The sequence below is a fragment of the Stenotrophomonas sp. CASM106 genome, from assembly GCF_049384825.1.
Taxonomy (GTDB): Bacteria; Pseudomonadota; Gammaproteobacteria; order Xanthomonadales; family Xanthomonadaceae; genus Stenotrophomonas; species Stenotrophomonas muris.
This window is the reverse complement of the sequence record NZ_JBMRFS010000002.1, coordinates 336,402-451,744: the sequence shown is the minus strand read 5'-3', so window position 1 is coordinate 451,744 and position 115,343 is coordinate 336,402. Positions and strand designations below refer to the sequence as shown.

102 protein-coding genes (2 of these 102 cut by a window edge) are annotated in these 115,343 nt (G+C 67.5%); 63 read left to right on the top strand and 39 right to left on the bottom strand.

All coding sequences use genetic code 11. The features are described from left to right. The 14 genes from frr to VG556_RS05755 form a co-directional block, all read left to right on the top strand. Positions 1–78, top strand: the 3' portion of a protein-coding gene (gene frr, locus VG556_RS05820; RefSeq protein ID WP_014646499.1) for a ribosome recycling factor. 477 nt of this gene lie to the left of the window's left edge; 78 of the gene's 555 nt are visible here — the last part of the coding sequence; its start codon lies off the left edge, out of view; the stop codon is at positions 76–78. Positions 79–83: 5 nt separating this feature from the next. Next, on the top strand, positions 84–851 hold the full coding sequence (gene uppS / locus VG556_RS05815; protein ID WP_032956844.1) for a polyprenyl diphosphate synthase: 768 nt from the start codon (positions 84–86) through the stop codon (positions 849–851). After that, entirely contained in the window at positions 848–1,684 is an 837-nt protein-coding gene (locus tag VG556_RS05810) for a phosphatidate cytidylyltransferase (RefSeq protein WP_014646497.1), read from the top strand. The genes uppS and VG556_RS05810 overlap by 4 nt, the downstream gene beginning before the upstream one ends. 2 nt (positions 1,685–1,686) lie before the next feature. Next, entirely contained in the window at positions 1,687–2,877 is a 1,191-nt protein-coding gene (locus VG556_RS05805; RefSeq protein WP_049403801.1) for a 1-deoxy-D-xylulose-5-phosphate reductoisomerase, read from the top strand. Positions 2,878–2,932: 55 nt separating this feature from the next. Continuing rightward, positions 2,933–4,291 (top strand): RIP metalloprotease RseP, encoded by a 1,359-nt coding sequence (rseP, locus tag VG556_RS05800; RefSeq protein WP_032956841.1) that lies wholly within the window; start codon positions 2,933–2,935, stop codon positions 4,289–4,291. A 74-nt stretch (positions 4,292–4,365) separates the two neighbouring features. Beyond that, entirely contained in the window at positions 4,366–6,729 is a 2,364-nt protein-coding gene (gene bamA, locus VG556_RS05795; RefSeq protein WP_049441550.1) for an outer membrane protein assembly factor BamA, read from the top strand. Positions 6,730–7,117: 388 nt separating this feature from the next. After that, a complete protein-coding gene (gene lpxD, locus VG556_RS05790; RefSeq protein ID WP_014646493.1) occupies positions 7,118–8,140 on the top strand; it encodes a UDP-3-O-(3-hydroxymyristoyl)glucosamine N-acyltransferase in 1,023 nt (340 codons plus the stop codon). Beyond that, positions 8,137–8,595 (top strand): 3-hydroxyacyl-ACP dehydratase FabZ, encoded by a 459-nt coding sequence (gene fabZ, locus VG556_RS05785; protein WP_005415845.1) that lies wholly within the window; start codon positions 8,137–8,139, stop codon positions 8,593–8,595. Before lpxD ends, fabZ begins: the two co-directional genes overlap by 4 nt. A 16-nt stretch (positions 8,596–8,611) precedes the next feature. Continuing rightward, positions 8,612–9,403: an acyl-ACP--UDP-N-acetylglucosamine O-acyltransferase gene (lpxA, locus tag VG556_RS05780; RefSeq protein ID WP_014646492.1), complete on the top strand. Its 792-nt coding sequence runs from the start codon at positions 8,612–8,614 to the stop codon at positions 9,401–9,403. Between the two features lie 53 nt (positions 9,404–9,456). Further along, complete coding sequence (gene lpxB, locus VG556_RS05775; protein ID WP_238381440.1) at positions 9,457–10,659, top strand: lipid-A-disaccharide synthase; 1,203 nt, start codon at positions 9,457–9,459, stop codon at positions 10,657–10,659. Beyond that, a complete protein-coding gene (locus VG556_RS05770) occupies positions 10,656–11,315 on the top strand; it encodes a ribonuclease HII (protein ID WP_014646490.1) in 660 nt (219 codons plus the stop codon). The genes lpxB and VG556_RS05770 overlap by 4 nt, the downstream gene beginning before the upstream one ends. A gap of 237 nt (positions 11,316–11,552) precedes the next feature. Next, a complete protein-coding gene (gene dnaE, locus VG556_RS05765) occupies positions 11,553–15,143 on the top strand; it encodes a DNA polymerase III subunit alpha (RefSeq protein ID WP_100449673.1) in 3,591 nt (1,196 codons plus the stop codon). A gap of 64 nt (positions 15,144–15,207) precedes the next feature. Continuing rightward, positions 15,208–16,077: a hypothetical protein gene (locus VG556_RS05760; RefSeq protein ID WP_100449672.1), complete on the top strand. Its 870-nt coding sequence runs from the start codon at positions 15,208–15,210 to the stop codon at positions 16,075–16,077. Between the two features lie 113 nt (positions 16,078–16,190). After that, positions 16,191–17,150, top strand: a complete 960-nt coding sequence (locus VG556_RS05755; protein ID WP_014646487.1) for an acetyl-CoA carboxylase carboxyltransferase subunit alpha — start codon at positions 16,191–16,193, stop codon at positions 17,148–17,150. 139 nt (positions 17,151–17,289) lie between these two features. Here VG556_RS05755 and VG556_RS05750 read toward each other — a convergent pair whose 3' ends face one another. Continuing rightward, on the bottom strand, positions 17,290–17,745 hold the full coding sequence (locus VG556_RS05750) for a CopD family protein (RefSeq protein WP_014646486.1): 456 nt from the start codon (positions 17,743–17,745) through the stop codon (positions 17,290–17,292). A 149-nt stretch (positions 17,746–17,894) separates the two neighbouring features. On the opposite strand from VG556_RS05750, the gene VG556_RS05745 reads away from it, so the two are divergent. Together VG556_RS05745 and VG556_RS05740 are read left to right on the top strand one after the other, a co-directional pair. Beyond that, entirely contained in the window at positions 17,895–18,485 is a 591-nt protein-coding gene (locus tag VG556_RS05745) for a class I SAM-dependent DNA methyltransferase (RefSeq protein ID WP_014646485.1), read from the top strand. Between the two features lie 93 nt (positions 18,486–18,578). After that, positions 18,579–19,886, top strand: coding sequence for a polyhydroxyalkanoate depolymerase (locus VG556_RS05740; protein ID WP_014646484.1), 1,308 nt, complete (start codon positions 18,579–18,581; stop codon positions 19,884–19,886). A gap of 110 nt (positions 19,887–19,996) precedes the next feature. Here VG556_RS05740 and VG556_RS05735 read toward each other — a convergent pair whose 3' ends face one another. After that, positions 19,997–20,986: a sensor domain-containing protein gene (locus tag VG556_RS05735; RefSeq protein ID WP_014646483.1), complete on the bottom strand. Its 990-nt coding sequence runs from the start codon at positions 20,984–20,986 to the stop codon at positions 19,997–19,999. Beyond that, a complete protein-coding gene (locus VG556_RS05730) occupies positions 20,983–21,348 on the bottom strand; it encodes a PadR family transcriptional regulator (RefSeq protein ID WP_004150914.1) in 366 nt (121 codons plus the stop codon). Before VG556_RS05730 ends, VG556_RS05735 begins: the two co-directional genes overlap by 4 nt. Before the next feature lie 136 nt (positions 21,349–21,484). Between VG556_RS05730 and VG556_RS05725 the strand changes: the two genes are divergently transcribed. Next, positions 21,485–22,387: a peptidylprolyl isomerase gene (locus tag VG556_RS05725; protein WP_100449671.1), complete on the top strand. Its 903-nt coding sequence runs from the start codon at positions 21,485–21,487 to the stop codon at positions 22,385–22,387. A 588-nt stretch (positions 22,388–22,975) separates the two neighbouring features. Here VG556_RS05725 and VG556_RS05720 read toward each other — a convergent pair. Next, positions 22,976–23,848, bottom strand: a complete 873-nt coding sequence (locus VG556_RS05720; protein ID WP_049406973.1) for a DMT family transporter — start codon at positions 23,846–23,848, stop codon at positions 22,976–22,978. Between the two features lie 115 nt (positions 23,849–23,963). Between VG556_RS05720 and VG556_RS05715 the strand changes: the two genes are divergently transcribed. Then, positions 23,964–24,908, top strand: coding sequence for a LysR substrate-binding domain-containing protein (locus tag VG556_RS05715; RefSeq protein WP_014646480.1), 945 nt, complete (start codon positions 23,964–23,966; stop codon positions 24,906–24,908). A gap of 68 nt (positions 24,909–24,976) precedes the next feature. Then, on the top strand, positions 24,977–25,270 hold the full coding sequence (locus tag VG556_RS05710; RefSeq protein ID WP_005408721.1) for a hypothetical protein: 294 nt from the start codon (positions 24,977–24,979) through the stop codon (positions 25,268–25,270). Positions 25,271–25,301: 31 nt separating this feature from the next. Here the strand turns inward: VG556_RS05710 and VG556_RS05705 are convergent, their stop codons facing one another. Then, complete coding sequence (locus tag VG556_RS05705; protein ID WP_032956827.1) at positions 25,302–26,117, bottom strand: DUF4349 domain-containing protein; 816 nt, start codon at positions 26,115–26,117, stop codon at positions 25,302–25,304. Continuing rightward, positions 26,114–26,470, bottom strand: a complete 357-nt coding sequence (locus tag VG556_RS05700) for a GFA family protein (RefSeq protein ID WP_014646478.1) — start codon at positions 26,468–26,470, stop codon at positions 26,114–26,116. Before VG556_RS05700 ends, VG556_RS05705 begins: the two co-directional genes overlap by 4 nt. A gap of 112 nt (positions 26,471–26,582) precedes the next feature. Here VG556_RS05700 and VG556_RS05695 point away from each other — a divergent pair, with 112 nt between their 5' ends. After that, on the top strand, positions 26,583–28,391 hold the full coding sequence (locus VG556_RS05695; protein ID WP_032956825.1) for a DUF885 domain-containing protein: 1,809 nt from the start codon (positions 26,583–26,585) through the stop codon (positions 28,389–28,391). Between the two features lie 145 nt (positions 28,392–28,536). Beyond that, positions 28,537–29,535: a polysaccharide lyase gene (locus VG556_RS05690; protein WP_100449670.1), complete on the top strand. Its 999-nt coding sequence runs from the start codon at positions 28,537–28,539 to the stop codon at positions 29,533–29,535. Positions 29,536–29,544: 9 nt separating this feature from the next. Here VG556_RS05690 and agp read toward each other — a convergent pair whose 3' ends face one another. The 3 genes from agp to VG556_RS05675 form a co-directional block, all read right to left on the bottom strand. Beyond that, on the bottom strand, positions 29,545–30,768 hold the full coding sequence (agp, locus tag VG556_RS05685) for a bifunctional glucose-1-phosphatase/inositol phosphatase (protein WP_100449669.1): 1,224 nt from the start codon (positions 30,766–30,768) through the stop codon (positions 29,545–29,547). Positions 30,769–30,888: 120 nt separating this feature from the next. Next, entirely contained in the window at positions 30,889–32,721 is a 1,833-nt protein-coding gene (gene smrA, locus VG556_RS05680; RefSeq protein WP_032956816.1) for a multidrug efflux ABC transporter SmrA, read from the bottom strand. Between the two features lie 156 nt (positions 32,722–32,877). Next, entirely contained in the window at positions 32,878–34,440 is a 1,563-nt protein-coding gene (locus tag VG556_RS05675) for a serine hydrolase (protein WP_100449668.1), read from the bottom strand. A gap of 110 nt (positions 34,441–34,550) precedes the next feature. Between VG556_RS05675 and VG556_RS05670 the strand changes: the two genes are divergently transcribed. After that, positions 34,551–34,994 (top strand): VOC family protein, encoded by a 444-nt coding sequence (locus tag VG556_RS05670; protein ID WP_032956811.1) that lies wholly within the window; start codon positions 34,551–34,553, stop codon positions 34,992–34,994. Next, the gene (locus VG556_RS05665) at positions 34,991–35,866 is read left to right on the top strand and encodes a DUF72 domain-containing protein (protein WP_032956808.1); all 876 of its coding nucleotides are present in this window, start codon (positions 34,991–34,993) and stop codon (positions 35,864–35,866) included. The genes VG556_RS05670 and VG556_RS05665 overlap by 4 nt, the downstream gene beginning before the upstream one ends. On the opposite strand, the gene VG556_RS05660 is transcribed toward VG556_RS05665, so the two are convergent. Then, positions 35,787–36,401 (bottom strand): Pr6Pr family membrane protein, encoded by a 615-nt coding sequence (locus VG556_RS05660; RefSeq protein ID WP_032956806.1) that lies wholly within the window; start codon positions 36,399–36,401, stop codon positions 35,787–35,789. The two genes, VG556_RS05665 and VG556_RS05660, sit on opposite strands and share 80 nt — an antisense overlap. A gap of 79 nt (positions 36,402–36,480) precedes the next feature. Here VG556_RS05660 and VG556_RS05655 point away from each other — a divergent pair, with 79 nt between their 5' ends. Further along, on the top strand, positions 36,481–37,428 hold the full coding sequence (locus VG556_RS05655; RefSeq protein WP_014646470.1) for a DMT family transporter: 948 nt from the start codon (positions 36,481–36,483) through the stop codon (positions 37,426–37,428). A gap of 30 nt (positions 37,429–37,458) precedes the next feature. On the opposite strand, the gene VG556_RS05650 is transcribed toward VG556_RS05655, so the two are convergent. The 6 genes from VG556_RS05650 to VG556_RS05625 form a co-directional block, all read right to left on the bottom strand. Then, positions 37,459–38,619: an AAA family ATPase gene (locus VG556_RS05650; RefSeq protein ID WP_100449667.1), complete on the bottom strand. Its 1,161-nt coding sequence runs from the start codon at positions 38,617–38,619 to the stop codon at positions 37,459–37,461. A 142-nt stretch (positions 38,620–38,761) separates the two neighbouring features. Then, a complete protein-coding gene (locus VG556_RS05645; RefSeq protein WP_014646468.1) occupies positions 38,762–39,832 on the bottom strand; it encodes a sensor domain-containing diguanylate cyclase in 1,071 nt (356 codons plus the stop codon). Between the two features lie 144 nt (positions 39,833–39,976). Next, on the bottom strand, positions 39,977–40,699 hold the full coding sequence (locus VG556_RS05640) for a pseudouridine synthase (RefSeq protein WP_014646467.1): 723 nt from the start codon (positions 40,697–40,699) through the stop codon (positions 39,977–39,979). Positions 40,700–40,733: 34 nt separating this feature from the next. Then, the gene (locus tag VG556_RS05635) at positions 40,734–42,398 is read right to left on the bottom strand and encodes a sensor domain-containing diguanylate cyclase (protein ID WP_032956800.1); all 1,665 of its coding nucleotides are present in this window, start codon (positions 42,396–42,398) and stop codon (positions 40,734–40,736) included. 109 nt (positions 42,399–42,507) lie between these two features. Next, positions 42,508–44,931 carry a putative bifunctional diguanylate cyclase/phosphodiesterase gene (locus VG556_RS05630; RefSeq protein ID WP_111144304.1) on the bottom strand — a complete coding sequence of 808 codons (2,424 nt, stop codon included), beginning with the start codon at positions 44,929–44,931 and terminating at the stop codon, positions 42,508–42,510. Between the two features lie 218 nt (positions 44,932–45,149). Then, positions 45,150–47,087, bottom strand: a complete 1,938-nt coding sequence (locus VG556_RS05625) for a DEAD/DEAH box helicase (RefSeq protein ID WP_049407004.1) — start codon at positions 47,085–47,087, stop codon at positions 45,150–45,152. Positions 47,088–47,353: 266 nt separating this feature from the next. Here VG556_RS05625 and VG556_RS05620 point away from each other — a divergent pair, with 266 nt between their 5' ends. After that, entirely contained in the window at positions 47,354–47,575 is a 222-nt protein-coding gene (locus tag VG556_RS05620; protein ID WP_014036469.1) for an RNA-binding S4 domain-containing protein, read from the top strand. 11 nt (positions 47,576–47,586) lie between these two features. On the opposite strand, the gene ubiM is transcribed toward VG556_RS05620, so the two are convergent. From ubiM to VG556_RS05600, 4 genes are all read right to left on the bottom strand, one after another. Beyond that, a complete protein-coding gene (gene ubiM / locus VG556_RS05615; RefSeq protein WP_049407006.1) occupies positions 47,587–48,765 on the bottom strand; it encodes a 5-demethoxyubiquinol-8 5-hydroxylase UbiM in 1,179 nt (392 codons plus the stop codon). A 79-nt stretch (positions 48,766–48,844) separates the two neighbouring features. After that, on the bottom strand, positions 48,845–49,234 hold the full coding sequence (locus tag VG556_RS05610; RefSeq protein ID WP_046429692.1) for an MAPEG family protein: 390 nt from the start codon (positions 49,232–49,234) through the stop codon (positions 48,845–48,847). A gap of 11 nt (positions 49,235–49,245) precedes the next feature. After that, the gene (locus VG556_RS05605; RefSeq protein WP_069117380.1) at positions 49,246–49,791 is read right to left on the bottom strand and encodes a DUF4019 domain-containing protein; all 546 of its coding nucleotides are present in this window, start codon (positions 49,789–49,791) and stop codon (positions 49,246–49,248) included. Positions 49,792–49,849: 58 nt separating this feature from the next. After that, complete coding sequence (locus VG556_RS05600) at positions 49,850–51,013, bottom strand: hypothetical protein (protein WP_100449665.1); 1,164 nt, start codon at positions 51,011–51,013, stop codon at positions 49,850–49,852. A gap of 470 nt (positions 51,014–51,483) precedes the next feature. Here VG556_RS05600 and VG556_RS05595 point away from each other — a divergent pair, with 470 nt between their 5' ends. The 3 genes from VG556_RS05595 (at position 51,484) to VG556_RS05585 (ending at position 54,805) form a co-directional block, all read left to right on the top strand. Continuing rightward, positions 51,484–52,962 carry a DNA-3-methyladenine glycosylase 2 family protein gene (locus tag VG556_RS05595; RefSeq protein WP_014646458.1) on the top strand — a complete coding sequence of 493 codons (1,479 nt, stop codon included), beginning with the start codon at positions 51,484–51,486 and terminating at the stop codon, positions 52,960–52,962. Next, on the top strand, positions 52,959–53,450 hold the full coding sequence (locus VG556_RS05590; protein ID WP_100449664.1) for a methylated-DNA--[protein]-cysteine S-methyltransferase: 492 nt from the start codon (positions 52,959–52,961) through the stop codon (positions 53,448–53,450). Before VG556_RS05595 ends, VG556_RS05590 begins: the two co-directional genes overlap by 4 nt. 104 nt (positions 53,451–53,554) lie before the next feature. Further along, on the top strand, positions 53,555–54,805 hold the full coding sequence (locus VG556_RS05585; protein WP_100449663.1) for an ectonucleotide pyrophosphatase/phosphodiesterase: 1,251 nt from the start codon (positions 53,555–53,557) through the stop codon (positions 54,803–54,805). A gap of 130 nt (positions 54,806–54,935) precedes the next feature. Here the strand turns inward: VG556_RS05585 and VG556_RS05580 are convergent, their stop codons facing one another. Both VG556_RS05580 and VG556_RS05575 read right to left on the bottom strand, forming a co-directional pair. Next, entirely contained in the window at positions 54,936–55,115 is a 180-nt protein-coding gene (locus tag VG556_RS05580; protein ID WP_004150462.1) for a 30S ribosomal protein THX, read from the bottom strand. A gap of 110 nt (positions 55,116–55,225) precedes the next feature. Further along, entirely contained in the window at positions 55,226–55,639 is a 414-nt protein-coding gene (locus VG556_RS05575; RefSeq protein WP_008264835.1) for a MerC domain-containing protein, read from the bottom strand. Positions 55,640–55,775: 136 nt separating this feature from the next. On the opposite strand from VG556_RS05575, the gene VG556_RS05570 reads away from it, so the two are divergent. From VG556_RS05570 to VG556_RS05555, 4 genes are all read left to right on the top strand, one after another. Then, a complete protein-coding gene (locus VG556_RS05570; protein WP_032956779.1) occupies positions 55,776–57,986 on the top strand; it encodes a TonB-dependent receptor in 2,211 nt (736 codons plus the stop codon). Positions 57,987–58,185: 199 nt separating this feature from the next. Next, positions 58,186–58,752: a TetR/AcrR family transcriptional regulator gene (locus VG556_RS05565; protein WP_014646454.1), complete on the top strand. Its 567-nt coding sequence runs from the start codon at positions 58,186–58,188 to the stop codon at positions 58,750–58,752. Continuing rightward, positions 58,752–60,425 (top strand): MFS transporter, encoded by a 1,674-nt coding sequence (locus tag VG556_RS05560; RefSeq protein ID WP_032956775.1) that lies wholly within the window; start codon positions 58,752–58,754, stop codon positions 60,423–60,425. The genes VG556_RS05565 and VG556_RS05560 overlap by 1 nt, the downstream gene beginning before the upstream one ends. 8 nt (positions 60,426–60,433) lie before the next feature. Then, the gene (locus VG556_RS05555; RefSeq protein ID WP_049420618.1) at positions 60,434–61,588 is read left to right on the top strand and encodes an HlyD family secretion protein; all 1,155 of its coding nucleotides are present in this window, start codon (positions 60,434–60,436) and stop codon (positions 61,586–61,588) included. 111 nt (positions 61,589–61,699) lie between these two features. On the opposite strand, the gene VG556_RS05550 is transcribed toward VG556_RS05555, so the two are convergent. The 7 genes from VG556_RS05550 to creB form a co-directional block, all read right to left on the bottom strand. After that, positions 61,700–62,191, bottom strand: a complete 492-nt coding sequence (locus VG556_RS05550; RefSeq protein ID WP_004150412.1) for a Fur family transcriptional regulator — start codon at positions 62,189–62,191, stop codon at positions 61,700–61,702. A gap of 34 nt (positions 62,192–62,225) precedes the next feature. Beyond that, the gene (gene gltX / locus VG556_RS05545; protein WP_100449662.1) at positions 62,226–63,629 is read right to left on the bottom strand and encodes a glutamate--tRNA ligase; all 1,404 of its coding nucleotides are present in this window, start codon (positions 63,627–63,629) and stop codon (positions 62,226–62,228) included. A gap of 154 nt (positions 63,630–63,783) precedes the next feature. Beyond that, the gene (locus VG556_RS05540) at positions 63,784–65,376 is read right to left on the bottom strand and encodes a M20/M25/M40 family metallo-hydrolase (RefSeq protein WP_014646450.1); all 1,593 of its coding nucleotides are present in this window, start codon (positions 65,374–65,376) and stop codon (positions 63,784–63,786) included. A gap of 155 nt (positions 65,377–65,531) precedes the next feature. After that, on the bottom strand, positions 65,532–65,942 hold the full coding sequence (locus VG556_RS05535) for a hypothetical protein (protein WP_100449661.1): 411 nt from the start codon (positions 65,940–65,942) through the stop codon (positions 65,532–65,534). A gap of 10 nt (positions 65,943–65,952) precedes the next feature. After that, the gene (gene creD, locus VG556_RS05530) at positions 65,953–67,272 is read right to left on the bottom strand and encodes a cell envelope integrity protein CreD (protein WP_032961974.1); all 1,320 of its coding nucleotides are present in this window, start codon (positions 67,270–67,272) and stop codon (positions 65,953–65,955) included. Positions 67,273–67,353: 81 nt separating this feature from the next. Next, positions 67,354–68,814 carry a two-component system sensor histidine kinase CreC gene (creC, locus tag VG556_RS05525; RefSeq protein ID WP_046429643.1) on the bottom strand — a complete coding sequence of 487 codons (1,461 nt, stop codon included), beginning with the start codon at positions 68,812–68,814 and terminating at the stop codon, positions 67,354–67,356. A gap of 3 nt (positions 68,815–68,817) precedes the next feature. Further along, positions 68,818–69,543 (bottom strand): two-component system response regulator CreB, encoded by a 726-nt coding sequence (gene creB, locus VG556_RS05520; RefSeq protein ID WP_075076204.1) that lies wholly within the window; start codon positions 69,541–69,543, stop codon positions 68,818–68,820. 35 nt (positions 69,544–69,578) lie between these two features. On the opposite strand from creB, the gene VG556_RS05515 reads away from it, so the two are divergent. The 4 genes from VG556_RS05515 (at position 69,579) to VG556_RS05500 (ending at position 75,354) form a co-directional block, all read left to right on the top strand. Next, positions 69,579–70,436: a 23S rRNA (adenine(2030)-N(6))-methyltransferase RlmJ gene (locus VG556_RS05515; RefSeq protein ID WP_014646445.1), complete on the top strand. Its 858-nt coding sequence runs from the start codon at positions 69,579–69,581 to the stop codon at positions 70,434–70,436. A 95-nt stretch (positions 70,437–70,531) separates the two neighbouring features. Next, positions 70,532–71,077, top strand: a complete 546-nt coding sequence (locus VG556_RS05510; protein ID WP_014646444.1) for a GNAT family N-acetyltransferase — start codon at positions 70,532–70,534, stop codon at positions 71,075–71,077. Positions 71,078–71,226: 149 nt separating this feature from the next. Then, positions 71,227–74,691, top strand: coding sequence for a transcription-repair coupling factor (gene mfd, locus VG556_RS05505; RefSeq protein WP_100449660.1), 3,465 nt, complete (start codon positions 71,227–71,229; stop codon positions 74,689–74,691). A 45-nt stretch (positions 74,692–74,736) separates the two neighbouring features. After that, positions 74,737–75,354 carry an HD-GYP domain-containing protein gene (locus VG556_RS05500; protein WP_100449659.1) on the top strand — a complete coding sequence of 206 codons (618 nt, stop codon included), beginning with the start codon at positions 74,737–74,739 and terminating at the stop codon, positions 75,352–75,354. Between the two features lie 139 nt (positions 75,355–75,493). Here the strand turns inward: VG556_RS05500 and VG556_RS05495 are convergent, their stop codons facing one another. Beyond that, entirely contained in the window at positions 75,494–77,587 is a 2,094-nt protein-coding gene (locus tag VG556_RS05495) for a M13 family metallopeptidase (RefSeq protein ID WP_100449658.1), read from the bottom strand. Between the two features lie 137 nt (positions 77,588–77,724). Between VG556_RS05495 and VG556_RS05490 the strand changes: the two genes are divergently transcribed. After that, positions 77,725–78,186, top strand: coding sequence for a hypothetical protein (locus tag VG556_RS05490; protein WP_238381422.1), 462 nt, complete (start codon positions 77,725–77,727; stop codon positions 78,184–78,186). 110 nt (positions 78,187–78,296) lie between these two features. Here the strand turns inward: VG556_RS05490 and gpmA are convergent, their stop codons facing one another. Continuing rightward, entirely contained in the window at positions 78,297–79,046 is a 750-nt protein-coding gene (gene gpmA / locus VG556_RS05485; protein WP_032958022.1) for a 2,3-diphosphoglycerate-dependent phosphoglycerate mutase, read from the bottom strand. A gap of 93 nt (positions 79,047–79,139) precedes the next feature. Between gpmA and nfi the strand changes: the two genes are divergently transcribed. Continuing rightward, entirely contained in the window at positions 79,140–79,814 is a 675-nt protein-coding gene (nfi, locus tag VG556_RS05480; RefSeq protein ID WP_100449656.1) for a deoxyribonuclease V, read from the top strand. 38 nt (positions 79,815–79,852) lie between these two features. On the opposite strand, the gene VG556_RS05475 is transcribed toward nfi, so the two are convergent. Beyond that, complete coding sequence (locus VG556_RS05475) at positions 79,853–80,833, bottom strand: cation diffusion facilitator family transporter (protein WP_100449655.1); 981 nt, start codon at positions 80,831–80,833, stop codon at positions 79,853–79,855. Positions 80,834–81,013: 180 nt separating this feature from the next. Next, on the bottom strand, positions 81,014–83,263 hold the full coding sequence (locus tag VG556_RS05470) for a TonB-dependent siderophore receptor (RefSeq protein ID WP_100449984.1): 2,250 nt from the start codon (positions 83,261–83,263) through the stop codon (positions 81,014–81,016). A 286-nt stretch (positions 83,264–83,549) separates the two neighbouring features. Between VG556_RS05470 and VG556_RS05465 the strand changes: the two genes are divergently transcribed. Then, positions 83,550–84,965, top strand: a complete 1,416-nt coding sequence (locus VG556_RS05465) for a GGDEF domain-containing protein (RefSeq protein ID WP_032958025.1) — start codon at positions 83,550–83,552, stop codon at positions 84,963–84,965. A gap of 95 nt (positions 84,966–85,060) precedes the next feature. Here VG556_RS05465 and VG556_RS05460 read toward each other — a convergent pair whose 3' ends face one another. Then, positions 85,061–86,263, bottom strand: coding sequence for an MFS transporter (locus VG556_RS05460; RefSeq protein ID WP_414616632.1), 1,203 nt, complete (start codon positions 86,261–86,263; stop codon positions 85,061–85,063). Positions 86,264–86,352: 89 nt separating this feature from the next. On the opposite strand from VG556_RS05460, the gene VG556_RS05455 reads away from it, so the two are divergent. The 15 genes from VG556_RS05455 (at position 86,353) to map (ending at position 98,989) form a co-directional block, all read left to right on the top strand. After that, entirely contained in the window at positions 86,353–86,802 is a 450-nt protein-coding gene (locus VG556_RS05455) for a winged helix-turn-helix transcriptional regulator (protein WP_100449653.1), read from the top strand. 73 nt (positions 86,803–86,875) lie between these two features. Further along, the gene (locus VG556_RS05450; RefSeq protein WP_100449652.1) at positions 86,876–88,003 is read left to right on the top strand and encodes a metallophosphoesterase; all 1,128 of its coding nucleotides are present in this window, start codon (positions 86,876–86,878) and stop codon (positions 88,001–88,003) included. 133 nt (positions 88,004–88,136) lie between these two features. Further along, positions 88,137–88,820, top strand: a complete 684-nt coding sequence (locus VG556_RS05445) for a response regulator (RefSeq protein WP_014646433.1) — start codon at positions 88,137–88,139, stop codon at positions 88,818–88,820. Then, complete coding sequence (locus VG556_RS05440; RefSeq protein WP_049419408.1) at positions 88,817–90,196, top strand: sensor histidine kinase; 1,380 nt, start codon at positions 88,817–88,819, stop codon at positions 90,194–90,196. Before VG556_RS05445 ends, VG556_RS05440 begins: the two co-directional genes overlap by 4 nt. 80 nt (positions 90,197–90,276) lie before the next feature. Continuing rightward, a complete protein-coding gene (locus tag VG556_RS05435; RefSeq protein ID WP_100449651.1) occupies positions 90,277–91,113 on the top strand; it encodes an alpha/beta hydrolase in 837 nt (278 codons plus the stop codon). 1 nt (position 91,114) lies between these two features. Next, positions 91,115–91,474, top strand: a complete 360-nt coding sequence (locus tag VG556_RS05430; protein WP_014646430.1) for an EamA family transporter — start codon at positions 91,115–91,117, stop codon at positions 91,472–91,474. Then, positions 91,471–91,869, top strand: coding sequence for a DMT family transporter (locus VG556_RS05425; protein WP_032958031.1), 399 nt, complete (start codon positions 91,471–91,473; stop codon positions 91,867–91,869). Before VG556_RS05430 ends, VG556_RS05425 begins: the two co-directional genes overlap by 4 nt. A 10-nt stretch (positions 91,870–91,879) precedes the next feature. Next, a complete protein-coding gene (locus VG556_RS05420) occupies positions 91,880–93,088 on the top strand; it encodes a DegT/DnrJ/EryC1/StrS family aminotransferase (protein WP_014646428.1) in 1,209 nt (402 codons plus the stop codon). A gap of 168 nt (positions 93,089–93,256) precedes the next feature. Continuing rightward, positions 93,257–93,973, top strand: coding sequence for an MtnX-like HAD-IB family phosphatase (locus tag VG556_RS05415; protein WP_014646427.1), 717 nt, complete (start codon positions 93,257–93,259; stop codon positions 93,971–93,973). Between the two features lie 64 nt (positions 93,974–94,037). Continuing rightward, positions 94,038–95,438 carry an aspartate aminotransferase family protein gene (locus tag VG556_RS05410; protein WP_014646426.1) on the top strand — a complete coding sequence of 467 codons (1,401 nt, stop codon included), beginning with the start codon at positions 94,038–94,040 and terminating at the stop codon, positions 95,436–95,438. Positions 95,439–95,466: 28 nt separating this feature from the next. After that, the gene (locus tag VG556_RS05405) at positions 95,467–96,531 is read left to right on the top strand and encodes a GNAT family N-acetyltransferase (RefSeq protein WP_100449650.1); all 1,065 of its coding nucleotides are present in this window, start codon (positions 95,467–95,469) and stop codon (positions 96,529–96,531) included. A gap of 3 nt (positions 96,532–96,534) precedes the next feature. Then, positions 96,535–97,419, top strand: coding sequence for an arginase family protein (locus VG556_RS05400; RefSeq protein WP_049419411.1), 885 nt, complete (start codon positions 96,535–96,537; stop codon positions 97,417–97,419). 139 nt (positions 97,420–97,558) lie between these two features. Further along, positions 97,559–97,918: a bleomycin resistance protein gene (locus tag VG556_RS05395; RefSeq protein WP_014646423.1), complete on the top strand. Its 360-nt coding sequence runs from the start codon at positions 97,559–97,561 to the stop codon at positions 97,916–97,918. Positions 97,919–97,986: 68 nt separating this feature from the next. Beyond that, entirely contained in the window at positions 97,987–98,199 is a 213-nt protein-coding gene (locus VG556_RS05390) for a ParD-like family protein (RefSeq protein WP_014646422.1), read from the top strand. 7 nt (positions 98,200–98,206) lie between these two features. Then, positions 98,207–98,989 carry a type I methionyl aminopeptidase gene (map, locus tag VG556_RS05385; protein ID WP_202909963.1) on the top strand — a complete coding sequence of 261 codons (783 nt, stop codon included), beginning with the start codon at positions 98,207–98,209 and terminating at the stop codon, positions 98,987–98,989. Here the strand turns inward: map and VG556_RS05380 are convergent. Beyond that, positions 98,986–99,600, bottom strand: a complete 615-nt coding sequence (locus VG556_RS05380; protein WP_032958042.1) for a LysE/ArgO family amino acid transporter — start codon at positions 99,598–99,600, stop codon at positions 98,986–98,988. The two genes, map and VG556_RS05380, sit on opposite strands and share 4 nt — an antisense overlap. A 106-nt stretch (positions 99,601–99,706) precedes the next feature. Here VG556_RS05380 and VG556_RS05375 point away from each other — a divergent pair, with 106 nt between their 5' ends. From VG556_RS05375 to VG556_RS05355, 5 genes are all read left to right on the top strand, one after another. After that, positions 99,707–100,600 carry a LysR family transcriptional regulator ArgP gene (locus tag VG556_RS05375; protein WP_100449648.1) on the top strand — a complete coding sequence of 298 codons (894 nt, stop codon included), beginning with the start codon at positions 99,707–99,709 and terminating at the stop codon, positions 100,598–100,600. A 78-nt stretch (positions 100,601–100,678) separates the two neighbouring features. Then, complete coding sequence (locus VG556_RS05370) at positions 100,679–102,079, top strand: TolC family protein (protein ID WP_014646418.1); 1,401 nt, start codon at positions 100,679–100,681, stop codon at positions 102,077–102,079. Continuing rightward, a complete protein-coding gene (locus VG556_RS05365; RefSeq protein WP_046429613.1) occupies positions 102,072–103,085 on the top strand; it encodes an HlyD family secretion protein in 1,014 nt (337 codons plus the stop codon). The genes VG556_RS05370 and VG556_RS05365 overlap by 8 nt, the downstream gene beginning before the upstream one ends. Then, positions 103,070–104,257: an ABC transporter permease gene (locus VG556_RS05360; protein WP_100449647.1), complete on the top strand. Its 1,188-nt coding sequence runs from the start codon at positions 103,070–103,072 to the stop codon at positions 104,255–104,257. The genes VG556_RS05365 and VG556_RS05360 overlap by 16 nt, the downstream gene beginning before the upstream one ends. After that, positions 104,254–105,381, top strand: coding sequence for an ABC transporter permease (locus VG556_RS05355; protein WP_014646415.1), 1,128 nt, complete (start codon positions 104,254–104,256; stop codon positions 105,379–105,381). The genes VG556_RS05360 and VG556_RS05355 overlap by 4 nt, the downstream gene beginning before the upstream one ends. A 130-nt stretch (positions 105,382–105,511) precedes the next feature. On the opposite strand, the gene VG556_RS05350 is transcribed toward VG556_RS05355, so the two are convergent. The 3 genes from VG556_RS05350 to VG556_RS05340 form a co-directional block, all read right to left on the bottom strand. Beyond that, positions 105,512–105,880, bottom strand: a complete 369-nt coding sequence (locus VG556_RS05350) for a glycine zipper 2TM domain-containing protein (protein ID WP_014646414.1) — start codon at positions 105,878–105,880, stop codon at positions 105,512–105,514. Between the two features lie 166 nt (positions 105,881–106,046). Next, complete coding sequence (locus VG556_RS05345) at positions 106,047–108,269, bottom strand: methyl-accepting chemotaxis protein (RefSeq protein WP_100449983.1); 2,223 nt, start codon at positions 108,267–108,269, stop codon at positions 106,047–106,049. Between the two features lie 562 nt (positions 108,270–108,831). After that, the gene (locus tag VG556_RS05340) at positions 108,832–109,041 is read right to left on the bottom strand and encodes a zf-TFIIB domain-containing protein (protein ID WP_111144174.1); all 210 of its coding nucleotides are present in this window, start codon (positions 109,039–109,041) and stop codon (positions 108,832–108,834) included. A gap of 397 nt (positions 109,042–109,438) precedes the next feature. Between VG556_RS05340 and VG556_RS05335 the strand changes: the two genes are divergently transcribed. The 4 genes from VG556_RS05335 (at position 109,439) to VG556_RS05320 (ending at position 115,102) form a co-directional block, all read left to right on the top strand. Then, positions 109,439–109,831, top strand: a complete 393-nt coding sequence (locus tag VG556_RS05335; RefSeq protein WP_100449645.1) for a ribonuclease inhibitor — start codon at positions 109,439–109,441, stop codon at positions 109,829–109,831. A gap of 135 nt (positions 109,832–109,966) precedes the next feature. Continuing rightward, positions 109,967–112,558, top strand: coding sequence for a DNA mismatch repair protein MutS (gene mutS / locus VG556_RS05330; protein ID WP_111144173.1), 2,592 nt, complete (start codon positions 109,967–109,969; stop codon positions 112,556–112,558). A 321-nt stretch (positions 112,559–112,879) separates the two neighbouring features. After that, a complete protein-coding gene (locus VG556_RS05325) occupies positions 112,880–114,391 on the top strand; it encodes a catalase (protein WP_185741883.1) in 1,512 nt (503 codons plus the stop codon). Between the two features lie 108 nt (positions 114,392–114,499). Next, positions 114,500–115,102 carry a DUF937 domain-containing protein gene (locus tag VG556_RS05320; protein WP_014646409.1) on the top strand — a complete coding sequence of 201 codons (603 nt, stop codon included), beginning with the start codon at positions 114,500–114,502 and terminating at the stop codon, positions 115,100–115,102. A gap of 38 nt (positions 115,103–115,140) precedes the next feature. Here VG556_RS05320 and VG556_RS05315 read toward each other — a convergent pair whose 3' ends face one another. Then, positions 115,141–115,343, bottom strand: partial view of an RNA-binding S4 domain-containing protein gene (locus VG556_RS05315; protein ID WP_014646408.1) — the 3' portion only. Its footprint extends 205 nt past the window's final position; only the last 203 of its 408 coding nucleotides appear in the window; its start codon lies off the right edge, out of view; the stop codon is at positions 115,141–115,143.

Here is a 115,343-nt window from a genome sequence, read left to right as displayed (position 1 = left end):
CAGAAGCTGACCGACGCCAACATCAAGGACGTCGACAAGGTCGTCGCCGACAAGGAAAAAGAACTGCTGTCGGTCTGAAGTCGATGCCTTCAGCCCCGCCTCCGTTACCGGCCGCCCTGCCCCGCCACATTGCCATCATCATGGATGGCAATGGGCGCTGGGCACAGCAGCGCCGTCGCCCCCGCGTGATCGGCCACCGTGCCGGCGCGCGCGCGGTCAACCGCACCATCGAGCGCTGCCTTGAACTGGGCATTCCGGCGCTGACCCTGTTCGCCTTCTCCAGCGAGAACTGGGGCCGGCCGCAGGAGGAAGTGGATGCGTTGATGAAGCTGTTCCTCGGCGCGCTCGACCGCGAGGTGGACGAGCTGCACCGGCGCGGCGTGCGCGTACGCTTCATCGGCGAACGCGAGCGCTTCGGTGCCGGGCTGGTCAGCCGCATGCAGCTGGCCGAACAGCGCACCGCCGACAACACCACCCTGACCCTGTCGATCGCGGCCAGCTATGGCGGCCGCCAGGACATCGCCCGCGCCGCGCGCGCCCTGGCCGTCGAAGTGGCGGCCGGTCGCCTGTTGCCCGAGCAGATCGACGAATCGCTGCTGGGCAGCCAGGTCGCCCTTGCCGACCTGCCGCCGCCGGACCTGTTCATCCGCACCGGCGGCGACACCCGCATCAGCAACTTCCTGCTGTGGCAGCTGGCCTACACCGAGCTGTGGTTCACCGAGGCCCTGTGGCCGGACTTCGATGCCGGGCAGCTGCAGCAGGCGCTGGACGCCTATGCCGGCCGCGAGCGTCGTTTCGGCCTGACCAGCGCCCAGATTGCCGCACTGGCCACCGAGACTTCCAGCCCATGACCAAGACCCGAGTCCTCGCCGCGCTGATCATGGCGCCGGTTGCCATTGCGGCGATCCTGCTGCTGCCCACGCAATGGCTGGCCGCCGCCGCCGCTGCGGTGCTGCTGATCGGCCTGTGGGAATGGCTGAAGCTGGCCGGTATCGAAGACACCCTGGCACGCACCGTGCTTCTGGTGCTGAACCTGCTGCTGATGGTGCTGCTGGTCTGGGCCGATGGCAGTACGCTGGTGCTGTTCCAGATAACCACGCTGGCCGGCGTTGCCTGGTGGCTGGCCGCGCTGGTCTGGCTGCGCTTCTTCAATTTCGGTGCACAGCCGTCGGCGCCCTCGCGCATCCTGAAGATGCTGGCCGGCACGCTCGCCATCGTGCCCGCCTGGGCCGCGCTGGTGCTGATCCATGCCGGTGGCGATCCGCCGGGCAAGCAGGGCCACCTGTGGCTGCTGGCTGCACTGGCACTGGTGTGGGCGGCCGACTCGGGCGCCTACTTCGCCGGCCGCCATTTCGGCAAGCACAAGCTGGCCCCGCGGATCAGCCCCAACAAGACCTGGGAAGGCCTGTTCGGCGGCCTGCTGGCCGGTGTCGCCGTGGCCGTCGGCCTGGGCTGGCTGGCCGGGATCGATACCGCACACCTGCCGGGCCTGCTGATCACTGCGGTCGTGGCCGTGTTCGCCTCGGTGCTGGGTGACCTGTTCGAGAGCCTCATCAAGCGCCACGCGGGCGCCAAGGATTCGGGCCACCTGATCCCGGGCCATGGCGGCGTGCTCGACCGGGTCGACGGCGTCCTCGCCGCCGTCCCGGTGTTCGCGCTGGGCAAGGAAATCTTCGGGTTCTGACCATGAATGCTGCTGCAGACCTGCGCCGGGTCGCCGTATTCGGCGCCACCGGCTCGATCGGTGCCTCCACGCTGGACGTGATCGCCCGCCACCCGCAGCGCTACCAGGCGACCGTGCTCGCCGCCGGACGCCAGGTGCAGGGGCTGCTGGCGTTGTGCCGCCAGCACAAACCCGCGCACGCGGTGATCGCCGACGAATCGCTGTTCGCCGAACTGCGTGACGGCCTGCGCGACGCCGGACTGGCCACCGAAGCCCATGCCGGCCATGCCGCGCTGGACCAGCTGGCCGCCAGCGACGCCTGCGATACCGTGGTCGCGGCCATCGTCGGCGCTGCCGGCCTGTCCTCGACCCTGGCCGCGGCCGCCGCCGGCAAGCGCATCCTGCTGGCCAACAAGGAATCGCTGGTGCTGGCCGGCGAACTGCTGACCCGTACCGCCGAACGTGCCGGCGCCGAAATCATCCCGATCGACAGCGAACACAGCGCGATCTTCCAGTGCCTGCGCTCGCGCGACGCCAGCGTCGACGGCGCCGGCGTGCGCCGGATCCTGCTGACCGCCTCCGGCGGCCCGTTCCGTGGCCGCAGCCGCGCCGAACTGGCCCAGGTCACCCCGGCCCAGGCCGTTGCCCACCCGAAGTGGTCGATGGGACCGAAGATCTCGGTCGATTCGGCGACGTTGATGAACAAGGGCCTGGAAGTCATCGAGGCCCACCACCTGTTCGGCGTGCCCGGTGAACGCATCGAAGTGCTGGTGCACCCGCAGAGCCTGGTCCATTCGCTGGTCGAGTTCGTCGACGGCTCGACCCTGGCGCAGATGGGCCTGCCGGACATGCGCACCACCCTCGCCGTTGGCCTGGGCTGGCCACAGCGCATCGAATCGGGCGTGGCCGGGCTGGACCTGCTGGCCCAGGGCCGGCTGGATTTCGAGGCCCCGGACACCGACGCCTTCCCCTGCCTGGCCCTGGCCTGGCAGGCCATGCAGGCCGGCGGCACCGCACCGGCGGTGCTGAATGCTGCCAACGAGGAGGCGGTTTCAGCGTTTCTTCAGGGCCGGATCGGTTTCCTGACGATCCCGGCGCTGGTTGCTAACGCTCTTTCAACACTGCCGACGCAAGCAGCCGATACACTGGAGGTCCTGTTGTCCGCCGACCAGCGGGCACGCCAGCTCACCCTGAACGCCATCGACGCCGCCTGAACGACCGCCTCGCCCAGCATGACGCCGCCGCCCCTGCCCGCCACTGTGAGCCTGCATGACTGACTTCATCGGATCGGTCTGGTGGATGATTGTCAGCCTCGGGCTGCTGGTCACGTTCCACGAGTTCGGGCATTACTGGGTCGGACGCCTGTGCGGGGTCAAGATCCTGCGTTTCTCGGTCGGCTTCGGCCAGCCGCTGTGGTCGCGCCGCGACCGGCATGGCACCGAGTTCGCCATCGCCGCCATTCCGCTGGGTGGCTACGTGAAGTTCCTCGACGAACGCGAGGTCGAAGTCCACCCGCACGAGCGCGGCCAGGCCTTCAACCACAAGACGGTCTGGCAGCGCATCGCGATCGTTGCCGCCGGCCCGATCGCCAACCTGCTGCTGTGCATCCTCCTGCTGTGGGCGATGTTCGTGATCGGCAAGCAGGATTACTCGCCCACCGTCGGCCGCGTCAGCGGCATCGCCGCCAGTGCCGGCCTGGCCAGCGGCGACCGCGTGCTGCGCGTGGACGACCGCCAGGTGGTCACCCTCGGCGAGGCCAGCATGGCACTGACCGCGGCCGCGATGGACCGCCGCGACGTGAAGCTGGAAGTGCTGGATACGGCCGACCAGGTGCGCACGCGCACCCTGCCGCTGTCGCAACTGCCGGCGGGTTTCGATGAGCGGCGGGTGCCGATCCTGGCTGGCATGTACTGGCAGTCGTGGCTGCAGCCCGCGCTGGTCGAGTCGCTCACCGCAGACTCCGTGGTGGCCGGGCAACTGCAGCCGGGCGACCTGATCGTGGCCATTGACGGCCAGCGCATCGACGGCGCCGACCAGGTGATCGGCGAGATCCAGGCGCTGGGCCGTGCCGGTGGCCCGGGCATGATCGAGGTCCTGCGTGGCGGCGAGCGCCTGGCGCTGGAAGTGACGCCACGCAAGGGCCAGGACGCCAAGGGCGGCCCCACGTGGCAGATCGGCGTTCAGTTCCCGACCAAGTTCAGCCCCCCCTACGACACCCTCCTGCGCTACGGCCCCCTGGACTCGGTCACCGTCGCGGTACGCGAAACCGGGCGCCTGGCGGCCGACTCGCTGGGCATGATGGGCCGCATCGTCACCGGCAAGGCCTCGCTGCAGAACGTTTCCGGGCCGGTCACCATCGCCCGCGTGGCCAATGTCTCGGCCAAGCGCGGCCTCGACTGGTTCCTGCAGTTCCTTGCCCTGCTGTCCCTCAGCCTGTGCATCATCAACCTGCTGCCGATCCCGATCTTGGACGGCGGCCACCTGCTGTATTACCTTATCGAGTTGGTCAAGGGCAGCCCGCTGAGCGAGCGTGCCATCGCCGCCGGCCAATACATCGGCCTGGCGTTGCTGGCCGGGCTGATGGGGTTGGCGTTCTACAACGACATCCTCGGCCTGGTCCCGCGATGAACTTTTCCATGTTGTTGCCGTCTACAGCGTCGGCATCCCGCACCAATGAAATCGACCTTCCTACCGGACGTGACATGACGCGACTCCCCAATCGCCGCCTGCTGGCCCTCGCCCTCGCCGCCGTCACCGGCGCTCCCGCCCTGGCCCAGGCAGCCGAGCCCTTCACTGTCAGCGACATCCGCGTCGATGGCCTGCAGCGCATCAGCTCGGGCACGGTATTCACCTACCTGCCGGTGGAACGTGGCGAGACGGTCACCGACAACAAGGTCGGCGAGACGATCCGCGCCCTGTACAAGACCGGCTTCTTCGAAGACGTGCAGCTGGACCGCCAGGGCACGATCCTGGTGGTGACCGTCAAGGAACGTCCGGCGATCAACAAGCTGACCGTGACCGGCAACAAGGACATCAAGTCCGACCAGCTGCTCAAGGGCCTGTCCGACATCGGCCTGACCGAGGGCGGCACCTTCGATCGCCTGAGCCTGGACCGCGTGACCCAGGAACTGCGCCGCCAGTACAACGACCGTGGCAAATACAACGTCGACATCACCCCGACGGTGAGCCCGCTGGACCGCAACCGCGTGGACATCGCCATCGCCATCAAGGAAGGCAAGGCGGCCAAGATCCGCCACGTCAACCTGGTCGGCACCGAAAAGTTCGAGAGCAAGGACATCCTGGAGACCTGGGAGTCCAAGGAGCACAACTGGGCGTCGTGGTACCGCCGTGACGACCAGTACTCCAAGGAAAAGCTGTCCGGCGACCTGGAAAAGCTCAACTCCTGGTACCTGGACCGCGGCTACGTCGATTTCAGCATCGATTCCACCCAGGTCTCGATCAGCCCCGACAAGCGCGACATGTTCCTGACCGCGGGCGTGACCGAGGGTGCGCAGTACAAGATCTCCGAGATCAAGGTCAGCGGCGACACCATCCTCCCGCAGGAGGACGTCGAGCGCATGGTGATCCAGAAGTCCGGCGACACGTTCTCGCGTGCCCTGCTGGAATTCAGCTCGGACACCATCACCAATTCGCTGTCCAACATCGGCTACGCGTTCGCCAAGGTGAACCCGATCCCGACCACCAACCGCGCCGAGCAGACCGTCGCCATCAACATGCAGGTCGTGCCCGGCCCGCGCGTGTCGGTGCGCCGCATCCTATTCCGTGGCAATACCCGCACCTCCGATGAGGTGATGCGCCGCGAAATGCGCCAGTTCGAGAACAGCTGGTACTCGCAGGCCGCGATCGACCGCTCCAAGATCCGCCTGCAGCGCCTGGGCTACTTCGAATCGGTGGAAGTGGAGACGCCGGCCGTCAGCGGCAGCAACGACCAGGTCGACGTCGTCTACAACGTCAAGGAAACCACCTCGGGCAGCTTCGTGTTCGGCCTGGGCTACTCGCAGTCCTACGGCATGACCACCTCGGTGCAGCTGTCGCAGAACAACTTCCTCGGCGGCGGCAACCGCGTGTCGGTCGAAGCCTCGCGCAGCAGCTATCTGCAGCGCTACGGCTTCAGCTACACCAACCCGTACTTCACCGATGACGGCGTGTCGCTGGGCTACAACCTGTCCTGGCGCGAACTGGACTACTCCGACTTCAATACCGCGCAGTACAACAGCACCAATGGTTCGGCGCAGGTTGTGTTCGGCGTGCCGCTGACCGAGACCGATACCGTCTCGCTGATGTTCGGCATCGACAGCAACCAGATCACCACCTACCAGGGCTCGACCCCGCAGTCGATCATCGACTACATCAACGCGGTCGGTCAGCGCACCTTCCACGCCTGGCGCACCGAGCTGGGCTGGGCGCGCGACTCGCGCAACGACTACTTCATGCCGACGCGCGGCACCTACCAGCGCATCGGCCTGGAAACCACGCTGCCGGGTTCGACCATCGAGTACTACAAGCTGAACTACCAGATCAGCAAGTACTGGCCGATCATGCCGTCGCTGGTGATCAACACCCGCGCGGAAATCGGCTACGGCGATGCCTACGGCAACGACTACACCCGTACGCTGACCAATCCGGATGGCACCACCCGCACCGTCACCGCCAGCGGCCTGCCGTTCTTCGAGAACTTCTACGCCGGTGGCACCAACTCGGTGCGCGGCTTCGAGGACAACACCCTCGGCCCGCGCGAAGTCACCACCGGTTATCCGGAAGGCCAGCCGCTGGGTGGTTCGCTGAAGACCGTCGGTTCGGTCGAAGCCTACTTCCCGCGCCTGTTCGACAGCCCGTCGGCACGCGTGTCGGCCTTCGTCGACTTCGGCAACGTCTACAACGGCACCCAGAACTTCAAGGCCAACGAGCTGCGCGTGTCCACCGGCGTGGCCCTGCTGTGGCGCGCCCCGGTCGGCCCGATCTCGATCAGCTACGCCTTCCCGCTGAAGAAGGAAGACGATGACAAGATCGAGCGTCTGCAGTTCACCTTCGGCGGTCAGTTCTAAGAACTGACCACCGAAGGTGCGCCGCGGCTTGCTGCGCAAGCAGCGGGTCCCGACCTACCTCCTATCCCCCGCGCCATTGGCGCGCCCCCCTTAACAGAAGGGGGGCTCTCCACCAGACGGGGTGCGAAGCGCCGGGCATTGCCCGGCGTTTTCGTTTTGCAGATGACACTGCACGGCACGGGCTTTTGGCCGCGCTCGCGGGAAATTGTCCAGAGGCGGCGGGTGGCCCTGGACAGGACCGTTGGCGCCATGGATGGCGCCATCGAGCACCATGGAGGGGGTTTTGCGTGTCCTGGCCAGGGCCACCCGCCGCCTCCCGCCCGTACCAGGCAGGCGCCAAGCCCTGCCCCCGCATGACCGAAATGGCGTCACACGTTAAACTCCCGCCGTGAATACTCCCACCTACACCGCCCAGCAACTCGCCGAGCAGTTCGGCCTGCAGGTCCATGGCGACCCCGCCACCGCCATCCATGGCGTGGCCACCCTCGCCCATGCCGGCCCTGGCCAGCTGACCTTCCTTGCCAACCCGCGCTACCGCGCCCAGTTGGCCGACAGCCAGGCCTCGCTGGTGGTCCTGCGTGCCGACGACGCCGAGGCCGCCCCGGGCACTGCGCTCGTCGCCAAGGACCCGTACACCGCGTTCGCCAAGATCGCCGCGCTGTTCGACATCGCCCCGACCCGCCCGCCGGGCATCCACCCCAGCGCCGTCATCGACCCCAGCGCCCAGGTGGCCGCCAGCGCCCATATCGGCCCGTTCGTTTCGGTCGGTGCGCGCAGCGTGGTCGGCGAGAACTGCATCATCGGCACCGGCAGCGTGATCGGCGAGGACTGCAGCCTGGACGCCGGCTGTGAACTGATCGCCCGCGTGACCCTGGTCACCCGGGTCACGTTGGGCAAGCGCGTGCGCGTGCATCCCGGTGCCGTGCTCGGCGCCGACGGTTTCGGCCTGGCGATGGACGCTGGCAAGTGGATCAAGGTGCCGCAGCTCGGCGGCGTCCGCATCGGCGACGATTGCGAGATCGGCGCCAATACCTGCGTCGACCGCGGCGCGCTGGAAGACACCGTGCTGGACGAGGATGTGCGCCTGGACAACCTGGTGCAGATCGCCCACAACGTGCAGATCGGCGCGCATTCGGCCATCGCCGGCTGCACCGGCATCGCCGGCAGCGCCAAGATCGGCCGCTACTGCCTGCTTGGCGGCCACGTTGGCGTGGTCGGCCACCTCGAAATCTGTGACAAGGTCGTGATCACCGGCAAGTCGGTGGTCCGCAACTCCATCCATGAGCCAGGCGAGTACTCGTCCGGCACCCCGTTGACCGACAACCGCACGTGGCGCAAGAACGCCGCGCGCTTCAAGCAGCTGGACGCATTGGCTCGCCGCGTCCTGGCTGCTGGCAAGGAGAAAGAATGAACGATTCGCTGCAGCTTCCGATCGATGTCTGCCAGATCCAGGAACTGCTTCCGCACCGCTACCCGTTCCTGCTGGTGGACCGGGTGCTTGAACTCGACGTCGAGGCCAAGCGCATCCTGGCGCAGAAGAACGTCAGCATCAACGAGCCGTTCTTCCAGGGCCACTTCCCGGGCCGCCCGATCATGCCCGGCGTGCTGATCATCGAAGCGCTGGCGCAGGCCGGCGGCGTCATGACCCAGCTCACGCTCGGCCGCGATGCGCAGTCCAAGCTGTTCTACATGGTCAAGGTGGAAAACGCCCGCTTCAACAAGCAGGTCGTGCCCGGCGACGTGCTGATGCTGGATGTGCAGATGAAGCGCCTGATCCGCAACATGGGCTGGTACTACGGCGAAGCCAAGGTGAACGGCGAAGTCGTCGCGTCGGCCGAGGTCATGTGCGCCGGCGCCAAGGGCTGATCCACTGGAGGCAGCAATGACTGACAACGCACCGCGGATCCACCCCACCGCCGTCATCGATCCGGCCGCGCGCCTGGCCGACGATGTGCAGGTGGGCGCCTTCACCCTGATCGGCCCCGATGTTGAAATCGGCGCCGGCACGGTGGTGGGCCCCCATTGCAGCATCCACGGCCCGACCCGGATCGGCCGCGACAACCGCTTCGTCGGCCACGCCGCGATCGGTGGCGAGCCGCAGGACAAGAAGTTCGCCGGTGAGCGCACCGAACTGGTGATCGGCGACCGCAACGTGTTCCGCGAGTTCGTCACGCTCAACCGTGGCACCGGCGGCGGCGGCGGCATCACCACCATCGGCAACGACAACTGGATGCTGGCCTACACGCACGTGGCGCACGACTGCCATGTCGGCAATTTCTGCGTGTTCTCCAACAACACCACCCTGGCCGGCCACGTGACCGTGGGCGACTACGTGATCATCAGCGGCTTCGCCGGTGCCCACCAGTTCTGCCGCATCGGTGCGCATGCCTTCCTCGGCATGGGCGCGCTGACCAATGGCGATGTACCGCCGTTCACCATGGTCGGTACCGATTCGCTGGGCCGCCCGCGCGGCATCAACAGCGAAGGCCTGAAGCGCCGCGGCTTCGACGCCGACCGCATCTCGGCCATCAAGCGTGCCTACCGCACGCTGTACGTGGCCGGCCTGCCGTTGGCCGAAGCCAAGCAGCAGCTGACCGAACAGGCGCGTGACAGCAATGACGTGAAGGCCATGCTGGACTTCATCGAGCACGCCGAGAGGCCCTTGCTGCGATGAGCAGCACGACCGGCCAGGCGGCGGCCGGCGCCGCGGTGATTCCGTTGGCCTCGATGGCCGGCAGCGTTCCCGCACAGCGGGTGCTCAGCGAGCGCCCGTTGCGGATCGCGCTGGTTGCCGGCGAAGCGTCCGGCGACCTGCTCGGTGCGGGCCTGGTGCGTGAACTGAAGGCGCGCTTCCCGAATGCCGAGTTCGCCGGCATTGGCGGCGATGCCATGCGCAGCGCCGGCTGCCAGACCTGGCACGATGCCAGCGAGCTGGCGGTGATGGGCCTGACCGAAGTGCTGCGCCACCTGCCGCGGCTGCTCAAGCTGCGCTCGGCGTTCCGCCAGCGCGCCCTGGAATGGCAGCCGGACGTGTTCATCGGCATCGACGCACCCGACTTCAACCTGGGCATCGAGCGCTGGCTGAAGCAACGCGGCGTGCGCACCGTGCATTACGTCAGTCCCTCGGTCTGGGCCTGGCGCGAGAAGCGCGCCGAGAAGATCGGCAGCAGCGCGGACCTGGTGCTGTGCCTGTTCCCGATGGAACCGCCGATCTATGCCAGGCACGGCATCGACGCACGCTTCGTCGGCCACCCGATGGCCGATGACATTCCGCTGCAGGGCAACCGCGAGGAAGCCCGTGCCGCGCTCGGGCTGCCGACCTCGGCCAAGGTGCTGGCGGTGTTGCCGGGCAGCCGCCTGGGCGAGATCTCGCGCCTGGGCGAACCCTTCTTCGAAGCCGCCTGGCAGGTCTCTGAACGCATTCCGGGCCTGCATGTGGTGGTGCCTGCCTCCAACCCGGCCTGCCGGCAGCTGATCGAAGAACAGCTGTCGCGCTCGGCATTGCCGGTCGCCTACTCGCACGTGCTGGATGGCCAGGCGCGCAACGCGATGATCGCCGCCGACGTGGTGGTGCTGGCCTCCGGCACCGCGACCCTGGAAGCCATGCTGGTGAAGCGGCCGATGGTCGTCGGTTACCGCGTCAACGAACTGACCTATCGCCTGGTCAAGGCGCTGGGCCTGATCAAGGTCGACCGCTTCGCCCTGCCCAACATCCTGGCCGGCCAGGACCTGGCGCCGGAGCTGATGCAGCACGACTGCACGCCGGACAGGCTGGCCGCGGCCATCCAGCAATGGTTCGACCACCCGCAGCGGGTGATCGACCTGCAGGACACGTACGTGCGACTGCACGAGCGCCTGCGCCGCAATGCTTCGGCGCGTGCCGCCGATGCCGTCGGCGAACTGCTGATGCGCGACCAGGCGCAGGCATGAGCCGCCGTCACGCCGCAGCGGCCAGCCTGGCCCTGTTCGACGGTGCGACGGTGGTCGAGCCGGAACGCCTGGTCGCTGGCGTCGACGAGGCCGGACGTGGCCCGCTGGCCGGGCCGGTGGCAGTGGCGGCGGTGGTATTCGATCCGTCACGGCCACGCATCAACGGCCTGGACGATTCCAAGCAGTTGACGGCGGCCCGCCGCGAGCAGCTGCATGACCGCATCATCGAGCGTGCCCTGGCCTGGCACGTGGTGCTGGTGGACGTGGACACCATCGACCGCCTGAACATCTACCAGGCCACCCTGCAGGGCATGCGTGACGTCGTTGCAGCGGTTGCCCATGTGGCCGGCTTCGCCCGCATCGATGGCAACGTGGTGCCCAAGGGCCTGGTGCTGCCGGCGCAGGCGCTGGTCGGCGGCGATGGCATCGACCGCGCGATCATGGCCGCCTCGATCCTGGCCAAGGTTTCGCGCGACCGTTACATGCAGGACGTGCATACCCGCCACCCGCAGTACGGCTTCGAACAGCACAAGGGCTATGGCACCCCGGCCCACCTGGCCGCCCTGCGCGAGCACGGCCCCTGCATGGAGCACCGGCGCAGCTTCGCCCCGGTGCGTGAGTGCCTGGGCCTGACGCAGGCGGCGGCCATCGCCTGAGCCTGCTGGAGTTGTAGAGCCGAGCCCATGCTCGGCTGCTGTGGACAGCCGAGCATGGGCTCGGCTCTACAGAAGGCGGCCTCCCGCACGCCTGAATCCGGCGCCACGCCGTGCCCCTGTCAAGCCTTGTGGCAACCCCCTGCCCTCGCTACCCTGACCGGGCATTCCAGCGCTTCCCGACCCCGGCGACGATCGTCCGTCAGCACCCGGGGCCCGCGCGCTCCAACCTGGTCCGGCATGTCCAACTCCCGCTTCGTACATCTCCACGTCCACACCGAGTTCTCGCTGGCGGACTCCACCATCCGTGTGCCGGCCAAACCGGACCAGGCGGACCCGAAGAAGGCCAAGCAGGCCAACCTGCTGTCGCGCTCGGTCGAACTCGGCCTGCCCGCGCTGGCGGTGACCGACCTCAACAACCTGTTCGCCCTGGTCAAGTTCTACAAGGCCGCCGAAGGCGTGGGCATCAAGCCGATCGCCGGTGCCGACGTGCTGATCGCCGAGGAAGGCCAGGACCCGTGGCGGATGACCCTGCTGTGCCGCGACCGCGAGGGTTACCTGAGCCTGTCGCGGCTGCTGACCCGCGCCTGGATGGAAGGCCATCGCCCCGAGGGCGGCGTGGCCGTGCACCCGGACTGGCTGAAGGCCGGCAACGCCAACCTGTTCGCATTGGCCGGGCGGCAGAGCCTGGCCGGGCGCCTGGCGCTGGACGGCAAGCATGAACTGGCCGAGCAGCAGCTGGCCGACTGGCAGCGCGTGTTCGGCGATGGCCTGCACCTGGAGCTGACCCGCACCGGCCGCGAGGGCGAGGAAGCCTTCAACCAGTTCGCGCTGATGGCCGCCGGCCAGCGTGGCCTGCCGGTGGTGGCCAGCAACGACGTGCGCTTCCTGTCGCCGTCGGACTTCAGCGCGCACGAAGCGCGCGTGTGCATCTCCACCGGCCGCGTGCTGGACGACCCCAAGCGCCCGCGCGAATACAGCGACCAGCAGTACCTGAAGTCGGCCGAGGAGATGTGCGCGCTGTTCGCCGACATCCCCGATGCGATCGACAACACGCTGGCGCTGGCCGAGCGCTGCAACATCGAGATGCGGCTGGGCACCTACTTCCTGCCCAACTACCCGGTGCCGGACGACGAGACGCTGGACACCTGGATCCAGAAGATGTCGCGCGATGGCCTGGAAGAGCGCCTGGAGAAGAATCCGCTGGCGCCGGGCAAGACCCGCGAAGAGTATTTCGAGCGCCTGGAATTCGAGCTCAACACCATCATCAAGATGGGCTTCCCGGGCTACTTCCTGATCGTGGCCGACTTCATCCAGTGGGGCAAGAACCAGGGTATTCCGATCGGCCCCGGCCGTGGTTCGGGTGCCGGTTCGCTGGTGGCGTGGGCGCTGAAGATCACCGATCTGGACCCGCTGCCGTACAACCTGCTGTTCGAGCGCTTCCTGAACCCGGAACGCGTGTCGATGCCCGACTTCGACATCGACTTCTGCATGGACCGCCGCGACGAGGTGATCGACTACGTCGCCCGCAAGTACGGGCGCGAGCGCGTCAGCCAGATCATCACCTACGGCACCATGGCCGCCAAGGCGGTGGTGCGCGACTCCGGCCGCGTGCTCGGCTTCCCGTACGGCCTGGTCGACGGCGTCTCCAAGCTGATCCCGAACATTCTGGGCATCCACCTGAAAGATGCGCTGGGCAAGGGCAAGGAAGGCCCGAGCTCTGAGATGGCGTCGGCCGAACTGATCCAGCGCTACGAGACCGAGGACGATGTCCGCGACCTGATCGACCTGGCGCTGCAGCTGGAAGACCTGACCCGCAACGCCGGCAAGCACGCCGGTGGCGTGGTGATCGGGCCCGAGCCGCTGAGCGAGTTCTGCCCGCTGTACGCCGAACACGACGAGAACGGCCTCGGCAAGAACCCGGTCACCCAGTTCGACAAGAACGACGTGGAAGAAGTGGGCCTGGTGAAGTTCGACTTCCTGGGCCTGCGCACGCTGACCATCATCGACTGGGCGGTGAAGGCGATCAACAAGCGCCATGAGCGCGCCGGCATCCCGCCGGTGGACATCGCCGCGATCCCGCTGGACGACACGCCCACCTACAGGGACATCTTCGCCAACGGCAATACCGGCGCGGTGTTCCAGTTCGAATCCTCGGGCATGCGCCGCCTGCTGAAGGATGCGCGCCCCGACCGTTTCGAAGACCTGATCGCGCTGGTGTCGCTGTACCGCCCCGGCCCGATGGACCTGATTCCCTCCTTCAATGCGCGTAAGCACGGCCAGGAAGAGATCATCTATCCCGATCCGCGCACCGAAGCCATCCTGAAGGACACCTACGGCATCATGGTGTACCAGGAGCAGGTCATGCAGATGGCGCAGATCGTCGGCGGCTACTCGCTGGGCGGCGCCGACCTGCTGCGCCGCGCGATGGGCAAGAAGGTACCGGCCGAAATGGCCAAGCACCGCGAGATCTTCCGCGAAGGTGCAGCCAAGGGCGGCGTCGATGGCCCCAAGGCCGACGAAATCTTCGACCTGATGGAGAAGTTCGCCGGCTACGGCTTCAACAAGTCGCACGCCGCTGCCTACGCGCTGGTCAGCTACCAGACCGCCTGGCTGAAACGCCATTACCCGGCTGAGTTCATGGCGGCCACGCTGTCGTCCGATCTGGACAACACCGACAAAGTGGTCGGCTTCCTCGACGAGGTGCGCAACCTCGGCCTGACCGTGCTGCCGCCCAAGGTGAACCAGTCGGCCTTCATGTTCGAAGCGGTGACGCCGGACACCATCCAGTACGGCCTTGGGGCGATCAAGGGCGTCGGCCAGGGTGCCTGCGAGGCGGTGGTCGAGGAGCGGCTGAAGGGCGGCCCGTTCAAGGACCTGCTCGACTTCTGCACGCGCGTTGGTTCGGCCAAGCTCAACAGGCGCACGCTGGAAGCGATGATCAACTGTGGTGCGTTGGACGAGCTCGGCCGCAACCGTGCCTCGCTGATGCTGCAGCTGCCGGAGGTGATCAAGGCTACCGACCAGATGGCCCGCGAGCGGGCTTCGGGACAGAACTCGTTGTTCGGTGGCCCGGACCCGAGCGCGACCACGATCCAGCTGGACCTGCCCGAAGCCGAGGAGTGGCCGCTGCTGCAGCGCCTGAACGGCGAGCGCGACACGCTGGGCTTCTATCTCAGTGGCCACCCGTTCGATCCCTGGCGCGACGATGTGCGCGATCTGGTCGGCAACGACCTGGGTTCGGTGGAGAAGATCTGGAGCGCCAACAGCGGTGGTGGCGGCGGCGGCGAAAAGCGCTGGCGCCCGGAAGTGCAGACGGTGCTGGCCGGCCAGGTGGTCGGCGTGCGCCGCAAGGGCGAGAGCCAGATCTTCATCCAGCTTGAGGACGGACGTGGCCGCGTCGAGTGCAGCGCGTTCTCCGACGCGATGGCCGAGTTCGGCCACCTGATGACCAAGGACCGCATCCTGGTGGTCAAGGGCGGCCTGCGCGAGGACGAGTTCAATGGCGGCTTCGCGCTGCGCATCCGCCAGTGCTGGGACTTCGATGAGGTCTGCGCCAACTACGCCACGCGGCTGTCGCTGCGCCTGGACCTGCGCCAGCAGCGCCCGGTCTGGGAGCGCATCGATGCGCTGCTCGACCGCCATCGCCCGGGACGGACGCCACTGCGCCTGGACCTGCTGCTGAAGGGGCCGCACGGCGGCGTCGCCGGCATGCTCGATGTGTCCGGGCAGAGCGCGGTACGCATCGATTCCAAGCTGATGGAGGCGCTGCGCGCCGACCCGGCCGTGCGCACGCTGAAGGTGCGCTACAGCCCGCCATGGGCCAGCTGAGGCTGGCTCCCTCACTGTCCTGTCTCCCCTGTTTCCCCGTTCCAAGTATCAAGGACGATTGCCGATGAAGACCCTGCTGTTCCCGTTCGCTGCCGCACTGGCCCTGGCCGCCTGCTCCCCGTCGAAGATCGAGTTCCAGATCGACAACCCGACCGACACGCCGCTGGCGTTGAGCATCGACGGCCAGGACCTGCCGGTGGCCGCACAGGGCTCGCGCCCGGTCTCGCTCGCTGTCGGCGAGCATCGCCTGCATACCGACAAGCTCGGTGATGTGCGCTTCATCGTCTACGTCGACGGTCGTGGCGGGCTGATCAATCCGACCCTCAGCGAGTACGTGATCGCCCGCGAGATCTACGTCACCGACGAGAGCAAGGTGAAGAACTTCGGCGTCGGCAACAGCGGTATCCAGCTCGGCGGCGTCGACTTCGAAGGCCCGTTCGAGAAGCGCCACGACCTGTTCATCGACAAGACCTGGACCTACGGCGTGCGCGAACCCTTCCCCAAGGAAAAGGTGGTGGCCCACGTTGATTCCAGCGGCGGCCAGATCGTGGCCAAGGTGTTCACCGCTCCCGACTTCATCGCTTACGTGGAAGAAGGCATGGGCGAGCCCGGCGCGTTCAAGCGCGAACAGCCAGGTGGCTACGTGGCCCCGGCCTACAGCCTGGAACCGGCCCCGGCCAGCCTGCCGGCGCTGGTGCCGGCCTTCGAGGCCCACGCCGCGCCCCTGCGCGAGGTCTATGCGCGCTGGCTGAAGGCCACCACCGCCGATGAACAGAAGGCCCTGCGCAAGCAGGATTTCGCCGCGCAGATGGCCTTCACCTCGGCCACTGCCACCCTGGGCAGCGGCCTTGGCCGGGAAGCCAACGAGGCCTACAACGACTTCGTCTCCCAGCGCAGCCAGTTGATTGGCCGCAGCGCCCTGGTGGTGCCCTGAGCTGACTGGCGCCCCCCGCCCGGCTGCGCTACCGTCGCCTTCCAGACGAAGGCGTACGGGTGGTTTGCACGCATTCGGCTAGAATTCCCCCCTTCTTTACACGACGGCTTCCGATGAATCCGAACTACCTCGACTTCGAGCAACCCATCGCCGACCTGGAAGCCAAGATCCAGGAGCTGCGCAACGCCAGTGCCGGGCCGGCGGTCAATGTCGAGGCGGAAGTGCACGCGCTGCAGGACAAGCTGCGCATGCGCACCGCGCAGATCTTCCGCAACCTGACCTCGTGGCAGGTGCTGCAACTGGCCCGCCACCCGTCGCGCCCGTACACCGCCGACTACCTCCGCGTCATGTTCGATGAGTTCCAGGAGCTGGCCGGTGACCGCGCCTTCGCCGACGACAAGGCGATCATGGGCGGCCTGGCCCGCATCAATGGCCGCGCGGTAATGGTGATCGGCCACCAGAAGGGCCGCGACACCAAGGAAAAGATCAAGCGCAACTTCGGCATGCCCAAGCCGGAGGGTTACCGCAAGGCACTGCGCCTGATGAAGATGGCCGAGCGCTTCGGCCTGCCGGTGCTGACCCTGATCGACACCGCCGGCGCCTGGCCGGGCATCGACGCCGAGTCGCGCGGCCAGTCCGAAGCGATCGCGCGCAACCTGATCGAGATGGCCGAGCTGAAGGTGCCGATCATCTGCACCGTGATCGGTGAAGGCGGCTCCGGCGGTGCGTTGGCACTGGGTGTGGGCGACCGCACCGTGATGCTGGAATACGCGGTGTACTCGACCATCACCCCGGAAGGCTGCGCCTCGATCCTGTGGAAGGACGCGGGCAAGGCCAAGGAAGCGGCCGAACAGCTGGGCCTGACCGCGCCGCGCCTGAAGAGCCTGGGCCTGGTCGACAAGGTCGTGCGCGAGCCGACCGGTGGCGCCCACCGCAACCCGACGCAGATGGCCAAGCGCCTGAAGGCCGTGCTGCTGAACGAACTGGACGCGCTGGACAAGCTGTCCACCGAACAGCTGCTGGAACAGCGCTACACGCGCCTGCGCAGTTACGGCACGTACGAAGCAGCCTAAGCCCGGTAGTGCCGGCTGCTGGCCGGCAACACGAGGTGATTGCAGAAATGAAAGAGCCGGGCATTTGCCCGGCTCCTTCGTTTGCGCCCTGACAGCATCCACGCATGGCGTGGATCTACCGGACGCAGGTGACCCCGCCTCAGAACGGCTTGGCCAGCACCAGCCACACGATCGGAATGAACGCCAGCAGCGGGATCTCGTTGATCCAGCGCAGCGCGCGCGACGACGGCAGCGCCCGGCCCTTGGCCACGCCCTTGAGCAGGCGGCCGGTCCAGCCGAAGTACACCAGCAGCACCACCACCAGCCCCAGCTTGGCGTGCAGCCAGCCGGCAGCTCCCGGCGCCACCATGGTCGGGAAATCGGGGATGACCTTGTAGCCCAGCCACAGCACCAGGCCGAGCAGGAACGCCAGGCCGAACATCGAGTGGCCGAAGCGGTACAGGCGCAGGCCCATCAGCTGCAGGCGCTCGGTCACCGCCGGCTGGCCCGCGGTCTCGGCCAGGTTCACCAGGATGCGCGGCAGGTAGAACACCGTGGCCATCCACGCCACCACGAACACGATGTGGAAGGTCTTGACCCAGTAGTAGCTCTGCATGCGCTCGCTCCGGCGGCTGGCGTAGGTTGGCGGCCATTCTCGCATGCCGTGGCGAAGCCGCCGCAGGCACGCCCGCCGCGACACATCGACGCATGGCGCGCCGCAACACCGTACGATAGGCGCCGTTTTCCCCGATCGCGCACCGCCCCATGGACAAGACCTACGACGCCGCCTACTTCCAACGCTGGTACCGCCGTGCCGACATCGGCGGCAGCGCCCGCCTGGCGCGCAAGGTGGCGTTGGCCGTGGCCAGCGCCGAGTACTACCTGGAGCGGCCGATCCGCAGCGTGCTGGATATCGGCTGCGGTGAAGGCGCCTGGCGCGCGCCGCTGCTGAAGCTGCGTCCGAAGGTCGAATATCTCGGCTTCGACAGCAGCGAGTACGCTGTGCGCCGCTACGGCAGGACCCGCAACCTGCACCTGGCCCGCTTCGGCGACTTCGCCTGGCTGCGGCCCTGCGCCCCGGTCGACCTGCTGGTGTGTTCGGACGTGATGCACTACGTGCCCGACCGCGAGCTGCGTGCAGGACTGGCCGGCGTGGCCGAGCTGACCGGCGGCGTGGCCTTCCTGGAGACCTTCGCCGCCGAGGACGCGTTCGAAGGCGACCACGACGGCTTCCAGGCCCGACCGGCGCGCTGGTACCGCCGCACGCTGGCCCGCCAGGGCCTGCAGCCGGTAGGGTCGCACTGCTGGCTCGGCCCCGCCCTGGCGGGCGATGCGGCCGCGCTGGAACGGATGTGAATCCGGATTCATTATTTTCAGCCGACTTAACCTGCGGGACACCCGGATGGGATATGCTGCGCGGCAACATATGACCATACATATTCGGTCGTCATGCTCTATCAACTGCACGAACTGACCCGCAACCTGCTCGCCCCCTGGGTGCACCAGGCCCAGGCCAACGCCAGATTCTTCGCCAACCAGGGCCATTGGTGGTCGCAGATGCCCGGTGCTGATCGCCTGGCGGCGGTCAATGAACTCTTCCACCGCATCGGCAAGGATTACGAGAAGCCCGAGTGGGGCATCAACGAAATCGACGTCGATGGCGAGCGCGTGCCGATCGTCGTGCACGAGGAAGTGAGCAAGCCGTTCTGCAAGCTGCTGCGCTTCAAGCGCCACAGCAATGAAGCCGACCAGCTGCACACCATGCTCAACCAGCCGTTCGTGCTGGTGGTGGCGCCACTGTCCGGCCACCACGCCACGCTGCTGCGCGACACCGTGCGCACGCTGCTGCGCGACCACCGCGTGTACGTCACCGACTGGGTCGACGCGCGCATGGTGCCGGCCAGCGAAGGCGAGTTCGGGCTGGATGACTACATCGCCTACATCCAGGAGTTCATCCGCCACCTCGGCGTCGAACGCCTGCACGTGGTGAGCGTGTGCCAGCCGACCGTACCGGTGCTGGCCGCGGTTTCACTGATGGCCAGCCGTGGTGAACCGACGCCGCGCACGCTGGTGATGATGGGTGGCCCGATCGATGCGCGCTGCAGCCCGACCGCAGTGAACAACCTGGCCACGCAGAACCCGCTGTCGTGGTTCGAGAACAACGTCATCCACACCGTGCCGGCCAGCTATCCGGGTGCCGGCCGTCGCGTGTACCCGGGCTTCCTGCAGCACGCCGGCTTCCTGTCGATGAACCCGAGCCGCCACTTCAGCTCGCACTGGGATTTCTACACCGACCTGGTCAAGGGCGACCTGGAAGACGCCGACGCGCACCGTCGTTTCTACGACGAGTACAACGCGGTGCTGGACATGCCGGCCAGGTACTACCTCGATACCATCCGCGTGGTGTTCCAGGACTTCCTGCTGCCGCGTGGCGAGTGGGTGGTCAACGGCGAGAAGGTCGATCCGTCGGCGATCCGCGATACCGCGTTGCTGAGCATCGAAGGCGAGCTGGACGACATCGCCGGCCTTGGTCAGACCGAAGCCGCGCAGGCGCTGTGCACCGGCATCACTGCGGACCGCCGTGAGCATTTCATCGTCGAAGGTGCCGGCCACTACGGCATCTTCAGCGGCCGTCGCTGGCGCGAGGTGGTGTACCCGAAGGTGCGCGACTTCTTCGCCGCGCATGCCGAAGCCCCGGCGGCGAAGGCCGCGAAGAAGAAGAGCAACGTCACCCCGTTGCGGCGCAAGGCGGGGTAATGCCCCGCCCGGGGTCGGATCCCTTTCCAACGGAAAGGGCTCTGACCCCAGCATGATGGGATCCGGGGTCAGAGCCCTGTTCTGCGAACAGGGATCCGACCCCTGGCCTGTTACAACCGCACCAGCAGGTTCTTGGCAATCAGCCCATGCAGCTTGCCGATGCCGCGTGCCAGGTGCATCGTCAGCACCAGCAGCAGTGCGCCCGCCGCAGCAACCGCGATCGCCACCAGCGGCGAGGCCGCCATCGGCAGCACATTCACGTCGTTGATGTACACGCCGGGGATGTCACCACTGAAGATCGCCGCGACCGGCGCCCAGATCAGGCTCAGCGACAGCGACAGCAGCGTCACCGCGATGGTGAAGTAGATCACGCCCAGCGGCAGCATCAGCACGAAGTACAGCAGCGTCAGCCAGGTACGGCCATCGGTGAACATGTCGCCGATGCGCTGCAGCCAGGTGCGGCTGCGGTCGGTGTAACGCGGGCGGCGCGGCATGCGCTCGCCCAGCAGCGCTTCCACCAGCCGTCCTTCCAGCAGCGCCAGCCCGCGCACCGAGCCGAAGAACAGCACGGTCAGCGGAATGCCGATGATCAGGATCAGCAGGCCCAGCGACAATGACAGGCCGGTCACCACCCAAGTGAAGAAGAAGATGCCGGTGGCCAGCGACAGCAGCATGTAGAACAGCGCACCGTAGGTGTGCGGATCGGTCACCACGCCGAAGAAGCGCGCCAGCAGCGAACGCTGCACCGGCGCCTGCGGCGGTGAGGCCGGCTCGACGCCACTGGCTTCCGCCGCTGCACGCAGCACCGGCGCGGTATCCGCACGCGGCGTACGCAGCGCGCGGTTCACCGTCACTTCGGTCTCGCGGTAGATGTCGGCCACTTCATCCGGCGCGCCATAGCTGCCGGCAACGTCGGCGATCACCTCGGCCTCGCTGCGGCCGGGCTGCGCCGCCAGCTCCGAGCGCAGGTATTCCTCGGCGTCGTACAGCGCGTCCTGCACCATCGCCGGATCGGCACCTTCCAGCGCCGCGCGCAGCTGCGCCAGGTACTGCGGGATGGTCGTGGGCAGGGCGCGGCCTGCCAGGCTCGGGTCGTTCATTGCGGTACCCCCTCCAACACGGAATCGACGGAATCGCGGGTGGCCTGCCAGGCCTGGCGCCACTGCGCCAGCACCTCGCGGCCACGTTCGTTGATGCGGTAGTAGCGCCGCGGCGGCCCGCTGCTGGAAGGTTCCACATGGCTTTCCAGCAGGCCGGCGCCCTCCAGGTTGCGCAGTACCGGGTACAGCGCGCTCTGCTTGCCGCTCAGCACGCCCTCGCCCACCCGCTCCAGCTCCTTGGCAATGAGGTAGCCGTACAGCGGCTCCCCGGCCCGGGCCAGCACCGCCAGCAGGGCCAGCGACACCGTTCCGGCGCTGAGCTCCTTCTGGAACTTCTTCAGGTGGACATCGTCCTCGGACATGACCGGCCCTCCACTACGTTGAAGTCCACAGTAGTGCGAAGTTCGGTATAGCGAATGTGTCGTTAGTCACTCTGCCGGTTGGCGCCGCTGCGCGGCTCGCGCAGAATCGAAGCCTCGTTCATGTTCCGGGGTTCCCATGCCGCACCGCCGTTGCCTTGCCCTGACCGCCCTCGCCCTGGCCTGCCTGCTGCCCGCCCTGGCCAGCGCGGCCACGCCCTACCGCAGCCCTCAGCAGATCCTCGACGCCTCGGCGGCCAGCGACTGGCGCACCCCGGACCCGGCCAACCTGCTGTACATGGACCTGCCGGCCGGTCGGGTCATCATCGAGCTGGCCCCGCAGTTCGCCCCGCGCCATGTCGCCAACATCCGGACCTTCGCCCACGAGCACTTCTGGGACGGCACCAGCATCTACCGCTCGCAGGACAACTTCGTGGTGCAGTTCGGCGATGCCGACGCCGATGACGCAGCCAAGGCCAAGCCGTTCGGCAGCGCCGCGCGCAAGTTGCCGGCCGAGTTCGAGCGCGCCAGCGCCGGCCTGAAGGTCACCGCGCTGCCGGACCGCGATGGCTGGGCCGCGCAGACCGGTTTTGTCGACGGCTTCCCGGTCGGCCAGGACCCGCAGGCCGGCAAGGCCTGGCTGGCACATTGCTACGGCATGCTGGGCGCGGGCCGCAGCAACGAGGAAGACAGCAGCATCGGTGCCGAACTGTACGTGGTGACCGGACAGTCGCCGCGCCAGCTGGACCGCAACATCACCCTGGTCGGTCGCGTGCTGAAGGGCATGGAACTGGTCAGCGCGACGCCGCGCGGGCCGGCGCCGATGGGCTTCTACACCGACCCGACACTGCGCACGCCGATCGTGTCGATCCGCCGCGCCAGCGACGTGCCGGCAGCCGAGCGCACGCCGATCCAGGTACTGCGTACCGACTCGAAGACCTTCGCCGATACGGTGGAGGCGCGGCGCAACCGCGTGGATGATTTCTACAAGCGTCCGGCCGGGCATATCGATCTGTGCAATATTCCGGTGCCGGTGCGCTGATGGTTTCCTGCGCGTGACGCGTGCTGAAGGTGCTTCACTGTTCATGGGCGTTACTTTTCTTTGTACGCAAAGAAAAGTAACCAAAAGAAACGCGCCGCCAGGTCGCGAGCCGCCGTGTTTCGCACGTCGGTCCCCTGCGCTTCTCGGTGAATCAGGGGACGGTGTGCACAAGGCAGCCGACTAGCAGTCGGCTCTACAGGACATCGGCACCTCTTCGCCCCTGATTCCCCTGCGATGCTCGGGTCGCTCAAGGCGGACCCAGTTCAAAGGCCACAGCTGCACCCAGAAGATCCACGCAATGCGTGGATGCTTTTGCTGTTGATCTTGACCTTCCAGTCCGCCTTGAGCGAGCCGAGCACCGCAGGTCTGGCGAGGGCGAAGAGGCGCGGGTGTCTGAGCGCAGCGAGTTCCCGCGCCGTCCCTCGACGGGCCGAGGAGCGCAGGGCACCGGTGCGCAGCACCGGCTCGCGGCCTGGCGGCGTGTTTCTTTGGTTACTTTCTTTGCACGAGCAAAGAAAGTGACACCTCTCCGCAGGCGCGGAAAAGAGCTGCCGGGCAGCGCCCGGCACTACCAGTGCGTCGGCACGCTCAGCCTTTCTGACTCACCGCCACGCTGCCCAGAATCAACACACCCGCAATCAACATCTGCACCGTCACCGCCTCCCCCAGGAACAACCACGCGAAGGCCGCGCCGAACAGCGGAATCAGGTAGGTCACCGTCGACGCCCGCGACGGGCCGATACGACCGATCAGGCGGTAGAACATCAGGAACGCCAGCCCGGTGCAGGCCACGCCCAAGGCAATCGCCGCGCCCCACGCCTTCAGTGGAATCGCCGCCTGCGGCCAGTGGGTCACCGCCATCGGCAGCATCCACAGCGAGGCACACGACAGCGTTGCAGCAGCGGCCGCCGCCGAGGGCAGGCCGGTCATGTGCCGCTTCACCAGGTTCACGCCCAGGCCGTACAGCAGCGAGGCCGCCGCACCAGCCAGCACTGCAGTGCCGATGCTCAGGCCCGAGACTTTGGCCGTGGCCAGTACCACCACGCCGGCGAAGCCGACCAGCAACGCGCCCGCGCGGCGCATGCCGATCTTCTCGCCGAAGAACAGGAAGGCGATCAGCGCGGCAAACAGCACGGTCATCGCATTGCAGATGGCGCCGATCGCCGCAGGGGCTCGCTCGGCCGCGTAGGCGAACAGCACGAACGGCAGCGCCGAGTTGATCAGCCCGATCGGTGCCAGCCACAGCCAGCGCCGCGGTGGGAACTGCGCGCGGGCACGCCACAGGAACGGCAGCAGCACCAGCGCGCCCAGCACCAGCCGCACCTCGACCAGCGCGAACGGGCCGAACGACGGCACCGCCACCCGCATGAACAGGAACGAGCAACCCCAGATGGCGCCCAGCAGGGTCAACTCCAGCGGTGTGCGCCAGTCGCGCTCGGCTGCCTGTGGGACCGCATTCATGCCTCGCCTCCGTCCATCGTCAATTCCTCGTCAAGGCAGACAGGATCGGGCGCAGACGCCTGCCGCACAAGCGCGTAGTATCGCTGCCAGCCACAAATATGGTTTGAGGCTCGACATGCAGCTACGCCCTTCCCTGCTCCCCGCACTGGCCGTGTTCGCGGTCGCCGCGCGCCACCAGAACTTCGCCCAGGCCGCGCAGGAGCTGCACCTGACCGCCAGCGCGGTCAGCCACCATGTGCGCCGGCTGGAAGAAGTGCTGGAAGTACGCCTGTTCCTGCGCCACGCCCGCGGCGTGCGCCTGACCGCCGAGGGCCGGCAACTGGCCGACGCCGCCAGCGCCGCCTTCACCGATGTTGCGGCCGTCGCCCATCACCTGCAGCCGGATGCCGACAGCGTGCCGTTGCGGATCACCACGCTGCGCTCGCTCTCCTACTGCTGGCTGCTGCCACGGCTGCCGCGCTTCACCCAGGCCCATCCGCACATCCGCATCGAGCTGCACACCGGCAGCGGCCTGGATCGCTACGACGACAATGGGCCGGAAGTCGGCATCCGCTACGGTCTGGGCCAGTGGCCGGGCCTGCGTGCGCAGCACCTGATGGACGACTACCTGTTCCCGGTGGCCTCGCCGGCGCTGGCCGGGGTCGAAGCACTGGTCGATCCGGCGCGCATCGCCGACCTGCCGCTGCTGACCGACCTGTCGCCGCAGGGCTGGCGCGACTGGTTCCGTCATGCCGGCGTGCGCCCGCCCTCGCCGCTGCCGCCGATGCACACCTTCGCCGACAGCACCGATGCGATGCGTGCAGCGGTGTACGGCATGGGCGCGGTGCTGGCACGTACCCACATCGCGCAGCCCTACCTGCAGCGCTACGAGGTGGTACGCCTGCCCGGCCCGGCGCTGAAGGCGCGCTATGCGTATCACGTGGTGCACGCCGAAGGACAACCGCCGAGCCCGGCCGCACGCCTGTTCATCGACTGGTTGCTGGAGCAGGCGCAGGACGAACGCACGCCGATTCCCGCATTGCCGGACAGCCTGCTCGGACGCCCGGCCACACGCGCCTGACTGCGCCCTCACCCGTTCTTTGCCCGGCGCTGGCTAGGCTGCAGGCAACTCCACAACGTACCTACGCCATGGCCATGCTGCGACTGCGCATCACCGGAACCGAAGACGACGCCCGCGCCATCAGCGACCTGCTGCTCGGCCTGGAGGGCATCGAACATGTCGAGGAAACCGACGACCTGATGCCGCACATGGACGACGACGATTCCAGTTCGGCGGGGCTGTCCGATGACATCGGCCCGGGCATCCACGAGCTGGAAGTGGAAGTCGGCAATGAAAGCACCGCGCAGAAGGTGCGCGACGCGGTGCAGGAACTGGCGCTGGAGCTGGATGTGTTCGTCGAGTACGAGACCGACGAGGGCTGACGCCGGCTCCCTGCCGGCATCAGCCGTCACCTCAGCGGGTGGGCGGCAGCGTGCGACGGCGGCGACGCCACCACGCCCGCACACCCCAGGCCACGACCAGGGCCAGCACACCCACCGGCAGCAACGCGGCGACGGCGCGGATCAGGAACGCAATGCTGCCGCTGAGGATGCTGCCCGACTCGCTCAGCGCCTCGCCGATCTCGCTGCGGCTGCGCTGGCCCGAGGTGGTGTCGAAGTGGATCGTCACCAGCTGGGTATCGATGCGCCGACGCTGCTGTGCGGCATCCTTGTTGGCCTGCTCGACGCCTGCTTCGATCTCCGACAGCCGCGTGGTGATCGCCATCAGGTCCTCGATCTTCAGGTCCTTGCGGTCCTGGTAGGACAACAGCCGCGCGTGTTCCTTCTCCAGCCGGGACTTGGTCAGCGCGGTGTCCGCTACTTCCTGCGCGAGGTCCTCCGCGCGCGTGTTGCGCGACTGCAGCGTGCCGCCCTCACCGGCCATCGCGATCAGCGGCTCGGTGCCCTTCGGCGCGATGCGCACCTTCACTTCACCGCTGGGCTGCTCGCCGCCGCGCTGGTCGACCTGCAACACTGCACAGTCGCCGAACTTCGCGCTCTGGCAGGCCTGGGCGATCTGCTGGATGCGCGGTGCGATCTGCGCCGCCTCCAGCTGCACCTGCACGTCATGTTCGTAGGCCAGGAATGCGCCTTCCGGCGAAGCAACAGCGGCATCGGCCGCGGTCGCGCCCGCCTCTGCAGCGCGCTCACCGTTCTTGGCGCAGGCTGCCAGTGCCAACAGCAGCACCGGCACTGCCAGCGTGCGCGTCCACGCGCACAGCGGCCTCACAGCGCGGCTCCGTTGTAAGAGGTCACCGAAAGACCGGCCAGATCGACCTGCGGCACGCAGCGAACGTTCACCGCCACCATCGGTGTGCCGGTACGCGGATCGATCGCTTCGCTGTAGGGGGCGATACCGCATTGGCGGCAGTGGTGGTGGTCGATATGCGCCTTGTTGAAGTGGTAGGTGGCCACGTCAGCCGGATCGGTGGCCAGCTGGAACGCCTCGCGCGGGGCGAACCACAGCAGGCTGCCGCGACGGCGGCACATCGAGCAGTTGCAGTCGATGACGTCGCTGATCGGCGCCTCGGCCTGTACGGTGAATGCGATCCTGCCACAATGGCAGCTTCCCTGGTATTCCATGTCCTGCGCTCCTTTGGAGGGTCCTTGAATCCGCCCATGGTAATCCTATGGCACGGGGACAAAGCAGCGACGGGGCCCTATGCTCAGGGTTTGACCCCGTACAGGAATGCCGATGCGCCCGCATCTTCTTGCCCTCGCCCTGGTCGCTGCGCTGGCCGGTTGCCAGCCTGCCGACGCCCCGACCAACGCTTCCACCCCGGCCACCAGCCAGCAGGCCGGTGACGCGGCGGTCGATGCCGCCTTCGCCGATCTGTCCAAGCGCGCCCTGGACACCTGGATGCAGCTGTCGCCGGTCAGCGCCACCCAGATCGGTGACCACCGCTACGACAGCGAACTGGACGACCTGAGCGCCGCCGGCCAGCAGAAGACCGTGGCCGCCTACAAGGCGCTGCTGGGCGAGCTGGACAAGATCGAGGTGGCCAAGCTGGGCCGCGAGAACCAGGTGGACGCGGCGATCCTGCGCAACCAGCTGCAGTCGGAAATCTGGAACGCCGAAGTGCTCCAGTCCGGCAAGTGGGACCCGCAGCTGTACAACGGCATCGCCGGCAGCGCGATCTATGGCCTGATGGCCCGGGAGTTCGCGCCGCTGCCGGAGCGCCTGAAGTCGGCGACCGCGCGCATGGAAAAGCTGCCGGCGATCTTCGCCCAGGCACGCGAGAACCTGGATCCGGCCCGCGTTCCGAAGATCCATGCCGAGACGGTGGCCAAGCAGAACAAGGGCATCCTCAGCATCGTCGATACCTTCATCACCCCGCACATCGGCGAACTGCCGCAGGCCGACCAGCAGCGCCTGCAGGCCGCCATCGACGGCCTGAAGAAGGCCGTGGACGAGCAGCAGACCTGGCTGGACAAGACCCTGGTGCCGAACGCCAAGGGCGACTTCCGCATTGGTGCGGAAAAGTACGACCAGAAGCTGAAGTTCGCGCTGAGCTCCTCGCTGTCGCGCCAGGAGATCGGTGAGCGTGCACGCGCCGAACTCAAGCGCGTGCGCGAGGACATGTACGGCATCGCGCAGACCGTACTGAAGGACAAGCCGGGTGCGCCGGAGATGCCGGCCCAGCCGACCGACGAGCAGCAGCAGAAGGCGATCGAGGCCGCACTGGAACTGGCCTACGCCGACAAGCCGGCGCGCGACAAGGTGGTCGATGATGCCAAGGCCGCGCTGGAGCAGTCCACCGCGTTCGTGCGCGAGCACGACCTGGTGACCCTGCCCGACGCGCCGGTGGACATCATCCTGATGCCGGAATTCCAGCGTGGCGTGGCCGTGGCCTACTGCGATTCTCCGGGCCCGCTGGACAAGAACCTGAAGACCTTCTACGCCGTGTCGCCGATTCCGGACGACTGGAACGAGAAGCAGGTCGACTCGTTCCTGCGTGAATACAACTCGCGCATGATCCACCTGCTGAGCATCCACGAAGGCACCCCGGGCCATTACCTGGAAGGCTGGCACTCGGCCAAGTTCCCCTCCACCCTGCGTGCGGTGCTGCGTTCGGGCCTGTTCGCCGAAGGCTGGGCGGTCTACACCGAGCGCATGATGCAGGAGCAGGGCTACCTCGACAACGACCCGCTGTTCCACCTGGTGCAGCTGAAGTTCTACCTGCGCACGATCTCCAACGCGATCCTCGACCAGGGCGTGCACGTGGACAACTGGGATCGCGAGAAGGCGATGCACCTGATGACCCACGACGCGTTCCAGCAGGAAAGCGAAGCGGCCGGCAAGTGGGTGCGCGCGCAGCTGACCTCGGCGCAGCTGCCGACCTACTTCGTGGGTGCGCAGGAACACTTCGACACCCGCAAGGCGGTGCAGGAAAAGCTGGGCGACAAGTTCAACCTGAAGGCGTACCACGACCAGGTACTGTCCTACGGCGCACCGCCGGTGCGTTTCGCACGCCAGCTGATGCTGGACCAGCCGATCGAGTGATCGAACCGGTGTGAGGTGAAACGGAGCGGCCCGGGCAAACCCGGGCCGTTCTGTTTGTGCAGCATCGCCACGCCATCGCCGCATCACATGCCGGCAACATGGCCGGGCGCATCGTTCGCCGGATTCCCCGTTACGCCGGTTTCCAATGTCTCTCCCCTTGCTTCGCCTCGCGCTGCTGCCCACGCTGCTGGCCAGTGCGGGTGCCTTCGCTGCCTGCCCCCCGCCGCCGCCCGGCCAGCCGGACATCCGCGCCCTGGGCTACTACACCGACAAGGCCGGTTCGGTGATCGACCCGGTACTGCACCAGCAGAACAAGGACGCAACCGCGCCGCTGGACCGCTATGCCGCCGACGTGGCACGCATGAGCGATGACTACCTGCGCACCGGTGACCGGGCGGCGGCGCAATGCACACTGGCCTGGCTGGGTGCGTGGGCCGACGACGGCGCCATGCTCGGGCAGATGATCCGGGTCAACAACAACCAGTCGTTCTACATGCGGCAGTGGATGCTCGATGCGGTAGCGATGGCCTACCTGAAGGTGCACGACCAGGCAGATGCCCGGCAGCGCGCGCGCATCGATCCGTGGTTGCAGAGGCTGGCCCGGGCCAACCTGGCGTACTGGAACAATCCGAAACGGCGCCGCAACAACCACTACTACTGGGGCGGTCTGGGCGTGCTGGCCACCGGACTGGCCACCGACGACGATGCCCTGTGGCAAGCCGGCCACGCCGCCTTCCAGAAGGGCGTCGATGACATCCAGGACGATGGCAGCCTGCCGCTGGAGATGGCGCGCGGGCAACGCGCCCTGCACTACCACGACTACGCATTGGCGCCGCTGGTGATGATGGCCGAGCTGGCTCGGCTGCGCGGCCAGGACTGGTACGCCAGCAGGGATCGCGCCATTGACCGCCTTGCCCGCCGCATCATCGAAGGCAGCAAGGACCCTGCATGGTTCAACGAACACACCGGCGTTGCACAGCTGCCCCTGCAGGCCAGCGGCTGGGTCGAGTTCTACCGCTTGCGCTCACCCGATGGCGGCCTGTTCGATGCCGCGCATGCACGCGGACCGTTCCGTTCCCCACGGCTGGGCGGCGACCTTACGTTGATGGCTGCGCAGGGCATCGTGCGCACGCCGCTGCGATAGCCCCCTGTTTCAGCGACGGGCCCGCTGTAGCAGCTGCTGGAACTGCGCACGGCTGCAGCCCTGCCGGTCACAGCCCGGCAAGGGCAGTGCGACGCGCCCCGGCGGCTGTGCCTCGTTCAGCGGCACGGCATCGCGCAGCTGCGCGGTGATCGGATAGACGTAGGCCAGGCGGAAACGCTCGCCACCGCCTTGGCGGTCACGCCAACGCTCGAACTGCAGCAGGCCACCGATCGGCGTCTTCTCGAACTGGCCTGGCAGGCTGTAGTCACCGATTCCTATCGCCGCCAGCACCGAACCGATATTGGAATCATGGCCGACCAGCAGGGTCACCTTCGGCGACGCCGGATCACCGAACGACGCATCCACGCGCGCCAACAGCGGAGCGGCCACGTCACGCGCCACCGCGGGTGTTCCGAACAGGATGTCCTGGTAGCGGTTGCGGATCTGCGCCAACGCCAGCCATTGGCCTTCCGTGTTCAAGCGGCCCCAACCTTCGCGCGGAACGCCACTTCCCTGGTAATGCTCCATCAGCAGGGCATCGACCAGACCGCTGGCCAGTGCCAGTGAACCCGAAGCGCGTGGCTCCTTGCCCGGCTCCGCATTGAAGGTCGTGTCGCCCAGCACCAGATGACAGTCGCTGCGCCCCGTACAGGCCGCCGACTGCGGGTAACGGGTAATTTCCTCCACCACGGACAGTGCGGGTGCCAGATCCGATGCTGTCAGCGCCTGCTGCATTGCCGCCAGCGCGCGCTTGCGGAATGCCGCGTCATCGTTGTGGATCACCGGGTCGAACAGCGGATCCATCGTCCCCAGCGCCATGCGCTGTTCGACCACAACATGGCAGCCCGGAAACGCACCGGCAATGAAGAACTGCGCGGTGGCCTGGGTACGCTGCAGGCTGTTGGCATGGGCATGGAAGTCAGCCGGCCGCGGGCAACCCGACGCCGGCAACAATTGCGCCTGGCGCAGCCACTGGCCGATGTAGCGCCCCATGTAGACCTCCAGCACGCCGCCCTTGGTGGTCAGCTCGCCGGGGCCTACGTCCCAGCGTGGCCAGCGTTCCGGCGTGGCATGGGCAAGGGCGCCCGACGCCACCACCGGCGCGCGCAGGTTGTGGCGGCTGAGCAGGACGACCTGCTCGAGCTGGTCGCCTTGCACCGGTGTCGGTGCCGCGGCTGCGGCCGTGGTGGCCAGAATGAGTGCCAGCAACAAGGAGCGTACGGGTCGGATCATGCAGGTCTCCGGAAACACGCTGGGGTCAGAGCCCTTTCCTGCGGAAAGGGATCCGACCCCAAGGCATACCTGGCCAGGGTCGGATCCTGCTCGCAGAGAAGGCTCCGACCCCGAAAGCAATCATTGATCGGCGGCCACAAAACCACCGGTCTGTCGCGCCCACAAGCGCGCGTACAGACCACCGGCGGCGATCAGTTCGGCGTGGCTGCCGGTCTCGACGATGCGGCCCTGGTCCATCACCACCAGCCGGTCCATGCGTGCGATGGTCGACAGCCGGTGCGCGATCGCGATCACCGTCTTGCCGCCCATCAGCTCATCCAGGCTGTCCTGGATCGCCGCTTCCACTTCCGAGTCCAGCGCCGAGGTCGCTTCGTCCAGCACCAGGATCGGGGCGTCCTTCAGCAGCACGCGGGCAATGGCGATGCGCTGGCGCTGGCCACCTGACAGCTTCACGCCACGCTCGCCGACATGTGCGTCGTAACCACGACGCCCCTGCCCATCCACCAGCGTGTCGATGAAGGCTTCGGCACGCGCCTTGGCCACCGCAGCGCGCAACTGCTCATCGGTCGCGTCCGGACGACCGTACAGCAGGTTGTCGCGGATCGAGCGATGCAGCAGCGAGGTGTCCTGGGTGACCACGCCGATCTGCTGGCGCAGACTTTCCTGAGTGACGTAGGCAATGTCCTGGTCGTCGATCAGGATGCGGCCGCTTTCCAGGTCGTACAGGCGCAGCAGCACGTTGACCAGGGTCGACTTGCCGGCACCGGAAGGACCCACCAGGCCGATCTTCTCGCCCGGCTTCACCACCAGGTCCAGGCCTGCGATCACGCCACCCTTCTTGCCATAGTGGAAGTGGATGTCCTGGAAGTGCACGCCACCGCGGGTCACCTGCAACGGCACCGCGTCCTCGCGGTCCTGCACGGTCAGCGGCTGGGCGATGGTGGTGATGCCGTCCTGCACCGTACCGATGTCCTCGAAGATGCCATTGATGGTCCACATGATCCAGCCGGACATGTTGTGGATGCGGATCACCAGGCCGGTCGCCAGCGTGATCGCACCGACGGTGATGTGGCCGCCATTCCACAACCACAGCGCGAGCCCGCAGGTACCGGCAATCAGGAAACCGTTGACGATGGCGATGGTCAGGTCCATGCCGGTGGTCACCCGGGTCTGCGCACGGTGCTTGACCGCCAGTTCCTGGATCGATTCGGCCACATAGGCCTGCTCGCGCCCGCCATGGGCGAACAGCTTCAACGTGGGAATGTTGGTGTAGCCATCGACGATGCGGCCCATCGCCTTGGAACGCGCTTCGGACGCAATCCAGGCGCGTTCCTTCGCGCGCGGCACGAAGTAGACCATGATCACCGCATAGGCCAGCAGCCACAGGATCAGCGGCACCATCAGCCGCCAGTCCGCCTGCGCGAACAGGTACAGCGCGGTGCCGGTGTAGACCACGATGTACCAGAGCGAGTCGACCATCTGCACCGCCGACTCGCGCAGCGAGGTACCGGTCTGCATCACCCGGTTGGCGACGCTGCCGGCGAAGTCATTCTGGAAGAAGCTCAGGCTCTGCCGCACCACGTAGTTGTGCATCAGCCAGCGCGAGCGGTTGCTCAGGCCGGGCACGATCGCCTGGTTGACCAGCAGGTTGTGCAGGCCGACCAGGATCGGCCGCGCGATGACCGTGATGAACAGCATCCAGCCCAGTTCATTGGCATGGCGCTTGAAGAAATCGGCCCCCGGTTGCTCGGCGACCATGTCGACGATGCGGCCCAGGTAATCGAACATCGCCACTTCCACCAGCGCCAGCAGCAGGCCGGCGATCAGGGTCGCCAGCAGCACCGGCCACACCGGGCGCAGGTAGTGCAGGTAGAACGGCAGCACCTTGCGCGGTGGCATGCGCCCATCCACGGGCGGGAACACCGGGATCAGGGATTCAAACCAACGGAACATCGCACTCCCTCGCCTCTTGCAAGCGGCGAAGTATCCCACGCCGGATGTGTACGCCAGCCGATGATCGCCGCGGCTCCGGTAGTGCCGGCCGCTGGCCGGCACCCTTGCGGCATTTCGGAAGATCATGAGGTTGCCGGCCAGCGGCCGGCACTACCTTCATTCGTTGACCGGGGTGAACAGCAGGTCCTGGAAATCGAAGCTGAAATCAGTCAGGTCGGAGATCGACTGCATGCGCACCTCGCGCACCTTGCCGTCCGGGTCCAGGCTGAAGTTCACGAACGCATCGGCGTTGAGCGAGCGGTCATCCCAGCGCACGATGAAGGTGTCGTGCTGCCAGTGCTCCAGGCGGCCGCTCAGCTGCGCGGTCTTCATGAAGCGCAGGCGCAGGCCCTTGCCTGCGGCACTGACCTGCATCTCGCCATACCAGCGGTCGCGGAACGTGCCGGTGTAGCCGGCCAGCGGCAGCGACGGCCTGCTGCCCTTGTCGCGCGCGCTCTGATGCTTGGCCCAGGCCTCGTCGGCCTTGTCCTGGCCCTTGGCCACGGCCTTGGCATAGGCGTCCACCCAGTCGTGCTTGTCGCCGCCCAGATAGGCATCAAGCACGCTCAGGGTGATCGCGTTGAACGCCGCGCCCACTTCCTGGTTGGTCAGCACCACCACGCCCAGCTTCTCGCCCGGCACCAGGGTCAAGCGCGAGACCATGCCCGGCCAGCCACCGGTGTGCCAGACCAGTTTCCGGCCGCGATAGTCACTCAGGCTCCAGCCTTCGCCATAGCCGGCAAAGTTGGCCCGTGCCGGTGCCAGCTCCGGCACGCTCGGCGCCGGGATCGACTGCGGGGTGATCATCCGCCACATCTGCTGCTGGCTCTTTTCGCTGAACAGCGCAGTGCCGTCGGCCAGCTTGCCTTCGGCCAGCTGCACCTGCATCCAGCGCGCCATGTCGTGCGCACTGGAATAAATGCCACCGGCGCCGGCATTGTTCGACCAGGTCAGCGGTGCGACGGTGCGCAGGTCCTTGAAATCGTACTTGGCGTGGCCGACCGCCGCCGTGTCACCTGGCTTCAGGTGGTCGGCGTTGTAGCGCGTGCCGGCCATGCCCACCTTGTCGAAGATGCGGGTCTGCAGGAACTGCTGGTAGCTCACGCCCGAGACGTGCTCGATCACCTGCTGGGCGACCGCGTACAGGATGTTGTCGTAGGCATAGCTTTCGCGGAAGCCGCCCTTCAGCGGCACCTTGCCCAGCCGCTGCACCACTTCGGCGTTGCTGTAGGACGTGGTTGGCCAGAACAGCAGGTCACCGGCGCCCAGGCTCAGGCCGCTGCGATGCGACAGCAGGTCGCGGATCGTCATCTGCCCGGTCACGAACGGGTCGGACATGCGGAACGACGGCAGGTGGTCGATCACCTTGTCGTCCATCTTCAACTTGCCCTCTTCCGCCAGCAGGTTCAGCGAGGTGGCCGTGAACGCCTTGGTGTTGGACGCAATGGCAAACAGCGTATCGGCCTGCACCGGTTCCGGCTTGCCCTGCTCGCGCACGCCCCAGCCGCGCTCCAGCACCACCTCGCCATCCTTGACCACCGCTACGGCAATGCCGGGCACGTCGAACTGCGCGCGCACGCGCTCGACGGTCGCATCCAGGTCCTGCAGCGGCGGCGGGGTCGCCGCGCTCGCCATGGTCGTGCACGCCAGCAGCACGGCTCCTCCGATCCAGGGTTTCATCCAGCACGATCTCCGAACAGGGGTGGCGGCCATGTGCAGGCCGTCACCGGGGTTTCGCGGGATGGTAACGTCCGGCGGCGCATCCTGCCCTGTGCCATAGGAGGGGTGTCATGGGCGAGAACGGCCAACCCAGCAGCGGCTCCACGATCATTCCGTGCCTGCGCTATCGCGACGCGCAGGCCGCCATCGACTGGCTGCAGCGCGCCTTCGGCTTCCATGCCCAGGCCGTCTACGCCGATGGCGATACGGTCTTCCATGCGCAGCTCACCTTCGGCAGCGGCATGATCATGCTGGGCTCGGCCAGCAACCAGAGTGCGTGGAGCAAACACGCTGCCCTGCCTGACGAGGTCGGCGGACGCCAGACCCAGAGCGCCTGCGTGATCGTCACCGATGCCGATGCGCACTACGCGCGGGCCAAGGCCGCCGGTGCCCGCATCATCATCGACATCGCCGACCAGGACTATGGCGGACGCGGCTACGCCTGCGCCGACCCGGAAGGCTACCTGTGGTGGTTCGGCAGCTACGACCCGTGGCGCACGGACCACGGCCAGTGACCACGGCCGGCAGGCAGGCAGAGATCCGCTGCGGCATCGGCGGCTGGGTGTTTCCCGAATGGCGCGGCGGTGTGTTCTATCCAGCAGGCCTGCCGCAGCGGGAGGAACTGGCCCACGCCAGCCGCGCCCTGCGCTGCATCGAGATCAACGGCACGTTCTACCGCACGCCAACTGCGGCCCAGTGCGCGCAATGGGCTGCGCAGACACCCGACGGTTTCCGCTTCTCGATGAAGGCGCCGCGCTACCTGGTGCAGCGACGCGACCTGTCCAGCACCGTGGAAGCGGCCACACCGTTCCTGCAGGCGGCACTGGCGCTCGGTGACCGGCTCGGCCCATTGCTGTGGCAGTTCGATCCGCGCCACCCGGCCGACGCCGATGCACTGGAGGCGCTGATGGCACAGCTGCCTAAGCAGCTGGACGGGGTGCCGCTGCAGCATGCGCTGGAGGTCCGCAACGCCGAGGCACATGGCCCGGCACTGGTCGACGCCGCCCGCCGCCATGGCGTGGCGCTGGTGATCGAGGACAGCGACGAGGCGCCATTGCACGGTGATGTCAGTGCCGGCTTCGTCTATGCGCGGATCAAGCGCAGCCAGGCCCGCTTGAACGAGGGCCTGCCGGCGCCCGTGCAGCAACGCTGGGCCGAACGCGCACGCCGCTGGTCACGCGGTGAACCAGTGGATGACCTGCCCTGCCTGGCCGGGCCCGCTGCGGAGGCCCCGCGCGAGGTCTACCTGCTGTGCATCGGCGCAGGCAAAGCGCGCAACCCGGCGGCAGCGATGGCCCTGCAGCGCCTCATCGACAGCGCCAGCGGTCCAGCCCCCACAGCAGGGTCCACCCCACCACGAACACGCTCGCAACGCGCAGCACGTTGAGCAGGAACGCCGCCAGCCCCAGGCGTTGCAGTTCGAGGAACGGATACGGCGCCTGTCCTGTCACTTCGGCCACCAGCATCGCCCAGCCCAGGTACACCAGCGGTACCAGCAGCACCCCGCCCAGTGCGCGCCAGCGCAGCGCGCCATGCGGCAGCAGCCACCACCACCCCAGCAGGTACAGCGCCGGCACAGCGTAGTGCAGGCCGGCATCGACCCACCATTGCAGCCCGGTGGGTTGCCACAGCCCCTGCAACGCCAGCACGTAGATGCACGCGGTCACCCCGATGCACAACGCGATCGCCGCGGCGACAGTCGCGTTCAGCACACCCGCACGGATCAGCCGGACGCATCCCAGGCACACCGCCAGGTTGCTGAGAATCGTGAAGTAACCAACGAAGCGCAGCGTCGCCATGCCGACCCCGGCAGCCGCCCCGGGGCCATGCAGCAGCAACAGGTATTGCAGCAGCAACGAGGTGGCCGCCATCAGTGCAGTCAGCGCTGCCCATGCACGCTGGGCGGAACGGTTGGCAGCCATTGCGGGGTTCCCCTGGCGAGTTTCCGCGAGCATGCCACAGGCATCGCCGGCGGCCGTGCGATTGCCGCACAATAGGCGGATGAGCACACCCGACACCCGCAAAGCGTTGTGGCAGATTCACTTCTGTGTCCTGCTGTGGGGCGTCACCGCCATCCTCGGCAAGCTGATCACCCTGCCCGCACTGCCGCTGGTGTGGTGGCGCATGCTGCTGGTGACGGCGATGCTGGCGCTGCTGCCGCGGGTCTGGCGTGGACTGCGTACGCTGCCAGTGCGGCTGGTGGCCGGTTATGCCGGCATCGGCGCCCTGGTCGCCCTGCACTGGCTGACGTTCTACGGTGCGGTAAAGCTGGCCAATGCGTCGGTGGCCGCCACCTGCATCGCGCTGGCGCCGGTGTTCACCTCGATCATCGAACCGTGGGTGGCCAAGCGGCCATTCCAGCTGCGTGAACTGGCGTTCGGCCTGGCGGTGCTGCCGGGTGTCGCGCTGGTGGTCGGTGGCGTGCCCGACGGCATGCGCCTGGGTGTGCTGATCGGCGCGATCTCGGCGCTGCTGGTGGCAGTGTTCGGCTCGCTCAACAAGCGCATGGTCAGCCACGCAGATCCGCTCACGGTCACCGCGCTGGAGCTGGGTGCGGGCACCCTCACCCTGACCCTGCTGGCGCCGCTGATGCCCTACCTGCTGCCTGCGCTGGCCAGCCCGTTGTGGGTGGTCCCGGACCTGCACGACGGCATCCTGCTGCTGGTGCTGGCCGGGTTCTGCACGCTGCTGCCGTTTGCCCTGGCCCTGGTCGCACTGCGCCACCTGAGTGCCTACACGGTGCAGCTGGTGACCAACCTGGAGCCGGTCTATGCGGTGGTGCTGGCGGTGGTGCTGCTGCGCGAGCAGCACGAAGTCACCCCGTGGTTCTACCTCGGCGTGGCGATCATCGTAGGCGCCGTGTTCCTGCATCCGCTGCTGAACCGCCGCAAGCCGGTGCAGCATCCGGAGATTCTTGGCACGGCCGAGGCGCGCAACATCGCCGATTGAGTGCATCCACGCATGGCGTGGATGGCCGCATCAACGCTGCGGCCAATGCCAGGCCGGCGCATCCAGCAGGCCCTGCCCGCTCAACAGCGTGCGGCCCTGTTCCTTGTACAGATGCAGCGAATGGCACCCTGGCGCCTGTTCCAGCGCCGCGATCAGCCGGCTGGCATGTGACACCACCCATACCTGGCTGCGCGCACTGGCTGCGATGATCAGCCGCGCCAGCGCCGGCAGCAAGTCCGGATGCAGGCTGGTCTCCGGCTCGTTGAGCACCAGCAGCGGCGGTGGACGCGGCGTGTGCAGCGCAGCGGCCAGCAGCAGGAAGCGCAACGTGCCGTCGGACAGTTCGGCCAACGACAAGGGCCGCAGCAGCCCAGGCTGGTGGAAACGCAGCGCCAAGCGTCCATCCAGCTCCTCGAAGCCGACCGTGGCGCCCGGGAATGCATCGTCGACGCTGCGTGCCAACGCCACCGGGTCACCGATCTCGAGGATGGTGACCCAGGCCGCCGCCAGATCCCGGCCGTCGTGATGCAGCACCGGCGTGCGCGTGGCCATCGCCGGTTGCCGCGCCGGGGCATCGGCATCACTGCGGAAATGATCGTAGAAGCGCCAACGCCGGATGTACTCGCGCAGGGCGATGGTTTCCGGCAGGCGCTGCGGATCGCCGACCTGGGTGAACAGGCTGTCGAACAGCGACAACCTGTCATCCACCAGATCCCAGCCGCGCGCATGGCGTTGCCGCACCATCGCTCCACGACGGTCGACCAGCAGGTTGGCGCTGCGCAGGAACGGGCCGGCCCAGATCGCCTCGGCCTTGATCTGCGGGTCCAGTGCGAAGGCCGATCGACTGGGCGGCGGGTAGCCCAGATCGATGGCGTAGCCGAATTCGTCAGTGGCGAAGCCCAGCTTCAATCCCACCGATTCCTGGCGTGGGCCGCCCTGCAGGGGGATTTCGCCGGCAGCAACCCGACGGTCCATCTTTTCCGGACCCGCCCACAGCGCCGAGCCCAGCCCGCCTTCGCGGGCCAGCACCGCCGCGACGCCGCCCTGCGCGGTCTCTGCCAGCAGGCGCAGGGCACGGTACAGGCTGGACTTGCCACTGCCGTTGTCACCGGTCACCACGTTCAACTGCTGCAACGGCAGTACGAGCCCGTGCAGCGAACGATAGTGGGCGATGGCCAGGGTCTGCAGCATGGTCGGCGTCCGGGGAACCAGGGGATCATGCTGCCCGGTTCTGATCGCAGGAGCTGCGACGCGATGTGAATCGGTGACAGCATCCACGCATCGTATTGATCTACTGGAGCGGCATCCGTTTACCGCGCGGGTGGCAGATGCTTCAGCCGGCCACTTCCACCCGGTTGCGGCCATTGCCCTTGGCCCGGTACAGCGCCTTGTCGGCACGTGCCAGCGTGTCATCCACGCTTTCACCGGGCTGGTGCTGGGCCACTCCAATACTGATCGTGACCGGGAATCCCAGCGGCAGATCAGCCACGGCCAGGCGCAGGAACTCGCACTGCAGTTCGGCGGTGCGCAGGTCGGTAGCCGGCATCACCGCCACGAATTCCTCGCCGCCATAGCGCGCGGCCATGCCGCGACCGGCGAAATGCGAACGCAGCAGCACGCCCAGTTCGGCCAGCACGCGGTCACCGGTGGCGTGGCCCTGGAAATCATTGATGTGCTTGAAATGGTCGATGTCCAGCAGCGCGACGCAGGCCACCCCGGGCTGGTCTCCGTTCACCGCCACCGCCTCTTCCAGCGCTGCCGCCATCGCACGGCGGTTCGGCAGGCCGGTCAACGCGTCGGTGCGGCTCTGTTCGGCCAGGTCGGCATTCTGCGCGAGCAGTACGTCCTGGTACTCAGACAGCAGTCGCTCGTAGTCATCGCGCTCCAGCATGTGTTTCTGGATGTCGAGCGCGAAGCGGCGCAGTTCCATCACCAGCATCACCTGCCGCGACAGCGCCGCCAGCGCTTCAGCCTTGTCGCTGGCCAGGTGCTGTGGCTGCGCATCGAATACGCACAGCGTGCCCAGCGGCAGGCCATCGGAGCTGATCAGCGGCGCGCCCGCATAGAAGCGGATGTGCGGATCGCCCACCACCACCGGATTGTCGTGGAAGCGGATGTCCTGCAACGCGTCCTCGACCACCATGACCTGCTGCGGTTGCAGGATCGCGTGGCCGCACATCGATTCGCTGCGCAGGTTTTCTGCCGCATCGATGCCCTGGATCGACTTGAACCATTGCCGCTCGACGTCGATCAGGGTCACCGCCGCCATCGAGGTGCCGCAGACCGCCTTGGCGATCACCACCAGGTCGTCGAAGGATTTTTCACGCTCCGAATCGAGGATACGGTAGCGGTACAGCGCCTCAAGCCGAAGGGCTTCATTGGCAGGCTTGTCGGGCTTGATCATGCAGCGTCACGTTCCGGCAGGTCACCGCGAAGTCTAGCTGGTGCCGGTGCGTAATCCGCACAACGGGTAGTGCCGGCCGCTGGCCGGCATCCCACGCTCATTGGATGCCTGGTGCAGCCGGCCAGCGGCCGGCACTACCGCGCGTTACCAGTCCAGCTGCCTCGGCAGCAGGCCCTGCAGCTCCTGCTCGGTCAGGTTGCGCCACTGGCCCGGCTTCAGCGCACCGATCTTGATGTTGTCGATGCGCACGCGACGCAACTGGGTCACCCGATAGCCGAACTCGGCCGCCATCAGGCGGATCTGTCGGTTCAGGCCCTGCTGCAGGGTGATGCGGAAACCGAACTTGGCGATGCGCGAGGTCTTGCACGGCAGCGTCATCTGGTCGTGGATGCGAACGCCACGGGCCATGCCACGCAGGAACTCGTCGGTGACCGGCTTGTTCACCGCCACCAGGTACTCCTTCTGGTGGCCATTCTCGGCGCGCAGGATCTGGTTGACGATGTCGCCGTTGCTGGTCATCAGGATCAGGCCTTCGGACTCCTTGTCCAGGCGGCCGATCGGGAAGATGCGCTGTTCATGGCCGACGAAGTCGACGATGTTGCCCTTGACCGAGGTCTCGGTCGTGCAGGTGACGCCGACCGGCTTGTTCAGCGCGATGTAGACATGGCGGCGGGCACCGGGCTTGCGGGCCACGCGCGCGCGCAGCGGCTGGCCGTCGACCAGCACCTGGTCTTCCTCGCCCACCACCGCGCCGGTGCCGGCCGGATGGCCGTTGACGGTGACCCGGCGGGCGGCGATCAGGCGATCGGCCTCGCGGCGGGAGCAGAAGCCGGTGTCGGCGATATGTTTGTTGAGTCGGGTGGTCATCGCCCTATTATCCGGCATCCCCGCCCGCTGCGCTTCATGCCGGGGGCGGCGGATCGAGTTCTTCGCCGTCGAATACCCGGTTGCGGCCGGCACGCTTGGCCACGTACATGGCGTGGTCGGCCCGGCGCAGCAGCGCGGCGAGATCGTCCTCGCCCGGCCGCCACTGCGCCAGGCCGATGCTGGCGGTGACCTCCAGACCGGGCACCTGCAGCGCCCGGGCCGCCTCGGTGAGGTGCTGGCGCAGGCGATCCAGGCGCGCCGATGCCGCCTCGCGCGGCATGCCCGGCATCAGCAGCAGAAACTCTTCGCCGCCCATCCGCACCACCTGGTCCTGGCTGCGGACCGCGGCACGCAATGCACGTGCCACCGCCACCAGTACCTGGTCACCCACGGCGTGGCCATGGCGGTCATTGATGTCCTTGAACAGGTCGATATCCAGGAAACCGATCACCAGCGGGCCGCGCTCGCGATCGACCCGTTCCAGGTGCCGTGCCAGCTGCTGCAGCCCGGCACGGCGGTTGGGCAGCCCGGTCAGGCCATCGGTCTCGGCCAGCTGGCGAAGTTCATCGCGCTGCTGGCGCAGGCGGCCCAGCCGCTGGTTCAGCGCATAGGCAGCCATCATCAGCAGCCAGGTCACCGACAGTTGCAGTGCCTCCACGCGGTACTCCAGCAACCACGCAGCGCGGCAGGCGTCGGCCAGGATCAACACCAGCATCGGTGCCAGCGCCGCCAACCCCGCCTGCGCCCAGCGGTCGCCGCGCAGCCATGCCCACACCCCGGCCATCAATGCCAGGCCGCAGCCCAGCAGGTAGGACACCTGCAGGACCTGCGCCACCCAGGCCAGGCTGTCCCGCTGCAGCCAGGGCACCCACGCGGCCAGCGCCAGCAATCCCCACAGCGCCAGCAGCTGCATCGGGCGCGATCGCGGCAGCAGGCGGTCGCCGCCGTTCAGTCGCCACAACGCGGGCAGCACCAGCGCCTGGGATGCAGCGGTCAACGACAGCAGCCACCACGCGCTGCGCTCACCCACCGGCAGCCATGGCTCGGGGTAGCCGCTCAGCCCTCCGAGAATGGCCTGCCACAGCACCAGCACGGTGGTACCGGCGATGTAGACCAGGAAACTGCGGTCGCGGGTGGTAAGGAAGGCCATCAGGGCCGACAACGCCAGTGCGATTGCCACGGCAATGCAGGCCGCGCGCACCAGCAGGCGGGCAGTATCGTTCTGCTGCACGGGACTGGGCGCGCCCAGCCGCAGGGTCGGTACCCAGCGCGCCTTCAGCGGCGTCTGCCATGACACCAGGAACGGTTCATGGCTGCCCGCCGGCGGCACCGCGACCAGGCCGATGCCTGCGCGGAACCGGGAATCACGGGTACGGGCATCGTGCATGTTGCCGCAGATTTCGCGATCCCCATGCTGCACGCGGACTTCGCCCGCGAACACATTGAACACGTCCAGTGCCTGCGGCTGGCCCGACCAGCCGCCCGCTGGCGCGGACACCTGCACCTGTTGCCGTGGCCCCGCCAGCATCTCCGGCGTGCATGCGCGATGCGGGGTGGGTTCATCGGTCGCCGCACCGACCAGCAGGTAGTCACGCCCGGCTTCGGCTACGGCCGCCGACAGCGGCCACGGCATTGCCAACCACACCAGCAGCACGACCAGCACCGCTCCCGTTCCGTACTGCCCCTGCCTGCCGCCCACGCCACGTCCTGTTCCTGCTTACGCCCGCGCCCACTGCGCGTCGCCCCTGCCGGGCATTATCGCAGCCGCGGCTGCAGCCCACGTGTAGACCAAAGTCGCCGACGGGCGTTCAGCCAGCGGCGGGCGGACCTTTCACCGCCACCAGGCGCACCGGCCGCAGGTCGGCCAGGGTCATCCGCTCCAGCGGTTGCGGCCGCTCGACCGCATAACCCTGCAGGCCCTGCACCCCAAGCCGGGTCAGCGCGGCGGCGACGTCGGCAGTCTCCACCCATTCGGCCACCACCTCCATCTGCAGCTCGCGCCCCAGTTCACTGATCGCGCGCACGGTGGCATGGCTGACCGGATCGGTATCCATGTCGCGCACGAAGGCCCCGTCGATTTTCAGGATGTCGGCCGGCAGCTGGCGCAGGTAGCCGAACGAGGACAGCCCGGAACCGAAATCGTCCAACGCCATCCGGCAGCCACGCGCCTTCACTGCATCGATGAAAGCACGCGCCTGGCTGAGGTTGCTGATCGCAGCGGTCTCGGTGATCTCGAAGCACAGCTTGGAGGCCAGCGCGCGGTTGCGCTCCAGCAGGTCGCAGACGAAGGCGAGGAAGCCGGGCTCGGCGATCGACTGCGCCGAAACGTTGACATTGCACAGGCCCAGCTGCCGCACGTGTGCCGGGCACACCTGCAGGTGCCGGAACAGCAGGCCAAGCACGTGCCGGTCCAGCGCCACGGCCATGCCATAGCGCTCCACCGCCGGCATGAACTGGCCCGGCAGGTGCAGGCTGCCATCGCTGCCACGCATGCGCACCAGTACCTCGTAGTGCAGGTAGGAGGGATCGCCGACGCGGGCGATGCGCTGCGCATACAACACCATGCGGTTTTCGGCCATGGCCAGGCTGACGCCCTGCAGCCGCTCGGCTTCCTGGCGCCGTTCCTCCAGCGCCATGCGGTTCTCGTTGAAGCAGTGCACGCGGTTGCGGCCGGCCTGCTTGGCCGCATAGCACGCGCTGTCGGCGGCGCTCATCAGCCAGTTCACATCCGGCGCATCGGCGCTGACCTCGACCACGCCGATGCTGCAGCTCAGCTGCGGGCTGCCTTCGCTGACCGGGAACGTCGCCTGCCCCAGGTTGCGGATTACCCGCTGCAGCACGCGCTTGGCCTCGTCCTGCCCGGCATGGGCCAGGAACACGGCGAACTCGTCCGCGCCCAGCCGGCCCACCCAGTCACCATCGCGCACCGCCGCCACCAGGTAGTCGGCGAAGCTGCGCAGCATCTGGTCGCCGGCGGCGTGACCGAAGCTGTCGTTGACCAGCTTGAAATGGTCCAGGTTGATGTAGCACAGCGCGTGCGTGCCACCTTCGCTGCGCACCTGCAGCAGCGCGCGTTCCAGCAGCCGTTCGATCTCGCGGCGATTGATCAGGCCGGCCAGCGGGTCGTGGCTGGCGTGGTGCTCGATCTCGCGCGCCAGTGCATGGTTCTGGCTGACGTCTTCGATGATGGCGAACACCGACAGGCCACCGCCGGTGCTGCGCACGCCGGTGCCGCTCCAGCGGCCCCAGACAAGGCTGCCATCGCGACGGCGGAAGCGCAGTTCGCTCGGGCGCAGCTGGCGGTCCCAATCGATGCGGCCCACCCCATCGATGACCAGCTCGCCGTCCATCAGCAGGTCGCCCAGCGACAGCTGCAGCAGCATGTCACGACGATGGTCGAGGATATCGGCCATCGCCTGGTTGGCCTCGATCACCTTGCCTTCGGCATCGAGCTTGAGCATGCCGACGTTGGCCTGGTAGAACGCCGCGCGGAAACGGCTCTCGTGTTCGGTCAGGTCCTTGCCGACGCGGCGCGCCAGGGCGACCGCCATCAGGCTGATCGCCAGCACCGACAGGCCCGCCACCATCAACGTGGCCAGCCTCACCAGCGTCGCCATCCGCAGCAGCGCCTGCGAGAACGCCTGGCTCTGCACCTTCATCCGCTGGTCCAGGTCACGCAGCTGCTGCAGGTAGTGGTCGCGTGCGGCAACGGGCACCAGGTTGCCGTCGTGCCGCAGCTGCAGTTCATCGATCAGTCGCTGCAGCGCCATCAGGTCGCCATCGGTCTGCCGCCACAACGCGCTCGCTTCGCGGAATGCACCGATGTCGCGCGCGTAGCGGAACGAGAACACCAGGCGTGGGATGTCGGCACGCGCATTGCCGCCCTGCAGGAAGCCCTGCCTGGCCTTCTCCTCGTCCGGTTCGGCCTGTTCCAGCGCCAGTCGCGCCTGCAGATCGCCCAACGGCACCTGCAGGGCCTGGCGTGCGTCGTCCAGGTCCTCGGCATCGCCACGCGCCAGGTAGCGACTGAGTGCGGCGGTGGCATCCTGCTGGCCACGCGACCAGTAGCCCTGGCCGGCGATCCAGGCAGTGGAGGCCGCCTGCAGTTCCTGGATCAGGGCGGACAGTGCGACCAGTCCGATCGCCATGCCGGTCAACAACGCAAATCGCAGTCCCAGCCCCCGGGTCATCGGCACCCGCCGGCTGTGTTGGTCCGTGCCACTCCTACCCATCCCGGATCCCCCTGAATGTGCTGCGGTGACAACCTCCTTAGGAACCGGCTCAGCCTAGGACCGGCAATGTGTGGGCCATGCGAAAAAGGGGACGGAGGGGATTAAGTCGTTCTTGGCACAGGCGCATGGCCAGCCAGATACGACTTAATCCCCTCCGTCCCCTTTTTCTGTCCGCCGGCCCGGGGGCTGGCGGTGGTGTGGACGGCTGCGGGTGCGGCTTAGAAGCTGCGCGGGCCGCGCGGCTTGAAGCCGTCACGACGCGGCGGGCGACTGTCGCGGTCACCGCCGCGGTCGCCACCATGGCCGCCCGGGCCGCCACGACGCGGGCCACCCGGACCGGCCGGGCCACGCTTGTCGAAGCGCGGCTTGAACGGGCGCGGGGCCGGGTTGGTGTCTTCACCCGGAGCCAGCGCACGCATCTGCAGCTGCTGGCCGGACACCCAGACCTTCTGCAGGTGCGACAGCACGTCCGGCGGCATCTGTGCCGGCAGGTCCAGCAGCGAGAAGTCGTCGTGGATGTCGATGCGGCCGATGAAGCGGCTTTCCAGGCCGGCTTCGTTGGCAATGGCGCCGACGATGTTGGCCGGCTTCACGCCATGCTGGTGACCGACCGAAATACGGTAGGTCTCCATGCCCTGCTCCGGTGCACCACGCGGCGGAACCTCACGGCGCGGACGCTGTTCAAAACCACCTTCGGCGTCGTCACGGCGCGGGCCGCGCTCGAAGCGCGGACCCCGTTCGTTGCGGTCGAAGCGATCACCACGTTCCGGGCGGTCACCACGGTCGAAGCGCTCGCGCGGTGCGCGCTCTTCGCGCGGGGCACGCACCGGCGGCTGCAGCAGGAACGGGGTATCGCCCTGCAGCAGCTTGGCCAGCGCGGCAGCGATCTCGATGGCCGGCACGTTCTGCTCGTTCTCGAAGCGCTCCAGCAGCTGGCGGTAGAAGTCCAGGCCACCGGCGCCGAGGGTTTCGCTGATGCGCGAGGTGAACTTGTTGATGCGGGTGTCGTTGACCGCTTCCACGCTCGGCAGCTGCATCTCTTCGATCGGCTGGCGGGTGGCGCGCTCGATCTGGCGCAGCATGCCCTTCTCGCGCGGGGTGGCGAACAGGATCGCCTCGCCGCTGCGGCCGGCACGACCGGTACGGCCGATGCGGTGCACGTAGCTTTCGGTATCGTACGGGATGTCGTAGTTCAGCACGTGGCTGATGCGCTCCACGTCCAGGCCGCGCGCGGCCACGTCGGTGGCGACCAGGATGTCCAGCTTGCCTTCCTTCAGCATGGCGATGGTCCGCTCACGCTGGGCCTGCTGCATGTCACCGTTGATGGCGGCAGCGGCCAGGCCACGCGCCTGCAGCTTGCTGGCCAGTTCTTCGGTGCCGGCCTTGGTCCGCGCGAAGATGATCATCGCGTCGAACGGCTCGACTTCCAGGATGCGGGTCAGCGCGTCCAGCTTGTGCATGCCGCTCACCCACCAGTAACGCTGGCGGATGTTGGCCGACGTAGTGGTCTTGGCCGCGATGGTCACTTCCACCGGGTCCTGCAGGTAGGTCTGCGCGATGCGGCGGATCTGCGGCGGCATGGTGGCCGAGAACAGGGCCACCTGGCGCTGCTCCGGCAGCTTCTTCAGCACCGCTTCGACGTCGTCGATGAAGCCCATGCGCAGCATTTCATCGGCTTCGTCCAGCACCAGCGTCTTCAGCTCGGACAGGTCCAGGGTGCTGCGGTCCAGGTGATCGATTACGCGGCCGGGGGTACCGACCACGATATGCACGCCGCGGCGCAGGGCCGACAGTTGCTGGCCGTAGGGCTGGCCGCCGTACACCGGCAGCACGCGGAAGCCGGGGATCTTCGACGAATAGGACTGGAACGCCTCGGCAACCTGGATGGCCAGTTCGCGGGTCGGCGCCAGGATCAGGGCCTGGGGCTTGATCTGCTGCAGGTCGATGTTGGACAGTACCGGCAGTGCAAAGGCAGCGGTCTTGCCGGTACCGGTCTGGGCCTGGCCCAGCACGTCGCGGCCTTCCAGCATCGCCGGGATGGTGGCGGCCTGGATCGGCGACGGGGTTTCGTAGCCGATGGCGGTGACGGCCTGCATCACGGGCTCGGACAGGCCGAGCTGCGCAAACTGCAGCGGCGCTTGGGAATCTTGGGACATGGGGAACTCCGAAGGCACTGCCGTCTTCCTGGCAGTGCGATAAAAAAGGTGATGGTCCGCGCTTTGGGCGCCCTTCTTATCGCGTGCCCTGGCGCTGCTCGGTCGGAGGAGATTTCACTCGCTCAGAGCGGAATGATACCGCATTGATGCTGAACGAGGCATACAGCTTTCCTCACACGTGCCGTCGAGCCCGTGCTGGCGCACAATACGCGCCCTCTTCCCGGCCCGGCCGCTGGCCTGCGCCCTCTTCCCAGGAACCCCGCTCCATGCAGATTCTCGAATTCGACCTCGACGGTGACTACGTCGAACTCAAGCAGCTGCTCAAGCTGGCCGATCTGGTCACCAGTGGCGGCGAGGCCAAGATGGTCATCAGCGAGGGCCAGGTACGGGTCGACGGCGAAGTGGAACTGCGCAAGGCCTGCAAGATCCGCGCAGGCCAGGTGGTCGAATTCGCCGACAGCCAGATCCGGGTGCTGGCTGCAGGCTGATCTGAAGCTGTTCAGGCCACGCGCTGGGTCAGGTGCGAGGCAATCAGCTGCCTGAACGGTGCCACGCCCTGCGCCAGGCGCAGGCCGGCCGCACGCAGCAGGCGCGCCGGGCGACGGTCGTCGGTGTACAGGCTGGCGATCGCATTGGTGGCCTCGTACAGCGGCCGCGACGCCAGCCGATGACCACGCTGGTAGCTGGCCAGCATGCCGGCGGCGGCAATGTCGGCACCACGGCGCTGCTGCGCGACGATGCCCTGCGCCAACCGCTGTGCGCTGGCCAGGCCCAGGTTGAAGCCATGCGCGGTGACCGGATGCATGCCGACTGCGGCATCGCCGATCAGCGCAGAACGCTCGCCGACGAAGCGATCCGCGTACACACCCACCAGCGGATATGCCTGCGGCGTGGCCACCGGCTGCATCCGGCCCAGGCGGTGTTCGAAGCAGGCACTGATGGCCTCACCGAAGGCCACCTCGTCCATCGCCAGCAACGCCTCGATCTGCCGCGGCGGCAGCGTGATCACCGCCGATGCCTGGCCCTCGTTGAGCGGCAGCAGCGCCATCGTGCGGCCGTAGCCGAACCACTCCCAGGCGGTGTGGTGATGGTCGCGCTCGACCTGCATGCGGCACACCAGCATCGACTTGCCGAAGTCGCGCATCTGCGCACCGATGCCGAGCATGCGGCGGGTGGCGGAGAAGCGGCTGTCAGCGGCCACCAGCAGCCGCGCATGCAGTTGGCTGCCGTCATCGAGTTTGACCACGTGGCCTTGCGCATCGGCCTGCACGCCCAGCACCTTGCGCCCGTCGAACAGCTCCAGGCCGTCCTGGCCCTGCACGGCATCCCACGCGGCGCGACGGATCAGATGGTTGGGTACCAGCCAGCCCAGCGGCTGGCCGTCGACCTGGCTGCTGGCGAAGGTCAGCGCGAACGGCGAGCCGCCGTTCATCACCCTGGCATCGCGCAGATCAGCAATTTCAGCGTGCGGCAGGCGCTGCCACAGCCCCAGCTGCTCCATGCTCTGCCGCGAGGCATGGGTCAACGCGATCTCGCGGCCATCAAAGGCGGCCTCGGCCAGCGCCTGGCGCGGCTGCACTTCGACCAGCCCGACCTGCAGCCCGCTGCCGGCCAGCGCGCGCGCGAAGCACAGACCTGCCGGTCCGGCGCCGACCACCACCACGTCCATCCTGCGCATGCGCGCCTCCTGCCGTTGATCCAATCCGCGCCAGCATAGCGCCGCGCGCCTGAGCGGCCTTGATCTGGATCAGGCCGACTTACAGAAGTGCGAACACCAGCGCCAGGATCGATAGCAGCGACACCAGCCACACCAGGCTGCGCACATAGGGCACGCCTGCGGCGTACAGGGGCAGATAGACCACACGCGCCCAGAAGTAGGCCTGCGCCGCCAGTGCAGTGGTGTCGTTGCCGCGACCGGCCACGACCACTGCGATGGCGGCGGCGGCGAAGAACGGGAACGTCTCCAGGAAATTGGCCTGCGCGCGCTGCAGGCGGCCGGCCAGCGGGCTGAGCGGCTTCGCATCGCCATCGCGTGCCGAAGCATTCCACTTCATCCCGCGCTCGCGGGTGACCACCGTGGAGGTGGCGAAGATGTACACGAAGCCCAGCAGTACCGACCAGGCCAGCATCGTCAGTTCAGTTGCCATCATTCACCTCCTCAGGGTGCCGACGCGCGCAGGCTGTAACCGGCCAGGCGCCACACCTGGTCCTCGTCGAAACGGAACGAGACCAGCTCGCGCACCGGCTGTGCGCTGTTGGCGAAACGGGTCGGGAAGCTGACGTTGATGTACAGCCCTTCCGGCACTGCTGCACCGGCGCTGTACTTGACGCGGGTGATGGTCGGCTGGCCACGCCCGGCCAGCGCACCCAGGCGCGTACGCTCGGCGGCCAACTGGCTGACGAAAGCGGCCTTCGGCACCGCACGACGCGCGACGGCCGAAGCGCCATCCCACAATTCGCCGGCGCGGTTGGCGTCGACCAGCTGCGCTGCCTTCACTGCGGCGGCGCCCATTTCCGCGTCCTGTTTCTGCACCTGCGCCTGTTGAGCAGCGGTCAACGCAGGGGAACCGGCGGTAGCGGGCTTCGCAGCTGCCGGCGAGGCTGGTGCCGGGCGTGCCGGGGCCGGTGCAGGCGTGGCCGGCGCAGGGGCCTGCGCCAACACGGTCAGGGGCAGCAGGGACAGCAGCAGGAACGCGCGCTTCATGGACACCGCCGGTTTTCTGGAGAGAACCGCAGTCTACGCCAGCGCGGTGACTACGCCGTCAGCGTGCCGGAGCGTTGCCCTCCACCGCTGCCGCATCAGCTTGCGCGGCGGGCGCGGCGGTGTTCGCTGGCGGCTGCTCGGCCACCGGCGGCGGCTCCGACGGTGCCGGTGGCAGCGTCGCCACATCGATCTCCGACAGCGGGCTTTCGTCCGGGCATACCGCATCCGGGAAACCGAAGCGCTGCTTCAGGGCCTGGCCGCAGCTGTTGATCGATTCCATGTCGGCGCCGTCGCGCTTGCACTGCTGGTCGAAGGCGATCAGGAACGCGTCCTTGCGCTGCACGAAGTCATCGCCGCAGGCGCGCATCTGCTTGATCCGTTCCAGATCGTCCTGCACCGCGTTGGTGCCATCCAGGCCGTACTGGCGCAGCTCATCCGGCGTCAGCAGGCGCAGGCTGCGATTGGGCACGGTCATCATCAGATCGGCCACGCCCACCGCCACGCCATTGCGCTGCAGGTAATCCTTCACGTTGTCGTAGACCTCGTGCAGCTCGCGGTTGAGCTCGGCGCGCGAGGTGGCCTTGGAGCTGATCCGCATCATGCGGTGGATGCCGACCTTGCCCGACAGCAGGCGGTTGTCACCGGCAGCCAGCACGAACACGCAGGCGCTGTGGCAGATGGAGCCTTCGCGCACCCAGATGGTCCAGCCCGATTCACCGATGCTGTCACCGGCCACGATCGCCGACTCCACCTGGCCACCACTGGAGTCCAGGTCGAGGATGCGCTTGTGGATCTTCAGTTCGTCAGCGACCACCGCCAACCGCCACATCATTTCGGCGAAGCCCGGATTGATCTTGCCGGCGTAACGCACGCGCATCAGCCCACGCTCGGCACACGGCGCCAGGGCCTGGGTGATCTGCTCGCGCTGCAGCCCTTCCAGTTCGGCACCGTCGCCGGCATCGCCCGCATATTCCGTGCTGCAACTGACCCACGTACGCCCATTTTCCAGCTGCGCCTGCGGCCACGGCCGACCCGCCTGGCTGCGCGGTGGTGCCGGTGCCGGTGGCGCGTCGGCGGCATTGATCGAAACCATGTTCTCGCCATCACTGGCCGGCGCCCGCGCTGCCTTGTCGGCAGCGGTCACGTTGCCCGGATTCTCCAGCTGACTGCAGCCCGCCAGGGCCAGGCACAACAGGGGCAACCAGCGGAATTTGGCGGACATCGGGCAACCGGGATTCATGGGACCAAGAGCCACAGTCTACCCGTCCAGGCCGCGCATTCAGCGCGTGGCACTGAACCCCTTCTGACCCTTGGGAAAGCGTGTCGACCAAGGTAGACACCTACCAACGGCCTCAGGAACCTGTCGAAGGCGTGGCGGGTCCGGTGGCAGGGGTGCGAGCGGCATGGATGCCGCGACCAAGTCCCCAGGCGTGAGGGCGCTTTGCTTGCGAAGCACTGCTTCGCAAGCGCCCGAACGCACAGCCGCCAGCGGCTGGGCCGGTCTGGGGGTTCACGGCGTCCCCTGCCACCGGACCCACCACGCCATCCCACAGGAATCCCGCTTCTGCTGTTGCTGTTGCCGGCCAGCGGCCGGCACTACCGCGGGTCCGGGCGCAGCCCGGCGTGACCCCCTTCAGCATCCATGTCCGAATGTGGCGAGTATCCCCGCCCGCACCCGCCTAGACTGCCGCCATGGACACCGCCCTCGCCCTCGACACCGCCGCCTGCGACCGCGCCCGCCTGGCCCGCGACGCACGTTTCGACGGCGTGTTCTTCACCGCCGTGCGCAGCACCGGCATCTATTGCCGCCCGGTCTGCCCCGCACCGCCCCCGAAGCCGCGCAACATCACCTACTACCCGACCGCCGCTGCTGCCGCCGCCGCCGGCTATCGCCCGTGTCTGCGCTGCCGCCCGGAGCTGGCACCACAGGCCCAGCAGGCACTGGCCGGGCAGACCGTACAGCGCGCCCTGGCCCTGATCCACGGCGGCTTCCTGCAGGAGCAGCCGGTGGCCGATCTTGCTACGAAGCTCGGCCTCAGCGCGCGCCAGCTGCAGCGCCTGTTCGTCGAACGCCTGGGTGCGACGCCCGGGCAGATCCACGCCACCCATCGCCTGCTGCTGGCCAAGCAACTGCTGACCGAGACCACGCTGGCGGTGACCGACGTCGCACTGGCCGCCGGATACAACAGCCTGCGCCGCTTCAATACCGCATTCCTGCAGGGCTGCGGCATGGCCCCCACCGCACTGCGCCGCCAGCATCAACCGCTGGCCGCCGACGATGGCGGCCTGGTGTTGCGCCTGGGCTACCGTCCGCCGCTGGACTTCCCGCGCATGCTGGCGTTCCTGCGCAAGCGCAGCCTGCCCGGCATCGAGCTGATTGGCGAGGACAGCTATCAGCGCGTGCTGGGCACGCCGGAGCGCCCCACCCTGCTGCGCGTCACTGCCGACCCGAAGCGCCCGGAGCTGCGCCTGCAGCTGGGTGCGGTGGATCCGCGCCTGATCCCGGACATCGTGCGCCGCGTGCGTCGCGTGTTTGATCTGGATGCCGACCTGCAGCAGGTGCACGCCGCATTGGGCGAGGAACCCTTGCTGGCGCGCGGTATCGCCGAACGCCCCGGGCTGCGCGTGCCCGGCGGCTGGGATGGCTTCGAAGTGGGCGTGCGCGCCGTGCTCGGCCAGCAGGTTACTGTTGCCGCCGCCACCACCTTCGCGCGGCGGCTGGTCGATGCCTATGGCGCGCACCTGCCGGGCATGTCGTCCGACTTTGATCGCCAGTTCCCGGCACCCGAGGTATTGGCCGAGGCGCCTCTGGAATCAATCGGCCTGCCGCGCAGCCGCGCCGCGACCGTGCGTGCACTGGCCACCGCCTGCGCCAGCGGCCAGCTCGACTTCGGGCCCGGCCAGGCGCTGGAAGAGTTTGTTGCCCGCTGCGTGGCACTGCCCGGCATCGGCCCATGGACCGCGCAGTACATCGCTTTGCGTGGCCTCGGCCAGCCCGATGCCTTCCCGGCCGGCGATCTTGTACTGCAGCAGGTCCTCGGCCACGCGCAGGGCCAGCGCCTGAGCGAACGCGCAACCGAAGCGCGCTCGCAACCGTGGCGTCCCTGGCGCGCCTACGCCGTGCTGCACCTGTGGCACCTGTCCGGCACATTCGTTGGAGAACCGACATGACACTGTTGTTCGATCGTTTCGACAGCCCGATCGGCGTGTTGACCATCGCCGGCGACGAGCGTGGCCTGTCACACGTGCTGTTCCCGGAGAACCGCCACCCCGCGCGCGGGCGTGATGACTGGCATTACGCACCGGATGCCTTGCCGGAAGCACGCGAGCAGCTGCTGCAGTTCCTGCACGGCGAGCGCAACAGCTTCGACCTTGTGCTGGCGCCGCGTGGTACGCCGTTCCAGCTGCGCGTGTGGCAGGCGCTGGCGCTGATTCCGTTCGGCCAGACCTGGAGCTACCTGCAGCTGGCGCAACACCTGGGACAGCCCAGCGCGACCCGCGCGGTGGGCGCGGCCAACGGGCGCAACCCGTTGCCGATCATCCTGCCCTGCCACCGCGTGATCGGCAGCAACGGTGCACTGACCGGTTTCGGCGGTGGCCTGGAAACCAAGGCCGCGCTGCTGCGGCTGGAACAACGCCAGCCCCCGCTGTTCGCCTGAACATCGGGGTCAGATCCCTTTTCCCGTGGAAAAGGGATCTGACCCCGGGCGATCCTGGCGCGTCATGTCTTGGGCCGGTAATTGCACCGGCTTATCATGCACGGATGACTTCCGTACGCCTGACCTGTTCGCTGGCGCTGCTGCTGCCATTGGCTGCCTGCACCACTGCGCCTGCCCCTACCGCCTCCGTTCCCACGTCCGTCGCATCGGCCGCACCGCCGAAGCTGCTGCTGATCTCCATCGACGGCCTGCGCGCCGATGCGCTGGACCGCGGGCTGACCCCGAACCTGCAGCGGATGATCGACGGCGGCGTGCGCGCCCGCTGGATGACACCGTCCTATCCTTCCCTGACGTTTCCCAACCACTACACCATCGTCACCGGCCTGCGCCCGGACCACCATGGCATCGTCAACAACAGCATGGACGATGAAGCGCTGGGCCGTTTCGAGCTGAGCAACCGCGAGGCCGTCACCACCAGTGCCTGGTGGGGCGGTGAACCGATCTGGGTCGGCGCCGAGAACGCCGGCGTGCGCACCGCCACGACGTCGTGGCCGGGCAGTGAATCGGAAATCCGTGGTGTGCGCCCCAGCCAGTGGCGCATCTACGACGGCAAGGAACCGCTGGAGCAGCGTGCCGGTATCGTGCTCGACTGGCTGGCACAGACCGACGCCGATGCCCCGCGACTGACCACGCTGTACATGGAGCACGTGGACAAGGCCGGGCACAACTACGGCCCCGGGTCGAAGCAGTACGCCGACGCCATCGCACGCGCCGACCTGATCGTCGGCCAGGTGCTCGACGGCCTGCAGCAGCGCGGCCTGGTCGCCACCACCAATGTGATCGTGGTGTCCGACCACGGCATGGCCAGCGTCGCCGACGGCCACGTGATCGCCACCGAATCGATGGCCGACCCGTCCATCGCGCGCAACGTCAGCCAGGGCCAGTCGGTGGGCTTCGCGCCAGTGGCCGGTCGTGAGGCTGAGGCCGAACGCGCCCTGCTCGGCCGCCATGCGCACTACGAGTGCTGGAAGAAGGAGAACCTGCCGGCGCGCTGGCACTACGGCACGCATCCGCGGGTTCCGGCCATCGTCTGTGCGATGGATGAAGGCTGGGATGCGCTGCACCGCGAGAAGATCGCCAAGCGCGCGAAGCAGGACCGTGGCTCGCACGGCTACGACAATGCCCTACCGTCGATGCGTGCGGTGTTCGTGGCCAGCGGCCCGTCGTTCCGCCAGGGCCTGGTGATCGACGGCTTCGACAATGTCGACGTCTACCCGCTGCTGGCCCACCTGCTGCAGGTGCCGGCCGCGCCGAACGATGGCAATCCGGAAACGCTGAAGCAGACCCTGCGCTGAATTCCCTGTAGAGCGAGCCCATGCTCGGCTGCATTACGCCAGCCGAACATGGGCTCGGCCCTGCAGGAACGCGCATAAAAAAACGCGGCGCCAGGCGCCGCGTTTTCCTTGGACCGGTCGGTCGGCCTGATCAGGCCTTGGCGACGGCCTTCTTCGCCACGGCCTTCTTCGCCGGAGCCTTGGCCACGGTCTTCTTGGCAACCGGGGCGGCGGCGCCTACGGCGACCTTGCTCGCGGTGTGCGAACGGGCGTTGCCGTAGCTGGCGTTGTAGCGCTTGCCCTTGGCGGTCTTGCGGTCACCCTTACCCATGTCTTCAACTCCTCAAGTGTGAAATCTGGTTACCCCGTACTGACACGGGTTCGGCGGGGCCGCCTTGCTGGGCGCCCCCGCGCACGATCGGAAATCCTATCACGGCGTGCCTAGTGCGCGCAGCTTGCGTCGTGCACGTGGCCGTGGTTGAGGCGCAGGTTGACCAGGTGGGCAACGCCCACCAGCAGGCCGCCGATGGTCATCACCACCGCATGCGGCACCGCATTGTGGTGCAGCGGGTCGTACAGCACGCCGGCCCACAGCGCGACCAGGCCGGGGATCAGGAAGCCGAGCGCACGCAGCGCACCGTGGCGGCGATAGCCCCAGACCAGGCTGAACAGCCCGAGCAGGGTCACGAACACCACCAGCGCCTGTTCCACGCCATCGCTCAGCCAGAACGACAGGCCCAGCGACGGCGCCGCCGCCAGCAGCACGGGGATCACCGCGCAATGCACTGCGCACAGCATCGAACCAGTGGCACCGAAACGATCGAGCAGGTGGCGCAGGCGTGAGGACAGGGACATGACTTCCAGCAGGGTCGGCGAATCGTTATGGAATAATATAACATCCCTCTCCGAACCGCACGGTTTCCCCTCCCCCTGTCCCCTCGACGGGATTCGTGCGCCCTGCGATTGATACATTGTAACAAAGGACCTGCCCATGCCCGCCCACACCCCTCGGCTCAAGCCGCATTCCCTGGCCCTGGCCCTCGCCGCCCTGTTGCCGTCCGTCGCCTTTGCAGCCGGCCAGGACACCTCCCACCGTGACCGCCACCTGACCGAACTCTCCTCGGTACAGGTCACCGCGTCGCCGCTGCAGGGCGATGCCGAATCCCTGGCGCGCCCGGTGGACGTGCTGGCCGGTGAGCGCCTGGACGAGCAGAAGGCCGGCACCCTGGGCGATACCGTGGCCAAGCTGCCCGGCGTACAGAGCACCTTCTTCGGCCCCGGCGTCGGCCGCCCGATCATCCGCGGCCAGGAAGGCCCGCGCGTTGCCGTGCTGTCCAATGGCATGGGCAACATGGACGCCTCCACGGTCAGCGCCGACCATGCCACCAGCATCGAGCCGTTCCTGGCCGACCAGATCGAAGTGCTGAAGGGTCCGGCCACGCTGCTGTTCGGCAGCGGCGCCATCGGTGGTGCGGTCAATGTGGTGGATGGCCGCATCGCGCGCGAACTGCCGGAGCGCCCGCTCAGCGGCCGCGCCGAGCTGCGCGGCAACTCGGTGAACAATGAGCGCAGCGGCATGTTCCGCCTCGATGGTGTCAGCGGCAATGTCGTGCTGCACGTGGATGGCCTGGTGCGCAATGGCGACGACTACCGCATTCCCGGCTACGCGGTGATCGACAGCCTTGAAGACCACCATGACCACGATCACGACCATGATCACGATGCAGCCGAGGGCGAAGAACCGCGCCGCGGCCGCCTGGACAACAGTTCGATCCGCACCCGCGCCGGCGGCGTCGGCGCAACGTGGCTGGGCGACGGTGGTTACTTCGGTGTGTCGGCCAGCACCTATCGCACCAACTACGGCATTCCCAACGGCGCGCACGTGCATGCCGATGGTGATGACCATGGCCATGACCACGGTCACGACCACGGCGATGAAGAGGAAGGCGGCGACGAGCATGACGTGCGCATCGACATGGTGCAGAACCGCTTCGAGACCAAGGCCGGCATCTACAACCCGGTCTCGTTCCTGAAGAACATCAACGCACGCGTGGCTTACACCGACTACGAGCACGTGGAGCTGGAGGCCGGCACGCCGTCGACGCGCTTCACCAACCGTGGTATCGAAGCGCGCCTGGAAGCCGTGCAGCAGCAGATCGGCGGCTGGGACGGCGCGTTCGGCCTGCAGTTCGGCAACAGCGATTTCGGCGCCAAGGGCGAAGAGGCGTTCGTACCGGATACCGGCACCAGGAACATCGGCCTGTTCGTGCTGCAGGAAAAGCAGTTCGGCCCGTTCAAGCTGGAACTGGGTGGCCGCCACGACCAGGTCAAGCTGGACCCGACCGGTGACTACCGTCGCCGCACGTTCGGTGCCACCAACCTGTCTGCCGCCGGTATCTGGAAGCTCAACGATGCCGTTGACCTGCGCATCGGCGTGGACAGCTCAGAGCGTGCACCCACCAACGAAGAGCTGTACGCCGCCGGCGCGCACATCGCCACCCGCTCGCTGGAGATCGGCGACGCCAACCTGAAAACCGAGCGCGGCCAGCGCGTCGAACTGGGCATCCATACCCACAGCGATCGCCTGGACTTCTCCGCGTCGGTCTACCAGACCAAGTTCAAGGACTTCATCTACCTCGCCGACACCGGTGTTACCGAAGGCCTGCCGGTCCGCGCCTGGACCCAGCAGGACGCGGTGTTCCGCGGCGCCGAGGCCGAAGCGCTGGTGCACCTGTTCGAGGGTGGCGCCGGTGACTGGGATCTGCGCCTGTTCGGCGACTACGTGAAGGCCAAGCTGGATGGCAGCGGCAGCCGCAACCTCGACATCGCCGTGCCGCACGGCGACCACAACCACAATTACAGCGTGGAGCTGGCCAACACCGGCTACCTGCCGCGTATCGCCCCGGCCCGCGTGGGTGCCGACCTGCGCTGGTCGAAGGACGGCTGGCGCGCCTCGGTCGGTGCGGTGCGTTACAGCCGCCAGAAGGACGTTGCCCAGAACGAAGCCCCGAGCGACGGCTACACGCTGGTCGACGCGCACCTGGCCTACCGCTGGGATCGCAACGCGGGCAACAGCTACGAGGTGTTCCTGGATGGCAGCAACCTGACCAACCGCGAAGTGCGCCCGCATACCTCGCTGCTGCGCGACTACTCGCCGCTGCCAGGCCGTGGAGTCGCATTCGGGATCCGCGCGTTCTTCTGATCGCGCACGGCGGGGTCGGATCCCTTTCCGAAGGAAAGGGCTCTGGCACCACCGCATTGAACGGGGGCCTTCGGGCCCCCGTTTTCATTCCGTCCCACGCCATCACGCATCCGTCACAAAGGTGTGCGTACGACAACAACCGGACAATCCCGTCACTCAAAGTCTCGCCAATCGGACACTTTTGTCCGAAAATAATTCCATGACCGCTCAACGTGCCGATGCTGCTGCCCGCCGTGCCCTCATCCTCGACGCCGCCGATCATGTCTTCGGCCAACATGGCGTCACCGCCCCGCTGGATCTGGTGGTCGAACGCGCCCAGGTGGGCCGCGCCACCCTGTACCGCAACTTCCCCGACCGCACCGCGCTGATCCAGGCGCTGCTGCAGCGCACGGTCGACCGCATCCGGCGCCAGGTCGAACAGCTCGGTGACCGCGATGACGCCCTGTTCGAGGTGTTCGAGGGCATGGCCCAGCGCATCATCGATTCGCCGGCACTGGCCGATTACTGGCGTGCGGTTGATTCGGACGTGCCGTCCATGCGCGCCGCGCGCGAGACCGTGCGCGACCTGCTGGAGGAACCGATCGCGCGCGCCAAGGCCGCCGGGCTGTGCCGTGACGACCTGGAAAAGACGGATATTTCACTGATCTCGGGCATGCTGGGTGCGGCCCTGCGCGGCAAGACCCGCGACGAGCGCGCCCAGTTGGCCGGGCGTGCCCTGCAGCTGCTGCGTGGGGGTCTCCAGGGAGCTGCCAGCGAGGCCCGTTGATGGTCCAGCCGTATCTGAAGCCGGTTCCGGATTGGGAGGAGCATGAGAAGCCGACCATGCCCGGCTCGGCGTCGATGCCCTGGCACCCGCCGTACCGGCGCGCGGCCTATGCGCTGGTATCGTTGCTGGTGGCGATCACCGGCGGCCTCGGCAATGCGCTGGTCACCGCCAACCTGCCGTTCCTGCAGGGCCAGCTGGCGCTCACTCCGACCCAGGGCAGCTGGCTGGTGGCCGCGTATGCGATGGTGAATGTCACCGCCAACCTGCTGGCCTTCAAGTTCCGCCAGCAGTACGGCATCCGCCTGTTCGCCGAGATCGGCCTGGGCCTGTATGCGGCGCTGGCGGTGCTGCACCTGTTCGTCGGCAGCTTCGAGACCACGATGCTGACCCGAGCCGCCAGCGGCTTCGCGGGTGCGGCCTGTTCCACACTGGGCACGCTGTACATGCTGCAGGCGCTGCCGCGGCGATTCACCGGCAACCTGCTGGTGGTCGGTGTCGGCCTGTCGCAGCTGGCGGTGCCGATCGCCTGGATCGTTTCACCAGGCCTGGTCGATACCGGCCAATGGCACCAGCTGTACTCCTTCGAAGCCGGCCTGGCCCTGTGCGCGTTCGCGGCAGTGGTAGTGCTGAAGCTGCCGCCCGGCATCCAGGTGAAGGCGTTCGAGCCATTGGACTTCCTCACTTTCGCCCTGCTCGCGCCGGCGGTCGCGCTGCTGGTGATCGTGCTGGCGCAGGGCTACACCCGCTGGTGGCTCAACACCCCATGGCTGGGCTGGGCGCTGGTCGCCTCGATCGTGCTGTCCACCACCGCCTTCATCATCGAACACTACCGGCGCAATCCGCTGCTGCAGATCCGCTGGCTGTCGAAGCTGCCGGTGCTGCACTTCATCGTCGGCGCGTTCCTGATCCGCTTCCTGACCACCGAGCAGTCCTACGGCGTGGTCAACCTGATGCGCACGCTGGGCATGGGGCCTGACCAGATGCGGCCGTTGTTCGTAGTGATCCTGGCCGGGGTGATCGTCGGCATCGCCGGCGCCTCGCTCACCTTCGGACCGAAGCGGCTGATCGCGCAGCTGCTGATGGCGATCCTGCTGCTGGGCGCCGCCGCGTTCTTCGACCAGCACCGCACCAGCCTGGACCGGCCGCACGACTTCTACGCCAGCCAGTTCCTGGCCTCGGTCGGTGCCGGCATGTTCATGGGCCCGCTGATCATGCTCGGCATCTCCGCCGCGTTGAAACAGGGCGTCGACCACATGATCACCTTCCTGGTGACGCTGTCGATCACGCAGACCCTGGGTGGCCTGGCAGGTTCGGCGGTGCTGGGGACCTTCCAGCTGCATCGCGAGCAGCTGTATTCCAGCGCGCTGACCAGCCAGCTCGATCCGGCCGATCCGGTGGTCGCGCAACGGCTGCGCATCCAGCAGCAGCTGTACGCTGCGCAGATCACCGACCCGGTGCTGCGCAGTGCGCAGGGCAGCGCGCAGCTGGCGCAGACCACGCGCCGCGAAGCCAACGTGCGTGGCTTCAATGACGTGTTCACGCTGAGCGGCTGGCTGGCGATCGGCTTCCTGTGCTGGTTGCTGCTGCTGTCGCTGCGCACCGCCGTGCTCAAGCAATGGCGCAAGCGCCACCCCGCCCTTTCCACCGCGTCCACGCCGGCCGCGTCCCGTTGAGTCCTCCCATGCCTCCCGTCCCGCCCCGCCCCGACGACACCGACAACGTCACCCCACCGCCGCCGACCGACGCGGCGCCCGCGGCCACGCCGGTAGAACCTGCGGTCGCGCCGAAGTACCTCAAGCCCAGCGCCCGCAGCGTGGTGGTGATGGTGGTAGTGGCCTTGCTGGGCATTGCGCTGATCCTGCGCGCCTGGCACCTGTGGCCGTTCACCAGCAGCGTGATGGTGACCGACAACGCCTATGTACGCGGCCAGATCACGGTGATGGCGCCGCAGGTGAACGGCTATGTGACCGAAGTGCTGGTGAAGGATTTCCAGCATGTGAAGCAGGGCGAGCCGCTGCTGCGCATCGATGACCGCATCTATGCGCAGCGCGTGGCCCAGGCGCAGGCGACGCTGGACAGCGCGCGCGCGGCGCTGGCCAACTCGGACCAGTCACAGGCGCAGAACCGCGCACAGATTGCCTCCGCCCGCGCCACGCTGTCGGCCGGCCAGGCCGAACTGCAGCGTTCGCGCAATGAATTGAAACGCTACGAGGAACTGGCGGCGCAGCAGCTGGTGTCCATCAACGACCGCGACAAGTTCCGCACCACCCAGGCGTCGGCACAGGCCAGCGTGCAACAGTCGCAGGCGCAGATCCGCATCGCCGAGGAAACGCTGGTGTCGACCCAGGTCGCGCGCAAGAGCCTGGAAGCGCAGGTGGAAAGCGCGCAGGCGCAGCTGGAACTGGCCCGCATCGACCTGGCCAACACGGTGATCCACGCACCACGCGACGGCCAGATCAGCGAAGCCAGCGTACGCGTGGGCCAGTACGTCGCTGCCGGTTCGCAGCTGCTGTTCCTGGTACCTGACACGCTGTGGGTGGTGGCCAACTACAAGGAAGGCCAGACCTGGGGCATGGCGATCGGCCAACCGGCGACGTTCTCGGTGGACGCGTTCCAGGGCCAGGTGCTGCGGGGCCGCGTGCAGGAGATCGCCCCAGCCACCGGGTCGGAATTCAGCGTGCTGCGCCCGGACAATGCCAGCGGCAACTTCACCAAGGTGGTGCAGCGGCTGCCGGTGCGGATATCGATCAACAGGGATCAGAAGCTGGCAAAGCAGCTGCGGCCCGGCATGTCGGTGATCGTGCGGGTGGATACCCGGTCCAAGCCGATGGACTAGGACGCAGGCCCTGCCGCACCGGTATGAAACGGGGTCAGATCCCTTTGCCAGTGGCAAAGGGATCTGACCCCGTTTCCAAAATGCCGGCCAGCGGCCGGCCCTACCGTTGCGTTAGCCGGCGCAGCGCGCGCAGAGGCCATGCACTTCCAGCGTCTGTGCCTGCGGCTGGAAGCCCAGCTCCTTGGCGCGCTTCTCCAGCTGGGTGACGATCTCGCGGTCTTCCAGTTCCACCGCGCTGTGGCAGCTGTTGCAGATCAGGAACGGCACCGAATGCGCGGCACTGCTGGGATGGTGGCAGGCCACGAAGGCATTCACCGATTCCAGCTTGTGCACGAAGCCATTGGCCATCAGGAAGTCCAGCGCGCGGTACACGGTGGGCGGGGCATCGGCGCCCACGCCCTTGCCGTTGCGCACCCATTCCAGCAGCTCGTAGGCCTTGACCGGCTTGCCGGCCTCGGCGATCAGCTTCAGCACGTTGGCGCGGATCGGGGTCAGGCGCAGCCCGCGTTCGCGCGAGACACGCTCGACCACCGCCACGAAATCCGATGCGTCGTGGACGTGGTGGTGCGGGGCGGTACAGGCAGTGGCGGTCTTGGCGGGCATGCGTGTTCTCCGGTTCGGGCCTGGCAAGGATGCCTCAGGCCGTTGCTACCTTGGTGATGGCCACATCAATGCGTTTCAAGGCCTGCTCGCGGCCGGCCAGGTACACGGTATGGGAGATGTCAGGACTGACCTGGGTGCCGGTGATCGCCACGCGCAGCGGCTGGGCGACCTTGCCCATGCCGATTCCCAGCGCTGCGGCCGTGTCGTGCAGGGCGACGCCCACCGACTCGGCGGTCCACTCCGGCAACGCTGCCAGCAGTTCGCGGGCCTTGCCCAGCGCCACCTCGGCACCGGCCTTGAGGTGCTTGGCCACCGCCGCTTCGTCGTACCCGGTCAGCGGCTGGTACCAGACCACGGCCTTCTCGGCCATTTCCTTCAGGGTCTGCACGCGTTCACGCAGGGCGATCACCACATCCTCCGGGGCCGGGCCGGCGGCCACGTCCAGGCCCAGCTTCTGCAGCTGGTAGACCAGGTGCGGCACGATGGCGGCCACGTCCTCGGTCTTCAGGAAGTGCTGGTTGACCCAACCCAGCTTGGCCATGTCCAGACGCGAGGCCTTGGAATTGCAGTCCTTCACGTCGAACAGGTCGATCAGCTCCTGGCGGCTGAACAGCTCCTGGTCACCGTGGGACCAGCCCAGGCGGGCCAGGTAGCTCAGCAGCGCATCGGGCAGGTAGCCGGCGTCCTTGTACTGCATCACGTCGGCCGCACCGGTGCGCTTGGACAGCTTGGCGCCCTGCTCGTCCAGGATCATCGGCATGTGGCCGAACTTCGGCACCGGCGCACCAATGCCCTCGTACAGGTTGATCTGGCGCGGGGTATTGTTGATGTGGTCGTCGCCGCGGATGACCTCGGTGATGCCCATGTCCCAGTCGTCCACCACCACCGCGAAGTTGTAGGTGGGGTAGCCGTCCGGGCGGAAGATGACCATGTCATCCAGCTCGCTGTTGGCGATCTCGATGCGGCCCTTGATCAGGTCGTCGAACACCACCGTACCTTCCAGCGGGTTCTTGAAGCGGATGACGCGGTTCGGGTCGTCCTTGTACGGCAGGCCCAGTTCGCGTGCAGCGCCGTTGTAACGCGGCTTTTCCTGCCTGGCCATGGCGGCCTCGCGCATCGCGTCCAGCTCTTCGCGGGTTTCGTAGGCGTAGTAGGCCTTGCCGTCGGCGATCAGCTGCTCTGCCACTTCCCGGTAGCGGGCGACGCGGTCGGTCTGATAGATCGGGCCTTCGTCGTAGTCCAGGCCCAGCCACTCCATCGCCTCCAGGATGGCGTCGATCGCGCCCTGGGTGCTGCGTTCACGGTCGGTGTCCTCGATGCGCAGCACGAACTCGCCGCCACGGTGGCGGGCCTCCAGCCAGCAGTACAGCGCGGTGCGGGCACCACCGATGTGCAGGTAGCCGGTGGGACTGGGGGCGAAGCGGGTGCGGCAGGTCATGGACGGCTCGAGGAACGGGAATCCCCCGATTTTACCAGCCCGCCGCCCCCGACGGAAAAAGGGGACGGAGGGGATTAAGTCGCGATTGCCCAGCCCGTGGGTACTGCAACCGGGAAACGGAGGGGAGATGCGACTTAATCCCCTCCGTCCCCTTTTACGGTTCCACCTTGCGCGGGAACGGCTGCTCGCGCATCGCGGCGTTGTAGGCGAACGAGGCGACGATGGCTGCGGCCTGCTTCAGGTCTTCCGGTTCGGCGTGGTCCCAGGTGTCCAGGTGGCTGTGGTGGACATTGGTGAAGTAGTCCAGCCGGTCCTGGATGAACTGGAAGCCCGGCAGGCCGATGCGGTCGAAGCTGATGTGGTCGGTGCTGCCGGTGTTGCGGGTCGCCACGGTGGTGGCGCCGACGTCATGGAACGGCGCCAGCCAGGCTTCGAAGATCGGCATCGCCGCCAGGTTTTCCTGGGCGTAGATGCCCCGGAAGCGGCCGGAGCCGTTGTCCATGTTGAAGTAGACCTGGAACTTGCTGTAATCGCGGGTCTTCTGCAGTGCACCGGTCGGCTCGCGCAGCGACGCCGGCAGCGCCTTCTGCGCCGGGTCGGTGGGCTCCGGGAACCGGCCGAAATGCTTGGCCACATAGGCCTGCGAGCCGATCAGGCCCTGCTCCTCGCCGCTCCACAGCGCCACGCGGATGGTGCGCTTGGGCCTGGCGCCGGTGGCCTTGAGGATGCGCATGGCCTCCATCATCACTGCCACGCCGGCGGCGTTGTCGGCCGCGCCGGTGCCGCTGTGCCAGGAATCCAGGTGCGCGCCGATCATCACCACTTCATCAGGCCTGCTGCTGCCGCGGATCTCGGCCAGCGTGTTGTAGCCGGGCTGGTCGGCGTCATCGGTGAAGCGCGCGGCCACATCCACGCGCAGGCGCACGGTCTGCCCGGCCTTCAGCGCGCGCACCAGCGGGTTGAAGTGCTCGCTGATCATCGCCAGCTCGGGGATGCCGACCGGCTCGCCGGCCTTGCGCGAACCACCACCGGCAACGCGGATGATGCCGTTGTCCCAGCTGCTGATGCTGATCGAGGCCAGCGCCCCTTCTTCGACGAAGAACGCATTGACCCTGGTCGCCAGCTGCTGGCGTTCCTGGTACTCCTTGACCCGCTTGGCACGTTCGGCGGTGGCGTCCTGGTCCTTCGGCAGGGTGAACGCCTGCAGCCCTTCCAGCGAGGTCGCGTCATGCCGATGGGAATCCGGCTCGGTGCCGCGCTTGTACTCGCGCGCCTCGCCCAGCAGCAGGATCTTGCCGCGCAGCTTGCCGCGGTACTTTTCGATGTCTTCGGGCTTCTTGATCTCGACCTGGACCAGCTCGCCTTCAACCGGCCCCTTGGTGCCCGGCGTCCAGGCCTTGGGCAGTGCATGCAGCGGCTGCACACGGTCGCCCAGCATTTCCACGCTGGCCGAGGTGAACTCCCAGCCACGGCCAAAGTCATCGAACGCTTCGTCGTGGACGTTGTCCAGCTTCCATTCGTTGAACTTGCCGCGGGTCCACGCGTTGGCGCGGCCCATCGCCGGGGAGTTGGTCAGCCGCGGGCCGATGCGTTCGGTGAGATAGCTGAAGGTGTCCATCACCTGCGAACGGTGGAAGGCCTCCTGGCGGATGCGGCTGACCATGTCCAGGTCCACTGATTCGCGCTGCTGCGCCGCTGCATTGCCACCCATTGCCAGCGCTACGGCCAGCACGCCCCACTTCAACACATCGCACCCCTGCCTTCCGGCCTGCTCATCAACCCATCGAGTCTAGCCAGCAGCGGCGCCGCGATACCGTCCCATCGGTCATGGGCGGCGCGGAAGCGTGCGAACCAGGGTTCGCCCCCACAGAAGAGTGGTTGGGTCGCATCTGCCAAACCACCTCACCCACTCCACCCCAGCCACAGCTGCGCCCGCTCCGGCAGCAGCAGCAACCAGTGCCGCCGGTCGATGCTGCTGCAGCCATACACCGCCGCATGCGCGGGCCAGTCATCGGGCAGGCCACCAATGCCGATTTCCGCGAGTGCTTCCGCCCCGGCCTTCCATGGCCGGTAGCGCGGCACCTTCCCCGCCAGCGCACCGCGTCCCTGCCGCGCGCCCTGCAACCAGGCCAGGCCCTTGCCCTGCAATCCCTCGCAGGTCACCGCGGCAAGCTGGAAGCGGACCACGCCGGGGGCGATCCGTGCCCCCGGCAGGGCCGCCAGCACGCCATGTGCCTGCAGCAGTGCATCCACTTCCAGCAGGGCCGGAATGCCCTGCCGCGCCCGTTGCCGCAATCCCTGGCGCCAGCTCATGGCGTGCTCCTTACTTCAGGTCCGCGCCAAGCGCGTACCAGTCGACCCGGCGGGTCACCCACATCGCCAGCGCCAGGATCACGAACAGCAGCAGCGATCCCATCAGCAGTGCGTTGTTCTCCGACACCAGCAGGCCATACAGCGCGCCGTACAGCACGGTCAGCAGCGCAGCGAAGCCAAGGCCGCGCTTCCAGTGGCCCAGCACGTTGGCCAGGTACACCGCCTGCAGGCCGATGCAGGCCACGGCCGAGACCAGGTAGGCCTTCCAGAACGCGATGTGCTCGGACAGGCTGATCAGCAGCAGGAAGAAGATCGCCAGCGCCAGGCCGACCATCAGGTACTGCAGCGGATGGATGCGCAGCGACTTGATCAGTTCGAACAGGATGAAGCCGACGAAGGTCAGCACCACGAACAGCACGCCGTACTTCGAGGCACGGTCGGCCTGGGTGTAGGTGTCGACCGGATCGACCAGCGACACCGTCACGGCCTGCGAATCGATCGAGCCCTCGCTGCGCAGCTGGCGCTGTGCATCGGAGGCCAGCGAGGACACCGCCCAGCGTGCATCGAAGCCCTGTGCATCGACACGCCGTTCGTTGGGCAGGAAGGCGCCGCTGAACGACGGATGCGGCCAGCTCGAACGCAGCGCGATCCGGGTGTCATCGCCCACCGGCACCACCGACAGCATGCGGCTGCCATCCAGGCGCAGCTCCAGTTCAACGGTGCTGGCGGCCAGCGCGCCGCCCTGATCCGCGGCGAAACCGCTCACCGGCGCATGCAGGCCACGTCCGATTTCGCTGGCCACGCCTACGCCGGGCAGCAACCGCAGCTGCTTGCCGTCCACCCGCAGGTTCGGCGTGCCCACCAGGCCGCGCACATCGGAAACCCCCAGCGCCACATAGGGCTGGCCATAGGTGCGGCCGTTCTTCACCGGATAGTCGTCTTCGGCGAAGGTCGCCTTCAACTGGCCATTCCAGCTGTACACCGGCACCTTGAACAGGCCGACCTCGCGCTGGCTCGGCAGCATCTCGCCCCCCACCTCCAGCGACGCCGGCATCTGCAGCCAGTGGCCCTCGGTCACCTGGATCTCGGTCTTCTTGACGCCCAGCGGGTCAACCAGTTCAACCTGCTTGCGTTCCACCCACGGCACCACCCGTACCGGGCCCACCAGCTGCTGCGTGCCGGCACGGCTGTCGGCCACCCGGGCAAAGGCCTCGTCGCGGTACTGGCTGCGCTCGGTGATGACCCCGCGGATCATCATCAGCGGCACCAGCAGCAACAGGATCAGCCCGCCGACAATGGCGAACCTCAGCAGCATCTTCAGGGATTTCATGGTCCATCCTCGTTGGAGAGGGCTGCAGGATGGACCGCTGCGGTGAGCAGGGTTTGTGGCGAAGTTGAAGCGAGTGTGAAGTCAGCGGCGCGGACGCTGGCCCGGCACTGACAACGGCAGCCAAAGGCTGGCCACGGTGCCACCGCCGTCGCGCGCGTCGAGGCTGGCGCGACCATCGTGCAGGCGCGCGACCTCCTGCACGAACGGCAGGCCCAGGCCGGAACTGCGCCGGCCGCTGCCCGGGCGGGCAAGCGAATAGAAGCGTTCGAACACCCGTTCGCGCGCGTAGTCGGGAATGCCGGCACCGCGATCCGCCACCTGCAGGCGCACGCCCTGCCCGTCCACCTCGGCCTGCAGTGCGATGTCCGCGCCGGGCGGTGAGAAGGCAATGGCGTTGTCGATCAGGTTGTGCAACGCCTGCCGCAGCAGATAGGCATCGCCCTGCACGCGCAGGTCGGGCGCGCTGCCGATGCTGACCTGCACGCCGGCCGCCTGCGCACGCACCTGCGCCGCCGCTGCCGCATCGGCCAGCAACGTTGGCAGCGCGATCGGATCGCGGGTCTGCAGCCAGCCATGCTGTTCCACTTCGGCCAGCGCCAGCAGCTTGTCGATGGTCTCGGTCAGCCGCTCCTGCTGGTCGACGATGCTGCGCGCGAAATGCACGCGGTCGGCCTCGGGCAGCGGCTCCTGCAGCAGCTCGGCGGCACCGCGGATCGCCGCCAGCGGGCTCTTCATTTCATGCGTCAGTGACTGCACGTACTGTTCGACATAGGCCTTGCCCTCCAGCTTGCGGCGCATGGTTTCCAGCGCCTGGCCCAGGTCGCCGATCTCGTCGCGGCGGCGCCGTGGCGGTGGCACCGGTTCGCCGGCGCTGACCGCGCGTGCATAGCGGCTGAGCTGGCCGAGGCCGGTGGTGAGCCACATCGTCACCAGCACGCCGACCAGCGCCGACAGCCCGATCAACCAGGCGCCGCGCTCGATGATGGCGCGCTGGCTGGCGGCGATGAACGGATCGATGCTGCGGTTGGGCTGGGCCAGGCTGAGCACGCCGATCAGGGTGCGCCCATCGGCCGGGTCGTATACCGGCGCCGCCACGTGCATCACCGTATCGCCTTCTTCGCCTGGTATTTCCGGGCTGGAGCGGGCGCCGTACTCGCCACGCAGGGTGCGGTAGACATCGTTCCAGCGCGAATTGTCACGCCCGAGGTCGCGGCCCAGCGAGTCGTAGATGACGATGCCCCTGGCATCGGTGATGGTCACCCGGTAATCCAGCGATCGCTTGGGAAAACGCCAGACCATCGCCTTCAGGTCGCGCTGCCGCGCCTTGGCCAGGTTGCGGGTGAAGCTGCCGCTGCGGATGGTGCCGTCCTTGACGTCGGCGGCGGCCATCTCGGCCAGCACGTTGGCCGCGTCGACCAGGGTCGATTCCATCGCCTGGCGCACACCGGGCTTCACCTCGTTGACGAATACGCGCATCACGAAGAACGCGGCGATGCCGGTGATCAGGAAGAAGCCGAGGAACAGCTTCAGTACCAGGCGCATCGGCTAGACCTCCAGCGCGTAGCCAAGGCCACGGTGGGTGCGGATCGGGTCGTCGCTGGCACCAGCCGCACGCAGCTTGGCGCGCAACGTCTTTACATGGGTGTCGACGGTGCGGTCGGCACTGTCGGCGCTGCTGTCCCAGCCCCGGTCCATCAGCTGCGCGCGGCTGAGGATGGCACCGGGCCGCTGCAGCAGCGCTTCCAGCAACGCGTACTCGTATCGGGTCAGGTCCAGCGCATGGCCGCGGAAGCGGATACGCCGGCCTTCGCGGTCGATCGCGAACGCCCCGTGTTCCTGCCAGCCGGCGTCCGCGCGGGGCGCTGCGACGACCGCTGCCGCACGACGCAGGCGCGCGCGCACCCGCGCCACCAGCTCGCGCGGCGAGAACGGCTTGGTCATGTAATCGTCGGCGCCCAGTTCCAGGCCGAGCACGCGGTCCACTTCATCGTTGCGGGCGGTCAGGAAGATCACCGGCAGCTGCGCCGCCGGCCCGGGCTGCGCACGCAGCCGCCGGCAGACCTCGAAACCGCCCAGGTCCGGCAGGCCCACGTCCAGCACCACCACGTCGATATCGCCGGCCTGCAGCCGTTGCAGGGCCTCGCCGCCCAGCAGGCAGTGGCTGGCGGCATAGCCTTCGCTGCGCAGCGCATAAAGCACGGTTTCGGCGATGGCGGCTTCGTCCTCGACCACCAGGACATGGGCAACGGGAGCTGTCATGGCGCGCAGCATAGCCGCTGCGGCCGCCGCCCCGTACACTGCCGCCCATGAACTATCGCCACGCCTTCCACGCCGGCAACCACGCTGATGTGCTCAAGCACATCGTGCAGCTGGCCCTGATCGACAGCTTCAAGCGCAAGGACAGCCCGTTCTTCGTGCTCGACACCCACGGCGGTGCCGGCCGCTACCTGCTGGCCAGCGAAGAGAGCCGCAAGACCCTGGAGGCCGAATCCGGGATCATGCGGCTGATGGCCCAGCCCAGGCTGCCGGAGGTGGTCGAGCGCTACCTGAAGGCGGTGCAGGCCGACAACCCGGTGGGCGCGCTGACCAACTACCCGGGCTCGCCGCTGCTGAGCGCACAGGCGATGCGCGCGCAGGACCGCATGGCGGTCTGCGAGCTGCAGGAAGCCGAAACGGCCACGCTGAAGGCCCTGTTCGCCCATGACAGCCGCGTCGATGTGCGCGCTGGCGATGGCTATGCCCTGCTGCGCTCGCTGCTGCCGCCGAAGTTCAACGGCAGCAAGATCGGCCGTGGCCTGGTGCTGATCGACCCGCCGTACGAGGCCCAGGACGCCGAGTACCAGGCCGTTCTGGCCGCCCTGGCCGAGACCCTGGCGCGCTGGCCACAGGCGACCTGCGCGGTGTGGTTCCCGATCAAGCAGCGCCGCACCATCCTGCACTTCCTGCGCAAGGCCACCGCCCTGCCGGTGAAATCGGCGATGACGATCGAGTTCCTGGTGCGCCCGGACGACTCGCCGCTGCGCCTCAACGGCAGCGGCATGCTGCTGCTCAACCCGCCGTGGCAGTTCGACCGGGTGGTCGGCCCGGCCCTGCCGGCGCTGCGCCAGCACCTGGGCGAACCGGGGGCCAGCACCCGCCTGGATTGGCTCAAAGCCCCCGAATGACGGCCTTCACGAGGCTGTACCGCCGTGAGCCTTTCGTTCACGGAATGCAGCCCCGGTGATGCCACAATCGATGGACCACCAAGGAATCACCCGGTATGGCCACTCGCAACCGCATGCCGCCCTGGCATGAGATCTTCAAGGCTCCCAGCGGCCACGAGCTGCTGATCCGCCCCATCCGCCCGGAAGATGGCGCACCGCTGCAAGCGGCGTTCAGCCTGTTCGGGCCGGAAGAAATCCGTGATCGTTTCCTGCAGGCGGTGACCGAGCTTTCGCCGGAAACCACCCAGCGCCTGACCCACCCGAATCCCAAGACCGAGATCACCCTGGTCGCAGCCGAATCCCTGCCCGCTGGCGAAGCGGTGGTCGGCGCGGTCGCCCGGGCCTCGATCATCCCCGGCACCCGTGAAGCCGAGTACGCGATCCTGATCAGCCGCTTCCTCATTGGCCAGGGCCTGGGCCGGCAGCTGATGCGCAAGCTGGTGAAGTGGGGCCGCGGCAAGTACCTGGACCGCCTGTACGGCGACGTCGCCGCCGAGAACGAGCCGATGAAACAGCTGGCCGCCTCGCTGGGCTTCAAGCCGGTCCCGCACCCGGCCGGTGCCGAAGGCCTGGTGCGGATGGTGCTGGAGCTGGACAACTGACAGATGCGCCGGGCCCCGCCCGGCGATGCCTGCCGGTAGTGCCGGCCGCTGGCCTGAACTGCGTTACCCCAACGGCACATGAGGCTGCCGGCAATCGGCCGGCACGACCCACCGGGCTTCGATCGGGCTTCTGCTAAAATCCGGGGTCCATGTCGCGTACCTCATACCCCGCCCCGCCGCTGCCGCGCGCCGGCCAGCTCCGCGCCTGGTGGCGCGCCCCCGCCTCGCCGACCGCCCTGGCCTGGTACCTTGCCCAGGCCGCGCGTGCGCACGACGCCCCGCTGCTGGTGATCGCCCGTGACAACCACGGTGCCAACCAGCTCGAAGCCGACCTGCACACCCTGCTCGGCGGCGATCCGGCCCTGCCGGTGGTCGCCTTCCCGGACTGGGAAACCCTGCCCTACGACCGCTTCAGTCCGCATCCGGACATCATTTCGCAGCGCCTGGCCGCCCTGCACCGCCTGCCCGCGCTGAAGCGTGGCCTGGTGATCGTGCCGGTGCAGACCCTGCTGCAGCAGCTGGCCCCGCGCAGCTACGTGATCGGTGGCAGCTTCGACCTGAAGGTCGGCCAGCGCCTGGACCTGGAAGCCGAGAAGCGCCGCCTGGAAAGCGCCGGCTACCGCAACGTGCCGCAGGTGATGGATCCGGGCGACTTCGCTGTGCGCGGCGGCCTGCTCGACGTGTACCCGATGGGTGCCGACGAGCCGCTGCGGGTGGAACTGCTGGACGAGGACATCGACTCGATCCGTGCCTTTGACCCGGAAAGCCAGCGTTCGCTGGACAAGGTCGAGGCGGTGCACATGCTGCCCGGCCGCGAAGTGCCGATGGATGAAGCCAGCATCGCCCGCGTGCTGGCCACGCTGCGCGAGCGGTTCGATGTCGATACCCGGCGCAGTTCGCTGTACCAGGACCTGAAGTCCGGACTGGCGCCGGCCGGCGTCGAGTACTACCTGCCGCTGTTCTTCGAACGCACCGCAACCCTGTTCGACTACCTGCCCAGCGGCAGCCTGCCGGTGGTCTGTGCCGGTGCGTATGAAGCGTCCGTCGCGTTCTGGGCGCAGACTGCGGACCGCTATGAGCAGCGCCGCCATGATGTGGAGCGCCCGCTGCTGCCGCCGTCGGCGTTGTACCTGTCGCCGGAGCTGCTGCGCGAGCGCCTGAACGAAGCCCCGCGCATCGAGGTGTGGGCGGCTGACCATGCGCGCATCGCCGACGCGCACGCGCTGGGCGACCAGCCGCTGCCACCGCTGCCGGTGGCCGCGCGCGAAGCCCCCGCTGGCGATGCGCTGAAATCCTTCCTCGGCCATTATCCGGGCCGGGTACTGATCGCCGCCGATTCACCCGGCCGCCGCGAGGCGCTGCTGGAAGTGCTGCAGGCCGCCGAGCTGAAGCCGCCGGTGGTGGCCGACCTGCCCAGCTTCCTCGCCGACGACGCGCGCTTCGCGATCGCGGTGGCACCGCTGGAGGATGGCTTCGCGCTGGACGATCCGCGCATCGCGGTGCTGACCGAGCGCCAGCTGTTCCCCGAGCGCGCCGGCAGCACCCGGCGCACGCGCCGTGCCGGCCGCGAGCCGGAAGCGATCATCCGCGACCTCGGTGAACTGACCGAGGGCGCGCCGATCGTGCACGAGGATCATGGCGTCGGCCGCTATCGTGGCCTGATCGCGATGGACGTCGGCGGCATGCCCGGCGAGTTCCTCGAAATCGAATATGCCAAGGGCGACCGCCTGTATGTGCCGGTCGCCCAGCTGCACCTGATCAGCCGCTATTCCGGTGCGTCGGCGGAAACCGCGCCGCTGCATTCGCTCGGTGGCGAGCAGTGGAGCAAGGCCAAGCGCAAGGCCGCCGAGAAAGTACGCGACGTCGCCGCCGAACTGCTGGAGATCCAGGCCCGCCGCCAGGCGCGTGCCGGCCTGGCACTGCAGGTCGACCGCGCGATGTACGAGCCGTTCGCGGCCGGTTTCCCGTTCGAGGAGACCCCGGACCAGCTGGCCGCGATCGACGCCACCCTGCGCGACCTGGCCAGCAGCCAGCCGATGGACCGCGTGGTCTGCGGCGACGTCGGCTTCGGCAAGACCGAGGTGGCGGTGCGTGCGGCCTTTGCGGCCGCCAGTGCCGGCAAGCAGGTGGCTGTGCTGGTGCCGACCACGCTGCTGGCCGAACAGCATTACCGCAACTTCCGCGACCGCTTCGCCGATTACCCGCTGAAGGTCGAGGTGCTGTCGCGCTTCAAGACCACCAAGGAAATCAAGGCCGAGCTGGAAAAGGTCGCCGCCGGCACCATCGACGTGATCGTCGGTACCCATCGCCTGCTGCAGCCGGACGTGAAGTTCAAGGACCTGGGCATGGTCATCGTCGACGAGGAGCAGCGTTTCGGCGTACGCCAGAAGGAAGCGCTGAAGGCGCTGCGCGCCAACGTGCACCTGCTGACCCTGACCGCCACACCGATTCCGCGCACGCTCAACATGGCCATGGCCGGCCTGCGCGACCTGTCGATCATCGCCACGCCGCCGCCGAACCGGCTGGCGGTGCAGACCTTCATCACCCAGTGGGACAACGCGCTGCTGCGCGAAGCCTTCCAGCGCGAGCTGGCGCGTGGTGGCCAGCTGTATTTCCTGCACAACGACGTGGAAAGCATCGGCCGCATGCAGCGCGAGCTGTCCGAGCTGGTGCCGGAGGCGCGCATCGGCATCGCCCATGGGCAGATGCCCGAGCGCGAGCTGGAAAAGGTGATGCTGGATTTCCAGAAGCAGCGCTTCAACGTGCTGCTGTCGACCACGATCATCGAGTCGGGCATCGACATCCCCAACGCCAATACCATCATCATCAACCGTGCCGACCGTTTCGGCCTGGCCCAGCTGCACCAGCTGCGTGGCCGCGTCGGACGTTCGCACCACCGCGCCTACGCGTACCTGATCACGCCCGACCGCCGCGCGATCACCCCCGACGCTGAGAAGCGCCTGGAAGCGATCGCCTCGATGGACGAGCTGGGCGCCGGCTTCACCCTGGCCACGCACGATCTGGAAATCCGCGGTGCCGGCGAACTGCTCGGCGAGGACCAGAGCGGGCAGATGGCCGAGGTCGGCTTCAGCCTGTACACCGAGCTGCTGGAGCGCGCGGTGCGCAGCATCAGGCAGGGCAAGCTGCCCGACCTTGATGCCGGCGAGGAAGTGCGTGGTGCCGAGGTCGAACTGCATGTGCCGGCACTGATCCCGGAAGACTACCTGCCGGACGTGCATACCCGCCTGACCCTGTACAAGCGTATTTCCAGCGCGCGCGACAGCGATGCGCTGCGCGAACTGCAGGTGGAGATGATCGATCGCTTCGGCCTGCTGCCGGATGCGGCCAAGCACCTGTTCGCCATCGCCGAGCTGAAGCTGAAGGCCAACACGCTGGGCATCCGCAAGCTGGACCTGGGCGAAAATGGTGGCCGCATCGTGTTCGAATCCAAGCCGAACATCGACCCGATGGCGGTGATCCAGCTGATCCAGAAGCAACCGAACCTGTACGCCATGGAAGGGCCCGACAAGCTGCGCATCAAGCACCCGCTGCCGTTGCCGGAAGACCGCTTCAACGCGGCCCGCGCCCTTCTGACCACCCTCGCCCCGGGTTGATCGCCCCCCGAACACCCCGCACCGGTCCCCACCCGGTGCGGGCGGATGACCATGTTTCCTGACGCCGTACCCGCCCCCGACCTGCTGCACGCGCAGGCCTGCCTGATCGATGCCCTCTCGATGTCGCTGCAGATGCGCGACGCCTACACCCGCCATCACTGCGACCGCGTCGGCCTGTTCGCGCAGCGGCTGGCCGCGCACTGCGATCTCGACGACCAGGCCTGTGCGCAGGTCGGCCTGGCCGCGCGCTTCCACGACATCGGCAAGATCGGCATTCCCGACGACGTACTGCTGGCACCGCGCCGGCATACCGATGAGGAGCGCACGATCATGCGCGAGCATCCGGTGCGCGGCGAGCACATCTTCCTGGCCACCGGCCGCAGCGACGCCGCGCTCGTGGCGCGGCTGATCCGCGCCCATCACGAAGCCTTCGATGGCAGCGGCTATCCCGATGGGCTGCGCGGCGAATCCATCCCGCTGGGCGCACGCATCGTCACCATCGCCGATGCCTACGATGCGATGACCAGCGTGCGCCCTTACCGCGACGCGATGGAGCACGAAACCGCGTTGCGGATCATCGATTCGCAGTCTGGAGGGCTGGTCGATCCCTACGTGCTGCAGCGCTTCCATCGCATGCTGGCGCGGGAGCCGGAGCTGGCCTGAGATCTTCCGGAAGGTGAAACGACCCGTCGGTAGAGTCGACTGTCAGTCGACTCTACCAGTCGGCGCTGCGCTACCGGCCTGGAAGACAAAAGGCCCGGCATTCGCCGGGCCTTTCGCATCACGCAGTCACGGTGATCGATTACCAGATCACCACGCGCTTGTCGTCGGCACGCACCATCGCGTCGCCGGCCTTGCACTGGAATGCAGCGGCATAGGACGGCATGTTCGACGGTGCGCCGTTGGCACGGAAGTTGGCCGGGGCGTGCGGATCGGTGTTCAGGCGGACGCGCAGCTCACCATCGGTGAAGTTGCGGCGCCACACGGTGGCCCAGTTCATGAAGAAGCGCTGGTCCTGGCTGTGGCCATCCACTTCGACATTCGCCTTCGGGTCTTCCTTCAGCGCCATCTGCAACGCGTCGTAGGCCACGGTCAGGCCGCCGAGGTCGCCGATGTTCTCGCCCAGGGTCAGCTTGCCCTTCACGAACACGCCCGGCACCGATTCATAGCCGTCGAACTGCGCGACCAGCTGGTCGGTACGCTCGGTGAAGGCCTTGCGGTCGGCGTCGGTCCACCAGTTGTCGAAGTTGCCGTTGGCGGCGAACTGGCTGCCCGAGTCGTCGTAGCCGTGCATCATCTCGTGGCCGATGACCGCACCGATGCCGCCGTAGTTCAGCGCCGGATCGGCCTTGGCGTCGAAGAACGGTGCCTGCAGGATCGCCGCCGGGAACACGATCTCGTTCTTGGTGGCGTTGTAGTACGCGTTGACGGTCTGCGGGGTCATGCCCCACTCGGTCTTGTCCACCGGCTTGCCGATCTTGTCCAGCATGTAGCGGTAGTTGAACGCACGCGCCGCCTGCATGTTGCCCAGGTAGCTGTCGCCGTTGGTCTGCAGGCCCGCCCAGTCACGCCACTTGTCGGGGTAACCGATCTTCGGGGTGAAGCTGGCCCACTTCTCCAGGGCCTTCTTCCTGGTTTCTTCGCCCATCCACGGCAGCTGCTCCAGGCGCGCCTTCAGCGCCTGCGACAGGTTTTCCACCAGGTGCTGCATGGCGACCTTCGACTCGGCCGGGAACACGGCGTCGACGTACAGCTGGCCCAGGGCTTCGCCCATGCCACCGTTGACCGACTCCAGCACGCGCTTCCAGCGCGGCTGCATTTCCTTCTGGCCACGCAGGGTGGTGCCATAGAAATCGATGTTGGCCTTCTCGAACTGGCTGCTCAGGTACGGCGAGGCGTCGTCGATGGTGTGGAAGCGCAGGTAGGCCTGCCAGGTGCTGGCCGGCACATCGGCCAGCATCTTGTCCATTTCACCGAAGAAGCCCGGCTGGGCCAGCGAGAACTTCTGCGCGGCCGGCACCTTGAGGGTCTCGAACAGCGCGGTCCAGCTGAAGTTCGGGGTCAGCTTGTCGGCCTCAGCCGCGCTGAGCGGGTTGTAGCGCTTGGCCGGGTCACGCATTTCGATGCGCGACATCGAGGCCTTGGCCAGGCGGGTTTCGAAGGCCATCACGGCCTTCGCCTGCTCGGCGGCCTGCGCCGCGTCCACGCCGGACAGGGTCAGCACCTGTGCAATATAGGCCACGTAGGCGTCGCGGATCTTGGCCTGCGCATCGTCGAAGTAGTAGCCCTTCTCCGGCAGGCCCAGGCCACCCTGGCCGACGTAGGCGATGACGTTGGCCGAATCCTTGTAGTCGGCATTGGCGAACAGCGAGAACAGCACGCCCTTGCCCTCGGCCTGGCTGTCGCGCAGGTAGCGGGTGATGGCGGCGGTGTCGTTCAGCGCGGTGATCTTGTCCAGCTGCGGCTGCAGCGGCGCCAGGCCGGCAGCTTCGATCTTCGCTTCATCGTTGCCGGTCTTCCAGATGTCACCGATCTTCGCTTCCACCGAGCCCGCCTTGGCCTGGCTGGCGGCGGCCTGCTGCACCAGCGCGTGCTGCACTTCCAGCGAGCGCTCGCGCAGGATCTCGAAGCTGCCCCAGGTGGTCTGGTCGCCCGGCACCGGGTTGGCCTTCAGCCACTTGCTGTTGACGAAACCATTGAGGTCGGTACAGGCCGGAATGGCCGGATCGAGGTCGGCGCTGTTGAGCGAGATCAGCGGCGTCTTGATCTGCGACAGGTCGAAGGCCGGCTTGGCGTCGGCACTGGCCGCCGGGGCGGTTTCGTTCTTGCCACAGGCCGCCAGTGAGGCAGCGATGGCGATGGTCAGGCCCAGCGGGACCAGATTGCGGACGTTCATGAGGCTCTCCTGCGGGTAATTTCACAGGGTAGCCGCGGGAGCGACGCTGGGGACCGGCCAAAGGTCACGAGCGCATGGCGCGGCTCCGTCTGCATGCCGCTATGCTCTGGCTTACGCGATCACTGGACCTCATGACCATGGACGAAGCTGCGCTGCTGCGGGCCATCGACGCTTGTGAGTGTCTGTTCCTGGCGGGCATCGGCGAGCCGGAAGCGAATCGTCTGCGCCTGGTCGTCGAGGAAGGCCTGGTGGTCGGAAAGCCCTCCCGTGTGGAGCTCGCTCATGGACGTTCAATCGATGATGCGCGTGCGATAGAGGTGATGCCCCACTCGCAGCGTTTTGAGCTGATCTGGGACCACTACATCAGCTACGCCGTGCACAACGAGTCCTACCAGCGCTGGGACGACGCCGAAAGCTGGAGCGGCAACCTGTTCCGCCGCTACAGCCGTTCGAAGTTCCTCGATTATCTGGACCATGCCACCTTTGCCGATGTCAGTTACCCGGGCCCATTCACGCACTATCAGGTGATATGCCAGGAACACGTCATCGACATTGCCGCGTTGCAGCCGCCGAAGGTGCGCCGCATGGATCCCTCGTAGCTGGCTGATGCAGCCCCCATGGGTTGGCTCTACCGGGTTGCGACAGCGCCGGCCGAGCGTGGGCTCGGCTCGACAAAAGCGAAGGCCGGCTTGCGCCGGCCTTGTGCTTCTTACTTCGCCTTGCCCTGGTTGGCCACGGCTTCGGCGGCCCTGCGCGCTGCTTCCGGGTCGCCCAGGTAGCGGAACGACTGCACGGTCAGGTCGTCGTTCAGTTCGAACAGCAGCGGGATGCCGGTCGGGATGTTCAGCTCGAGGATCTCCTCGCGCGAGACATTGTTGAGGTACTTGTACAGCGCGCGCAGCGAGTTGCCGTGGGCAGTGACCAGCACGGTCTTGCCGTCCTTCAGCTGCGGCGCGATGGCGTCGTGCCAGTACGGCAGCACGCGGTCCAGGGTGGTGGCCAGCGACTCGGTGCCCGGCAGCGCGTTGCGGTCCAGACCGGCGTAGCGGCGGTCATGGATCGGGTGGCCCGGATCTTCCAGGTCCATCGGCGGCGGCGGGATGTCGTACGAACGACGCCAGACCTTGACCTGCTCTTCGCCGTGCTTGGCCGCGGTCTCGGCCTTGTCCAGCCCCTGCAGGCCGCCGTAGTGCCGCTCGTTGAGGCGCCAGGACTTGTTCACCGGCAGCCAGTCCTGCTCCAGCTCGGCCAGCGCACCCTGCAGGGTGTGGATGGCACGCTTGAGCACGGAGGTGTGGGCGACGTCGAACTGCAGGCCTTCCTCGCGCATCAGGCGACCGGCGGCGGCCGCTTCCCGGCGCCCCTGCTCGGTCAGGTCGACATCGACCCAGCCGGTGAAGCGGTTGTCCAGGTTCCACTGGCTCTGGCCATGGCGCAACAGTACGAGTTTACGGGTCACTGCAGGGTCTCCAACGCGAGGAAAGGCAGACCGCCATTGTAGCCCGGCCGCCGCTCACCGGGCCGTGGCGCCGCCCGTGCGATGCTGTGACCGATGAATACGGTGATCGATCCCGGATGTTGGGAAGGCAGCGTCTCCGCGGCACGCGCGCAGCAGCTCCAGCTGGCCGGCCGCGTGGAGCGCCAGGACCGCCTGCCACGCGACGTCCGTTGGCTGGGCGGGCTGGATGTTGGCTTTGAAGACGACGGCGCCATCACCCGCGCCGCGGCGGTACTGCTGGACGTGGAGACGCTGAAGCCCGTGGCGCAGGAGATCGCGCGCATCCCCACGGTGATGCCCTACATCCCCGGCCTGCTCAGCTTCCGCGAGCTGCCGGCACTGCTGGCCGCGCTGGCGCTGCTGCCGCGCACGCCGGACCTGGTGTTCGTCGATGGCCATGGCATCAGCCATCCGCGCCGGCTGGGCGTGGCCGCGCATCTGGGCGTGGTCACCGACCTGCCCAGCATCGGCGTGGCCAAGTCAAAGCTGGTGGGCCGGTTCGTCGAACCGGGCGCCGAGGCCGGTGCACATGCGCCGCTGCAGGATGGCGACGAACAACTGGGCTGGGTGCTGCGCAGCAAGGTGCGCTGCAAGCCGCTGTTCGTGGCCGGCGGCCATCGGGTCAGTGCCGATACCGCGCTGGACTGGGTGCAGCGCACGCTGCGCGGTTACCGGCTGCCGGAACCGACCCGGCTGGCGGATCGGCTGGCCTCGCGACGCGACGAATGACCGCACCGGGCATTCCCCGGTGCGGCTTTCATTTTCATTCAATGATGCACGTGGCCGCGATGGCCCTGCGCGTCCTCACCGTGGTCGTGGCCTTCATGGCCCTGCTGCGCGCCGCCCTTTGCCGACGCCGGTCCAGCGCAGGCTTCACCACAGTGGTCCGCTTCGATCTGCAGCGTCACGTGTTCGATGCCGAAGTCATCGTGCAGGCGCCCGCCCAGCTCACGGCGCAGCGCATCGGCGTCGGTGCCGTCGCGCATCACGATGTGCGCGGTCAGCGCCGGCGTGCTGGAGGCCAGCGCCCACACATGCAGGTCATGCACGTCCAGCACCGCAGCATGACCGGACAGGCTGTCGCGCACCTTGGCCACGTCCACGCCCTTGGGCACGCCTTCCAGCAGCACGTTGATCGCCTCGCGCATCAGCACGTAGGTGCGCGGCAGTACCCACAGGCCGATCAGCACGGCCAGGATCGGGTCGATCGGCTTCCAGCCGGTCCACTTGATCAACAACGCACCGGCGATCACCGCCACCGAGCCAAGCATGTCCGCCCACACTTCCAGGTAGGCGCCCTTCACGTTCAGGCTCTCGCCGCTGCCGGCCTGCAGCAGGCGCATCGAGATCAGGTTGATGACCAGGCCTGCGGCGGCGATCACCAGCATGCCCGAAGATGCGATCTCCTGCGGTTCGCGGAAGCGACCGATCGCCTCCCACAGGATGTAGGCGGCGACCACGAACAGCATGGCGCCGTTGATCATCGCGCCCAGCGCTTCCAGGCGTGCATAGCCGTAGGTGCGGCGCGCGTCCGGCGGGCGCCGACTCAACCGCACCGCGACCAGCGCGATCATCAGTGCCAGTGCATCGGTGGCCATGTGTGCCGCGTCGGACAGCAGCGCCAGGCTGTTGGTCCAGAACGCGCCCACCACCTCGATGACGAGGAAGGTGGAGGTCAGGCCGAGGGCCCACCACAAGGGTTTCTCGTGGCGGATCTGGGATGGCAGGTGATCGTGGTCGTGGCCCATGGCAACAGCTCCTTTGCGATGCGGTGCAGGCTACGCCGTGCTGGCGGGGGAGACTATTACGGTGTTTATAACATTGCAGCCCAGGCGATCCCTCACCGTGCATGGCCCGGCGCTACCGGAGCGTGGCCGGCAGCGCCAGGCCTGGCCTGGCGACCGCAGCGGACCGGCGTCCGCGTGCGGTCAGAACCCGAAGCGCAGGCTGGCCCAGTACGCGCGGCCCGGTTCGTTGTAGGTCGCCGCACCGGCATCGCTGCTGTTGGCCTCGCGGAACAGGCGCTTGTCGGCCAGGTTGTTCACGCCGAAGCCGAAGCTGACGGTCCCGGTCACCCTGTAGCGCGCGCTCACGCCCCAGATGTTGTAGGCACCGCGGTCCTGCAGCGCGATCGAGGGATCGCAGCTGCCGGTGCAGCGCGGATCATTGTTGATGTTGGCGGTGGCCGGCTTCTGCTTGCCGTAGAACGTGCCGGTCAGCAGCACCGACAGCTTGTCGGTGGCCTGCCAGTCCAGCATCGTGTTGACGGTGTACTTCGGGATCACCGACAGCGGCTGGCCGGTGCTCTTGTTCTCGTTTTCCACCATGTAGGTGAAGTTGTTGCTCCATTTCAGGCGGTTGCCCTGCTCGCCCAGCAGCGGGATCACCAGGTTGCCTTCAAGCCCCTGCACGATCGCCTTGGGCGCGTTCTCCCAGCGGAAGATGCGGCCCTTGGTGTCGGCGGTCAGGCCAATCTGGGTGTAGCCGGCCTGGATCTTGTCCTTGTAGTCGTTGTGGAAGTAGGTCAACGAGGCCTGCCAGCCGCTCTGCGGTGCCCACTCGATGCCCAGTTCCTTGTTCAGGCTGGTTTCCGCCTTCAGGTCCGCGTTGCCGCGCATGTAGCAACCGGCACCCAGGCTCGGCAGTGCATTCGGGCAGCCGTTGCCACGGGTGTAGTACAGATAGTCCGGATTGGACTGGTACAGGTTCGGCGCCTTGAACGCGCGGGCGATGCCGCCCTTCACCACCCAGTCGCTGTTGATGCGGAACTGCGCATTGAGGCTGGGGCTGGTGTTGTTGCCGAACTGGCTGTGGTGGTCGAAGCGCAGGCCCGGGGTGACGATCCAGCGCTCACCCAGGTAGATGTTGTCTTCGACGAACACTGCGGTGGTCTGCGCGTCGGCCTTGCCCCGCGCGCGATCGGCCGACAGCCCCGGGATACCGCCGCCGCTGCTGCTGGACTGGCTCATCGAGTACGGGTCGGTCAGGCGGCTGTCCAGGTATTCAAAGCCCAGCGTCCAGATGTTCTCGGCGCTGCCCAGCGAGGTCGGGAAGCTCACTTCGCCATCCAGCTGGTAGTTGCGCAGGCGCGAGGTCGACCAGTCGGTGCCGTTGAAGCTGCCTTCCGGGCCACCGGCCAGGCCTTCATTGATGCGCGAGTTGTTGACCGCTTCCACCGCGGCGGTCACCCGCGAGGTCACGTCGCCCCAGCGGCCGCGATGGGTGATCGCGCCGGTGTTGCGGTACATGCGGTTGGTTTCCGCTTCGCCTTCGGCCAGCGCCGCCAGGTCAACGCCGGTCGAGGTACCGGTAGTGCTGACCGCGCGGTCACCGGCGTAGATGTTGCCCTGGCGGCTGGTGCCGGCTTCGAACTCCACCACCTGGTCGGTGGTGATGTCCCAGCGCAGCAACGCGTTGACGTCGCGGTTCTTGACACCCTCGCGGCCAGCCGGTGGCACCGCGTTCGGGCTGGTGGCGTACTGGCGGTTGAGGTCCAGTGAGTCGGCGTCGGTCTTGTTGAGGTTGCCGTACAGGCGGAACGACAGGGTGTCGGTCATCGGCCCGCTCAGCTGCAGGCCGACGCGCTCGCTGCCGCCTTCGGCGCTGTGCTCGGGCACCAGGCCATACAGGTCGACCGCTCCGGTCAGGTCGCCGGTCGGGCGCTTGGTGATGATGTTGACCACGCCGCCGGACGCACCGGAGCCATAGCGTGCCGCCGCAGGGCCGCGCAGCACTTCGATGCGCTCGATCATTTCCGCCGGCACCCAGTTGGTATCACCGCGGGTATTGCGCTCACCGCTACGGCCCATGCGCACGGCGTCACGCGCACCGATGCGCTTGCCGTCGACCAGGATCAGGGTGTTTTCCGGCCCCATGCCACGCAGGTCGATCTGGCGGTTGTTGCCGTACTGGCCCGAGGCGCTGTTGCCGGTGAGGTTGACGCCCGGCATGGTGCGCAGCAGCTCGGCGATGTCGTTGGCCGGCGGGCGCTTGGCGATGTCCTCGGCGGTGATGGTCGAGGTACCCAGTGCCTGGCGGGCAATCTGCGAGGCGGTGACATGCACCGTGTCGATATCGGTGGCATCGGTTTCGGCCTGGGCGGTCAGGGCGCTTCCCGCCAGCAGGGCGGCAACGGCGAGCGCCAGCGGGCGCGGCGAAAGGACAACGGCAGGAGACATGATCTGGACCTTCTGGCAGGGCAACGGGGCCTCTGGCAAAGGGCTTGAGGCAACGACGAGGGGGAGGCGGAGCGTCGCTGCAGTCGCCTGCGGGCCGATCCGTGCGCGCATTCTCCCATCAATGCGAGTGATTCTCAAATGCGTTCACTCATTGCCGCCGCGGCGCCGACGTGCTTTGCGCGCCGTGCAACCCTGCATCGCGCATAAACTGACCGGCCAACCCGCCATCAACCGTGCGCCACCGCGGCCGATACCCGTGGTTTGCCGTACGCAGTCAGAGATCGACGTGGAACCACCCCAACTGGACGATGCCAGCCAACCGCTGGCCGAGGCCTGGCAGCACTGCCTGCAACAGGCCGGCCCTGCCGCCACCGCGCTGCTGCACGCCGCCGCCGCCGATGCCCCGCCGGCGCTGGCCCAACGCTTCTACGAGGTACTGCTGCAGGACGGGCGTGCACGCCGCTTCCTGTCCCACGATCAGGTCAAGCAGCGCCTGCAGCCGGCCATGCAGCGCTGGCTGGTGCAGTTGCTGACCACCAATGCCGACGGTATTGCCGGCGCCGTTGCCTCGCAGCGGGTGATCGGCGATGTGCATGCCCGGGTCGGTATTCCGGTCGACCTGGTCACCCGCGGCGCGCGCGTGCTCAAGCACGAACTGTTCGTGCGCCTGCACGACGACGCGCCCGACAGTGCCACTGCGTTCGCCGCCATCGACTGCCTCAGCGCGATCATGGACATCGCCATGGAAGGCATGACCCTGGCCTATACCCATGCACGCGAGCGCTCGACCCGCGCCGATGCTGCGTACCGGCTGTTCTCGCTGGTGCAGAACGTCGGCACCGAACGCGAACGCCAGCGCGCACTGCTGCTGGACTGGGAGAACGCCCTGCTCTACGCGCTCGCTGGCCACGTACAGGCCAGCGACAGCGCCAGCCTGGCCACTTCCGAGTTCGGCCTGTGGTTCACCCACAAGGGCATCCCCAGCTTCGGCGAGAGCAGCGAGACCCGGCAGGTCGGCCAGCTGATGGCCCGCATCGACAGCAACCTGCAGCGGGCGAGCAACGATGCCCCGGCACAACGACTGGCGGTGCTGCCGGCCATCCGCGAGGACCTGGCCGCCATCCGCACCCTGATGACGCTGCTGTTCGAGCGCATCGGCGAGCTGGATGCCGGCAGCGATGCGCTGACCAACCTGCTCAACCGCCGCTTCCTGCCTACCGTGCTGCGCCGGGAGATCGAGCTGGCCACGCGCAACCGCACGCCGTTCTCGCTGCTGCTGCTCGACCTGGATCACTTCAAGGCGATCAACGACGGCCACGGCCACGACGCCGGGGACCGCGCGCTGCAGCACGTCGCCGGCCTGCTCGGCCAGCTGACCCGCGGCAGTGACTACCTGTTCCGCTATGGCGGCGAGGAGTTCGTGGTGGTGCTGGTCGCGGCCAGCGAATCACAGGCCGCGGTGATCGCCGAAAGCCTGCGGCGGCAGATCGCGCAGTCACCGGTGGCATTGGCCAACGGCCAGGTACTGGCACTGACCGCCAGCATCGGCGTAGCCGGCCATGACGGCCACCCGGACTACGAGCGGCTGATGGCACGGGCCGATGCGGCGATGTACGAGGCCAAGCGCAGCGGCCGCAACCGCGTGGTAGTGGCCAGCGCGGACCTTGAGGAAGCACCGGGACGGCGTGCACTGCAGCGATGACGACAGGACAGGTAGAGTCGACCGCTGGTCGACTATCGCACGCAGCGCGGGATTTTTCGCACGCGGGGCGAAGAGCAGTCGACTGACAGTCGACTCTACCGACAGTCGACTCTACCGGTTCGCGCGCCAGCCGATGCATTGGACGCCACCACCCGCCATGCTGCCCACCACAACAGCGCCAGCGCCGCGATGCCTGCACCCAGCAGGCACACCGCAGGCCAGCCATGCCGGGCCTGCATCCAGGGCCCGGCAGCCGCACCGGCACCACTGCCCACTGCATAGAACAGCATGTACAACGCCACCAGGCGTCCATGCTGTTCTGCCGGTGCACGCAGCAGCAGCGCCTGGTTCGATATGTGCAGTGCCTGCCCACCGAGGTCGAGCACGATCACGCCCAGCAGCAGCAACGACAGCGCCTGCGGCAGGCCCAGCAGCGGCCACCACGCGGCCAGCATCAGCAGCAACGCGCCAAGACTGACCCGACCGGCGAAACCGCGGTCCATCCAGTGCCCGACCCGCGCCGCCATCAAGGCGCCCACTACGCCGGCCAAGCCCAGTGCGCCGATGGCCGCGGTGGACCACTGCAACGGCGGCGCCGACAACGGCAGCGGCACCGCCGCCCAGAACACGTTGAGGCCAGCAAACAGCAGCAATGCCAGCGGCCCACGCTCGCGCAGCGCGCGGTCCCGGCGCAGCATGCCCAGCATCGAACCCAGCAGTTCGCGCCAGCGCGGTGGTACCGCCGGCACCGGCACCGCCGGCAGGCGCCGCCACAGCAGCACGGCCAGGGCCGCCATCAGCGCTGCCGACAGCAGATAGACCGCCCGCCAGCCGACGGTGGCCGCGACCGCGCCCGATACAACGCGCGCCAGCAACAGGCCGATGAACACGCCGCCCTGCACCACGCCCACCAGGCGCCCGCGCTGCTCGGGCGGCGCAAGCGTGGCGGTATAGGCGATCAAGCCCTGGGTCAGCGCGGTGCCCAACAGCCCGGCCAGCAGCATGCCCGACAACAGCCAACCGGCCGTGCGTGCCGCTGCCAGCCACAGCAGGGCCAGCACCAGCGCCATCAACTGCATCCGCAGCAGGCGTCGCCGGTCACCGCGATCGGCGAGCGGCAGCAGGCCCAGCAATGCCAGCACACTGCCGGCCTGGGTTGCCGCCAACACTGCGCCCGCCACGGCACGGTCCAGTGCGAAGGCCTGTGCCAGCCGATCCAGCAGCGGTTGCGCGTAATAGACGTTGGCAACGCTGGCGCCGGCCGCGACCGCGAGCAGGGTCAGCAATGGGCGGGACATCGATGCGCTCATGATGTAGTTGCAATTTGAAACTTGATGCAGGCTATCGTCATTGGTTTTAAACTGCAACCACATTCGGAGGCCACAGCATGCACGCCAACAGTCCCTGCCCCGTTGCCCGCAGCGCCGACCTGCTCGGTGATCGCTGGGCACTGCTGGTGATCCGCGATGCCTTCGACGGAGTCACACGCTTTGGCGACTTCCAGCGCAGCCTCGGCGCGGCGCGCAACATCCTCAGCGATCGCCTGCGCAGGCTGGTCGAGGCCGGCATCCTGCAACTGCAACCGGCCTCCGATGGCTCGGCCTACCAGGAATACGTGCTCACCCACGCCGGCCAGGAACTGTTCCCGCTGCTGGTCGCGCTGCGCCAGTGGGGAGAACGCCATCGCTTCAGCGCCGGTGAAGCCCATTCGCAGTTGATCGAATCCAGCACGCGGCGACCACTGCCCTACATGCAGCCACACGGGCGCGACGGTCAGCCGCTGCAGGCCGCCGCCACCCGCGTGCGCAAGCTCAAGGACGACCAGCGCGACGCCTGATCCGCCCATTCGCGCACACCACGATCCGGCCGCGCCGGTTAGCATCGGAGGTTTCCGCCGCCGGACGCCGCCGATGCCGCGCTATCGCCCTTTCCTGCTGACCGCCCTGCTGTTGCCGCTGCTGGCCTGCGCCACAGCAACCACGCAGGCCCGCGAGGTTGCCGCGCCCGCCGACCACGTGCAGGCCGATGGCCCCTATGTATTCCGCCAGGGCGACCAGCTGCAGGCCAAGTGGATCTGCGACGACAAGGTCGAGTCGCGCTCGCTGGCCATCAACACGACGGGCACCGATATCGCGCCGCGCTGTGGCTACGAACACACCGTGCACGTGGCCGCGCCGAATGCGGCCTCGGTCTCCGTGCTGCCGGCCGCGCCGCGCATCGTCGCGCTGTCGGACATCCATGGCCAGTACGGGCTGCTGGTGCGCCTGCTGCGCGCCCACCAGGTCATCGACGCCCAGGATCGCTGGGCCCTGGGCAAGGACACGCTGGTCATCGCTGGCGATGTATTCGACCGCGGCCCGCAGGTGACCGAGGCGTTCTGGCTGCTGTACGGCCTGCAGCAGCAGGCCGCCGCCGCCGGTGGCGCAGTGCACTTCGTGCTAGGCAACCACGAAACCATGGTGCTGTACGACGACCTGCGCTACGTCAACCCGAAGTACCTGCGCAGCGCCCAGCTGCTGGGCCGCAGCTACCCGCAACTGTATGGCGCCGACTCGGTGATCGGGCAGTGGCTGCGCACCCGCCCGGTGCTGCTGAAGATTGGCGATACCCTGTTCCTGCATGGCGGCATCTCGCCCGAAGCGGTGCAGCTGGCGCTGGACCCGGCACGCACCAATGCGGCCTATCAGGCCTCTCTGGGCCTGCCCAAGGCCGAAGTGAAGGCCGACCCGGCCACCGCACCGCTGTATGACGGCAAGACCAGCCCGATCTGGTACCGCGGCTATTTCGATGGCCGCCTCGACACCGCGGCGGTACAGGCCGTGCTCGATCGCCTGCAGCTCACGCGCATCGTGGTTGGCCATACCTCGATGCCGCACGTCAGCAGCTTCCATGGCGACCGCGTGATCGCCATCGACAGCAGCATCAAGAACGGCGAGAACGGCGAACTGCTGTTCATCGAGGATGGCAGGCTCAGCCGCGGCCTGCTGGACGGCTCACGGGTGCCGCTGGTACTGGGTGAGCCGGGCCTGCAGGACTGAATGGCGGGACAGCGCGACGGCGCCGGGAGGTGCCGGCGCGCTCCACCTTCACCCCGTTTGCGGCTACCCTCGGCAGCCGAGAGGCCCACCCCGTCCATCCGCTGGGCCCGACCGTTACAGGAGCCTCCCGCGCATGCGCGTTCTGATTGCTGAAGACGACCCGGACATCGCCTCCGGCCTGTGCGCCTCGCTGCGCCGGCAGGGGCATGTGGTCGACCACGTCGACAACGGCGCGCACGCCGACGCCGCGCTGGGTTCGACCCAATACGCGCTGCTGGTGCTGGATCTGGGCCTGCCGCAGCTGGATGGCCGCGACGTGCTGCAGCGCCTGCGCCAGCGCGGCGATGGCCTGGCGGTACTGGTGGTGACCGCCCGCGACGGCCTGGCCGAACGCGTGCGCGTGCTCGACCTCGGTGCCGACGACTACCTGGTCAAGCCATTCGCACTGGACGAATTCGAAGCCCGCGTGCGCGCACAGCTGCGCCGCGTGACCAGCAATGGCAACCCGGACCTGCGCATCGGCCGCCTGCGCATCGATCTGGCCGGGCATCGGGTGTGGATCGACGACCAGTCGCTGGAACTGACCGCACGCGAGTTCGGCCTGCTGTCGGCACTGGCGGTGCGCGCCGAGCGCATCGTCTCGCGCGCACAGCTGGTGGAGGCGCTGTGCGACTGGGGCCAGGACCTGACCGACAACGGCCTGGACATCGCCCTGCACCGCCTGCGCCGCAAGCTGCAGCCCGGCGGCATGGGCATCCGCACCGTGCGCGGACTGGGCTACATGCTGGAAGACGCGCAGGACGACAGCGCCCCGTGATCAGCGGCCCCCCCAGCCTGCGTCGGCGCCTGCTCGCCTTCCTGGCGTTGCCGATGCTGGGCCTGCTTACCTTCAATACGATCCTGGCCTATTACGTTGCGTTGGATTATTCCAACCGCATCCACGACCGTAACCTGATCGACGACACGCACTCGTTCGCGCAGATGCTGAGCACCATGCCGGTGACCAGCGACCTGTCTCCGCAGGCGCGCTTCCTGATCGAGTACGACCCCGACGGCCATCGCTATTTCAACGTCGACAGCAGCCGCAAGGGCACCCTCAGCGGCAATGCGGACTTCAGCCCGTATGCCCCTTCTCAGGACTGCACCGGCGTGCATCCGGCCCTGTACGACGGCAACCTCAATGGCCAGCAGGTGCGCATGGCCACCGTCTGCACGCAGGCGATGAACGATCCGCAGGACGAGCTGGCGGTGACCGTGGCCGAAAGCATGGCCGACCGCCGCCAGCGTGCGCGCGAGATCCTGATGATCATCATCCCGCTGATGACCATGCTGGCGCTGGGCACCGCAGCGCTGGTCTGGTTCGGCGTGACCTACGGCCTGCGCATCCTCACGCCGCTGAGGACCCGCCTGGCGCAGCGCCGTGGCGAACTGGCACCGATCTCCGACGCCGACGTGCCGGAGGAGATCCAGCCGCTGATCAGCACCATCGACGATCTGTTCGCGCGCCAGGCGGAAATGATCACGCTGCAGAACCGCTTCATCGCCGATGCCGCGCACCAGCTGCGTTCGCCGCTGGCCGGCATGGCCCTGCATGTGGACCAGGCGCTGGCCCATGGTGACCCGGACACGGTGCGCGAGGCATTGCAGCACATCCGCCGGCTCAACCAGCGCACCGCCCGGGTCAGCACCCAGCTGCTCGCACTGAGCCGGGCGCAGACCGTGCCCGATACCGTGGAGGCACTGGACCTGTGCGAGCTGGTGCCGCAGTGGGTCGGCATGCGCGTGCCCGAAGCGATCCGCGATGGCATTGATCTTGGTTACCGCGGCAGCCCCCACCCGCTGCGCGTGCTCGGCAACGGTGCCCAGCTGCAGGAAGCACTGGACAACCTGATCGACAACGCGCTGCGCTATGCCGGCCGCGATGCGACCGTCACGGTCGGCGTGCATGCGCTGGATGACAATGACGTCGAACTGTACGTGGAGGACAACGGCCCCGGCGTGCCCGAGGACGTGATGCCACGGCTGGGCGAGCGCTTCTTCCGAGCGCCTGGCACCGCAGCCAGCGGCACCGGCCTGGGCCTGGCCATCGCGCACGAAGCGGTGGAGCATTCCGGCGGCCGCCTGACCTTCCTCAACCGCGCCGGTGGGGGCCTGAAGGTCGCCATCACACTGCCGCTGCTGAAGGCCCCCTGACCCGTACCGGGGCGCTGAAAGGCTGGCGAAAATCGCGCTTGCGATCCTGACCATCCCCACTGCCGTCCCGGAGCCGCCAGGTGACCGAATCGCACGACTTCTTCCTCCCAGGTGGCCCGCAGGGCGTGCTGCTGGTCCACGGCCTGACCGGCACCCCGGCGGAAATGCGCATGCTGGGCAAGGGCCTGAACAGCGCCGGCTTCACCGTACACGGCGTGCAGTTGCCCGGCCATTGCGGCACCGTGGATGACCTGCTGGCGACCACCTGGGAACAGTGGTACCAGGGCGTGGAAGATGCAGCGGCGAGCCTGCGTGGCAAGGTCGACCAGTTGTTCGTCGGCGGCCTGTCGATGGGCGCGGTACTGGCGCTGGCGCTGGCTGCACGCCGCCCCGAATGGGTGTCCGGCGTCGGCGTGTATGGCGCCACCTTCCGCTACGACGGCTGGAACATTCCCGCCGTGGCCCGCCTGTCGTTCCTGCTGCCGTGGTTCAAGCGCTTCAACATCGGCCGCGACCGCATGTTCATGGAAGAACCGCCCTATGGCCTGCGTGACGAGCGCCTGCGTGCGCAGGTCAGTGCCGCCATGCTGTCCGGCGACAGCGCCGCGGCCGGCCTGCCGGGCAACCCCTGGCACGCGCTGGCCGAGATGCGCGCCCTGAGCAACTGGACCCGCCGCCACCTGCACCAGGTCACCGCACCGTGCCTGGTGATGCACGCCCGCGAAGACGACGTGGCCAGCATGGGCAACGCCGAACTGGTGATATCGAGGGTCAGCGGCCCGAAGGAACTGGTGGTGCTGGAAGACAGCTACCACATGATCACGATCGACCGCGAACGCCGCGAGGTGATCCGCCGCAGCGCGCGTTTCTTCACCGAAATCGGTGAACGCAGCGGCGTGCTCAAGGCGGTGGCCTGAGATGGGGGCACTCGCCACGCTGCTGTGGCTGGCCAATGTGGTGCTCGATACCGGTGGCCAGCTCGCCTTCAAGGCCGCCGCCAGCGACCCGCAGGATGGCGAAGGACTGCAACGCTGGAAACACATGCTCAGCCGCCCCTGGCTGTGGATCGGCATCGCCTGCTACGTGCTTGAGTTCGTTGCCTGGATCGCGTTCCTGTCGCTGGTGCCGTTGTCCAAGGGCGTGCTGCTGGGCTCGATCAACATCGTCGCGCTGATGATCGCCGGCCGCATCCTGTTCCGCGAAAAGCTCACGCCATTGCGGGTGACCGGCATGCTGCTGGTCACGGCGGGCGTGGCGGTGGTGGGGGCCGGCTCATGAGGCGCCTGTATGTGATCGGCTTTCCCCTGCTGATGGCCTTCGACACGCTGGCCCAGCTGTGCTTCAAGTACGCCGGTGACGCCGCGCTGCCGGTCGAGGCCAACACCGCGTGGCTGCTGCGCGTACTGTCGCAGCCGTGGGTATACGGCGCGGTCCTCGGCTACATCGGCGCGTTCTTCACCTGGATGAGCCTGCTGCGCCATGCGCCGATCGGCCCGGCGTTCGCGGCCTCGCACCTGGAGGTGATCAGTGTGCTGCTGCTGTCGGCCTGGCTGCTGAAAGAGCCGCTCACCCTGCACCACCTTGTCGGTGCGGTACTGATCGTGGCTGGCATCGTCTGCCTCGGCCGCGCCGAAGCGGACGACCCGCACAGCCCCGCCGACAGCACCTCGTGAGCGGGCTGCGATGAGCCTGTTCGCGCGCGAACTGCCGCCGACCGCTGGCCTGCCGATGCAGGCCAGCGACTTCCTTCCCGGCGGCGGCGACCTGCGCGACATCCTGGCCACCCAGCTCGGCACACCGCCGCTGCAGCTGACCTGTTCCGGCACCCACGCGCTGCTGATCGCGCTGCGTACCCTGCGCAAGCGCGCGCCCAAGCGCGATACCGTGATCCTGCCGGCCTATACCTGTCCGCTGGTGCCGATCGCGGTGCACAGCCTCGGCCTGCGCGTGCAGCTGTGCGATACCCGGCGTGGCCATTTCGACTTTGATCCGGCACAGCTCTCGCGCCTGGCCGACGCACGGACGCTGGCAATCCTGCCCACCCACCTCGGCGGGCGCATCGCCGATGTCGAACGGGCCTGCGAGGTCGCACGCGGCGCCGGTGCCTGGGTGATCGAAGATGCCGCACAGGCGCTGGGCGCACGGGTCGGCAACAGCAGCGTGGGCCTGCGTGGCGACATCGGATTCTTCAGCCTGGCCGCCGGCAAGGGGCTGAGCCTGCATGAAGGCGGCCTGCTGGTCAGCCGCGATGACGAGCTGCGCGCCGCGCTGGCCGAACATGCCGCCGAACAGGTACGTTTCAGCCTGCGCTGGGAGCTGCTTCGCAGCGTGCAGCTGCTGGGTCTTGCCGCCTGTTACCGCCCCTCGCTGCTGTCGCTGGTGTACGGCAATCCGCTGCGCAGCGCCCTGCAACGCGGCGATCTGGAAGACGCGGTCGGAGACATTTTCCCGCTGGACATCCCGCAGCACCGGGTCAGCCAGTGGCGGCAGAACGTGGGCGCCCACGCTGCACGGCGGCTGCCTGCGTTCCTGCAGGCCGGGCGCCTGCGCGCACTGCAGCTGCGTGTGCAGCTGGCACAGCTGCCGGCGGTGGAGGTGGTCGATGGCCTGGCCGGCACCGGCGGCACCTGGCCGATGCTGATGCTGCTGCTGCCCAGCCAGCGCGCGCGCGATGCCGCACTGGACGAACTGTGGCCGCGCGGCCTCGGTGCCAGCCGCATGTTCATCCATGCCCTGCCCGACTACGCCTACCTGCGTGGCATCGTGCCGCAGGACGACATGCCGAACGCGCGCGACTTCGCCGCACGCATGCTGACCCTCGGCAACAGCGCCTGGCAGACACGGGAAGAGACCGCGCAGATCCTGCGGGCGCTGGCCGCTGCGCAGCCCTGAAAGCGCGGTTTTCACGGCATCACGCCCATTCAGCACGCTCGATTCCTGAACACTTTCCCCACCCGGCGGTGCAGGCTTTCAACAGGAAAGGAACGAGAAAGGCTGCCTGCCTACATTGAGCCTGCCCCGGCATCGTGCCGGACGTTTCTTTCATCGACGGACCTGCCCATGCACTGGAGCATCCTGTGTGACTTCGATGGCACCATCAGCCTCGAAGATGTCATCGACTCGCTGCTGGAGAAGTACGGCCAGCCGGGCTGGCAGCAACTGGAAGACCAGTGGAAGGCGGGAAAGATCGGCTCGCGTGAATGCATGCAGGGCCAGGTGCGGCTGCTGAAGCTGGACCCGGCCACGCTCGACGCGCACCTGGACCAGGTGCAGATCGATCCGGGCTTCGCCGCCTTTGTCAGCCGCGCCGAACAGCTGGGCGTGCCGCTGCGCATCGTCAGCGACGGGCTGGACTATGCGATCCACCGCATCCTCGCCAACCACGGCCTGTCGCGACTGCCGGTGGTGGCCAACCACCTGCGCTGGTGCGAAGACCATTGGGAACTGGAGTCGCCCTACCAGGCCGAAGGATGCCGCAGTGGTACCTGCAAGTGCACCTGCGCCGCGCAGGCGCGTGCCGACGAAGCACCACGCGTGCTGATGATCGGCGATGGCAGCTCGGATTTCTGCGTCTCCGAAGATGCCGACTTCGTGTTCGCCAAGCGCCGCCTGATCACCCATTGCACGAAGGCCGGCATCGAGCATGCCGCCATCGATACCTTCCACGATGCAATCGCACTGTTGCCGCGCTTGCTCGATGGCAGCCTGCTGCAGCCACGTCGCCTCGACGCCAGCCCGCAGCCCGCCGCACTGCCCCTGCTGCTGGCCACCGCCTGAGCACTCCCTTCCAGGCGCGCTCCCCCGTCACCCCTTTCGAACGTCCTTCACGGAACCGAACTGCATGAACATTTTTGACAAGAACGCCGACGCGGCTGCCTCCGACGCGCAGCTGCTGGCCGACGAAGCCCGCTACAGCTCCTTCGGCGACACCGTCCACTACGTCGACCCGCCGAAGATCTTCCAGCGCGGCGAAGGAAGCTACATGTTCGACGGTGCGGGCGTGCCCTACCTCGACCTGCAGATGTGGTACTCGGCCTGCAACTTCGGCTACAGCAACAAGCGCCTGAACGACGCGCTGAAGGACCAGATCGACACCCTGCCGCAGGTCGCCAGCCAGTACCTGCACCCGACCCGCGTGCAGCTGGCCAAGACCATTGCCGTGGACATGCACCAGAAGTTCGGCCTCGACGGCCGCGTGCACTTCAACGTCGGCGGCGCGCAGGCCATTGAAGATTCGCTGAAGATCGTGCGCAACGCGCGCGGCGGCAAGAGCCTGATGTTCGCCTTCGAGGGCGGCTACCACGGCCGCACCCTGGGTGCCTCGTCGATCACCTCCAGCTACCGCTACCGCCGCCGCTACGGCCACTTCGGCGAGCGCGCGATGTTCATCCCGTTCCCGTACCCGTTCCGTCGCCCGAAGGGCATGACCCCGGACGAGTACTCCGACCACTGCGTGTGGCAGTTCGAGCGCCTGTTCGAAAGCGAGTACAACGGCGTGTGGGATCCCAAGGTCGGCCAGGCCGAGTACGCCGCGTTCTACGTCGAGCCGATCCAGGGCACCGGCGGCTACGTCATCCCGCCGCGCAACTTCTTCACTGGCCTCAAGCGCGTGCTGGACAAGTACGGCATCCTGATGGTCGTCGATGAAATCCAGATGGGTTTCTGGCGCACCGGCAAGCTGTGGTCGATCGAGCACTTCGGCGTTACCCCGGACGTGCTGGTGTTCGGCAAGGCGCTGACCAACGGCCTGAACCCGCTGTCGGGCCTGTGGGCGCGCGAAGAACTGATCAACCCGACCGTGTTCCCGCCGGGCTCCACCCACTCCACCTTCAACTCCAATCCGCTGGGCACCCGCCTCGGCCTGGAAGTGCTGAAGCTGGGCAAGGAAATGGATTACGAGCGCACCGTGCCGGAGAAGGGCGCGTACTTCCTGGACGGCCTGCGTGGCCTGCAGAAGCGTCACCCGGAGATCGGCGACGTCGACGGCCTGGGCCTGGCCCTGCGCGCCGAGATCTGCCAGACCGACGGCTACACCCCCAACAAGGAACTGCTGGACCGCATGGTCGACATCGGCCTGGCCGGTGACCTCCTGCACGACGGCAAGCGCATGGGCCTCGTGCTCGACGTGGGTGGCTGGTACAAGAACGTGATCACCTTCGCGCCGTCGCTGGACATCAGCTACGAAGAGATCGACCTGGCGATCACCCTGCTCGACCAGGCGCTGACCAAGGCCAAGGGCTGAGGTCGATGCGCTGCCGGTTCCCGTGCCGATGGAGATGACGTCACGCGCATCCAGCACCGCGCTGGAACCGGCCGCGCTGCTGGAGGGCTTCCTGGCCCACCCGCCGCTTGGATTCGAGGCAGGCCTGCTTCCCAGCGGCCTGCCGACCTTCCGTGCGCCGCTCGACCTGACCACCACGATGGACGACGACCTGCGCGGCAAGCTGCTTGGCTTGCCGCTGTCGCGCCTGTGGCGGCCCTGGATCACCTGGAAGACCCGCTTCGTCGGTGCCACCAGCACCGAGTACAGCCCGTTGCCCGCGCACGTCGCACCAGAGGCATTGGCCGAGGACGTGACGCGTCACGCGATCGGCGATTCCCGGCTGCTGGTGGTCAAGGACCTGGCAATCGATTCGCCGCTGCTGGACGACGCGGCCAATGCACACAGTAGCGCCTTCCTGCAGGCGCTGCTGGCACGCGGTTTCGTCGAACTGGAAGGCATGCCGCTGGCTTGGGTGGCGATCGATTTCGATTCGATCGATGGCTATCTCGGACGCCTGTCGTCCTCGCGCCGCAAGAACATCCGGCGCAAGCTGCGCTCGCGCGATGGCCTGCAGATCGACTGCATCGCCACCGGCGATCCGGCCCTCGCCAACCCGCAACTGCAGGCCGAACTGTACGCGCTGTACCTGGGCGTGTTCGCGCAGAGCGCGGTGCATTTCGACCAGCTCGACGTGGCCTACTTCCAATACCTGCTGGCCGACAGCCAGGGCCAGGGACGGATGTTCCTGTACCGCCACCAGGGTCTGCTGATCGGCTGGAACCTGTGCTACATCCACGCCGGAAAGCTGGTGGACAAGTACATCGGCCTGGCCTACCCGCAATCACGCGAGCACAACCTGTACGCGGTCAGCTGGATGCACAACCTCGAGTACGCGCTGCAGCACGGCCTGAGCCACTACGTGGCCGGCTGGACCGACTCGCGGATCAAGGCCGAGCTGGGCGCCCGCTTCACCTCCACCCGGCACGCGATCCACGCCCGCTCCCCGCTGCTGCGCGCTGCCCTGCGCAAGCTGGCACCGTACCTGCAGGGCGAACCTGATGGAGGCGGTTGAACGATGTCGGCGCGTTTTCCGCTGATCCTGGACCTGGACGGTGGCGTACTGCCGCTGCCACAGGCGCAGACCCTGGCGCTGCCGCAGTGGCACGATCCGCTGCGCTTCGCCTGCAGCACTTCAACCCTGGACCGTTTCGCCGCTGAAGTGCTGGCACCGCTGCCGGCCCAGCTCGGCACGGTGATGCTCGGCAGTGGCGACTTCCACCACCTCAGCCTGCCGCTGCTGCGTCGCATGCGCGCGCACCAGCCGTTCCAGCTGGTGGTGCTGGACAACCATCCGGACAACATGCGTTTCCCGTTCGGCATGCACTGCGGGTCGTGGGTGAACGCGGCCAGCAAGCTGCCGCAGATCTCGCACATCCATGTGCTCGGCATCACCTCCAGTGACATCGGCCTGGGCCACGCCTGGGAGAACCATTGGCGCCCGCTGATGGGCGGGCGCCTGACTTACTGGTGCATGGATGTGGACGTGGGCTGGGGCCACCGCCTCGGCAGCGGCCGTGCATTCCGACGGTTCGAGCACCCGGAGGCACTGGTTGCCGCGTTCGCCGCCGAGCAGGCCAAGTCGCCGCAACCGACCTACCTGTCGATCGACAAGGATGTGTTCGCCGAGGACGTCGCCCGCAGCAACTGGGACCAGGGCCGCTTCCAGCTGGAACACGCACTGGTGGTGATCGAAGCGCTGCGCGCCGGCGGCCTGGTCGGCAGCGACATCACCGGCGAAGTGTCGCTGGCCAACTACCAGAGCCGCTTCAAGCGCTGGCTGTCGTCGCTGGACGGCCAACCTGACGTCAGCGCCGAGGATCTGCCGGTGTGGCAGGCACGGCACCAGCAGGTGAATCGCGAACTGCTGGCGGCGATGGCCGCCGTGCCGACCGCCTGCTGACCGCGCCGGTCGTGCCGGCCGCTGGCCGGCGTGGCTTCGGTAGTGCCGGCCGCTGGCCGGCAACCTCATCGTTCCCAGGCTCGCCGGGATGCCGGCCAGCGGCCGGCACTACACTGGACTCCCGCCCCGGAGCCTCGCGATGCCCCAGACCGTCATCCCGCAACTGCGCATGCGCCATGCCGACACCACCCTGCCGTTCTACGTGCAGGGGCTGGGTTTCGTGGTCGACTGGGAACACCGCTTCGAACCCGGCTTCCCGCTGTTCGCCCAGCTCACCCGCGACGGCCAGACGATCTTCCTCACCGAACACAGCGGCGACTGCGAGGTCGGCGGCGCGGTGTACTTCATCGTTGAAGACGTCGACGCCCTGCACCGCGCCTTCAGTGCCGCCAACGTACCGATCGAGCAGCCACCGCACGACACCGGATGGGGCAGCCGCGAGATGCTCCTGCGTGACCCGGACGGCAACCGACTGCGCTTTGCCACCCACGTGGACTGAACGACGCGGGCTTGAGGCGGATATACGGAACATATATGCTTCGTATATCCATTCCGCCAGGACCGCCCATGGGCATCGTCAACATCGATGACACCCTGCACGACCAGCTGCGCCGTGCCTGCACCGTCTCCAGCCGTTCGATCAACGCCCAGGCCACCTTCTGGATCCGGGTCGGCATGCTGTGCGAGATGAACCCCACGCTGAGCTTCCAGGACATCGTCGCCAGCGAACTGCGGGCAGCCGGGGTGCAGCCGCAGGCGCTGGCGCCCGGGCGGGCCTGACATGACGATGATCAAGCAGCCGCACGAAATCGCGTTGCTGGCCGAATCCGGGCGCCTGCTGGCGCAGGTGTTCGCCGCGCTCGACCAGCTGCCGCTGCAGGGACGCAGCACGATGGAGATCAACGACTTCGTCGAGCGCATGATCGTCGATGAGCTGCAGGCGCGGCCGGCCAGCAAGGGCCAGTACGGCTTCCCGTATGTGCTCAACACCTCGATCGACAACGTGGTCTGCCACGGCGTTCCCAGCACCGCCGACGTGCTGCGCAGCGGCCAGATCGTCAACCTCGACATCACCCTGGAGAAGAACGGCTACATCGCCGACTCCAGCACCACCTACCTGGTCGGTGAGGTCGACTACGCCGCGCGCAGGCTGGTGCAGGCCACCTACCAGGCGATGTGGAAGGGCATCGCTGCGGTGCGCCCGGGAGCGCGCCTGGGCGATATCGGCCACGCCATCGCCCGCCACGCGCGCAGCCACGGCTACAGCGTGGTGAAGGAATACTGCGGCCATGGCATCGGCCAGCAGATGCACGAGGAACCGCAGATCCTGCATTACGGCCATCCCAACACCGGCATGGTGCTGGAAGAAGGCATGGTGTTCACCATCGAGCCGATGCTCAACCAGGGCAAGCCGGCCATCCGTCAGCAGCCGGACCAATGGCCGGTCTACACCCGCGACGGCAAGCTGTCGGCGCAGTTCGAGCACACCGTGGCGGTCACCCGCAGCGGCGTGCGCGTGCTGACCCTGCGCCCCGGCGAAACCGCGCAGTGCGCGGTGGACGCGGCCTAGAGCGGGCGCAACAGCAGCAGCGTGGCGAGGCAGGACATGAAGACCGCCACGGCGGCATCCAGCACCCGCCAGGCGCCCGGCCTGCGGAACACCGGCTGCAACAGGCGCGCGCCATAGCCCAGCGTGCAGAACCAGGCCACGCTGGCGGCGCAGGCACCGGCGGCGAACGCCCAGCGCAGGTCACCGGGGTAGCGCGTGGACAGACTGCCCAGCAGCACCACCGTATCCAGATAGACGTGCGGGTTGAGCAGCGTGAACGCCAGGCAGGTCAGCAGTACCTGCCGTCCGCTGCCGCCCTGCGCCTCGGCGGCGGCCAGGGCACTGCCACCGCGCCACGCGCGCAGCCCCGCCCGCAGGCCATACCAGAACAGGAAGGCCGCACCACCGAAGCGCAGCACCTGCAGCAGCAGCGGCCACTGCAGCACCAGCGCGCCCATGCCGCCAACGCCAGCAAGGATCAGCGCGATATCCGCGCCGGCGCAGGCCAGCACTACCCTCCCTACATTGCGCTGCTGCAGGCCCTGGCGCAGCACGAAGGCATTCTGCGCGCCGATGGCGATGATCAGGCCGGCACCTGCGAACAAGCCGGCGGCGGTAGCGGCAATCCACATCGGGACAGGCCAGGCAGCGAGGGGACGCGCAGGGTGCCGCCAACCGCCTTGATTAGACAAACTGATTTTTCTTTATCCTGTGCAGGAAAACTGAAGAGGCACCGGCATGGACCTGGTACACCCGCAACTGGCCGCGTTTGCCGCGGTGCTGGAGGAAGGCAGCTTCGAGGCTGCGGCACGCCGCCTGTCGATCAGCCCGTCAGCACTGTCGCAGCGGATCAGGGCCCTGGAGGACAGGCTCGGGCAGGTACTGGTGGTGCGCCAGGCACCCTGCCGGCCGACTGCCGCGGGTGAAGCGCTGCTGCGCCGGGTGCGACCGATGCAGGCGCTGGAGGCCGAGGCATTGGCCGAGCTGCTACCCGAGCGTGGCAGCGACGCTGCGCGCAGGCCGATCCCGCTGGCGGTCAACGATGACTCGCTTGATACCTGGTTCGTGCCGGCCATCGCCGACCTGCACCAGCGCCACGGCTATCTGTTCGACCTGCGCATGGACGACCAGGACCACACCCTGCAGCTGCTGCGCGATGGCAGCGTGCTCGGCGCGGTCACCGCCGAAAGCCAACCGGTGAAGGGATGCAACGCGCACCCGCTCGGCGCGATGCGCTACCACGCCATCGCCTCGCCCGGCTTCGCCCGCCAGTACTTCCGCGATGGCATGCAGGCCGCAACCCTGGCGCACGCACCGATGCTGGTGTTCAACCGCAAAGATGAACTGCAGTGGCGCTTCGTGCGGCGCCTGACCCGCGCGCGGCTGCAGCCGCCGCTACACTACCTGCCCTCCTCCACCGGTTTCGTCGAAGCCGCCGCGTGCGGACTCGGCTGGGGCATGGCCCCGGAAACCCTGGTCGCGCCCGCCGTGCGCGCCGGCCGCGTGGTGGTACTGGAACCCCGCCGCTGGCTCGATGTGCCGCTGTACTGGCAGCATGCCGCCGTGCGCTCAAGCACGCTGCAGCACATCACCCAGGCGCTGCGCACTGCGGCCAGAGGCACCCTTCGTTGAGGACAAACCGATGATCGCAGACCCGGGCTTCACGCTGCACGCACTACCGTTTGCGCACTTCTTCACTACTGGGACGGCATGGGCGTGATCGGCCGACGTACAAGGATGCACCGCGCGAAGGCCGCGCTGGCGCTGGCAGCCTGCCTGCCATTCGCTGCCGCCGCGCAGCCCACCAGCAACGCACCGGCATTGGACTGGGAACAGGCACGGCAACGCCTGGAGCAGGTCTCCGATGCGTTGGCCGCTGCCGACGCCGCCGTGCGCAACAAGCAGGACCTGCAGGACGCGACCCGCCTGCTGCGCCTGCCGGAGATCACCGGCGAAGTGCGCCGGCTGCAGTTCCAGAAGACGCTCACCCTGCCCCTGGGTTCGCTGGCTCCGGTGGCCGAGGCCTTTGGCATCGACTCGCCGCTGTCGTTCACCGAACGCGACTGGCGTACCCGCCCGGTGGTGACTGCAGTGCTGCCGCTGTACACCGGCGGCGTGATTCCGGCCGCGCAACGTGCCGCCAGTGCCGCCCACGAACAGGCCAGTGCCGAGCGCGAAGCACAACGCCAATCGCTGACCGTACAGCTGGCCCAGGCCTATTTCGGCCAGCGCCTGGCCGAGCAGGCGGTGGACGTGCGCCGCGATGTGCGCGATGGCCTCAACCGCCACCTGTCCGACGCAGAGAAGCTGGAGCGCGAGGGCTTCGCCACCCGCGCGCAGCGCCTGCAGGCCACCGTGGCCCGCGACAAGGCCGAGCGCGAATACCAGAAGACAGTGAACGACCTGGCCACGCTGAAGGCCGCACTGGCCACGCTGCTGCGCAGTGGCGGCGAGGTGCAGCCGGTGTCGCCGCTGTTCGTGCAGCGCGTGCCACTGGAACCGGTGGCCAGCTTCGAACGCACCGCGCAGGCGCGGCAGCCGCAGATCGCGCGCCTGCGGGCGATGGTGGCGCAGGCCGAACAGGGCGTGCGCGTGCAGCAGGCCAAGCTGAAGCCACAGATCTTCGCCTTCGGCCAGTACGACTTCCGTCGCCGCGACGAGATGCTGACCGATCCGGACTGGGCGTTCGGCATCGGCCTGAAGTACACCTTCCTGTCGCCGAACTCGCGGCCGGCGCAGATCAGCGCCGCGCGTGCGCAGCAGGACCAGGCCGAAGCGGGCCTGCGCGAGGCCGAGAACCAGGTCGCGCTGGGTGTGCGCAAGGCCTGGAACGAGCTGGAAACCGCACGCCAGCAGTACGTGCTGCTCGACAGCAGCATCGCCCAGGCACAGGAAAACCTGCGCCTGCAGGAGCTGGCGTTCCGCGAAGGCCAGGCGACTTCGCTGGATGTGATCGACGCGCGGCTCGGCCTGGGTGGCGCCCGCGTCGAGCGCGCACAGGCCGCCTACCAATACGATATTGCGCTGGCACAGTTGCTGGAGATCAGTGGACAGATGGACCGTTTCGAAGAGTTCCGGCGGCGGGCGGACGAGGTGATCGACCATGAGTGATGTGCTGCACGACGATGCGACGACGCCCCCGGGCAAGCGCCGGTTGGGACCGATCCTGGTAGTGGTGCTGCTGGTCGTGGTGGTGCTCGGCCTGTGGCTGGCCTGGCGCAGCCCGGCCGACCAGATCCAGGGCATGGCCGATGCGGACACGATCAACGTGGCCGCCAAGATCACCGCGCGCGTGGCCGAACTGAAGGTGCGCGAGGGCGACCGCGTGCAGGCCGGGCAGGTGCTGTTCCTGCTCGACAGCCCCGAAGTGGCCGCCAAGGAACAGCAGGCGCACGGCGCTTTGGCCGCCGCACAGGCAGTGGCCGACAAGGCCGACGAAGGCGCGCGCAGCGAAGACATCCGCGCCGCCGAAGCGAACTGGAAGCGGGCCGAAGCCGGTGCGGCGCTGGCTGAAGCCACTTACCAGCGCGTGCAGAACCTGTTCAACGAAGGGGTGATGACCCGGCAGAAGCGTGATGAAGCGCATGCCCAGGCCACCAGTTCGCGTGAACTGGCCCGTGCCGCGCGCGCGCAGTACGACATGGCCCTGGCCGGCGCGCGCGAGCAGGACAAGCGTGCCGCGCAGGGCCAGGTGCAACAGGCACAGGGCGCGGTGGCCGAGGTCAACGCAGCGCGTGTCGAAGTGGAAGGGCGCGCGCCGGTCGCCGGCGAAATCAACAAGCGCATGGCCGACCCGGGCGAACTGGTGCCGGCCGGCTACCCGGTGTTCACCCTGGTCGACATCGACCGCATGTGGGTCGCCATGAACCTGCGCGAATCGCAGATGCAGGGCCTGAAGGTCGGCAGCAAGCTGCAGGGCAGCGTGCCGGCGCTCGGCCTGGACGGCGAATTCGAGGTCTACTTCATCAATCCGGCCGGCGACTATGCAACCTGGCGTACCACCCGCCAGTCGTCCGGCTACGACGTCCGCAGCTTCGAGGTGCGGGTGCGCCCGGTACGCCGCATCGAGGGCTTCCGCCCCGGCATGAGCGTGCTGTTCGCATGGCCCCAGCACTGAGCCCCGGCCGCGGCGGCTTCGCCGCCAGCTGGCGGCGCGAGCTGCAGTCGCTGCGCAGCAACCGCGCCGACCTGATGCTGGTCACCCTGCTGCCGCTGCTGATGCTGGCGGTGATGGCATGGATGTTCACGCCCTCGGTGATGCGCGATATCCCGATCGCCGTGGTCGACCTCGACCACAGCAGTGACAGCCGCCTGCTGCTGCGCATGCTCGACGCCAGTCCCGGCGTGCGCGTCGCCAGCCAGCCGGTGGACCTGGAAGACGCACGTTCGCAGCTGCGTCGGCTGGATGTGTTCGCCATCGTACTGGTGCCGCGCGATGTCACCCGGCAGGCGCTGCGTGGGCGCCAGGGCACGGTGTTTGCCTATTACAACGCCACCTACATGACCACCGGCCAGTCGGCGTCGCGCGACATCGGCGACGCGGTTTCCGCATGGAACGCGCGCCTGCTGCGCGAGCGCATCGGCCTGCAGGTCGGCCCGGGCAAGCTGCGCGCGGCACCCATCGCGGTGCAGTCGGACATCCTCTACAACCCGGCACGCAGCTACGAGCTGTTCCTGCTGCCGTTGATCTTCCCGGCGGTATTGTCGCTGGTACTGGCACTTGCAGTGGCCGGCAGCCTTGGCCGCGAGATCCGCGACGGCACCCTGCCCGCTTGGCTGGGCCGCGCGCCGTGGGCGGCGATTGCCGGCAAGGTCGCGCCGTACATCCTGCTGTTCTCGCTGTATGGCGCGCTCGGCATCGGTTACCTGGCCTGGCTGCGCGGTGACGGCGTGGCCGGCAGCGTGCTCCTGCTGCTGCTCGCACAGCCACTGTTCTACCTGGCCACGGCCGCCTACGCGTTGTTCTTCGTCGGCGTCACCCGCGACATGGGTACCGCGCTGTCCGCAGTCGGCCTCAGCATCGGCACCGCGTTGGCCTTCTCCAGCGCCACCTTCCCGGTGCTGGACGGCCCTCTGTTCACCCGCATCTGGCATCAACTGCTGCCACTCAGCGCCTACATCAAGCTGCAGACCCAGCAGCAGTTCATCGGTTCGCCGCTGCAGGTTTCGGTGTGGCCGCTGGCCACATTGCTGCTGATGGCGGTGGTGGCAGGTGGCATTGGCGGCCTGCGCCTGATCGCCTTCGCGCGCACACCTGCCGCCGCACAACCCGCAGGGGCCGACGCATGAGCGCACTCTGGCGCAGCCTGCGGCAGACCCTGATGGCAGTGCTCTGCGACCGCTACGCGATCGTGGTGATGGTCGGGGCGGTGATCCTGTACTCGTTCTTCTATCCAGCCGCCTACCGGCACCAGGTGGCCGGCAACCTGCCGGTGCTGGTGGTGGACGAAGACCACAGCGCGACCAGCCGCGAGCTGCTGCGAAAGCTCGACGCACTGCGCGTTGCGCGCGTGGTCGGTCAACCCGCGGACGTCGACAGCGCACGCCGGCAGCTGGAAGCCGGCCATGCCGAGGGGATCGTCGTGATCCCGGCCAATCTGGAGCGCGACATCCTGCGCGGCCACCCGGCCAAGCTGGTACTGCTTGGCAACGGTGCCTACCTGGGACGCGCCAGCTGGGTGCTGGGCAGCGTGGCTGACGCGCTGGGTGCGTTCGGGCGTGATGCCGTGGTCGGCCAGGCCGCCTTCATGGGCGCACCGCAGGCACCACCGGTCACGCTTGTGCAGCGCCCCCTGTACAACACGCAGGAAGGCTATGGCAGCGCCATCGTTCCCGGCGTGGCCGAGCTGATCGTGCACCAGACGCTGCTGATGGGCATCGGCGTCCTGCTCGGCGGCCGCCGCCTCGCGCTCGGCCGGCGCCTGCGCTTCGACCTGCCGACCCTGGCCGGCATGGCACTGGGCTTCGGCCTGATCGGCCTGTTCGGTCTGTTCTGGTATGCCGGGTTCACTGCCTGGGTGCAGGACTATCCACGCGGAGGCAACCCGCTGGGCCAGCTGCTGGGTGGCACGCTGTTCATCGCGGCGACGGTGGCCTTCGGCCTGTTCGTCGGCAGCTTCTTCCGCACCCGCGAACGCGCCTTCCAGTACATCATCGCCACCTCGATCCCGCTGTTCTTCCTCGCCAACCTGTCGTGGCCCTCGGTGATGACGCCACAACCCCTGGTCTGGCTGGCGCAGCTGCTGCCGACCACCTCCGGCATCAACCTGATGGTGCGCCTGAACCAGATGGACGCCAGCCTGGCCGAAGTCAGCCACGAACTGATCACCCTCACCGTCCTGCTGCTGCTCTACGGCAGCCTCGCCACCTGGCGCCTCCTCGCAAAAAAGGGGACGGAGGGGATTAAGTCGTAAGCGGCCGGTTGGGGGGGATTGCGACTTAATCCCCTCCGTCCCCTTTTCCTGCAATGAAGAACGCCGGCGCGAGGCCGGCGTTCGAGTACTGCGATGTGGAAGGGGAAAAACGGGGGCCGTCGGCGATCGATCAGCGATAGACGCGTTCGCAGCGGCGCTCGACCACGCGGTCGCCGTTCTTCTGCTGGCTGTTGCCCTGGATCTGGCGGCCCGCCGCACCACCGGCAACAGCACCGGCCACGGTAGCGAGCTTCTTGCCATTGCCGCCGCCCACCTGGTTGCCCAGCAGGCCGCCGATCACCGCGCCAGTGGCCGTACCGGCGATGCGGTTCGGATCGCGCGAGTTGCGCTGCACTTCCACGTTCTTGCAGACCACGCGGCTGCCATCGTTGAATCGGCGTCCTTCATCGCGCGGGCCATAGGTCTGCGCGCCGGCCACCGACGAAGCCGCCAGCAGGGTGCCCAGCACAAGCAATCGGGTCGAGGTCTTCATGGCCATCTCCTAGGTTCCGGTATGGCGCAAGTGTCCTCCCGCGGCTGGCAACCGGAAGTGAAATGCGCGTGTCCGCGGCCTCATCGGCCATCGCGCGTTCAGGAAGAAAATCCGCGCCCATCACGATCAGCCATCGTGATGGACGCCGTCTCCCTGCCGGCTTTGCCCTCTGCTAGAACTCTTCCCAGCCACCGGCATTGGCCGCCAGTGTCGGCTCGATGCGCGGCGACAGCGCTGCCGCCCTGCGCATCGGGGTGACCGTCGCGGTCACCGCAGCCAGGGCCGGACGCACGGCTGCAGCCGCCGTTACCGCGCCGGTGCGGAACACCGAAACCGCCTCGGCCAGCAGGTTCGCCTGCTCCTCCATGGAACGCGCCGCAGCACTGGCCTCTTCCACCAGTGCCGCATTCTGCTGCGTGGTCTCGTCCATCTGCACCACCGCCTGGTTCACCTGTTCGATGCCCGAACTCTGCTCCTGCGAGGCAGCAGAGATATCGGCCATGATGTCGGTCACGCGCTGCACGGAAGCAACGATCTCGCCCATCGTGGTGCCTGCCTGTCGGACCAGCGCCGATCCATCGGCGACCTTGCCAACCGAATCTTCGATCAGGCCCTTGATCTCCTTGGCCGCACCGGCCGAGCGCTGTGCCAGCGTGCGCACCTCACTGGCCACCACCGCAAAGCCCCTGCCCTGCTCGCCGGCACGCGCGGCTTCCACCGCCGCGTTCAACGCCAGGATGTTGGTCTGGAAGGCAATGCCATCGATGACCGAGATGATCTCGGCGATCTTCTTCGACGAGGCCTCGATGGCCGACATCGTGGTGACCACCTGGCCGACCACCTCGCCGCCCTGCGAGGCGACACCGTGCGCACCGATGGCGAGCTGGTTGGCCTGGCGGGCGTGCTCGGCGTTCTGCTTCACGGTGGAGGTCAGCTCCTCCATCGACGCCGCCGTCTCTTCCAGGTTCGCCGCCTGCTGCTCGGTGCGCCGCGACAGATCGGTGTTGCCCGAGGCGATTTCGCCTGCCGCCAGGTTGATGCTGGACGCACTGGCCTGGATGCGGCCGACGATCTGCTTGAGCTGATCGACGGTCGCATTGCAGTCATCGCGCATGCGGGCGAACACGCCGTGGAAGTCACCCTGCATGCGCACAGTGAGGTCACCGCGCGAGATCGCCTGCAGCAGGGTCGACACCTGCACCAGGTTCTCGTCGGTGGTCTGCATCAGGCGATTGAGCCCGGCCACCATGTCGCGGAAATCGTAGGCGAAGCGATCTTCATCGCCGCGCAGGCTGAAGTCGCCCGCCGCCGCGGCCGTCGCCAGCCGGCGGATCTCGCTGTTGATCGCCGACAGGCTGGTCTTGGTCTCGTCCATTGCCTGGGTGATCGCCGCCTTCTCGCCCGGCAGCGGATCCATGTCCACCGACAGGTCGCCACGGGCGTAATGCTTCATCACTTCGATCAGCCGGTTCTGTACCTGCACGTGTGAGCCGACCAGCGCGTTGGTCTCGTGCACCATGCGCCCGTAGTCACCAGGGAAGGCACTCTCGTCCATGCGATAGCTGAGGCTGCCCGCATCGTGCTGGCGCGCCAACTCGCCCTGCGCCGCCATCACCGACTGCAACTGCGCCTGCATGCGCTGCATCGACCTGAGCAGCTGCGTGACCTCATCGTTGCCGGAGGCGTCAATGCTGTTGTCCAGCCGCCCATTGGCGATGCCGTCGGCCAGCTTCACCGCGCCTTCCAGCGGGCGGGTCAGGCTGCGGGTGATGGCCCACGCGGCCAGCGAGCCCAGTACCAGGCTCAACACGCCGAACACGATCGACAGCGTGCCGGTCCAGGATTCGGTTGAACGGTATTCCTCGCGGCTGCGCTCGGTCAGTGTCTCCTGATGCCGCAGCAGGGTCGAGATCGCTTCGTTCCACGCGGTTGCCAGCCCCTGCTCGGCAAGCAGTTCCTTGGCCGCGCCGTCGAAATCCCCGGCCTTCATGCGCTCGTGAAGATGCCGGGTGGAGGCGTCGGTGGCCTTGCGTGCCGCGTCGATTTTCGCCACCAGGGTATCGCCGGTCGCGTCGCGCGGAATCCTGATGTACCTGGCCCAGATACCGTCGTAGGTCTGCGACAGCTCCTGCGCCTTCTGATAATCCCTGTCAAAATCCTCGCCGCGCTTGATCACCATCAGGCGGCGGTGCATCAACACCGCGTTGTTGGTATCCAGCATGTCGTTCAACAGCCGCATCTTCACCATGTTGACGTCCACCACTTTCTCGAACTGGGCGGACTTCAGGTGATTTCCGTACAGCGCCAGGCCAACGATGGCCACGATGAACAGCAGCAGCAATCCAAACCCGGCACCCAGCCGGGATCCCACTCGGAGGTTGCGTAAGGCGAGCATCTCAATTCCCTTGATCATGGCCGTACGATCGATGGCGGCGCAGCGCACGGAAACTTTATGGGTCGATATTATTGTATCGATCCAAATCTCTGGAACTATGCAGAAAGGTGTGAAGGACACACTTAATGGAGGTGGTTATTCCTGCCGGGCATATCAATGCACGAGCACATCAATCGCAGTCATCACGCAGCGCTCGCGAGTCGTGACCGCAGAAACCGTCACCTGATGCACGGAGGGGGAGGATGAAGCCCATCGATCCTGGCACCCTTCTGTCCAGAGGAACAACGCGCTGCTTCGCGACTACCGTCAGGGCTGCAATCTGGCATCTGCCATCGCAGGGCCCCGACCCTTGAGTATTTCAACCCTGATGAAGGGGTCCAGACCCCATTACAATCGACTGCCACTGATCTCCCACTTATTGACCTTCAAGTCAATAAAACCGCAGTCATTGAGATTCTCGTCGCTCTGGAAGTAGGAGACGGGAAGGTCACCCCATGCTGCACGGACCCACGCGCTGCGCTGAGGCAATACGATCGAGGAGTGCATGGAAACTGCGTACTTTCTACTCATGCCTGTCCACGAAAATTGACTCCCAGGACGGGGCGACGGAAATTTCCTCAAGATACCGCTCAAGGTCTCTGAACGGAGAGACCCCTATAGCAGCGAAGGAGAACCACACGGCATCGCACTCGTCGCAGACAAATATCTGAACGCCGCGCTCCTTTACTTGAGCTTTCAACACCTCACCCTGCTCACAACGGGGACAGATCAAACTACCCCCACCGCACCGGAGACGCAGATACAACGTTACTGACCATCCCAGGAACAATTTCCCAGACCTTTCTTGCCGATGATACAGGAGGAGAATCTATTTCCATCACCCAGCCAGTCATCATTGACAGTGGAAGTTGAACGCGCCCGAGGGGGTCCTGCTGCCGATGGCACCAATCAATGAAGAAGAAGACTTCGGGCGAACTCTCTACCAGCTGATGGCCCTGCTATTGGCGATGGGTCACGTCGTTTTCTTCCCTGCAAACCGGCGCGCGCCACGACGGGAGTGCCGAGCACTTTGACTCAGCAAAGTAGTTTGCCAAACCCCAGCATGGGTCCGCAAAGCATCCGGCGCTCAGCCATGTCCAACGCACAGGGAACAACGCTACAGTCGACATATGTCGCTCATCCTGCAGATCGAAGGCTGTGCCATTCACGACATCCCCAGCCTGTATGCGGAGATCAACCGCGTGTTCATGGCCGGCGAGGACTGGCAGCTCGCGCCAAGCCTGGACGCCCTGGATGATCTGCTGCATGGCGTCCATGGCGTGTTGGCCGGCCATGAGCGGGCCACGGTGATCTGGAGTGATATCGAGCACAGCCGCGCCGCACTGGGACGAACTACCACATGCCAGTGGCTGCAGTCCAAGCTGGAAGCCCCGGGCACCTTCAACACGCGGACCATTGCGCGCCAGCTGGACGCCCTGCAACGGGGCGAGGGCCCAACCTACTTCGAGATCGTGATGGATATCTTCGCCAGCCACCGGCAGATCACCCTGGTCCCGGCCTGACCCGGTGGCTGTGCGGTACCCGCCTGCCACCGGTAGCCGCAGCCCTGTGCCCCAGCAGTTACCATGGACGGCCCTGTACCCGCTCCGTTGCCGCTGCCCTCCGGCGCGAACGGACGCCCCGGATTCACGAGCCCCATGTCCAAAGAAAAGTCCGCCGAACACACCCCGCTGATGAAGCAGTTCTTCGCAGCCAAGTCCGAGTATCCGGACCTGCTGCTGTTCTTCCGCATGGGCGACTTCTACGAGCTGTTCTACGACGATGCGCGCAAGGCCGCGCGCCTGCTCGACATCACCCTGACCCAGCGTGGCAGCTCCGGCGGCGCGCCGATTCCGATGGCCGGCGTGCCGGTACATGCCTATGAAGGCTACCTGGCGAGGTTGGTGGCGCTGGGCGAGTCGGTGGCGATCTGCGAGCAGATCGGCGACCCGGCGCTGGCCAAGGGCCTGGTCGAACGCAAGGTGGTGCGCATCGTCACCCCCGGCACCGTCACCGACGAAGCGCTGCTGGATGAGCGCCGTGACACCCTGCTGATGGCGCTGTCGCGCACGAAGCAGGGCTACGGCCTGGCCTGGGCCGACCTGGCCGGTGGCCGCTTCCTGGTCAATGAAGTCGAGACCGACGACGCGCTGGAAGCCGAACTGGCCCGACTGGAACCGGCCGAGCTGCTGGTGCCCGACGAGGAGAACTGGCCCGACTTCCTGCGCCAGCGCACCGGCGTGCGCCGCCGTGCGCCGTGGCTGTTCGACGCGGACAGCGGCCGCCGCCAGCTGCTGAACTTCTTCAAGCTGCACGATCTGAGCGGCTTCGGTATCGATGACAAGCCACGTGCCACCGCCGCCGCCGGCGCCCTGCTCGGTTATGTCGAGGAAACCCAGAAGCAGCGCCTGCCGCACCTGACCTCGATCGCGATGGAAACCGCCGGCGAGGCGATCGCGATGAACGCCGCCACCCGCCGCCACCTGGAACTGGATACGCGCGTCGACGGCGATACCCGCAATACCCTGCTGGGCGTGCTCGACAGCACGGTGACGCCAATGGGCGGGCGCCTGCTGCGCCGGTGGCTGCACCGCCCGCTGCGCCTGCGCGAGGTACTGGTACAGCGCCACCATGCGGTGGAAACCCTGATCGATCGCGGCAGCGATGCCGACATCCGCGAACAGTTCCGCCGCCTCGGCGACCTGGAACGCATCCTGACCCGCGTCGCACTGCGTTCGGCGCGCCCGCGTGATTTCTCCACCCTGCGCGATGGCCTGGGCCTGCTGCCGGCGGTGCGCGAAGTGCTGGCGCCGCTGGATTCACCGCGCCTGCAGGCACTGCATGCCGCCTTGGGCGAGCACGACGCGTGCGCACAGCTGCTGGCCAGCGCCATCGCCGAAATGCCGCCACTGAAGCTGAGCGACGGCGGCGTGCTGGCCGATGGCTTCGATGAAGAGCTGGACGAGCTGCGCCGCCTGTCCACCCATGCCGACCAGTTCCTGGTTGACCTGGAACTGCGCGAGCGCGAGAGCAGCGGCATTCCCACCCTGAAGGTGGGCTACAACCGCGTGCACGGCTACTACATCGAAATCAGCAAGGGCCAGTCCGATCGCGCGCCGGTGCACTACACCCGCCGCCAGACGCTGACCAATGCCGAGCGTTACATCACCGAAGAACTGAAGGCATTCGAGGACAAGGTGCTGTCCGCGCGCGACCGTTCGCTGTCGCGCGAGAAGTACCTGTACGAGCAGCTGCTGGATACCCTCGGCGCGCAGCTGGAACCGCTGAAGCAGTGCGCCGCCGCGCTGAGCGAACTGGACGTGCTGGCCGCCTTCGCCGAACGCGCGCAGGCGCTGGACTGGTCGCGACCGGAACTTGAAACGGCACCGTGCCTGAAGATCGAGCGTGGCCGCCATCCGGTGGTCGAGGCGGTGCGCGAGCAGCCGTTCGAACCCAACGATCTGGATCTGCATCCGGACCGCCGCATGCTGGTCATCACCGGTCCGAACATGGGTGGTAAATCGACCTACATGCGGCAGAACGCGCTGATCGTGCTGCTGGCCCACATCGGCAGCTTCGTGCCGGCCAGCCGGGCGCTGATCGGCCCGATCGACCGCATCCTGACCCGCATCGGCGCCGGTGACGACCTCGCCCGCGGGCAGTCGACCTTCATGGTCGAGATGGCCGAGACCAGCTACATCCTGCACCACGCCACCGCGCATTCGCTGGTGCTGATGGACGAGATCGGCCGTGGCACGTCCACCTACGACGGCTTGGCGCTGGCCGACGCGGTGGCCCGCCACCTGGCCTACCAGAACCGCTGCTACACGCTGTTCGCCACCCACTACTTCGAGCTGACCGCGCTGGCCGACGAGCAGCACGAGGGCGGCCGCAGCGGCATCGCCAACGTGCACCTGGATGCCGTCGAGCACGGTGAAGCGCTGGTGTTCATGCACGCGGTGAAGGACGGCCCGGCCAACCGCAGCTTCGGCCTGCAGGTGGCCGCACTGGCCGGCCTGCCGCGCGCCACCGTGGCGCAGGCGCGCCGTCGACTGGCCGAGCTGGAACAGCGCGGCGGTGAGAGCCATGCCGCCGAGCTGGCGCCGCAGGCATTGGATGCACCGCAGCAGTTCGGCCTGTTCGCGGCGCCGTCGAACAAGGCACAGGAAGCACTGGCCGCCATCGATCCGGACGAACTGACGCCGAAGCAGGCACTGGAAGCGCTGTACCGACTGAAAGCACTGCTGTAACCGCAGCGCGCACCCATGGCTTCCCGCCGCCATGCGGGAGGCCTGTCGAAAGATCCGGCAAATCTTATTCTTCGTTTTAATTGACAGAAACTATCAAAATGAACGGATCATTCGATTATTCATTTCATCTGGCCCTAGCTAAAGTCGAGTGAAGATGTTCCATCCCGTCTTCACCCGCAGGAGCCAGCCATGAGCCAGTCCGATAACAACAGCCCGAAATGTCCGTATCACACCGCGCCGTCGCCTGCGGAAGGCGCCCAGCAGCAGCGCGAGCTGAGCACTACCCCGAAGCAGAAGCACGGCGATGAACCGGTCACGCCGATGACCACGGCCTTCGGCGCACCGGTGGTGGACAACCAGAACAGCAAGACCGCCGGCCCGCGTGGCCCGCTGCTGATGGAAGACGTGTGGCTGCTGGAAAAGCTGGCCAACCTCAACCGCGAGATCATTCCCGAGCGCCGCATGCACGCCAAGGGCTCGGGCGCATTCGGCACCTTCACCGTCACTCACGACATCAGCAAGTACACCCGCGCCAAGCTGTTCGAGAAGGTCGGCAAGCAGACCGAGATGTTCGCCCGCTTCACCACGGTGGCCGGCGAGCGTGGCGCCGCCGACGCCGAGCGTGACATCCGCGGCTTCGCCCTGAAGTTCTACACCGAAGAAGGCAATTGGGACCTGGTCGGCAACAACACGCCGGTGTTCTTCCTGCGCGACCCGCGCAAGTTCGCCGACCTCAACAAGGCCGTCAAGCGCGACCCGCATACCAACCTGCGCAGCGCACGCAACAACTGGGATTTCTGGACGCTGCTGCCCGAAGCCCTGCTGCAGGTGACCGTGGTGATGAGCGACCGCGGCATTCCGCGCAGCTTCCGCCACATGCACGGTTTCGGCTCGCACACCTACAGCTTCACCAACGCCGACAGCGAGCGCTTCTGGGTGAAGTTCCACTTCGTCAGCCAGCAGGGCATCGAATCGCTGACCGACGCGCAGGCGCAGATCCTGGTCGGCCATGACCGCGAAAGCCACGGCCGCGACCTGTTCGCCGCGATCGAGAAGGGCGACTTCCCGAAGTGGAAACTGTTCATCCAAGTCATGCCGGAACTGGAGGCGGAAACCTACCGCATCCATCCGTTCGACCTGACCAAGGTGTGGCCGAAGAGCGACTACCCGCTGATCGAAGTGGGCCAGTTCGAACTGAACCGCAATCCGGTCAACTGGTACCAGGACGTGGAGCAGTCGGCGTTCGCGCCGAGCAACCTGGTGCCGGGTATCGGCCCGTCGCCGGACAAGATGCTGCAGGCGCGCCTGTTCGCCTACTCCGATGCGCAGCGCTACCGCCTGGGCGTCAACCACCACCAGATTCCGGTGAACGCGGCGCGCTGCCCGGTGCACAGCAACCACCGCGACGGTGCGATGCGCGTGGACGGCAACTACGGCGGCCTGCCGCACTACGAACCCAACAGCTACGGCCAGTGGCAGGAACAGCCGCAGTACCGCGAACCGCCGATGAAGATCCGGGGCGACGCCGACTTCTGGAACTTCCGTGAGGACGACGCCGACTACTTCAGCCAGCCCGGTGCGTTGTTCCGCAGCTACAACCAGGCACAGAAGGAGCGACTGTTCGCCAACACCGCCCGTGCCCTGGGCGATGCGCCGGACTTCATCAAGCAGCGCCACATCGACAACTGCAGCAAGGCCGACCCGGCCTATGGCGCTGGTGTTGCCGCGGCGCTGAAGGCGCTGGCCAGCCAGCCAACGGATCCGTTCAAGCCGGCCCAGCCGGAAGCGGACTTCCCCACCGCGACCCCGGGTGCCGAAGACATCGAGCTCTGATCGCCCTGCCCCGTGAACGCCACGCCGCCTCCCCGTGAGGCGGCGTCGCCGTTTTAACGGTCTGCGTCGTACCTTCTGCACGCCCAACCCCAATCAAGGATTCCGCAGATGAGCCTGACCGACGAACTTCTCGCCAAATTGCAGGGCGCCCCGCTGCAGCAGGTATCGCAGCAGCTCGGCATCAGCGATACCCAGGCCTCCGGTGCGATCAGTGCCGCGCTGCCGGTGCTGATGGGCGCGCTGGGCAACAACGCCTCGCAGCCGCAGGGCGCACAGGCGCTGCTCGGTGCACTGCAGAACAACCACAGCGGCCTGGACCTGGGCAGCGTGCTCGGCTCGGTACTGGGCGGCGGTGGCGGTGGCGCCGCCAGCGACGGTGCCGGCATCCTCGGCCACATCTTCGGCGGCAGCCAGCAGAAGGTGGAAACCGGCCTGGCCCAGGCCACCCAGCTCGACAGCGGCCGTACCAGCCAGCTGCTGCAGATCCTCGCACCGATCGTGATGGCCTTCCTCGCCCAGCGCCTCGGTGGTGGCCAGGCCGATGCCGGCTCGCTCAGCCAGGCCCTCGGCCAGGAAAAGCAGCAGGTGCAGCAACAGGGTGGTCTTGCCGGCGGCCTGCTTGGCAGCGTGCTGGACCAGGACGGTGACGGCCAGCTCGGCGTGGGCGATCTGCTGAAGATCGGCGGCAGCCTGCTGGGCGGCAAGCGCTGAGCCAAGGGGGCGCCGGACCCGGTCTGGCGCCCTGCAACTTACAACGCGTCGATATCGCCGAGCGCGCGGATCAACCGCCGTGCGCGTTTGTCCGGCTTGTGCTCCGGCGGCTGGAAACCATCGCGTGCGGCGATGCGCAGCGCACGCTGCTCGGCGCGGCGGGCCCTGGAGGCCTCACTCTCGGCATACAGCTGCTGCGCCGCCGGCGCCGGCCCGCGCTGATCGCTCAGCCCCAGCACCT

Excerpts from the sequence above, each read along its gene's own strand:
- dnaE (WP_100449673.1), top strand. The coding sequence starts at position 11,553 with ATGTCCAACTCCCGCTTCGTACATCTCCACGTCCACACCGAGTTCTCG.
- VG556_RS05430 (WP_014646430.1), top strand. The coding sequence starts at position 91,115 with ATGGGGGCACTCGCCACGCTGCTGTGGCTGGCCAATGTGGTGCTCGAT.
- VG556_RS05610 (WP_046429692.1), bottom strand. The coding sequence starts at position 49,234 with ATGGCAACTGAACTGACGATGCTGGCCTGGTCGGTACTGCTGGGCTTC.
- VG556_RS05395 (WP_014646423.1), top strand. The coding sequence starts at position 97,559 with ATGCCCCAGACCGTCATCCCGCAACTGCGCATGCGCCATGCCGACACC.
- VG556_RS05555 (WP_049420618.1), top strand. The coding sequence starts at position 60,434 with ATGCCTCCCGTCCCGCCCCGCCCCGACGACACCGACAACGTCACCCCA.
- VG556_RS05630 (WP_111144304.1), bottom strand. The coding sequence starts at position 44,931 with ATGGGTAGGAGTGGCACGGACCAACACAGCCGGCGGGTGCCGATGACC.
- VG556_RS05690 (WP_100449670.1), top strand. The coding sequence starts at position 28,537 with ATGTCTCTCCCCTTGCTTCGCCTCGCGCTGCTGCCCACGCTGCTGGCC.
- VG556_RS05720 (WP_049406973.1), bottom strand. The coding sequence starts at position 23,848 with ATGAATGCGGTCCCACAGGCAGCCGAGCGCGACTGGCGCACACCGCTG.
- VG556_RS05650 (WP_100449667.1), bottom strand. The coding sequence starts at position 38,619 with ATGCTGCAGACCCTGGCCATCGCCCACTATCGTTCGCTGCACGGGCTC.
- VG556_RS05700 (WP_014646478.1), bottom strand. The coding sequence starts at position 26,470 with ATGGAATACCAGGGAAGCTGCCATTGTGGCAGGATCGCATTCACCGTA.
- VG556_RS05460 (WP_414616632.1), bottom strand. The coding sequence starts at position 86,263 with ATGTCCCGCCCATTGCTGACCCTGCTCGCGGTCGCGGCCGGCGCCAGC.
- VG556_RS05450 (WP_100449652.1), top strand. The coding sequence starts at position 86,876 with ATGCCGCGCTATCGCCCTTTCCTGCTGACCGCCCTGCTGTTGCCGCTG.
- VG556_RS05500 (WP_100449659.1), top strand. The coding sequence starts at position 74,737 with ATGACCATGTTTCCTGACGCCGTACCCGCCCCCGACCTGCTGCACGCG.
- VG556_RS05770 (WP_014646490.1), top strand. The coding sequence starts at position 10,656 with ATGAGCCGCCGTCACGCCGCAGCGGCCAGCCTGGCCCTGTTCGACGGT.
- VG556_RS05455 (WP_100449653.1), top strand. The coding sequence starts at position 86,353 with ATGCACGCCAACAGTCCCTGCCCCGTTGCCCGCAGCGCCGACCTGCTC.
- VG556_RS05570 (WP_032956779.1), top strand. The coding sequence starts at position 55,776 with ATGCCCGCCCACACCCCTCGGCTCAAGCCGCATTCCCTGGCCCTGGCC.
- VG556_RS05535 (WP_100449661.1), bottom strand. The coding sequence starts at position 65,942 with ATGAGCTGGCGCCAGGGATTGCGGCAACGGGCGCGGCAGGGCATTCCG.
- VG556_RS05625 (WP_049407004.1), bottom strand. The coding sequence starts at position 47,087 with ATGTCCCAAGATTCCCAAGCGCCGCTGCAGTTTGCGCAGCTCGGCCTG.
- mfd (WP_100449660.1), top strand. The coding sequence starts at position 71,227 with ATGTCGCGTACCTCATACCCCGCCCCGCCGCTGCCGCGCGCCGGCCAG.
- VG556_RS05510 (WP_014646444.1), top strand. The coding sequence starts at position 70,532 with ATGGCCACTCGCAACCGCATGCCGCCCTGGCATGAGATCTTCAAGGCT.
- VG556_RS05325 (WP_185741883.1), top strand. The coding sequence starts at position 112,880 with ATGACCACGGCCTTCGGCGCACCGGTGGTGGACAACCAGAACAGCAAG.
- VG556_RS05675 (WP_100449668.1), bottom strand. The coding sequence starts at position 34,440 with ATGAAACCCTGGATCGGAGGAGCCGTGCTGCTGGCGTGCACGACCATG.
- VG556_RS05585 (WP_100449663.1), top strand. The coding sequence starts at position 53,555 with ATGACTTCCGTACGCCTGACCTGTTCGCTGGCGCTGCTGCTGCCATTG.
- VG556_RS05550 (WP_004150412.1), bottom strand. The coding sequence starts at position 62,191 with ATGCCCGCCAAGACCGCCACTGCCTGTACCGCCCCGCACCACCACGTC.
- VG556_RS05710 (WP_005408721.1), top strand. The coding sequence starts at position 24,977 with ATGGCCATGCTGCGACTGCGCATCACCGGAACCGAAGACGACGCCCGC.
- VG556_RS05605 (WP_069117380.1), bottom strand. The coding sequence starts at position 49,791 with ATGAAGCGCGCGTTCCTGCTGCTGTCCCTGCTGCCCCTGACCGTGTTG.
- VG556_RS05370 (WP_014646418.1), top strand. The coding sequence starts at position 100,679 with ATGGGCGTGATCGGCCGACGTACAAGGATGCACCGCGCGAAGGCCGCG.
- VG556_RS05805 (WP_049403801.1), top strand. The coding sequence starts at position 1,687 with ATGAATGCTGCTGCAGACCTGCGCCGGGTCGCCGTATTCGGCGCCACC.
- VG556_RS05380 (WP_032958042.1), bottom strand. The coding sequence starts at position 99,600 with ATGTGGATTGCCGCTACCGCCGCCGGCTTGTTCGCAGGTGCCGGCCTG.
- gltX (WP_100449662.1), bottom strand. The coding sequence starts at position 63,629 with ATGACCTGCCGCACCCGCTTCGCCCCCAGTCCCACCGGCTACCTGCAC.
- VG556_RS05390 (WP_014646422.1), top strand. The coding sequence starts at position 97,987 with ATGGGCATCGTCAACATCGATGACACCCTGCACGACCAGCTGCGCCGT.
- uppS (WP_032956844.1), top strand. The coding sequence starts at position 84 with ATGCCTTCAGCCCCGCCTCCGTTACCGGCCGCCCTGCCCCGCCACATT.
- creC (WP_046429643.1), bottom strand. The coding sequence starts at position 68,814 with ATGCGCCTGGTACTGAAGCTGTTCCTCGGCTTCTTCCTGATCACCGGC.
- fabZ (WP_005415845.1), top strand. The coding sequence starts at position 8,137 with ATGAACGATTCGCTGCAGCTTCCGATCGATGTCTGCCAGATCCAGGAA.
- VG556_RS05740 (WP_014646484.1), top strand. The coding sequence starts at position 18,579 with ATGCTCTATCAACTGCACGAACTGACCCGCAACCTGCTCGCCCCCTGG.
- VG556_RS05335 (WP_100449645.1), top strand. The coding sequence starts at position 109,439 with ATGTCGCTCATCCTGCAGATCGAAGGCTGTGCCATTCACGACATCCCC.
- VG556_RS05490 (WP_238381422.1), top strand. The coding sequence starts at position 77,725 with ATGGACGAAGCTGCGCTGCTGCGGGCCATCGACGCTTGTGAGTGTCTG.
- VG556_RS05410 (WP_014646426.1), top strand. The coding sequence starts at position 94,038 with ATGAACATTTTTGACAAGAACGCCGACGCGGCTGCCTCCGACGCGCAG.
- VG556_RS05515 (WP_014646445.1), top strand. The coding sequence starts at position 69,579 with ATGAACTATCGCCACGCCTTCCACGCCGGCAACCACGCTGATGTGCTC.
- VG556_RS05735 (WP_014646483.1), bottom strand. The coding sequence starts at position 20,986 with ATGAACGACCCGAGCCTGGCAGGCCGCGCCCTGCCCACGACCATCCCG.
- VG556_RS05365 (WP_046429613.1), top strand. The coding sequence starts at position 102,072 with ATGAGTGATGTGCTGCACGACGATGCGACGACGCCCCCGGGCAAGCGC.
- VG556_RS05660 (WP_032956806.1), bottom strand. The coding sequence starts at position 36,401 with ATGGCTGCCAACCGTTCCGCCCAGCGTGCATGGGCAGCGCTGACTGCA.
- VG556_RS05400 (WP_049419411.1), top strand. The coding sequence starts at position 96,535 with ATGTCGGCGCGTTTTCCGCTGATCCTGGACCTGGACGGTGGCGTACTG.
- VG556_RS05445 (WP_014646433.1), top strand. The coding sequence starts at position 88,137 with ATGCGCGTTCTGATTGCTGAAGACGACCCGGACATCGCCTCCGGCCTG.
- VG556_RS05560 (WP_032956775.1), top strand. The coding sequence starts at position 58,752 with ATGGTCCAGCCGTATCTGAAGCCGGTTCCGGATTGGGAGGAGCATGAG.
- VG556_RS05565 (WP_014646454.1), top strand. The coding sequence starts at position 58,186 with ATGACCGCTCAACGTGCCGATGCTGCTGCCCGCCGTGCCCTCATCCTC.
- bamA (WP_049441550.1), top strand. The coding sequence starts at position 4,366 with ATGACGCGACTCCCCAATCGCCGCCTGCTGGCCCTCGCCCTCGCCGCC.
- VG556_RS05425 (WP_032958031.1), top strand. The coding sequence starts at position 91,471 with ATGAGGCGCCTGTATGTGATCGGCTTTCCCCTGCTGATGGCCTTCGAC.
- VG556_RS05350 (WP_014646414.1), bottom strand. The coding sequence starts at position 105,880 with ATGGCCATGAAGACCTCGACCCGATTGCTTGTGCTGGGCACCCTGCTG.
- VG556_RS05375 (WP_100449648.1), top strand. The coding sequence starts at position 99,707 with ATGGACCTGGTACACCCGCAACTGGCCGCGTTTGCCGCGGTGCTGGAG.
- agp (WP_100449669.1), bottom strand. The coding sequence starts at position 30,768 with ATGATCCGACCCGTACGCTCCTTGTTGCTGGCACTCATTCTGGCCACC.
- rseP (WP_032956841.1), top strand. The coding sequence starts at position 2,933 with ATGACTGACTTCATCGGATCGGTCTGGTGGATGATTGTCAGCCTCGGG.
- VG556_RS05580 (WP_004150462.1), bottom strand. The coding sequence starts at position 55,115 with ATGGGTAAGGGTGACCGCAAGACCGCCAAGGGCAAGCGCTACAACGCC.
- VG556_RS05470 (WP_100449984.1), bottom strand. The coding sequence starts at position 83,263 with ATGTCTCCTGCCGTTGTCCTTTCGCCGCGCCCGCTGGCGCTCGCCGTT.
- VG556_RS05745 (WP_014646485.1), top strand. The coding sequence starts at position 17,895 with ATGGACAAGACCTACGACGCCGCCTACTTCCAACGCTGGTACCGCCGT.
- VG556_RS05640 (WP_014646467.1), bottom strand. The coding sequence starts at position 40,699 with ATGACCACCCGACTCAACAAACATATCGCCGACACCGGCTTCTGCTCC.
- VG556_RS05495 (WP_100449658.1), bottom strand. The coding sequence starts at position 77,587 with ATGAACGTCCGCAATCTGGTCCCGCTGGGCCTGACCATCGCCATCGCT.
- VG556_RS05620 (WP_014036469.1), top strand. The coding sequence starts at position 47,354 with ATGCAGATTCTCGAATTCGACCTCGACGGTGACTACGTCGAACTCAAG.
- VG556_RS05755 (WP_014646487.1), top strand. The coding sequence starts at position 16,191 with ATGAATCCGAACTACCTCGACTTCGAGCAACCCATCGCCGACCTGGAA.
- VG556_RS05590 (WP_100449664.1), top strand. The coding sequence starts at position 52,959 with ATGACACTGTTGTTCGATCGTTTCGACAGCCCGATCGGCGTGTTGACC.
- ubiM (WP_049407006.1), bottom strand. The coding sequence starts at position 48,765 with ATGCGCAGGATGGACGTGGTGGTGGTCGGCGCCGGACCGGCAGGTCTG.
- VG556_RS05360 (WP_100449647.1), top strand. The coding sequence starts at position 103,070 with ATGGCCCCAGCACTGAGCCCCGGCCGCGGCGGCTTCGCCGCCAGCTGG.
- smrA (WP_032956816.1), bottom strand. The coding sequence starts at position 32,721 with ATGTTCCGTTGGTTTGAATCCCTGATCCCGGTGTTCCCGCCCGTGGAT.
- mutS (WP_111144173.1), top strand. The coding sequence starts at position 109,967 with ATGTCCAAAGAAAAGTCCGCCGAACACACCCCGCTGATGAAGCAGTTC.
- VG556_RS05595 (WP_014646458.1), top strand. The coding sequence starts at position 51,484 with ATGGACACCGCCCTCGCCCTCGACACCGCCGCCTGCGACCGCGCCCGC.
- VG556_RS05415 (WP_014646427.1), top strand. The coding sequence starts at position 93,257 with ATGCACTGGAGCATCCTGTGTGACTTCGATGGCACCATCAGCCTCGAA.
- VG556_RS05575 (WP_008264835.1), bottom strand. The coding sequence starts at position 55,639 with ATGTCCCTGTCCTCACGCCTGCGCCACCTGCTCGATCGTTTCGGTGCC.
- creD (WP_032961974.1), bottom strand. The coding sequence starts at position 67,272 with ATGAAATCCCTGAAGATGCTGCTGAGGTTCGCCATTGTCGGCGGGCTG.
- VG556_RS05355 (WP_014646415.1), top strand. The coding sequence starts at position 104,254 with ATGAGCGCACTCTGGCGCAGCCTGCGGCAGACCCTGATGGCAGTGCTC.
- VG556_RS05760 (WP_100449672.1), top strand. The coding sequence starts at position 15,208 with ATGAAGACCCTGCTGTTCCCGTTCGCTGCCGCACTGGCCCTGGCCGCC.
- VG556_RS05645 (WP_014646468.1), bottom strand. The coding sequence starts at position 39,832 with ATGATCAAGCCCGACAAGCCTGCCAATGAAGCCCTTCGGCTTGAGGCG.
- VG556_RS05730 (WP_004150914.1), bottom strand. The coding sequence starts at position 21,348 with ATGTCCGAGGACGATGTCCACCTGAAGAAGTTCCAGAAGGAGCTCAGC.
- lpxA (WP_014646492.1), top strand. The coding sequence starts at position 8,612 with ATGACTGACAACGCACCGCGGATCCACCCCACCGCCGTCATCGATCCG.
- VG556_RS05670 (WP_032956811.1), top strand. The coding sequence starts at position 34,551 with ATGGGCGAGAACGGCCAACCCAGCAGCGGCTCCACGATCATTCCGTGC.
- VG556_RS05420 (WP_014646428.1), top strand. The coding sequence starts at position 91,880 with ATGAGCCTGTTCGCGCGCGAACTGCCGCCGACCGCTGGCCTGCCGATG.
- map (WP_202909963.1), top strand. The coding sequence starts at position 98,207 with ATGATCAAGCAGCCGCACGAAATCGCGTTGCTGGCCGAATCCGGGCGC.
- VG556_RS05405 (WP_100449650.1), top strand. The coding sequence starts at position 95,467 with ATGGAGATGACGTCACGCGCATCCAGCACCGCGCTGGAACCGGCCGCG.
- VG556_RS05810 (WP_014646497.1), top strand. The coding sequence starts at position 848 with ATGACCAAGACCCGAGTCCTCGCCGCGCTGATCATGGCGCCGGTTGCC.
- VG556_RS05320 (WP_014646409.1), top strand. The coding sequence starts at position 114,500 with ATGAGCCTGACCGACGAACTTCTCGCCAAATTGCAGGGCGCCCCGCTG.
- VG556_RS05475 (WP_100449655.1), bottom strand. The coding sequence starts at position 80,833 with ATGGGCCACGACCACGATCACCTGCCATCCCAGATCCGCCACGAGAAA.
- creB (WP_075076204.1), bottom strand. The coding sequence starts at position 69,543 with ATGCTGCGCGCCATGACAGCTCCCGTTGCCCATGTCCTGGTGGTCGAG.
- VG556_RS05715 (WP_014646480.1), top strand. The coding sequence starts at position 23,964 with ATGCAGCTACGCCCTTCCCTGCTCCCCGCACTGGCCGTGTTCGCGGTC.
- VG556_RS05345 (WP_100449983.1), bottom strand. The coding sequence starts at position 108,269 with ATGCTCGCCTTACGCAACCTCCGAGTGGGATCCCGGCTGGGTGCCGGG.
- VG556_RS05600 (WP_100449665.1), bottom strand. The coding sequence starts at position 51,013 with ATGTCCGCCAAATTCCGCTGGTTGCCCCTGTTGTGCCTGGCCCTGGCG.
- VG556_RS05695 (WP_032956825.1), top strand. The coding sequence starts at position 26,583 with ATGCGCCCGCATCTTCTTGCCCTCGCCCTGGTCGCTGCGCTGGCCGGT.
- VG556_RS05725 (WP_100449671.1), top strand. The coding sequence starts at position 21,485 with ATGCCGCACCGCCGTTGCCTTGCCCTGACCGCCCTCGCCCTGGCCTGC.
- lpxB (WP_238381440.1), top strand. The coding sequence starts at position 9,457 with ATGGCCGGCAGCGTTCCCGCACAGCGGGTGCTCAGCGAGCGCCCGTTG.
- VG556_RS05750 (WP_014646486.1), bottom strand. The coding sequence starts at position 17,745 with ATGCAGAGCTACTACTGGGTCAAGACCTTCCACATCGTGTTCGTGGTG.
- nfi (WP_100449656.1), top strand. The coding sequence starts at position 79,140 with ATGAATACGGTGATCGATCCCGGATGTTGGGAAGGCAGCGTCTCCGCG.
- VG556_RS05655 (WP_014646470.1), top strand. The coding sequence starts at position 36,481 with ATGAGCACACCCGACACCCGCAAAGCGTTGTGGCAGATTCACTTCTGT.